Genomic DNA, 115343 nt, shown 5'->3' with positions numbered 1-115343 from the left:
GCATAAGCGTTGGCAACCAGCTTGTAAGCAAGTAAACAACCACGAGTCCCATGAAATAGGTCAACCAAAGTAAAAGCGTTCCTTTCGCATATGGTTTAGAAAACATAATTCCAAAGACATTTTTCTTTTGAGCTGTCTCAGTTTTCTCTTCAGGTACGTGAAACGCTGTCGCATTTTTAATCTGTGCTGGTGCAATATGGTTTAAGATTTTGCGTACTTTTTCTGGATTCTTGCCTTTCACAATTAAAAAGCGGTAAGACTCAGGTAAAACCAAAATCACTAAAATCATTAAGATCAAAGGTGACCAGCCGCCAAGTAAAAATAGACTGTGCCAACCGTAGGTCGGGATCAGCCAACTACTGATAAAACCACCGGTTGCCATACCTAAGTTATAACCACAGAACATACAGGTCACGAGTAATGAACGAATACGTGTTGGGCAGTATTCAGAAAATAATGTAGTGGCGTTTGGCATCGCTGCACCAAGCCCAATACCTGTCAAAAAGCGTAAAACGACAAGGCTATCTAAGTTGGTTGCATAAGCAGATGCCAAGGTGAAGCCACCAAATACAAGCATCGAAAAAGCCAGTACGATTTTGCGACCAAAACGGTCAGCTGTTGGGCCAGAAACCAAAGCTCCAATAATCATTCCACCAAGTGCAGCACTCATCACTGGGCCTAACTGAGAGCGATCAACACCCCAGTCTTGAGCCAAAGCTGGAGCGATAAAACCCATTGCAGCAGTATCGATACCATCAGTAAAAATAATTAAGAAACAGATGATTGCAATCATCCATTGATACTTACTGAGTGGAGCATCATTAATCAATGCTTGAGCATCGATACTTTTATTTGGTGCAGCGTAATCCTGAGACGCCATATTTGCCTCCTTAAGGCCAATTCCTTTTAAACTATTAAGCTATTAGATTTGCTGAATAAACCTAGTCAATTCCTGTGTAAATCTTTGTGGTTGCTCAATATTAGAAAGATGAGATGCTTCTAATTTAGCAATTTGACTGTTCTTAATAGCATTCTGCATAAACTCAGCATCTGCTACTGTGGTCACTGGATCTGCCGTTCCTGCAATGAGCAATACTGGAACTTGGATTTGTGTAATTTCATCTCTTAAATCGGCATGTGCTAAAGCACGACATGCATTGGCATAACCTTGTGCTGGTGTGTTTGCCAGACTTTGAATCGTCGTTTGTGCAACCACATTATGTTGATAGTCGAATTTTTCGCTAAACCAACGTGTGTGCGTGGTTTTAACCAATTCAGCCAGTCCATTTTGTTCTACTGATTCTGCGCGACTCAACCACGCCTCAGCCTGTCCAATTTTTGCCGCTGAATTTGCGACAGTAATGCTTAGAAAGCGCTCTGGGTAATGGATAGCTAACCAAAGCCCTGTAATTCCGCCCATAGAGATGCCACAAAAATGAGCTTTTTCAATATTTAAAGCATCTAAAATATCAGCAACATCTTCACCTAAATTTTGTAAAGATGTTTCAGCGACCACATCACTTTCGCCATGACCACATGTGTCGTATGTAATGACATTAAAATGACTTTTAAGCTCATCTACTTGCGGCTGCCACATTCCATGATCTGTTCCTAATGAATTAGAGAATACAAGCACAGGAGCATCTTTTAATCCGTCGGTATATACCGCGAGCTGTTTACCTTGTCGATTGGTTATAAGCTGTTTCACTTTATATCTCCTCCTTGTGCTTCTTGCAGAACAGCATCAATTTGAGCTTGAATGTTACCCAAATAATTTTCTGCTTTAAATATTTCCAAAATTTCTGTTTGACTAAAATGTTCTTTTACTTCATCTAACTGACTAACAACCTCAGATAAATGCTGCTTTTGAGCTACGGCTGTTTTACAAGCGGCTTCAACAACATGATGAGCATTTAAACGTCCAATTTTTGGAGCAAGTGCCATCATCACAGCTTCTGCCATAATCAGCCCATTGGTACAGTCAAGGTTCTGCTGCATATGCTCAGCATTAATTTCGAAACCTTGTAAAACTTCACCAGTACGAGTTAATGCTCCAGCACAAAGCTGAAAAATTTCAGGGATTGCTAACCATTCAGCATGCCAAGCGCCTAAGCTACGCTCATGTTCCTGCACCATGCTTTGATAGATGCTAGACATAAGTGCTGGTACACGATTTGCTGCTGCAAGTACTGAAGCTGCTGCAACTGGATTACGCTTATGCGGCATGGTTGATGAACCACCACGACCCTTTGCAGTTGGTTCAAATAACTCTGCAATTTCAGTTTGCATCATCAGTGACCAATCACGTGCCATCTTGCCCGTATTCCCAACAATCATGCCGAGCACACTTGCGATTTCTACAATACGATCACGCTCACCATGCCATGTGCTTGTCGGTACAGTCAGATTCAGCTGTTGAGCAAATGCACTGACCACAAGTGAACCTTGATCTTGCAAAGAAGCTAATGAACCCACAGCACCGCCTAACTGAGCAGTGAGTACACGTGATTTCATAGCTTGTATACGGTCTAAATCACGCTTAAATGCAGAAGCCCAACGAGCGAGTTTATGTCCTAAAGTGATTGGCAAAGCTTGCTGTAACCATGTACGTCCAATCATGACTTGATAACGATATTGCTTAGCTTGTTGTAATGCAGTGATGTAGCAATGCCGAAGTTGTGCTTCTACAATATTCAACGCATCACGGCATTGCAAAATACAAGCTGTATCTAAAATATCCTGACTCGTTGCGCCCCAATGCACATAACGTGAAGCATCTTCATCAACATCTTTAACAATTGCCGTAAGTTGTTTTACAAATGGAATTGCGATATTTCCAGCTAAACCTGTTGCGACAGCCAAAGCGGAAAAATCAAACTTTTCTATTGCCTGCTCAACTACTTGGGCAATGGTATTAGCCGCATTTTGAGGAATCACGCCAACTTTTGCCTGTGCTTGAGCTAACGCAACTTCAACCTGAATCATATATGTGATTAAAGATGAGTCACTAAAGATGTCAGTGACGTCTTTTTGATAAAACAAGCTGGCATATAACTGGCTCATGATTAGACTCTCTCAATAATCAATGCGATGCCTTGGCCCACACCAATACACATTGAACATAAGGCATAACGACCACCTGTTTGCTCAAGCTGGTTTAAAGCTGTAGTGACTAAGCGTGCACCTGATGCACCAAGTGGATGACCCAAAGCAATGGCACCACCGTTTGGATTTACCTTGTTGCTATCGTCTGGCAAGCCTAAATCACGAGTCACTGCCAAAGCTTGTGCAGCAAAGGCTTCATTGAGCTCAATCACATCCATCTGATCTAAAGTCAGATTGGCTTGTTTAAGTAGTTTTTTAATCGCTGGTGCAGGAGCAAAACCCATAATGCGTGGTTCTACACCGACTGCTGTTGAAGCAATGATCTTGGCACGCGGTTTGAGATTGTAAGCTTGAACTGCCTCATCAGAAGCAATAAGTAGAGCTGCTGCACCATCGTTAATACCTGAAGCATTACCCGCAGTCACAGAACCATCTGCTTTGATAACAGGTTTAAGTTTGCTTAAAGCTTCAAGCGTGGTTGATGCACGTGGATGTTCATCGGTATCAATCACAACAGCATCACCCTTACGTTGAGGGATTTCAACTGCCACGATTTCTTTAGAAAAAAAGCCTTTGGCTTGCGCGCTTGCGGTGCGTTGTTGGCTCACCAAGGCAAACTGGTCCTGATCTGCACGATTAACGTTAAATTGTTCAGCGACGTTTTCGGCAGTCTGGGGCATGGTGTCTACACCATACAATTCTTTAAGTTTAGGGTTAATGAAACGCCATCCCATGGTGGTGTCTTCAATCTTCTGGCTACGGCCAAAAGCACTGTCAGACTTACCCATCACATACGGTGCACGGCTCATGCTTTCTACACCACCTGCAATCACCAAGTTTGCTTCACCAGCCTTAATGGCACGGGCAGCAATGGCAATGGCATCAAGTGATGAACCACATAAACGGTTAATGGTGGTTGCTGGAACTTGATACGGCAAACCTGCAAGCAGTGCTGACATACGGCCGACGTTACGATTGTCTTCACCGGCTTGGTTGGCACAGCCATAGATCACATCATCGACCTGTTCCCAATCTACACTTGGGTTACGCTGCATGAGCGCTTTAATCGGCACAGCGCCAAGGTCATCGGCACGGACAGGTGCAAGGCCACCGGCATAACGGCCAAATGGTGTACGGATGGCATCGATGATATAAGCGTTTTTTAATGTCATTTCCCTACTTCCTTACCCTTGAGTCGCATCAATCAAAGTTGCACCGGTTAAAGCCTGTAACTCATCAAAGCTAAGACCTTCAACTTTCTCAATCACCTTTAAACCGTCTTTGGTCACATCAATCACACACAGGTCAGTGTAAATACGATCCACACAGTGCTTACCCGTCACCGGATAGCTCAGCTCAGCGACAATCTTCGGTTCACCTTGCTTGGTGACGTGGTCTGTAGTGATAAATACTTTCTTGGCACCAACCGCCAAATCCATCGCACCACCTACCGCAGGAATTGCATCAGGTGCACCCGTGTGCCAGTTCGCCAAGTCACCATTCGCAGCAACCTGAAATGCCCCAAGCACCGCAATATCAAGGTGACCACCACGCATCATGGCAAAGGAGTCTCCATGGTGGAAAAAGCTGCCACCTTCAAGCATGGTCACAAACTCTTTACCCGCATTAATCAGTTCAGGGTCTTCTTCACCTGCCGCTGGTGGTGGGCCAAAAGCCAACAGACCATTTTCAGAATGTAGGAAGACATCTTTGTCAGCAGGTAGGTAGCTGGCAATCTTGGTCGGTAAACCAATACCCAAGTTGACATAGGCACCATCGGGAATATCTTGTGCCACACGTTTTGCAATCTGGTCACGGCTGAGTTTCTGGTAGCTCATGTTATTTCTCCTTATTGCTTACTGTGCGGGCTGTACTTGTACAACGTGCTGTACAAAAATACCTGGGGTGATGATGTGTTCTGGGTCTAATCCACCTAGTTCAACCACTTCAGAAACCTGAGCAATGGTGACATCAGCAGCCATGGCCATAATTGGGCCAAAGTTACGTGCAGATTTACGGTAAATCAGATTGCCCCAGCGGTCACCCTTGTAAGCTTTAATCAAGGCAAAATCAGCCTTGATCGGATATTCAAGGACATAGTTTTTCCCATCAATCTCACGGGTTTCTTTGCCTTCAGCTAAAAGTGTTCCAAAGCCAGTTGGGGTAAATACAGCGCCTAGGCCCATACCAGCAGCTTGAATACGGCAAGCCAGATTACCTTGTGGTACCACTTCAAGCTCAACCTTTCCGGCACGGTACAATTCATCAAACACATAAGAGTCTGACTGACGCGGGAAAGAACAAATCACTTTTTTAACTGAACCAGCTTTAAGCAGTTTCGCTAGACCATAATCGCCATTACCGGCGTTATTACTCACAATGGTTAAACCTTTAACACCCAGTTCAATAAGACCGTCAATGAGTTCAGCGGGTTGTCCTGCGGTACCGAAACCACCAATCAGAATGGTTGCACCATCTTTAATCTGCGATAGAACCTCGCTTAGTGAGGACTTACTTTTGTCAATCATTAGACAACTCCATTGTGCTCATTGAAGAAGAGAGAGGTAAGAGAGTTAGGCACACTGAGGCGAGAAGAATAGATAAATATTTCACTCAATCCCGAGTGTTTCCCTTAGATTTCCCTTTTAAATATTTTTGATAATTTTCGTATTTTGATCTAGTAAGCTATATATAGTTTTGTTCGATTTAGGATTTTTTTGTTCGACTATCGAACATTATCTAAGAAATCACTTATTCAATCTTACAAATTCAAGTTGTAAAAAAATACTAATTATTTTGAATAGATATGTAGAAAAACCACACCTACTTAGGCTATTTTAAAGGTAAAAATTACCATCTATTCTGTACATAAAATCTTAAGTTTGTGATTGTAAAATCAAGCGAGCAAGTTCTAAATCATCGGGGTAAGTAATTTTTATATTGTCAGAGCGCCCCATGACTACCTGTACACTTTCTCCCATAGACTCAAGTGCACTCGCCTCATCAGTAATAGTCAAATTATTTTTTAGGGCTATTTCTATTGCTTTTTTAAGGGTTCCAATTTTAGCAATTTGAGGAGTTTGAGCCTGCCACAACAACTCTCGACTCACAGTTTTGTCAATCTGCTGTTCTTTATTTACTTGTTTTAGCGTATCGCGCACAGGAATTGCCAAAATAGCACTCTGGTTTGTTTCAACTGCAGTTTTAACGAGAGCGTTAAGGCATTCAAAGGTCACACAAGGCCTTGCAGCATCATGTACTAATACCCAATCATTCTCATCCGCAATCTGCAATAGATAACTCAAAGCATTTAATACTGAGTGCACACGTTCAGCACCACCATTACAAAAATGCGCTTTATGTTTATCCTGAAAAGCTAAAGTCGAGGCAAAATTATCCTGTGCACCAATTGCTAAGACATAGCCACTTAGTGGAAGTTGACTTAAACGTTTAACTGTATGCTCTAAAACTGTAGCTTTTTGAATGTATTGATATTGCTTTAATTCAGTTTTGGAAAACCGACTTCCCGAACCAGCAGCAGGGATAACCGCCCATAATTTAGTCTGGGATGTCTGGGGATGGAGGTGTCTCATTAGTTTCCAAATCTACTTTAGCGTTCGGGTCAATATAAATAGGCTTATAATTAGTACTAATTGTACTCATTTGAACAAATGTTTCATGAGGCTTAACTAGACCAAGATCAAGACGAGCATGCTCTTCTATTGCTTCTGTACCATTTTTTAGGTCAAAAACTTCAGCTGCCAAAATGCGATTTCGCTCTTTAAGCTCATCATTTACTTCAGCTTGTTGTTGGATCTGTTGCATAAGCGCTTGATGAGGAAAATAACCACCCTCACCTAACCAGAACTGATATTGCAATATAGCTACTAAAACAATAACCAGTAGCAATATAAGTTTGCTTGAAGTGGATCGAAATACTTCTAACATAGCATTAAGAGCTTTAATTAAAAACTTTTATTAAGTTTTTGTATTGTATGACAATTTACAAGCGACATGCAAAATACCTGCAAAATTCCTGCAAAACTATGAATGGTCATATTACTTTAAATTGACCATTGTGACATGTTTCATTTTGTCAAAATTAAACTCAATTGGAAAGGAAAATAATGTTTATAAACACAACTGTTTATAAATCAATCTATGGATATAAAAGTTACTCTTAAGAATGAGTAAAAACAGCAAATATCATAGAAAAACCAGCAACTACTAACATACAATCCAGCAATAAATTAAAAGTTTTCTCAGACATCTTTATTACAAAAGTTTTGCCAATATAGTTACCAATAATTAGAGAAAAACCGACAGCAACTCCCGCAATTAAAATATTTTGTTGTAAAACGCCTAGAGCACCAAAAGTTAAGCTTTTCGTTACGTAAATACCAAATGAAGCGGCTGCCTCTGTCGCCAAGAGAGCTCCTTTCGTTAAACCGAAACCATTAAAAACTGGGAGTAATAAGGGGCCTGTCGAGAAAACAACGCCTGTAATATAGCCAAGCACACCACCTGCAATAACCATTTGCCATGAACTAAATTTAAAACTATGGCGTTTGGCATAATGCCTAATCGGTATTAAACAGAAGAAAAATATACCTATACATAAGTTAGACAATACAGGTGACATGATCCATAAGGTATTGGCCCCTAGTATCGTTGCTGGTATGCCCAAACTAGTAAATAAAAGAAATGCTTTAATATTAAGTTCTTTACGCCACATCACTACACGTGAAATATTCCCCATGATTGCAGCAATCGCCATAATAGGTACCGCAAGTTTCGCCCCAAAAATATAAGAAAGAATAGGCAATAAAATAATAGATGACCCAGTCCCTACTACCCCACTAATCAGTCCTGATAGAACCCCAATAACAGCAAGTGCTACATAGATCATAGGCCTAACCAAAATAATTATTCTTAAGTATCTACAATAGTCTAGGTTTTAAAATCGTACTATAGCTCTCTTCTATTTTTGGCATTTAAAAATTTTTCAAAAATAATTAAATACCTATGAGCTTAGATGAATAATGCTTTTATAAAAACACATATTTCTTATACTTTTAACCAATAACCACCTAAAAAGTATAGTTTTTTAATTTTTATTTTGATAAGAATTTTAAATGTATTTTTGATACATATTTTAAATAAGTGAGAAAAAGATGGATCTTTCTAATATTTTTTTATAGGTGACACGACGTGGCCCTTTGTTTTAGAAATATTAATTCGCTGTACTGTCATGTTCATTATCATTATTAGTTTTTTAAGACTATCTGGTAAACGCGGTATACGGCAACTCTCCTTATTCGAACTGGCTATCATTTTATGTTTAGGATCTGCTGCTGGCGATCCTATGTTTACTAAAGATTTACCCATTGCCCACGCATTCGTAGCTTTTATAGTTATTCTTTCATTATATCGTTGTGTTACATGGGGTATGGTAAAGCACAAAAAAATTGAAAACTTGTTAGAAGGAAGAGCTCTTTGCGTCGTCAAAGATGGCCTTCTCGTCTATAAAGACTTCCAAAAACAGACATATTCTCATGACGAATTTTTCTCAGAAATGCGCCAGCAAAACGTAGAACATTTAGGTCAAGTCAGAACAGCACTGCTTGAATCCGATGGCATTTTGAGCTTACTTTATTATGAGGATGAAGATGTTAAATGGGGACTTCCTTTATTCCCAGATGCCTATCGTAAAGCTGATGTACTTAAAATTAATACTTTTTATTCTTGTATGAAATGTGGCGAGACTAAGGCTTTAAATAAACTCGATCAAGAATGCTCTCGTTGTCATCATCATAGTTGGGCTGAATCTTTAAAAACTCGGCGTTTAGGATAAATAAAAAAGTGCTATTTCTAAGAAGTAGAAATAGCACTTTTATTTTTAAATATTAATTTTTCATCAATATTTAAATAAGCAAAGCATTATTCAAAAGATTAGTTTAAACCTTTGAACTCAGCTTTACCGCGGTAAGCCGCTTTAGTCATTTCTTCAATACGAAGCAATTGATTGTATTTAGCAACACGGTCAGAACGGCAAAGTGAACCAGTCTTGATTTGACCTGCTGCTGTACCAACTGCTAAATCAGCAATAGTTGAATCTTCTGTTTCACCAGAACGGTGAGAAATAACAGTTGAGTAACCATTTGCTTTAGCAAGGTAGATTGCATCTAAAGTTTCAGTCAATGTACCGATCTGGTTATATTTGATCAGAATTGAGTTACCCACTTTCTCATCAATACCGCGTTGTAAAATCTTAGGGTTAGTTACGAATAAATCGTCACCAACTAATTGGATTTTGTCACCAAGAATTGAAGTTAAGTAGCTCCAACCTTCCCAATCAGACTCGTCAAGACCATCTTCAATCGAGATAATTGGATATTGATTTACAAGACCAGCTAAGTAGTCTGCAAACTGATGGCTTGTAAATGCACGGTTGCCTTCGCCTTCTAAAACGTATTGACCGTTTTTGTAGAATTCTGAAGACGCACAGTCAAGTGCAAGCATCATGTCTGAACCAGCTTTATAACCAGTTTGCTCAATTGCTTGAAGAATTACAGTAATTGCTTCTTCGTTTGAACGAAGGTTAGGAGCAAAACCGCCTTCATCACCTACAGCAGTGTTCAAACCTTGTTTCTTTAAAACTGATTTTAAAGAATGGAATACTTCAGCACCAGCACGTAAAGCTTCAGCAAATGAAGTGAAACCTACAGGCTCAATCATGAACTCTTGAATATCAACAGTGTTATCTGCATGCTCACCGCCGTTCAAGATGTTCATCATTGGAACAGGCATAGTCAAAATTGTTTGACCACGAAGATCTGCGATATATTGGAAAAGAGGGAGTTTCTTTTCTTCAGCAGCAGCGCGTGCAGCAGCCAATGACACAGCCAAAGTTGCGTTAGCACCTAATTTTTCTTTGTTTTCAGTGCCATCAAGCGCGATCATTGTGTTATCAATGTCTTTTTGCTCAAAAACTGATTTACCCAACAAAGCATCACGAATCAACGTATTTACGTTGTTAACTGCTGTACGAACGCCTTTACCTAAGTAACGTGATTTGTCACCGTCACGAAGTTCTAAAGCTTCACGAGAACCAGTTGAAGCACCAGATGGTGCACATGCACGACCAACCACCCCAGATTCTAAGATGACGTCTGCTTCGATGGTTGGGTTACCACGAGAGTCCAAAATTTCACGTGCACGAATGTCAACGATTTGGCTCATGAACAATTCCTCTGTTGAATGAATAACGAGATGCAGATTACTGCATCAATGGGTGTCTAACTTTTTGAATCCTTTAACTAAAGTATCCAATTCTTTTATTTGCGCCAAGAATGGCTCAAGTTGTGACATACGTAATGCACAAGGTCCATCGCATTTTGCATGTTCTGGATCTGGATGAGCTTCCAAGAATAGCCCAGCCAAGCCAGTTGCCATTCCAGCACGTGCTAAAGTTGTAATTTGAGCACGACGACCACCTGCCGAATCAGCACGGCCACCAGGGGTTTGCAACGCATGTGTCACATCAAAGAAAACTGGCACATTCATTTCTTTCATGATGTCAAAGCCAAGCATATCTACAACAAGATTGTTATAACCAAATGCTGAACCACGTTCACAAAGAATGAGTTTGTCATTTCCTGCTTCTAAACATTTGTGCAGAATATGACGCATTTCATGAGGTGCTAAAAACTGAGCTTTCTTAATATTAATGATAGCTTGTGTTTTTGCCATCGCTTCAACAAGATCAGTCTGACGACTTAAGAAAGCAGGTAACTGAATAATATCGGCTACTTCTGCAACTGGTGCAGCTTGATATGGCTCATGCACATCAGTAATGATCGGAACATTAAAATGCTTTTTAATATCACCTAACCATTCAATACCTTTTTCAAGTCCAGGGCCACGGAATGAATGTAGACTAGAACGATTTGCCTTATCGAAACTCGCTTTAAAAACATAAGGAATTTCTAAACGTTTGCAAATATCTACATACGTTTCTGCAATTTCAAAAGCTAAATCTTTTGATTCAAGTACGTTCATTCCGCCAAATAATACAAATGGCAAATGATTTGCCATTTGTATATCGCCTAAACGTACAACTTCTTGTGGTTTTAATTGTGACATTTAAACTTTCCCAGTTTATTTAAATCGCATTATTTACTTTTTTGATGCTGAGTTTTCGCAGCGTCAATAAAACTAGCAAATAATGGATGTCCATCACGTGGTGAACTTGTAAATTCCGGGTGGAATTGTACAGCAATAAACCAAGGATGTTCAGGAATTTCTACAGTTTCAACCAAATGTTGTGCTGAAGAATAACCAGAAATCTTCATACCAGCTTTTTCAATCGATTCAATGAAACGGTTATTCATTTCATAACGGTGACGATGACGCTCAGTGATCTCAGCTTTTCCGTAGACTTCACGTGTTTTTGTGCCTTCAACCAATTCTGATTTTTGTGCACCTAAACGCATTGTTCCGCCCAAATCAGATTCGAGACTACGTTGTTGCAATTCACCGCGCTCATCCAACCACTCAGTAATTAAGCCAATAAGTGGATATTTTGTAGAGCGGTTAAATTCCGTAGAAGAAGCTTCTGGCATACCTGCAACATGGCGAGCATATTCAATAACAGCCAATTGCATGCCTAAACAAATTCCTAAGAAAGGAATGCGATTTTCACGTGCGTATTGAATAGCTTTCATTTTGCCTTCAGTACCACGTTCACCGAAACCACCTGGAACTAAAATTGCGTCAGCTGTGCTTAAAATAGATACGTCTTGGCTTTCAAGCTCTTCAGCATTGACGTAATCAATTTGTACTTTTACGCGATTTTTAATACCTGCGTGCAACAATGCTTCGTTTACAGACTTATAAGCATCTGGTAATTCAACATATTTACCAACCATAGCTACACGTAAAGTGTATTCAGGGTTTAGTAATGCTTCAACTACATTGTCCCAATCTTCTAGATTTGCTTCTGGAAGATCATTAAATCCAAAACGTTCACAGATCAAGTCATCAACGTTTTGTTCATAGAATGTACGTGGAATTTGATAAATCGTTTTCGCATCTTTACATACCACTACAGCGCGTGCTTCTACGTTAGTGAACAATGCAATTTTGCGTTTAGTATCAACATCAACATCATATTCTGTACGGCAGATCAGAATATCTGGCTGAATACCAATTGAAAGTAACTCTTTTACAGAGTGCTGAGTTGGCTTAGTTTTTAACTCTGCTGCTGACTTAATATATGGCAACAAAGTTAAATGCATAAGCATGGTACGTTTATGACCAAGCTCAACCATTAACTGACGAACCGACTCCATGAACGGTAATGATTCGATATCACCTACGGTGCCACCAATCTCTACGATAGCAACATCATAGCCTTCACCTGCGCGAAGAACACGTTCTTTAATATTGTCGGTAATATGAGGAATAACCTGAACTGTACCACCTAAGTAATCACCACGACGTTCTTTATTTAAAACGTCTTGATATACACGACCACTCGTAAAGTTGTTTAGTTTGGTCATTTTCGCGCGACGTAAGAAACGTTCGTAATAACCCAGATCCAGATCGGTTTCTGCACCATCTTCGGTAACAAAAACTTCACCATGCTGGAATGGGCTCATTGTCCCTGGATCGACATTAATATAAGGATCCATTTTAACCATTGTGACTTTTAAGCCACGAGCTTCCAAAAGTGCAGCAACAGAAGCAGCAGAAATACCTTTACCTAGCGATGAAACCACACCACCAGTGACAAAAATAAAATGGGTCATTAAGTTTCTCGTACAATCAAGCCGAAATCGGCCTACAATGTTTGGCAATTTTACTGTACTCTGCCCCTATAAAGCAAAGTCAAACCGCATCAATTCAAAGAACAATAAACAACTGGTTATTCTATCAGCATTTTTAACAAAAAATTAGCTCAATCTGACATGATTTTTTCATTGCTATTTACTGTTATAATGCCAACTCCTCAATTAAATGTTGTTTTGGGCAATGGCAAATAAAAAACTTTTAATCTGTGCTGCAATTGCGGCTGGACTATTGTTAACCGCATGCGTTAAAAAAGAGACACCGAAAGAAGAAGAGCAAGACAAGGTTGAAACTACTGTTTCAGAACCTCAACCAGCGAAGCCTGCAAAATTTGAATCTTTAGAGAGTGTAGACACTCGCCAAGAAGCTCAAATTCCAGCGCAACCACAAGTTGAAGTTCAGCGTGAAGAAACAACCAATACTACAACTGAAATTCGTCGCGAAACTCGTCCTGCTCATTCTGCTGAATCTTCACAGACACAAGTTGCTGAACAACCTAAATCTGAGACACCTAAAGTAGAACCAAAACCTGAAAAAAAACCTGAGCCTAAAGCAGAACCAAAACCTGAAAAAGCTCAGTCAAAACCTGCTAAGGCAACTGAGCCTGCAAAGACAGAAGATGACGCTGTTGCTGCTGCAATTGCTGCTGCAACACCAGCACTTAAAAACTAAGCTTCTGTTCAAGAATGCCCAAATTAACTATTTAATTTGGGCATTTATATAATCTTCATAATATAAATAAATTTAATCCCTTTCTTTTTTATCTTTAAAGCTCCCCTGTCTGTCATTTTAGGACAATCTATTTTCAATCATTCAAAAATCATTGACTCAAATCTTGTCTGCTTATACTTTTTATATCAAGTTCCTTTTTAGAACTTAAATTAAAAGAAGATTGGAGCAAGAAAATGAATACAGCTTTAAACCGTATGCCGGCCTCTTTTCCTGTCCGCCGCATGGACTACAATTTTGAAAATATTCCACGTTATTGGTGCAATGATGAGCCTTCACTTACCCACTATTTCACAGGTCTTTCTACTTTGTTTCCCGAAGGAGAATCGTATTTTGTTAGATCTGTGCGTGCTTTACGTGCTAAAGCTAAAGAAAATAAAATTTTAGACAGAGAAATAGGTGCATTTATTGGTCAAGAAGCAATGCATTCTAAAGAACATCATGCTTTTCATGTCAGTGCGCAGCAATATGGTTTAAATCCAGAGTCATTAGAAAAAGCGACAGGCATTGTTCTTAAAGCTATTGAGAAAGTTTTTAGTAAAAAATGGAATTTGCTTGTAACAGTAGGCTTGGAACATTACACAGCAGTACTCGTAGTCAGCATGATGCAATCGGTAAATGAGCTTATGACTGATACAACTATTCGTAACTTATGGTTATGGCATAGTGTAGAAGAAACCGAGCATAAAGCTGTTGCATTCGACTTATATCAGCATTTATATGGCAACGGATTAGGTGCTTATATTCCTCGTATTTCAGTTTTTACTTTTAGCTTAATTCTGATCACTGCTTTTTCAACCGTTTACCAAATTATTTTAATGAAACGGGATAAGCAACTGGCCAACTTCAAATCTTGGCGCAACTTTTTTAGCTTTGCTAGCAAACAATATAAAGTTTTGATTCCTAAATTTCTTGAATATTATCGTTTTGATTTCCACCCCAACCAAACAGATGAAAAAGCTTTAGTTGCTGCCACTAAAATAAAAATTGGTATAAATGATAAAACTCCACTCTTATCTTAAGAGGTAAAAAAATAAAGCCCAGACTTTGGGCTTTATTTATGCATTTGATGATTGTCTATTTATTACGTTCAATTAAAAAATAATCAGACATCAGACGTGCGGCCCATGACGTGCTACGCCACCCTTCATAAAATGCACAATGACTTCCTTTTTTAGTTGTCACTACAGCCACCGTACTCATTTGCTGAATTGGCTCTATGTAAGGCTCTAAATTTTTAATAGAACAAACAGGGTCATCTTCCGCGTTCAGAATCATTAATGGAATTTTAATATTCTCAAAAACATAAATCGGGTTAATAGATTTACAGTAAGTCTCATAATCTTGAAAACCAGCCATTTCGAAGTATTCTTTTTCAAATTCTTCTAAATTGGTTGTCGATAAGACTTTTTCTAAAGATGCTATTTTGCTCCACGTATTTTGATACGGATAAATAAAATACTTAAAGAGCTTTTTAGTCATCATTTTACTATAAAAAGGATGAACATTTTTAAAACCAATTTCAGTGTTATAACCCGGGCACATCGCAAAAGCAGCTTTAAAAGGTGTATCTTCGCCTTGTTCACCCAAATAGCGAACAAGCAGACCTGTACCTGCTGATGAACCTACCGCATATAAGTCCGATGCCGGAAATAGACTTTGAATATGGTTAAGCTGTTCTTTTAAATCACTCGTAGAACCAAAAAGAGAAATTTGCGGCACAGGCATTGGCAAACCAGCGTGACCACGGCGTAGACACAGTGCAATTCGCCAGCCAGTATATTGATTTAAATCACGTACCAACTCACGCATACTCTCAGGCGTACCTGTAATGGTATGCATAATTACAACCGTTGGTGTATCTGCTGGTAAATTGTAACCATACCAAGCAATTGCGGTAACACCACCATCATTCATAGTGAGTTGATCAATACGGTCATATTCCAGCTTTATTGTCTGTTTTCTAATAAGATCAAAATAGAGTAAATGGACATGGCTGTTCGTCAACCAAGGCGTAGGACGGTATTTCTGTTTAAGTTGAGGGAGCTTATCCAACACATCTTTAATTTGTCCTTGAGGATCATAATAAACTTTTGGATGCTCAGCACCTACCACTAAATCGAACAGCTCTGAACCGAAATCTTTAATTTTATTAAAAACAGATATGCCCATATCCAATGACTACCTATGACTATGAGTTAAATGATTGCCGCACCAAAGCAGCAACCTGCCTTCCCCAAATTGCGTAAACTTCCTTACTTGGATGAAAACCATCACTTGCCATTGGCAAATTCATGGCTTGAAAAGTTTCAATATCGTATTGAAGAAACTCAAATTGACTCTGTGGCGCCAACCATTGTTGTAATTTTTGATTCATTTGCTCTGCATATTGCCCAAACAACCAAGCCAATGGATTAGGTAAAGCTGGGAAATGTTGCATTGGAGGCACGCCAGAAACAATTATCAGCTTTGGTTGAAATCGTTTCTGAATATGATCAAATAATTGCTTCTGTTGTTTGACCCATGATTTAGCCGAGGTCAGCTTTGTGACATCATTTACACCAATAGATGTCACAATCACATCATACTTCCGCTCTTCTAAATGCTGCAAAGCATGAAAAACTTGTCGAGTCGTATCACCCGTTTTAGCATGAAGTTTCCATTGTAGGGAAAATTCATTTTGCAGTTCTTGAATAATTGCACCAGACAAGGCATCTTTTTGTGTTTCTACACCCACACCTGCTGCAGCAGAATCTCCTAAAATAAGCAGAGATAAAGGCTTGCCTTGACCAATGCTACCTTCTCGTTCGCCTTTGGCTTCTGCTAAACGTGGCGTGTTCTTTCGAACTTTACTGCCTTGTATAAATAATACGGGCAATAAAAGCAATGTTGAAAGTTTTAACCACATTTTATATACCTCAAGACTCTTAGGCTATTTAACAAAATTATTGAGGTTTGAATTGAGCAATTCTTATACCCATTTGCTCAGCCAATGCAGCTAAACCACTCATTGGGCGAATCATTACTTCAAAATCAATAATTTTACCTTGCTCATTAAAACGGATCATATCAATCCCTTTCAATGATTTATCGCCTACATTCGCACTAAACTCGAGCACCACATTTTGGCCATCTTCCGTGTAAAACTCACGATGATATGTAAAGTTTTCGAATACCTGAATCACATTAGTAAGAATAAAGAAAACAACCTGTCTCCCTTCATAAGGTTTATAAGCAACTGGTGAACGGAAAACGACTTCATCTGCCAGCAAATCATTTAAGTTCGATAAGTCATTTGACTGAATCATGTGGTGCCATTTTTCTAATGATTGTTTCGTTGTTTCAAGTGTCATTTTTCTTTTCCTTCAAATTGGTTTTAATAGTGAGCATTCTCTTATTCAAGACAATGCTCACCTCACTCATTAAAGAACCGCTGCTAGTTCAGCACCTTGACGAATAGCACGTTTAGCATCCAACTCACCTGCTTCTTTAGCACCACCAATCAAATGAACATTTTTGCCATCTGCTTTTAATTGGTCATACATAGCAGTAAATGATTCTTGACCCGCACAAATCACCACGTTATCAACCTCAAGTACTGTTGGTTTTCCGTCAACAGTAATATGAAGACCTTGATCATCGACTTTGTCGTACTGTACGCCTGCCAACATTTTCACATTTCTGTTCTTAAGCCCTGTACGGTGAATCCAACCAGTCGTTTTACCTAGTCCCGCACCGACTGAAGAAGCTTTACGCTGTAACAAATAGATTTCTCGTTCAGAAGCTTCAACTTTTGGCTGCTTTAAACCACCAACATGTTCATAGTGAGTATCAATCCCCCATTCTTCATAGAACTTTTCAGGATTTAAACTGCCACTTTCACCCTCATGGGTTAGGTACTCAGCTGTATCAAAACCAATACCTCCTGCACCAATAATGGCAACACGCTGACCTACAGGTACACGCTCTTTAAGTACTTGTAAGTAGCTCAACACTTTTGGATGATCAATACCTTCAAATTGCAATTGACGAGGAGTTACACCCGTTGCAACTACAATTTCATCGAAGCCTGATTGACTTAATTCTTCATAAGTTGCTTTATGATTTAATACGAGCTCAATGTTTGGGCGTAATTCAATTTGACGATTAAAATAACGTAGTGTTTCGTAGAACTCTTCTTTACCTGGTACAGTTTTAGCGATATTAAACTGACCACCAATTTGATGACTTGCTTCAAAGATTTTAACTTGATGTCCGCGATCAGCTGCATATACAGCAAAACTGAGACCAGCTGGCCCTGCACCAATGACAGCGATATTCTTCTGATTTTGAGCTTCTTTAAAAATCAGTTCAGTTTCATAACATGCACGAGGGTTAACTAGACATGTTGCAATTTTCATAGAGAAAATGTGGTCGAGACAAGCTTGGTTACAACCAATGCACGTATTGATTTCATCACTACGGCCTTCACTGGCTTTTAAAACAAACTCGGGGTCTGCAAGCATTGGACGTGCCATTGAAACCATATCAGCATGACCCGATGCTAATACATGCTCAGCCATTTCAGGTGTATTAATACGGTTTGAGGTAATTAATGGAACTGAAACTTCGCCTTTTAATTTTTCAGTAACCCAAGTAAATGCAGCTCTTGGTACTTTGGTGGCAATTGTTGGAATACGAGCTTCATGCCAGCCAATACCCGTATTAATGATCGTAGCACCTGCTTTTTCAATCGCCTTAGCAAGTTGAATCACTTCTTCTAAAGTAGAACCGCCTTCAACTAAATCAAGCATTGATAAACGATAAATAATAATAAAGTTTTCACCAACTATTTCACGTGTGCGTTTTACGATCTCAATAGGAAAACGAATGCGGTTTTCATAGCTACCACCCCATTCATCGTCACGATGGTTTGTTCTGGCTGCAATAAATTCGTTAATTAAATAACCTTCAGAGCCCATAATTTCAACGCCGTCATAACCGGCATATTGAGCAAGCTTCGCACAGTTTGCAAAGTCATCAATGGTTTGTTGAACCTCAGCAGAAGTCATTGCTTTAGGTTTAATTGGGTTAATTGGTGCTTGAATTGCCGAAGGTGCAACAATTTCTGGCTGATAAGAATATCGGCCTGTATGTAATATTTGTAATGCAATTTTCCCGCCAGCAACATGGACGGCTTCAGTAATGACTTTATGTTTTTCGGCTTCTTCTGTGCTATCCAACTTAGAAGCATGAGCAAAGGTTAAACCTGCTTCATTTGGCGCAATACCACCGGTTACGATTAATCCTACATCCCCTTTAGCACGTTCCGCATAAAAAGCCGCCATGCGTTCATAACCACCGGGTGCCTCTTCTAGACCAACGTGCATAGACCCCATCAATACGCGATTTTTTAATGTCGTAAAACCTAAATCTAATGGTTTTAATAAATGTGGATATAACGACATAACAACTCCTTGGCTTGCTAATCTGCTTGCTTAATGCAACTTGTTGCACAAATTTATAATCAAATTTTGACTTTTATGCAACATGTTGCATAATCTTATGAGTCACACTTTACTTTTGCTTACAAACGGATTGCCATGTCACTTCCTCATGTTTTACTGACGAGCTTACTAGAACGACCAAGTACAGGCTTTGAACTTGCCCGCCGTTTTGACCGTTCTATGGGCTTTTTCTGGAATGCCACACATCAGCAAATTTATCGTGAACTCAATAATATGCTTAAAAAAGGCTGGGTCTCTACTTTAGAAAATGAGATGGATAGTGGCCGAAAAAAAACTTATCAGGTCGAACAACTTGGCCGTATAGAACTCGCTTCATGGATGACACAGCAAAGTGAACCTGCACAGCTTAGAGATGACTTAATGGTAAGATTGCGTGCTGAGGCGCAATTGAGCAATAATCAAATATTACCCGAACTGTTACGACATCTTGGTTTACACCAAGAAAAGCTCAAGCTTTACCAAAGTATTTACGATAAAGATTTTAAAGATAGCGATGACTTGAATGATCGAGTGCTATATATCCACAAAATGATTTTAGAACTCGGTATTACCATGGAAACTGAGTGGATTAAATGGTTAGAACAAGTCATTCCTCAATTAAAACTTTTTGCTCAAGATAACGTATCTGGAGAATAACCATGCCTTATTACACCATGCCCGATCAGGAAAGTTTATTTGTACGCCGTGTTGGTCGTGGTGAACCAGTATTAGTATTATCTGGTTTAGGTATGCAGAGTTGGCAATGGCTACCGTTTATCTATGCAAATCGCAAAGAATATGAGTTCATTATTCCTGACTGGCGTGGTTTTGGCGGTTCAAAAAATTGTGCAATTCCCGACCAAGACGCCATATCCAGTCACTGGCAAGATGTTGCTCATTTAATTGAGCAACTAAAACTTGAGAACTTTATTTTAATGGGCTACTCAATGGGCGCTACCACAGCAATGCATGGTATGAAGCATGCTCATCTCACACGGCAGTTAAAAGCGTATTTACACATAGATCAGACACCAAAAATATCTGTAGATTCAACATGGCAATATGGTTTATTTGGCCCTTTACACACACAATTCAAACAACTACTCAATGATATTTATCAATTATTATCAAAGCACAAAAATGCTAAGTATCTTTATGAATTAGCGCTTCCAGACCGCCAAGAACTGGTACGTTTATGGGTAGATTTTATTGAATTGCAAAGTAGCAATCCATTTAGTCCTTTTGTTTTTAAAACTGCATTAAAACAACCATTTTTACAGAAGTATTTATTACCGATTCAACGTTTAGATTATTTATTTTGGTATGTCGAAAATTATCTTTTCCACAATGAAGATTATCGTGAAGCGCTTCAGCAACTACAGTGCCCAACAACTTTCTTTATCGGACGTAATTCGACACTTTACCCAGAAACTGGTCAAACACTTATTGCACACAGCGTTGAACATGCAAAAGCAATTTATTTCGAACGATCAGGCCACACCCCATTATTAACCGAACCGAAAAAGTTCGTTCATGAAATCACGACGTTCTTGTCTGAGCTTAAACAAGCTTCTTAAAATAAAAAAAGGATCTGCTAAAACAGATCCTTTTTTAAACCAATAAATCATTAAGCAGAATGAGCTAACTCATTTGCTTTTAATTGTTCAGCAACATTTAACAAAAGCTGTTCAGTTTTATCCCACCCTAAACAACCATCTGTCACTGACTGACCATACGTCATTTCACATGAAATCTTCTGATTACCATCAACTAAATGACTTTCAATCATGACACCCTTCACCTGAGTTTTTAAGCGTTCAGCAACGATTTGCTGCAAAACCTCTGGCTGACGTAAAGGGTCTTTACCACTGTTGCCATGACTACAGTCAATGACTAAGGCAGGAAGATTTTGTTTATGTTTTTCACGTATTGCCTGAATTGAAGCTAAATCATAATTAGGACCATGATTCGCTCCACGCAAAATTAAGTGTGGCAATGGGTTACCAGCACTCTGAATGACAGAAGGTAAACCTTGCTGATTCATACCAAGAAACTGATGCTCATTTTGTGCCGACTGAATAGCATCTAAAGCAATTTGAATTGAGCCATCTGTACCATTCTTGAAACCGATGCTGTATGGCATGTGACTTGAGATTTCACGGTGAATTTGAGACTCGCTGGTACGAGCACCAATTGCGCCCCAAGCCAACAAATCATCAAAATAACCCGTTGCCATTGGGCTTAGAATTTCGCTCGCAATCGGCAAACCCTTTTCAATAATTTGTAAATAAAGCTCACGTGATTTTTCTAAACCTAATTGTAGATTAGATGATCCATCAAGATTTGGATCATACATATAACCTTTCCAACCTACAGTTGTACGTGGCTTTTCAATATAAGCACGCATCACAATGAATACTTGATCTTTAACTTTTTCTTGTAATTTTTGCAGTTTTTCTGCGTATTCAAGAACCGCAACTGGGTCATGAATTGAACATGGTCCTGTAATAACCATTAAGCGCTGATCTTTACCAGCAAGAATATTTTGAATAATTTGACGGTGTTCTGCAATTTGACGTGCGAAGGTCTGCACAAGCGGATATTTAGCTTTTAACTGGACAGGCAAACTAACTGGTGTTTCTTTTGTATTACTTTGAGTTAGTAGAGTATTTAAAGCATTCATTGGTCTTTTCCTTTGGACTGAAACCGAATCAGTCCGATCATTTATTTGAGCGTTTTGGATCTATTCGTTGGCAAAGGTAAGCAAAAGTAAAACCAATAAAAGTTGCTAAAGTATGAATAAGTCATGTTGTTCATTTTGAATTCCTCGATTTGAAAAAGATAAAGCATAAAAAAACCTGATCGGGGTTGCCGATCAGGTATTAACTGTGATGGGCAACTTTCGTGCCCGAATACGCTCAGGCAACTATCTAAATTGCCAGAAATAAAAGTAAGCGTTAGAATTCACAGATTGATTTAACATCTTTATCTCAAATATTAAAAAATGTTCCTTAAATCTAAAATACGCATTGTTGATGAGTTTGACAAGTATTTTTTGCGAAAATATTTCTTATTTTTTCACTTAAAACTTAACTGACCACTTTCATAATTAACGAATTAATCCTTGCGGCTGTAAAATAATCAAACTTGCACCACAAAGCACAATAAAGCCACCTAAAACATCCCATCTCGTTAAAGCAACCTGATCTACAAAACGAAGCCACATCAGCGCAGTAAAAATGTAAATACCGCCATAGGCTGCATAAATTCGTCCCGAGGCTGCTGGATGTAATGTAAGTAACCAAACAAAGACAGCTAAACTTAAGACTGTCGGCAACCACAACCAAGCGGACTTCCCTTCTTTTAGAATAAGATAAGGTAAGTAACACCCTAAAATCTCAGCGATTGCAGTAATAATAAATAACCCGAACACACTGAGTATTCGGGTTATAGAAAGACTATCAATTAACATAAATTAAGCTGGTTCTGCCGTGTGGTGATCTTCAAAAACTTCAAGTTTTAGGCCAACTGCTTTGCCATCTTCTTTCTTCACTGATACCGCCACATTACCGCCATGATCTGCAAGTTCACCAAACAGAATCATTTCAGCTAATGGTTTCTTCAAGTGTTCTTGAATGAGACGTTGCATTGGGCGAGCACCCATTAAACGGTCATAACCATTGGTTGCTAACCAGTCACGTGCACTTTGATCCACATCTAGAACTACACGTTTTTCATCTAGCTGTGCTTGTAGTTCTGTTAAGAACTTATCAACTACAGATTCAATCACTGTGGTTGGTAAAGCTTTGAACTGAATAACACTGTCTAAACGGTTACGGAACTCTGGTGAGAATGCACGTTTCATTGCTTCTTGGTTGTCCGAGCTATGGTCTTGCTCGGTAAATCCAATGCTTGCACGAGAAATACTTTCTGCACCAATGTTTGTAGTTAACACAATAATGACATTTCTGAAGTCTGACTTACGGCCATTATTGTCAGTCAACGCACCATGATCCATGATTTGCAACAACAGATTAAACACATCAGGATGTGCTTTCTCAATTTCATCCAGCAATAAAACACAATGCGGATTTTTATGGATCGCGTCTGTGAGCAAACCGCCTTGGTCATAGCCTACATAACCCGGAGGAGCACCAATTAAGCGAGAAACAGCATGACGTTCCATATATTCAGACATATCGAAACGAACAAGCTCAACACCTAACAATTTCGCTAATTGCTTAGTGACCTCTGTTTTACCAACACCCGTTGGACCAGCAAATACAAAGCTACCAACAGGCTTATCTGGCGATTTCAAACCAGCACGTGACAACTTGATTGCAGAAGCCAATGCAGTGATTGCTTCATCTTGACCAAATACAACACGTTTTAGGTCACGCTCAAGATTTTCAAGTACCGATTTATCATCTTTAGACACAGTCTTAGGCGGAATACGCGCAATTTTAGAAACGATGTCTTCAATATTTTCAACAGTAATTAAGCTGTCTTCACTTTCTGCTTTTAAGCGGCGCTGTGCACCTGCTTCATCAATGACATCAATTGCTTTATCTGGCAAGAAACGATCATTAATAAATTTCGCAGAAAGCTCAACCGCAGAAACCAAAGCTTTGTCGTCATACTGTACGTGGTGGAAATCTTCAAACTTAGTTTTCAAGCCACGTAAAATATCAATAGTTTCAGAAATGCTTGGTTCATTTACGTCAATTTTTTGGAAACGACGAGATAACGCATGATCCTTTTCAAATACCTGACGATATTCTTGGAAAGTCGTTGAACCGATGCAACGTAAAGTACCATTTGCCAAAGCTGGTTTAATGAGATTCGATGCATCCATAGTGCTACCCATACTTGAGCCAGCGCCAATGATCATATGAATTTCATCAATGAATAAAATCGCGTTTGGATTTTTCTTCAAAGCATTCAGCAATTGTTTTAAACGTTTTTCAAAGTCACCACGGTATTTTGTACCCGCAACCAATGCACCAATGTCGAGACTATAGACTTCTGCATTGCTCAGTGGTTTTGGTGCTTTACCATTTACGATGAGCCAAGCAAGGCCTTCTGCAATTGAAGTTTTACCTACACCTGGATCACCGACTAACAACGGGTTGTTTTTACGACGGCGGCAAAGAATTTGTGCTGTACGCTCAATTTCTTTTTCACGACCAATGAGTGGGTCTGTTTTTCCTTTTTGCGCTTCAACATTTAAATTGAGCGTATAAAGTTCCAATGGCCCAGCATTGCCTGAGTTGCTTTCACCCTCAATGTCTTCAACTTCTTCTTCAACCTGAACTTCGTCTTTACGTGTCCCATGAGACAAGTATTGAGTCAAAGTTAAACGATTAATTTGATGACGTTTAAGTAAATAAACAGCAAAAGAATCACGCTCTGAGTACATTGCGACCAAAACATCCGCACCTTCGACAGTACGATCACCACCACTTGATTGCACGTGGAAAATTGCACGTTGCAAAATGCGGTCAAAACTTTCTGTTGGATGTGGAGCTTGCTCGCTATTTTCGCCAAGCTTAGGAGTATGTTGTTCTACATATTCTTCTAATTCTTTACGTAAAGAAACAATATCAGCTCCGCATGCCTTTAATGCATTCACAGCCGAATCGTTATCGAGTAAGGCTAATAGTAAGTGTTCAACTGTAAGAAACTCATGTCTCTTTTGACGAGCCATGCTAACAGCCAAACGTAATGATACTTCTAATTGACGACTGAGCATGTGACCCCCTTATGCTTTAGGCTCAATCTGGCAAAGTAATGGATGACCTTGCGATCGAGCGTAATTATTAACAAGGTTTGCCTTGGTTTCCGCGATGTCTCTTGGATATACCCCGGCAGTACCTTTACCTTCATAGTGTACTGTTAGCATTACTTGAGTTGCTTGGTCAAGATTCATTGCAAAGTATTGTTGTAAAATTTCAATTACAAAGTCCATTGGCGTGTAATCGTCGTTCAATAATACTACTGCATATAAGGGAGGACGCTTGAGTTCGGGAGGTGCTGTTTGAACAACAACCTCTCCGTCATGATCTTCGTTTTGCGAATCACTTAAGCGTGGATTGAAGTGCCAATCGACATAGCCAGACTGCTGAAAAGAAGCCTTAATATCTTTTAAATTTGTTTGACGCTTATTTGTTCGCATATGATGTTACTATTGTGAATTTGCTTCAGCTTGAGGAATTTCTGCAACAAAAGCAGAAGGTGTTTCGACAGGTTTGCCACGCTGCCAACTAAAACGTTTAATCACTGGTGTCTCAGAACCACCTGTTAAACGCACTTCAATATATTGAGGTGTAAAGCCCTTAGGCATTGTCCAACGGCCAGTCAAACGCTCAAAATCAGTGAAGTTAAAGTTCTTATCTTCAAGTGGCACAACCAAGACTTCAGTATCTTTAATCAGTCTTATTTCAACTGAACCTGAAGCACGGCGTTTACTTGGACTCACTTGCACCAGATCAAGCTGATATTCATAAGCATTTTCTGGTAGTGGTTTAATTGCCAAATCCTGAATGGTTAAGCTTAAACCACCACGTTGTCTTAAAATTTCACGGTAGATATTACTCATACCTTGTTGTTGTGTTTTATCAGCATTGGCTTGATTAAGTGCTGTAAACAAGTCATTCGCATTTGTAACAGCAACATCACGCTCTTGTACAGCAGCATTCAGGCTTTTGTTGACTGCATCTAACGCTGTTTTTTGTTTTTGCACTACTTCAACCAATTGCTCTGCATCTGCATCGTAACCTACAACAGTTAAACCTTGACGGTGCCCAATTGTATAGCCGAGCGCAAAACAACCACTCATTAAAATAGCAGCACCAATAAACAAAGGCTTATTGGTGTTTAAAAATTTTTTCTTTTGCAACGAACTTTCTACAGAAGTCGTCTGTTCCGAGTTTTGCATCGTCATCTCAGTGTTTAAGATCAGAGTCAAGACACACATTTAAATCGAAATTTAAATGTGTGTGAAGCAAAAAAGAGTTTTTTATGGTAATAAACCAATCCCTTGTAAGCCTTCGTCTTCATTAAAGCCAAACATAAGGTTCATATTTTGTACAGCTTGACCAGATGCACCTTTTACAAGATTATCTTGAGCCGCCAAAATAATGAGTTTATTTGGTTGTGGTTTATATAAAGCAATACGTAATTCATTTGCTCCACGCACACTGCGTGTTTCAGGTGAACTATTCGCAGGCATGACATCTACAAATTTTTCATTTGCATAGAAGTCTTCATACAAAGCTTGTAAGTCTGCTTGCTTACCTGCCTCAGTCAAGTCCACATAAATTGTACTCAACATACCGCGAATCATTGGTACCAAATGCGGTACAAATAAGAGCCCTTCAAAGCCACCTTTTTGCCCAGAAATATTTTCTAATGCTTCGACAATCTCTGGATGGTGACGGTGACCTGCAACACCATACGCTTTAAAGTTATCGGCATTTTCACTATAAATCATGCCTAAGCTTGCTTTACGGCCAGCACCAGAAACCCCTGATTTTGCATCAATAATAATATTTTTGGTTTCAATCAATGCTTGTGCAGATTTTAAAAGTGGAGCCAAACCTAATTGAACAGTTGTTGGATAACAACCTGGATTACCAATGACTTGAGCCTGTTTAATTTTTTCACGATTTAACTCAGTTAAACCATAAACAGAATCTTTTAGTACATCTGGGCACGCATGTTCCATGCCATACCATTTTTCAAACTGTTCAAGATTTTGCAAACGAAAGTCCGCTGCCAAATCAATAACTTTGGTCCCTGCTTCGATCAAATCTTTTGCATGCTGCATCGCAACACCATGTGGGGTCGCAAAGAATACAACATCACATTCTTTTAATGCATCAATGTTTAAATCTGAAAATTGAAGATCTGTATGCCCACGTAAGTTTGGGAACATATCAGCAACTGGTTTGCCTGCTTCTGTACGTGAAGTCAGAACTCGAACCTGCGCTTTTGGATGTCGTAATAAAATACGTAATAGTTCAACGCCTGTATAACCAGTTCCACCAACAATTCCGACAGAAATCACGTGCATTACCTCAAATATTGAATCTATACTTGCGGTAGTATGACAGGATGTCCAGGCTTACAAAACCATTTCATGCTTGGTAATTTTAATTTTTTTATTTTTTAGCGTTAATTACATAGCACTTGCTGGTCTGTCAGAACCAAACAAATATCAGTAAATAAATACCAGATTCATTTTTGGAGAGCTAGGATGCTTGATCAATCAAAACAAACAAAGTTGTGCACTTATCTCGGCCTTAGTACTTTAATTTTAAGCGTAGCCCTTGTTGGATGTGGTGGTGGCAGTAGTAGCGGAGGTTCATCTAGTACCCCAACACCAACTGTGCCAACTCCTGAAGTTATGACAGATTTTACGCTTAAAACCCCTGTCGAAATGCGCAATGTTCAACTCAAAGTCTATGACAATACCGACAATAGTATTTTGATTGATACCCAAGTTGCCAGTTTAACAAGTTATAATATTAAACTTCCAAGTACCAAGTTGAATCGGCTTTATCGAGTAGAAGTCACAACTCAAGCTTCATCTCAGGTATTTGATCCAATTAATTCTAAATATGAGAACATTTCTGGCGTCTATCACGCTTTTATTACTCCAAGTTCAATAAGCAATAAAACGCAGCCGATTAGCCCAAGTTCAGAAGCGATTTATCAGCGTGCCGTAATTCGTTCAGGCCAACTTCCACAAGAAACGATAGACCCGACCCGTATTGAACAATCACATGTTGATTTGGCTTCTCAAGATGTTTACACCGCTCTTATTAGTGCGTTTAAAGATGCTGCTATTCCAAGCTTAAGCCCAGCTAGCCCGCTGACTGTACTAAATTTATTACAGTATTCAACTAAACAGCCTAGTACTTATGTAGATAGCTATCTGAGTTTCGGATATTTACAATACTGGAATACGATTCATGGTAGTACCAATGCATATCAAGAACTTACAAATAGTCTTGCAACCGATTTAAAAGATGGATATTTAGACGGCAAAAAACTTAATGGTGACAATACGACCATGACACCTATTTTTAGTCCATCGCCAGATAATATTGACCCTGTAAAAAATACGCTTTTGGACATAGCAGCCAATCAAAAAGCGTCTCGCGATTATTTTGCTACCAATTTAAAAGCTGCCACATTGCAACTAGCAGATGCACAAAGTCAGTCCAGTTTAGATCAACCAGGATATGTTCTTTTGCAGAAAAAACTCTATTCTGGAGTTGTGCCTTCTGGAAATACGACTGATTTTTTCCGTATAGATGGTGCGGGTGATTACCGACGTGCCGTAGGATTTAGTGGTATTACAACAAGTTGTAATGGTTCGGCTTATCCATGTAAACAAGGCTTAACCAGCATCAATATAGCTGACCCTAAACTGCCTGCTACGGACTATTTAGTTGGTCACTATGAAAACAGTGCATCGGGTTGCCAACTTAATTTTCGTGCTAATGGTCAAATTGAGTTAATTCAAGGTTCACAAAGTTATCGTTCTGCCTTAAGCGCAGATAGTACAGACAACTTACTGCAAACAGACGCTGCAAGTTATAGCTACTTACTTAACTCAAGTTCATCTGAACCCAACAATTCAACACAGCAATATAATTTTATACAGCTACATATTAAAGCGAATAAGATTGTCAGTGCTCAAGCAGGCCTTGATAGCCGCAAAGCACCGGATGTATTACAGACAACACAATTAGAATGTAGCTTTAACTAAGCTGTGACATACCACCACGCAGGCAATGGATTACCTTTTAATTGTCTGCGATGCTGCATATAGTGAGGGTCGAACTTTGCAACTTCGGCCCAAAATGCAGGGCTATGGTCGAAGTGTTTAGTATGTGCTAACTCATGAATACAAACATAACGGGTAATTGGGGCTGGCATAAGAACCAGACCTGCATGCAGCATAATATTATGTTGACTACTACAACTTCCCCAACGAGTTTTAGGACGTCGAATTGCACATTCAGCATAACTTAACCGTGTTTTTTGGCTAAGCTCTGACAAAAGTTCTGGTAACTCTTGTTTGGCATAAGCAATCACGGCATTTTGTAAAGCTTGGTAAGGTTGTTGGTCTTTAATAAATAAATAATTATTTTCCCAATCAAATTGAAAAATGCGATGTTGTTTTTGCACCACAACTTGAAAAGGCTGTTCTCTGTTGAAAAAAGAAATTTCTGAAGGAATCTCAAACGACGTAGACTGAACGTGTTGCTGTTTACTCCACGTCTCGATCAACCATTGTTCAGACTGCGCCAAAAACTGCTGAATTTGTTTTTTACTACAAAATAACGGGACCGTCAGTCTTATAGACGCAGGCTCAACACGTAAGCGCAATTTTCTTGCCCTTACGTGACGAACAATTTTAATTTCTGGCATTTCCACAGACATTACTGTGCAGTACGCTCTTCAATACCATTATTTGTCGCAACAATAGCAATTGTTGCTGGGTTTAACGCAAAAATACCGTTAGTCACAACACCTGGAATATTATTGATGGTCTTTTCCAAATCAATTGCGTTTAAGATGTTCAAATTAAATACATCTAAAATAACATTACCATTGTCTGTTACTACGCCTTCACGATAAACCGGATCACCACCTAAGCTGACCAATTTACGAGCTACAGCAGAGCGCGCCATTGGAATCACTTCTACTGGTAATGGGAAATCACGACCAAGTTGATCAACCCATTTCGAATCATCAACGATACATACAAATTTTTTAGCAATTGAAGCTACAATTTTTTCACGAGTTAATGCTGCGCCGCCGCCTTTAATCATATGCATGTGACGATCAATCTCATCTGCACCGTCAACATAAGCATCAAGGCTGCCTACATGGTTCATATCAACCACTTCAATACCTAATTTTTTAAGACGGTCAGCTGTTGCTTGCGAACTTGCCACAGCTGCCTCTAATTGTAGTTCAGGTAATAAATCAATTAAAAAATTTACAGTACTTCCAGTTCCTACCCCCAAAATGCCACCTTTGGGTAAGTGTTTTAAAGCAGCTTTAGCAGCAGCTTGTTTCTTTTCATCTTGGGTTGCATATAGGCTCATTACATCACTCAACTATTTTTTGACATTTATGCGCCAATAAACGGCGCAAATGCACAAGGGTTTGCTACAATAATTTCCTATTTTAAACTGTTATAGGGAAGATGAACATGCTGTCTCGTGTGGTACGACAAATTTTACAAGCAACGGTTTATGATGTTGCAATTGAAACACCTCTCGAAGCAGCTCCACGAATTAGTCAAAAATTAAATAATACAATTCGTTTTAAGCGTGAAGATTTACAACCTGTTTTTTCTTTTAAATTACGCGGTGCTTATAACCGTATTAGTCAAATACCGAAAGACCAACTTGAGCGTGGTGTAATCTGTGCATCTGCGGGTAATCATGCACAAGGCGTGGCATTGTCTGGTCAACGTTTAGGTATTCCTGCGATTATTGTTATGCCAAGCACGACTCCTGACATTAAAGTTCAAGCAGTTAAACGCTTGGGTGGTCAAGTTGTATTACATGGTGATAGTTTTGATGTAGCAAATAAATACGCTCAGCAACGTGCCGAAGTTGAAGGTCTTGTATTCATTCCACCCTATGACGATGAACTTGTTATTGCTGGTCAAGGCACAATTGCAAATGAAATCTTACGTCAATGGCGTGATGTAGAATATGTGTTTGTTGCTGTAGGTGGCGGCGGCCTAATTTCAGGTGTAGCAGCTTACCTTGGTGAAGTTGCACCCCATGTGAAAATTATTGGCGTTGAATATGAAGAGTCTGCTTGCTTAAAAGCAGCACTAGAAGCAAATGAACGCGTAATCTTGCCACATGTAGGCTTATTTGCAGACGGTACTGCTGTTGCACAAATTGGTGCTTTGCCGTTTGATATTATTCGTCTTCGCAAATCTGATAACTCAGGTCCAATTGTTGACCCAGACATTGTGACTGTAAATACAGATGAAATCTGTGCTGCAATTAAAGATACCTTTGATGAAAACCGTAGCATTGTTGAACCATCAGGTGCAATGGCGTTAGCTGGTATTAAAAAATATGTAGCTGAGCATAAAATTAGCGGTAAAAACATGGTGTCGATTGTTTGTGGTGCCAACATGAACTTTGACCGCTTACGTTACATTGCAGAGCGTACTGAACTCGGTGAACAACGTGAAGCAATTTACGCGGTTACACTTTCTGAAGAAAAAGGTGCATTCTTAGGTTTCTGCCGTGCCCTACAAGGCCGCAATATTACCGAGTTTAACTACCGCGCAAATAACACAGAAGAAGCACAAGTTTTTGTGGGTATTAGCTTAAAAGGTGGTGATGCTGAACGCCATGAAATTTTAGAGCAGCTTAAACAGCAAAATTATGTTGTCGATGACTTATCTGATGATGAAGTGGCTAAATTGCATATTCGTTACTTAATTGGTGGTCATGCCAATCTGGATGATGAAAGATTGTTCCGTGTTGAATTCCCTGAACGTCCGGGTGCATTACTCACCTTCTTAACTCGTTTAGGTCCAACCCACAATATTACCCTATTCCATTACCGTAACCACGGTGCTGCTGAAGGTCGTGTGTTGGTTGGCTTACAAGCGACAGATGCCAAACAAAATCCAGATGGCTTAATTGAAACCCTAGAGCAAATTAGCTATCCATATGCAGAAATTACTGACAATGTGGGCTATAAGCGTTTCTTAAAATAATCTCTGATTTTGATAAAAAAGCTGACATATTTGTCGGCTTTTTTATTATTTAAGCCCAATATTTTCTATATTTACATTGCTTCTCTTTATCTCAAAGAAAATATCATTAAAAATAAAGCCCTAATTAAGTATAAAAGGTTATTTATGGCACAGTTCGCGGTCATCGGCTTGGGAAGTTTTGGAGCAACAGTTGCTCAAGAACTCACAAAATTAAATCATGATGTTATTGGCATTGATACAGTCAAAAAGAATGTTGAGAACCTTGCCGATGTTTTAACTCATGCTGTCATTGCTGATGCTACAGATGAACATGTACTAGATGAATTAAACATTCAAAATTGTGATGCGGTTGTTGTTGCAATTGGTGAAGATATTGAAGCCAGTATTTTATGTGTGCTGAATTTAAAAAATCTCGGTATCGATAAAATTTGGGTAAAAGCAAAAACCAAAGCCCACCACACAATTTTATCTCACCTCAATATCAACAAAATCATTCATCCTGAAGAAGATATGGGCGTACGTGTTGCTCAAGCACTCAATTACCCAATGGTAAGTCGGTACATGTCTTTAGATGATGATCACTATATTGTGAAAATTGATATTCCAGAGAAATTAAATGGCATTAACTTGTATGGGATTATGCAGCAAGCACCACAAGTTAAAACACTACTTGTAAAACGAAAGCAACAGATTTTATTTGAAACTGTAGAGACTTTTACCTTACAAACGCATGATATTCTTATTTTAGAAGGTCATTTACAGCAACTTAAAAAACTCTCACATTGTTTCTTATAAGAAAACGAACTAGAAAATATGTCTCTTAAACCTAAGCCACACAAAACACTGAATTTAAGTCCTCCATCTTTATTAGCGTTAGGGTTTCTAGCATTTATTATATTCGGCACATTGTTGCTTAAGCTTCCTATTGCCAATAACGGACATGTCAGCTGGATGGATGCATTATTTACAGCAACCTCAGCGGTTACCATTACAGGTTTATCTGTTTTAAATATTCATCAATCTTTTACACTTTTTGGGCAAGTCATTATTTTATTACTGATTCAGTCAGGTGGTTTAGGCTTCATGACTTTTGCAATTTTGGCTGCACTAAGTCTATCGCCGAAAGTTGGTCTTAAACAGCAAATGATGGCTCAAGACAGTCTTGGTCAAACCAGCCTCTCTAAAGTGACCTTTGTTGCAAAAGGTGTTGTCGCCTATACTTTTCTTTTTGAATTGATCGGAACCATAATTCTTACGACTGCATTTACACCTGCGTTTGGTTTTGCTCGCGGTTTGTATTATGCAATTTTTTATAGTATTTCTTCATTTAACAATGCGGGTTTTTCTTTATTTAATAATAGTTTAATGGGGTTCCAAAACAACTATGTCATCTGCCTAACAGTGAGTTTACTTTATATCTTAGGTGGACTTGGCTTTTTAGTTTTGATGGATATCAAACAGAATAAAAAGTGGAAAAAACTAAGCCCCAATAGCAAACTAATACTTACAACAATAGCGATTATTAATTTAGTCGCCTTCATATTAATCTGGGCTCTAGAAGCACAAAACCCTCATACATTAGGCATGCTAAGCGTAGGTGATCAAGCTTTACATGCGTGGTTTCAAGCGACTGTTCCGCGATCTTCCGGGTTTAACACCATTGATACAGGAGCAATGACCAATAGCAGCTCTTTGCTTATGATGCTACTGATGTTCATTGGTGGTGGTTCATTAAGTACTGCTGGCGGTATAAAAGTAGGTACTTTTGTCATATTGGTTTTAAGTGTACTGTCCTTTTTAAGACGTACCGATGAAATCAGGGTTTTCAATCATTCTGTTTCCCACGAAACCACTTATAAGGCCTTAGCAGTTACCGCGATTACCAGCATCCTCATATTTATTGGGTTCTTTATACTTTTGCTGTTAGAACCGAAAGCCGACTTTATGAACTTATTATTTGAAGTAGTATCGGCAGCATGCACAGTTGGGCTGTCTCGAGGGATTACACCAGACTTACATAATGGTAGCTTGTTTATCTTAAGTCTACTTATGTTTGCAGGAAGACTTGGACCGTTAACGCTGGCATATTTAATTGCTACTCCTAAAAAGAGTCGTCTCAAACACCCTCAGGCCAACATTCAAATTGGTTAATAAAAAAGCCGCTGTAAAAAGCGGCTTTTTTATAGGTTTTAACTTAGTACCAGTTCATGAGTGAAACACCCAAACCTGCATAAGTTGCACGGTGGTTATAGTCAATTAAGCTTTCACCATATCCATTAAATAGCTGGAAGTGACCACGCAACTTACCACTAATTGGGAACGCCCAGTCAAACTGAACTGCACCATGAGAGTCATCACCACCTTTTAAAGAGTGACGTAGCATTAGCGAGAAATCATTGTCTTTCCACTTATAAAAAGCAGTTAAATCACCTCGCCCAATATAATCTTCAATATCAGGGTTGTTATCATCTTTACTTGCTTCGTTAATACGTACCCAAGGACGAAGCATTACGGCAAAATTGCCACGCTCTAAGCCCACATTAAAGATGACACGGTTCCAGCTACGAGATAAGGGATCTGAACGACCATTTGACTGGTGATTTAAAGTTACACCTAATAAACGACCATCTAAACCAAGCAACTCATAGTTTGTTCTAAACATTAAGCTTGCTTCAGGCTCATAATTCGTTTCACGGAAAGGACGAGATTCTTCAGAGTTAAATGTCTGCCAACGTGATGATTGAGTATAACCCACCCATAAATCACCATTGTTACCGAAAATATTTTCCCAAGCTTTCGTTTTTAAAGAAATTTGAAATTTAGTTTCCGTAGATTTCAAATCTTGAGCTTCTTTAACAGTGTTATTGGGATTTGGGCTACTTGGAAATTCATTTTTATCGCTGGTCCAAAATACAGGCAGCAAATAGACAGGCTGATAAGCTCGAATGTTCCAAACACCAAGTTTACTTTTTTCAGATAACTCCCAACGTTGATCTAATAAAGAAGTAGTAGGTTCAATTTTTGGAGCCTTCCCTATTACTTTAATATTACTAACTGTATCTACAACCTTCTCTTTAAATGTTTCAGGCTGAACAGCAGGTTTATCAATTTTTTTAACAGGCTCTGGTACTGCTGCAGCTTGAACAGCCGGTAAAGCTGAGGGCTTAAATACAGAGTCATAACAAGCTAGGCGATCAGCATTTGAAGCAAGGGCAACACATGCATCTACGGTCGCAGGTTTTACAGGGGCTAAGGTGTCAGCATATGCCACCGACGCACATAAACAGCTAAGCAGGGTTCCCATACTTAGCTGTAATGATGTGCGTTCAAATTGTCTGAACGCCATGTTCATCTCCAATTTTTATTTTAATTAACTTGTTTAATCGTAAAGCCCAGTTGTTGCAATTCATCACGTTTTGCAAAAGGTGCAACCACAGCTTTTACAGGTGTTTGTTCAATTAAATATTGACGCGCGACACGTTGTAAGTCTTCTAAAGTCACATGCAATAATCTTTCACGTAATGTACGACGGAAAGTTGGAGTTCTTGCATGTAACAGTGCATAACATGCTGTAATTGCTTCACCGGCTGGTGAACCAGGTTTGTCCATACTCGCCACCAAACCAAGAATTGCTTCTTCAAGCTGATGAGGTTGTTGCTCTGTATTTAACAACCATTGCACGCTTGCTTCAAAGTCTTTAAACGTCTCAGCTAAACGTGGGTCACGGTAACTAAAGAAACGGAATGAACATGCATTTCCATCATAACTAGCACCGCCACCATAAGCACCACCTTTTTCACGAATAGCACTGTGCAAGAAACCATTACGCAAGTAGGCTGCCAACACCATTAAAGGCGCAGCATCTGGATGAGATACGTCCACAGCTTGATATGCTGAAGCACAGAACTGAACATTGGTTTGAATTAACCATGCTTCATGTTCATTATCGTTTTCTTGCTCAACTAGAGTTAACTCAGTCGCTGCTGTATCAACGTTTAGCTTATCCCAAACATTCTGAATTTCTTCAACTAAACGCTCTGACTGATGCTCTTCACATACCAACAAGAACTGTTTAGGTGCTTGCAATAATTTGGTATGGATATGCTTCAATTCAGCAATAAGTGCATCATAAGCGCCATCGTCTTGGGTAATTTTAGTAACAAGCTCACCTAACCAATTTAATGCACCTAAACCAGTGTTTTGATAGTCGCGTTGAGCTAATGCACTCATGTTACGAGAAGCAATTTGCATCGCATAACTATGGCCCGCGCCCGACAAACGAGACTGCCAGCGTGTCTTACGTTGCTGTAACAACTCAATAATTCGCTCTTTCTCATCAAAACGAAGTTGTTCAAATGCTAATTTTAATAAATGAATCGCATCGAACTTCTGAGTTAAAGATTTAGTCGTTAAAGTTAACCAAGCACTAATTTTGTCTTTATCATCAACCTTACTACGTAGCGAAGCACCCATTCCTAAACCACCACTTACAGCTGTTTGTAAGTTTTGTAGTTCAAGATAGTCATACTCACCTGCACCAACCTCTCCCATTAAAATAGAGAGCAAATTGAAGTATGGTGATTTAACCACATCATCAGGAATCTGAATGAGGACTTGTTGATAGTAAATACCATTCGTTCCAGCATGATACAAATTCAACGGCGTATCCATTCGATTACAAATAATTTCACGCAATTGACCTTGTACAATATGCAAGTCAGCTGGAACGTCTTCTAGACCTACTTTTGGTAACAGCTCAAGATTGTCTGGTGTATCTTGACGTTCTTGTAATGCTTTGGTTTTAGCAATGATTTCTGCTTTGTCTTCTTCAGTAAGCTTTTCACCAATCGCAGCTAAACGTGTTTTTTCAGCTTCTTGCTCTTTTACTGACTTGGTTGCATCCGGTACTAAAGTCATTTGTACACGGTGCGGGTTATCTAACAAATGTGTTTGAATCAGATTAGATAACCACATTGGGTCTTGAAGTTCTTCTTTGACCTGAGCAATCGCACTGTCAACATCCCAAATCTGAATTGGGTCATTATGGTGAATAGCGCCACTTAAACCATTTAAAATTAGGTTTAAACCATACGGCGTACCATCACCATTAATTTCACGTTGATGCAACTCGATTTGATGCAAAATCGCATCAACTAAAGCCGAATCAATTGGTTTTGCAGCCACTTCACGTAAAATGTTTAAAACACCATCTTTAAAGCTTTCTGCATACTCTGGGTTTGAACCTTGAACACCACAGTAGAATGTCATTTCAAAGTTACTGTCATCTACGCCCATTAATGGACCAGTTGACTGAGCATAACCACAAGTTTCTAAATAATGACGTAGTGGCGACGCTGAGTTTTCAAGTAAAACACCTTCGACCAACCGCATACCTAGACGTAGTTTGATATCACTCGCTTGTGGTAATAACCAAGACAATACATGGTAAGTTTTATCTTTTAAATCATCGCCATCAACAGCATAGTTTTCTGTAACTTCTACAGGTGCTGTTAAACGTTTTTCTGGTTTTGAATATAAAGTTGTGCCCGCAGCAAACTTATGTAGAGCTAGTTTTTCAAATTGCTCTTGTAACTCATACGCCGTTTGGTTACCGAAAGTCATAAATACCGCATTACTTGGATGGTAATGAGTTTTATAAAATTCGACTAACTGTTCATACGTTAAGTCAGGAATATCTTTTGGATCACCACCTGAGTTGTAGTGATATGTAGTTTCAGGGAATAGATGATGAGCCAACTGGTGATAAAGCTGATCAGACGGCGCACTCATCGCACCTTTCATTTCATTGAACACTACGCCTTTATATACAGGCTGATCATTTTCAAGTTCAATACGAATACCTTCTTGAGCAAAATCAAGAGGATTTAAATTTGCTGAAAAAGCAGCATCTAGATAAACAGAGAGTAAGTTTTGGAAATCTTTCTTATTTTGTGTTGCAAACGGATATGCTGTCCAATCTGCTGCTGTAAACGCGTTCATAAATGTATTTAATGAACGGCGAATCATTAAAAAGAATGGGTCACGTACAGGAAACTTTTCAGAACCACATAAAGCGGTATGCTCTAAAATATGTGCAGTTCCTTTAGAGTCCATCGGTTGTGTTCTGAACGCAACAAGGAATACATTTTCATCATAATCAGTTGCCAAGTGATAATGCACCGCACCTGTGACTTTATGCTTATATTCAGACACTAAAATATCTAATGCTTCAACATGGTGCTGACGTAGCAACTGAAACGCAGGGTGAACAGTTTGAGAAATGGTTTCAGTGACATCTACAGTCATGTGATCTCCTAACATATCGGATAAGTGAATAAGTCTCATTATAGCCTGAGTCGGCTTGAGATTGGCGAACAAAAGCCAAGTAAAATACTATGTTTTTGTTGAGTATTAGTTTTCATAGGCATAGCTTTGATATCAAGCACATAGCCCGCATCATTGTATCCTAGCAGAACAAAACCTTTTAATACTATCTATATCCTATACAACAAATAAAAAAGCTCATCATTTCGATGAGCTTTTTTGATATTTTTTTAATTAAAAACGATAGCGAAGAGCAACTTGTGCATTTAATGGGTCACCCATCATGTTTGAATCATTTGCTCCACTATGACCTGAAACAAAATAATCGCGATCAAACAAGTTATTTAAGTTCAAGTTCACATCATAACGTTCACTTTGATAACCTAAGGCCGCATTCACAACTGCATAACCTGGTAAAACGTTTTTGTTATCTGGTGCACTAAAGCGCGATGATTCACCACGACCACCTACAGCCGCATACCAATGATCATTAGTTTGATATTTTAACCACAGGTTAGCAGTGTTGTTCGGTGTAAGCGCTGAGTGATTCCCCGTAAATCCAATAGTCGACTTTTCAATCTTACCATCCATATAAGAATAGCCAGCTAGCACTGACAACTGATCAGTCAACTGACCTGTTAACGAGAGTTCAACACCTTTAGTTTTTTGCTCACCCGCTAACAGTGCTTGATTTGGATTAGCCGGATCTTGGTTTTGAATATTAGTTTGGCTCATTTCAAACAAAGCCAATGTCACATTCAATTGATCATTTACATCCCACTTCGCACCCACCTCATAATTTTCAGTTTTTGTGGGACTTAAATCAGCACTATTTGTATATAAAACAAATGAATCAGCTAAAGGTTGGAAAGAACGGTTATAAGAAGTATAAAGTGAAAGATTGTTTACTGGCTGATAAACCAATCCGATTCGTGGAGAATAGGTGTTATCAGTTCTATTTAATATTTGAGACTTCACTTTATCATTGCGATCTTGAGATAGATTGTCATAACGTAAACCAACTAAAACTTTAAGCTGGTCTGTCACTGTCATTAAGTCTTGCAGATACACGCCGTAGTTTTCAAAGGTATTGCTATTGTTATTACGCGCAACTGTTGTTCCGGTATTAATAGGTGCCCAGTACTCTAATTTAGGATCATATAAATCAGTGGTTGTTTTAGCACCTTGCCAAAGTATCTCATCTTTATGCTGCTTACTATATTCAGCACCAATTAAGGTATTGTGCTTTAAGAAACCTGTATTAAATAAAGCGCTCAACTCTTGCTGAACATACACACCATCTTCATTACGCAAGCGTTTATTTTGAGTCAAAGTAATTTTTGATTTATCAGCAGGATGCGTATCAACACTATATTGACGGTCTAATGAGTAGTTATAGTGGCGAACTGCACCATGATATTTGAGTTGATCATTAAACTCATGATCCAAACTTATAGTTTGACTTGAGATTTCAGTGTCAACATCCCCGACTTCTTTACCGTTTAATGCACCATAAAAAGTTTTAGGATTTGTCTTAACAGGTTTACCTGTAATTGGATCTGTCGGGAAGCCTTGATCAGCTAAACGATCATCATGCAAATAGTCAGCCTGAAGTAAAAGTTTAGTTTTATCGCTAATATCCCACTGTACTGATGGAGCCAGCGCCTGACGTTTTAAAAAGGCCTGATCACGATAACCATCTGAATCTTCAACTGCGCCAGTTAAACGAACCTTAACATTCTCTGCGACTTTTTCATTCACATCGACTTCTGCACGGCGTTGACCTGTAGTACCACCAATCAAGCTCACTTCACGCAAAGATTGATCCATTGGTTTTTTATTAATTTTATTGACCAAACCACCCGCTGAACCACGTCCATAAAGTACGGAAGCAGGTCCTTTTAGTACCTCAACTCGCTCAACATTCGACATATCACGAAAATACAATGCATCATCGCGAATACCATCTACATAATTATCTGTGATTGCTGAGAAACCGCGAATCATGACTTGATCACGCTGTCCATCACCGACACTAAAGCTCAAACCAGCAACGTTTTGCAAGGCACCTTGCATAGAGGTCACAGTCTGCTCTCTTAGAATTTGCTTAGGTACGACATTTACAATTTGAGGAACATCTTTTAATTGCATAAGTCCTTTAGTTGCACTTGATGCTTGTCCCACTTCTTGTTTTAAACTGATTTCCTTGTCAGCTTTGACTGAAATTGTTGGAAGGTTGGTTACCGCCTGAGAGTCTGTATCTGCAGCATATACTTGGCCTGTTATAACCCCAACTGATGAAATAAATAAAATAGAACGTTTCATGTAAGTTCGCTATGAATAATTTCAGGCGAAGTTTCAATGAAATACTATACGTTTGTAAATATTATCAAGAATCATTATTAATTGATAATATTTATTAAAAAGAATATTTCAATTGCTTAGGTAAACAATAAAACTCTGCTAGCCGCTGAATTACCTGAATTTTATTCAACAAACTACAGCAAATGTGAGCAATGGTGTAAACTTATCGATCTGATTTTTTATTCTGTGACAACACATATGGCAACTGTAGATCTTTTTGCAATTGGTAATGCATTAATCGACCAAGAATTTAAAGTGTCTGATGATTTTCTTAGTCAGCAAGGCTTACAAAAAGGCACAATGCAGTTGTCTGATGGTGAAACACAATCTGCTTTATATGAAAATTTAAAGCAAACTCAAGATTATAAAGGCCAAGCAAGTGGCGGCTCTGCTGCAAACACAACTGTAGCCTTTAGTGCATTAGGTGGTAGCGCTTTTTATGGGTGTCGTGTTGGTCATGATCAATTAGGTGAAATTTACCTACAAGGACTAAATGATGCAGGCATCCAAACTACCCCAAAGTCAATCAGTGAAGGTGTAACAGGTACCTGTATGGTACTTATTAGCCCAGACTCTGAGCGTACCATGCATACCTATTTAGGTATTACGGCTGAACTCTCTCAAGATCAAATCGATTTTGAGCCACTTAAAACAGCAAAATGGCTTTATATCGAAGGTTACCTTTCTACAAGTGAAACAGCTCGTAAAGCAGTAAAACAAGCTCGAGAAATTGCAAAAGCTAACGGTGTTAAAATCGCTTTATCTTTATCAGACCCAGCAATGGTTCAATATGCCCGTGAAGGCTTAGAAGAACTTATGGATGATGGTGTAGATTTATTGTTCTGTAATGAGCAAGAAGCTTTAATGTATACCAATACCGCTACAGTTGAAGATGCTCTCACTCAATTGCGTTTTAAAAACCATACTGTTGTGATTACACAAAGTGCAAAAGGTGCTCTAGTTGCAAACCCAACTCAACATTTCCATGTACCAGGCCGTCACGTCGAAGCTGTAGATACAAATGGTGCTGGTGATGCTTTTGCGGGTGCATTCCTTTATGCATTAAACCATCATGAAGACTTAACTGCTGCTGCACAGTTAGCCATCTTAATTTCTAGTGAAGTTGTGTCTCAATTTGGTCCTCGTTTAGCCATTAATGACTATGCTAAACTCCTCGAAAATTTTCAGAAGGAATGTGCTTGAAATGGAAAGGATCTGTATGACGGAAGAAGTTCCTGAGCGTGAAGCTAGAGCTTTTGACACTTTACAAGGAACGACTATTTTCATTACACAGCGTGATGGCTCATTCTATGCCTATCAGAATTTATGCCCACATTTACAAACCGAACTTGAATATTTAGAAAATCAATTTCTAGACCAAGACAAAGAATATATTCAATGCTCTACTCACGGTGCTTTATTCAACGTGGAAACAGGCGAATGTATTTCAGGTCCTTGTTTAGGTGATTTTTTAAATAAAGTTGAGATTAAAGTACATTCAGATGGCGGTATTTATATCGTAGACTGAGATCATCAACATTAGAGTTTCTACCATGGCTGATTTCTTTTTTAATTATTATCTTATGCCATTTCATTTAAGTGTTGTGGCTTTGATATTGCTCAGCGTGGTAGAAACCATTGGTATGTATATTGGGTTACGCCCAAGCCAACTACTAAAAAAAATTGCACCAGATTGGCTTACTAACTCGCCATTACTGAATGTTAAGTTTTCTAAAGCTCTAATTTTCGTTTTTTTACTTATTAATTTCAGCTTTGCAGGTTATTTCTTACAACTCTCTTTCTTTGCAATACAGCATTACTTTATTACTCCTTTTTATTTAATTATTCCTGCGCTGGTCATCGCAATCTTTTTTACAGTGTTTATGATCCACTGTCTTGACCAAGTGATTAAACCAAAGCTTACCCATACCAATTACAATCTGTTAGGACGACTAGCGACGATTTCCAGTGGCAGTGCTAGACCCGGTTTTTCAGCTCAAGCGCGTGTCCGTGATGAGTTCGGCCAACTACACTATGTACAAGTTGAACCAGAATTTGGTGAGTTAGAACTATATTCTCAAGTGATTCTTATTAAAGTTCATAAAAGCCATTACGTTGCCAAGAAAATTTCTCTCTCAAACGATCTTTTCGCTCCTGATTAATTATTTTTAATTTCTGTAGCCTTTTATCGCTTTTTACAGGCTTTATTACTTCTCTCTATCCTATTATTTTCTTTAATTAAAATTAATCCAACTATTTTAGTTTGAAATAAAATCACCTTTATTATATCCAACCATTTTAATCAGAATTAAATTTAACCATACTATTTTAATCAACTTAATATATTTATTTACAAGTGTTTTAGTTGGATTTAATAATCAATTCATACCATTTTAGTTAGATATTTTATTTAAAATTATTTAAATATATAAGTCATTGTTTTATATAAAAAAGATAATTAAGTTTTTATTTAAAATATATTTATTGTTTATTTTTAATATATTTTGATTAATAATGAAATTAATATGTATCGAGGTTTATTTCATGAGCCTTAAAAATCCAGATATTAATGCCAAATTAGTTAGAGAGATTACGATTATTCTAATAATTAAAGTCGTGCTTCTCTTAACAATCAAACATATTTGGTTTGATGCTCCCACTATCCCCAAAAATTTCGACAATCAAGTCGCTGAGCATATTGCAGGCGATAACACTTCCCACATTAAGGAGACACGTTGATGATTTCTGAAAGCGTGGTTGATCTTTCGCGGTTCCAATTTGCTATGACCGCAATGTATCACTTTCTTTTCGTACCTTTGACCCTAGGCCTTGCGTTTATTCTGGCCATTATGGAAACAACTTACGTGATATCTGGTAAAGAAATTTACAAAGATATGACTAAGTTTTGGGGAAAATTATTTGGTATTAACTTTGCCTTAGGTGTAACTACAGGCTTAACCATGGAGTTCCAATTCGGGACAAACTGGGCATATTACTCACACTATGTAGGTGATATTTTTGGTGCACCACTGGCAATTGAAGGCTTAATGGCATTCTTCCTTGAGTCGACATTTATCGGTTTATTCTTTTTCGGATGGGACCGTCTGAGCAAAGTACAACATTTAGGTGTAACTTGGTTAGTTGCTCTTGGCTCTAATATGTCAGCTCTCTGGATTTTGGTTGCGAATGGTTGGATGCAAAACCCTGTTGGCGCAGCATTTAACTTCGAAACCATGCGTATGGAGCTTGTCGATTTTGGCGCACTTATTTTCAACCCAGTTGCGCAAGTAAAATTTGTACATACTGTTTCTGCTGGATATGTAACAGGTGCGATTTTCGTACTCGCCATTTCAAGCTATTACTTGCTTAAAAAACGTGATCTTCCTTTTGCTCGCCGTTCATTTGCAATTGCCGCGATTTTCGGACTCGCTTCTACACTTTCAGTGATTTTGCTCGGTGATGAATCTGGTTATGAGCTAGGTGATGTGCAAAAAACTAAACTCGCTGCAATTGAAGCCGAGTGGGATACTCACCCTGCACCTGCGCCATTTACTTTATTTGGTGTACCAAATCATGAAGAAATGCGAACAGACTATGCAGTTAAAATTCCATATGCATTAGGTTTAATTGCAACTCGCTCAACAACCAAAGAAGTCACTGGCCTAAAAGACTTAATGCAACAGCACGAAGTTCGTATTCGCAACGGTATGCTTGCTTATGCCGAACTTGAAAAACTACGTGCTGGTGATCGCTCAACTGAGTTGTTAGCTTCATTTGAGAAGAACCAAAAAGATTTAGGTTATGGCCTACTTCTTAAAAAATATGCACCAAATGTCGTAGACGCAAGCGAACAAAATATTCAAGCCGCTGTCAAAGATACTGTTCCAAATGTGACTGCATTGTTCTTCTCTTTCCGTGCAATGGTTGCATCAGGTTTCTTAATGTTGCTTCTTTTCATTTTAGCGACTTGGGCTGTTGCAAAAAGAAATGCTGAAAATAAACCTTGGTTACTCAAATATGCATTGTTTGCGTTACCTCTTCCGTGGATTGCAGCTCAAACAGGCTGGTATGTCGCTGAAGGAGGTCGTCAACCTTGGTCTATCGGTGAGATTTTACCGACACACTTATCAACTTCGAGTTTAAGTACAGGTGATGTATGGGGCTCTATCCTCGCATTAGCAGCGTTCTACACTGTCCTGCTTATTATTGAAATGTACTTGATGATTAAATTTGCTCGCCTAGGGCCAAGTTCTCTTCACACTGGTAAATATCATTTTGAAAAACAAGAGCCGAAAGCACCTGTTAATGGGGAGGTTTTATCATGATTGAATACGAACTCCTAAAAATCATATGGTGGGTGTTAGTTGGAGTCTTACTCATCGGGTTTGCTTTAACCGATGGCTTCGATATGGGCTCAATGGCACTTATGCCTTTTGTTGGTAAAACTGATAACGAACGTCGCGCTGCTATCAATACTATTGCACCGCACTGGGATGGTAATCAGGTCTGGTTTATTACCGCAGGTGGCGCCCTATTTGCAGCTTGGCCAATGGTTTACGCAGTTGCATTCTCAGGAATGTACTGGGCCTTATTACTTGTGCTATTTGCCCTATTCTTACGCCCTGTAGGTTTTGACTATCGTTCTAAACTTGAAAATACACAATGGCGTAATTCTTGGGACTGGGGGCTTTGTATTGGTGGTGCCGTGCCTGCTCTAGTTTTCGGTGTAGCATTCGGTAATTTATTTTTAGGTATTCCTTTTAATTTAGATAGCACATTACGCTCTGAATATTCAGGTAGCTTCTTTGCTCTTCTTAACCCATTTGCCTTAGTTTGCGGTATCGTCAGTTTATCTATGCTGTGCGCGCACGGCGGTGCTTGGCTTATGCTGCGTACAGACGGTGCTTTGAAACAGCGTTCTGCCAAAGCCACCCAAATTATGGCAGCAGTATTCTTGGTTTGCTTCCTTGTAATTGGGGCATGGTTATACTTCGGTCAAGTTCCTGGTTATAGCTATGCTGCTGCAATTGATCCAAATGCTGCTCTTAATCCTTTAGCTAAACAAGTCGTCACAAATAACAACCCAGGTTGGATGAACAACTACTCCAGCTATCCAATCACTAAGGTTGCTCCAGTTGTCGCAATTTTAGGGGCAATTATTGCCTTCTTTACAGCATCAAAAGCAAAAGCAGGTTTAACCTTTGCCGGTACAAGCTTAATGATTGTAGGTGCAATCTTAACTGCTGGGTTTGCTCTCTTCCCATTTTTATTGCCATCGAGTATTAACCCAAACTCTAGCTTAACAATGTGGGATGCTGTATCTAGTCACCGTACTTTAGGTGTTATGACTGTTGCTGCATGTATTTTTGTTCCAATCATTTTGCTCTATACAACTTGGTCGTATTACAAAATGTGGGGCGTGATTACCAACAAACATATCGAGTCAAACTCGCACAGCTTGTACTAATAAGGAGAAGCAAATGTGGTATTTCGCATGGATTCTTGGGATTTTGATGGCATGTTTTGCAGGTGTATTGAGCGCTCTTTATATCGAACACCATCAAAATTTGGATGAGGAATAAAGCATGGCAAACGCAATGACAGCATCAAATCAAAGAAAAGCTCAAGCATTTGCAATGGCCATTTCATTTCTGTTGGCATTGCCGCTTGCTGCAATTTTACTGGTTCATCCTTCACTGATGTTAGATGCAAACGGACACTACAATCATAGCCAGCTTATGCTGGTCATGGTGGGGATTTCCGGAGGCTTCATTTATGGTGTTGGTTTTGTACCCCACTTCTGGTTATGGAAATGGTTATTTAGTCCATGGGTAGCTTGGCCTCTCATGCTTTTAGGCTATTACATCTGGTTTCTAACCTAAACAAAAAGGACCTCATTTGAGGTCCTTTTTCATTTCAATCAGCTTAATAGGTACAAGTGGAACGCCAACATCTGCTTCAAGTGGATATGGTTCTTGATTGCCTGTTTTTGTATATCCTCGTCTCTCATAATAACTAATTAGCTCTGAACGTACATTCAATACATACATGATTGCACTGTCCAATTCCGGTACTTTGTGCAAAGCAAACTGTTCAGCGTACTCCAGAACCGAACGACCTACTTTCATATTCTGTATTTGAGGATCTATACAGAATGTCCCTATCTCAACCGCGTTGTTTTGAAATGTAAGGCCTATGCATGCAGCAATTTGTGAAGAATCAATTTCTGCAACTAATAATACTGAGTTAAGTAATTCTAATTGCTGTTTCAATTGCTCTTGACTAATACGTTGGCCTTTTACAAATTCAACTTCAGTTGTCCAGCTTCTACCTTGTTGAGCTCTATAGGCCTGATTAATCAAATCCACAAGTGAGGGAATATCACTCACTTTAGCTAAACGGAAATTTAGATTTATCATAAATATACTTAGGCTATTTAAAATATTCTAAAAAATAAAGCCGATATTAAATCGGCTTTATTTTGAATAGCAATTGATTAATTTGATTGTTCAGCTAACCAAGCCATAAATTTTTGACGCTCAGCTTTAGAAGATTTTTGCCAAATTTCGACCAAACGCTGATCATTCGTTTGTGCCACACCTGCTGAAGGTACTGTTACGGCAATAGGTGCAGCAACTTGAGCTGTGGTCGGTTTTGCAGCTGCATATACGGCATCAGGTTGCTGCTTAGATGATTTAGTCGTGAAGTCAGTAACCTTACCTAACAAGCCTGTTGCAAACCAAGGTTTTGCTTCATTATTTGCACCAGTCTGTTGAACAACTAGTTCATTATTTGAATTATATACAGCGACTGTTGGTTGCTCAGCATATTTTTTTGCTTGTTCAAATTCTTTTGGAGCACCTACCATTGCAAGCTTATAGGTTTGACCATCTTTTAATGTTGGTGTTTGAATTGTAACGACTCCAGACTTAACAATATCGTGTTCACCATTTAGATGTTCAAAGTATTCTTGATAACGCACACTTAGGTTCGTTGTACCGGCATCAACTTTGTAGTTATTCTTAGAAGAACGAAATAATCCTGAATTGACTTCTTGACCATTTACCGCAAGGATTACAATTTCCTCTGGTGCTGTAATTGTAACTGCTGAAAATACTGAACCGCTGAGTAATAAACCAATCGCAGCAACACTTAATCTTAAAGTCATCTGTTCACGTCTCTATAATATTTAATAGTTTCTAAAAACATGAGCAATATGCAATATGATTATGACGATTTTATGACACTTGTTCTTTTGACGAAGCTGCACTTAAAACTTTTAAAATATATTATTGAATTATAATAAATATCTATTTTGATCGTTAATTTTAAACACATAAAAAAAGAGTACCGTTTAGGTACTCTTTTCATCAACTAAAATTAGTTAAATGTTTTGAAACGGTCTGCATCGCTAATGAATGCTTTTTCACCAGCTGGTGCTTCAACAGAACCAAATACTAACTGAGCACGTAGTTTCCAAGTTGCAGGTACATCAAATGCTTCAGCAGCATCGGCGTCAACAACTGGGTTATAGTGTTGTAAAGACGCACCTAAACCAAGTTCTGAAAGTGCTGTCCAAGTCGCAAACTGAGCAATTGCACTTGAATGTTCAGACCAAACTGGGAAGTTATCTGCATATAATTCAAATTGCTCTTGTAAGCTTTTAACAACAGCTTGATCTTCATAAAATAGTACTGTACCTACACCAGCAACAAAGCTATCAATCTTTGCATTTGTACCAGCGAACGCATCAGCAGGAACAATTTTACGTAGCGCTTCACGAACCAAGTTCCAAAATTTAGCATGTGATTCACCATAAAGGGTTACTACACGTGAAGATTGAGAGTTAAATGCTGATGGACTATGTTTAACCGCTTCACGAATTGTTTCTTCGATTTTTGTGCGATCTAATGCAACATTTTTACCAATTGCATAAATAGTACGACGGTTTTTAATTTTATCTAAGAAAGTAGACATTTTGTTATTTCCTACCTATTTGATTGACCATTGGCCGTTGTTTGGGAATGAATATAGTCTATGAAACTCATTTCTTATAATCAGCATTAAAAATATGACAGTTCGTTTTATTTTCGCAACAATAAAAAAAGATATAAATATAAAAAAACCTCACTATTTTGTGAGGTTTTTTTATAGATAAGCTGCAAATTATTTTTCTGTTTCAAATAGTGCTGCTACAAATGATTTCGCCGAGAACGGTCTTAAATCATCAATTTTTTCACCCACGCCAATAAAACGAATTGGTACATGAGTACGGCTAGCAATATTAAACAGCACACCACCTTTTGCAGTGCCGTCCAACTTAGTAATAGTAATACCCGTTAAACCAACTGCTTGGTCAAATTCTTGTACTTGGTTAATTGCATTTTGCCCTGTACCTGCATCTACTACTAACATAATTTCATGCGGTGCCGTTGCATCAATTTTTTGCATAACACGCTTAACTTTCTTAAGCTCTTCCATCAAGTTACTTTTGTTATGTAAGCGGCCTGCGGTGTCTGCAATCAATACATCAATACCTTTAGCTCGCGCACTTTCAAAAGCATCAAAAATAACCGAAGCACTGTCTGCGCCATGGCCTTGAGCAACAACAGAAATATCGTTACGCTCACCCCAAATTTGTAATTGTTCAGTAGCAGCTGCACGGAATGTATCACCTGCTGCCAGCATTACTTTCTTGCCTTCGCCTTGCAAACGCTTAGCCAATTTACCAATAGTCGTTGTCTTACCTACACCATTCACACCCACCATTAAAATCACATAAGGCGATTTATTTGGGTCAATATGTAAAGGCTTCACACGTGGAGCAAGTAAAGCAACCAACTCTTCTTGTAAAGCTTTATAAAGCGAATGTGAGTAAATCAAATCGCCACGTGCAGTACGTTCAGTTAAGTTGGTAATAATCGTTTTTGTTGCATCAACACCAATATCTGCAACTAATAATTGCTCTTCGACTTCTTCAAGCAACTCATCATCAATTTCTTTACCACCAATTAAGATATTGACCATACCATCGGTGAAATTACGACGAGTTTTAGTCAAACCTTCTTTCATTCGGCCAAAGAAGCCAGACTTTGGTTGCTCTGGTTCAGTTGAAGGTGCAGCTTCAACAACTTCTTCAGCTTTTACTTCTTGCTTAACAGGTGACTCAACGATAGGAACATCGATAGCAGGTAAATTAGGTAATGTGACATCGTCATCCCCGATCTCAGCATCTATCAAGAATTTATTTTGCATATTCGATTGTTGTTGCATGCCGATTCCTTGAAAAGCAGCGTGTTAAAAAACAGAAAGTTTAGCATAAATTCAAGTTTTTGCCTGCTCCAATAGCGAGCAAAACCTTGTTGAAATAAAGACAATACTTATTGAGTATCTTCTTGTGCTAACGCAGGATATTCCTTGATGTGATCATGTTCAAACTGATAAGCATGCATTAACTTTAAATACTCTGCTCTATGAATTTTTGATTGAGCCATAATCAACTCAGCCATATCTTGAGTTCTAGGATATGTGGCCTGCCGTGAAAGTTGCACAATACGTTGATATTGTTCTGAATTGACAGGACGAAGTAATGCTAAATAAGACAGCATAAAAATACAGCCAATGATAATAATCACAACCAGATTAAAACATTGATCTGCCTTGAACTCAGACTTTAATTTAAGAAAATTTTCTTTGAATGTGAGCATGACCTACCTCTAATTTATGTAGTGTAGGGTTCAATGCACTTCAGCACAAGGTCAAAATCCAGTAAGGCTCTATTCTTTATCCTTACTGGATGACAAACTTTAGCTTATTAAAGAGCGAATTACAGAGAAGTATAAGATTGCTGCAATAATTACTAAAACCAGTAACATAGCAAAAATGCTTAAACCTTCTTCTGCATCAGCCGGATGCAATTCATCTTCATCTGCAATTTTTCTAAGCTCACCATCATATACATTATAGAATCGAGCTTTTTGGTCAGGGGCTAATTGACGAGCATAGTCAAAAACACGTTTACGTTGTGCTAGACAATAATCCCCTAAATGTATTTCTTGATGGAAAATTGCTTCATCTAATAATTTACGATGGTAATGGGCAAGCTCTATGATTTGCTCCTCTTTAGGAGGAGTATCAAAAACAAAGCCATCGATAGTATTTGTCATAGTTATTCTCCTTGTCTTTTATTCTCATATTGATTTTACTCAAAATTATTTGTGAATAATGTTTAATCATGTATCCTAATAGTGAACTAACTGATGCCGATCAATAGTTGACAAATCCATTAATTTGTAATATTAGTTTAACAATTCTAAGTTACATTAGTTCAAAGGCAGTGGCCTTTAGAAAAAGTAATCATAATTAAAATAAGGAGTTTTATATGATTCAACGTATCTCTCATCATGATTTAGAACATGTATACGCAACTGCGGTTAACACAATTCACTCTCAAATGAATTTCCAAGATGCGGTTGCACAGTTAGAAGAAGTTGCTCGTGCTGGTCACGGTAAAGCTGCTCTGTTCTTAGCAGAACTATATTATCAAGGTTTCCGTGTAGAACGTGACTCCATGAAAGCACAATATTGGCAAAAGTTGGCCACGATGCAAGCGTAAAGAAACGTCACTTAGGTGGCGTTTTTTTATACCTGTAAAAACCAAAATTATCTATTTATCTAAGGCCTTACTTCGCCACTTCAGTCGTGGCTCAGGTGGCGTTTTTTTATGCCTGTAAAAAGTTCAATATAAATTAACCATAACTATGTTCATCTTGCGCTTCGCCAAAGCTTTAGCCGCTTTGTCTTGCTCAGGTGGCGTTTTTTTATGTCTATAAAAATTCAATATAGGCAAACTCAATTGCTATTTTTCTTGCGCTTCGCTAAAGCTTTACTTCATCACTTCAATCTCGGCTCCAGCATTACCTTTTTTTTGGTATTGATCTATATAGATATTTCGAGCCATCAATATTTGTTTACGATTTGATACCTGTTTAAACTGAAATGTCATGTGGTTTTCTTATAATAGTCAAGACAAGTTGAGAACCTTTAAATTTAAAATGAACAGTTTAACTAATCTACAACCGGTTTCTAAAGACTTGATGATCAAGATTTATATTTTAAGAACCATGATGTACTGTGGGGTTCTTTGGGGACTATTTGATGAAGGCTGGGCTATTAAATCAGATCAGGAAGATTTTATTTTCCCGTTTTGGTTAAATGGAGTTCAAGCACATCGATATGCCAAAACTCATTGGCCTAATTACAAGCCAAGAAAAATTACCCCAAAAGACTTCCATGAATCTTTATTACCTACTTTAACACGGTTAAAAGTGACCCCTGCTTTATTTAACTCATCTCATCGTAAGTTGAAGTTATCTACTCAACAAATGCATCATTTCTTTTTTAATCATCCGAAATGGCAGGTAGCTTAAAGTTTTAAGCTACCAAATTTAGAGTGCTTTTTGAGCGCTTGAGCATAAAATCTATATTTGAATGACTCGTTAGTCTTTGCATTTTTTAAAAATCGAGCTAATTTAAATCAAAATGATAAAACAACAGGACAGAAGAAATGACTATCGTTGCACAAGTAATTAAGAACAAATCTGAACAAGCGATTTTTACAATTTCACCCGAAGCAACTGTCCTCGAAGCAATTACGATTATGGCTGAAAAAGGTATTGGTGCTTTAGTCGTAGCAGAAGGTGAAAAAGTTGTCGGAATATTATCTGAACGTGATTACACACGCAAAGTAACGCTTATGGAGCGTTCATCTTATAGTACTACCGTTGCTGAAATTATGACGGCAAAAGTAATTACGGTAGGTTTAAATAATACAGTTGAAGAATGTTTACAGCTCATGACCGATCGTCATTTACGTCACTTACCTGTATTGGATAATGGAAAATTGGTTGGTTTTATTTCAATTGGTGACTTAGTTAAAGCCGCTATGGAAGACCAAAAAGTTTTAATTGAACAATTAAAACAATATATTTCAGGCTAAATACAAAAAATAAAAATGGGCGATTAACGCCCATTTTTATTGTCTTTAATACTTAAAGATAATTCGTAATTAAAGCGACTAAACGCTCTAGCAAAATATCGGCTTGAGCTTGTGTCATATTAATTGGAGGTAATAAACGAACCACAGAACCTGCGGTAACGTTAATAATAAGCTTGTATTCATCACGAGCAATCGCAACAAGCTCAGCACAATCTTTAGGTAGTTGAATACCAATCATCATACCAAAACCACGTACTTGTACGTTCTTACCAGACAATTGGGCACGTAATTGGTCAACAATATAATTACCCACTACTGCTGCATTCTCTACTGCATTTTCCTTCTGAATCGTATCAATTACCGTATAAACCACGCGAGAGCCCAATACTGTACCGCCATAAGTAGAACCATGGCTGCCTGGGCCTAACAAACCAACAGCTTTACCTTGAGTCATTACCGCACCCACTGGAAAACCGTTACCCAACCCTTTTGCAGTGGTTAAAACATCTGGAATAATATTTGTATGTTGATATGCGAAATATTTACCTGTACGACCATTACCAGTTTGGATTTCATCTAGCATCATCAACCAGTTATGCTGATTGCAAAGATGGCGAACTTCTTCTAAATAGCTAAACCCTTGTGGCGCGGTATTAATGCCACCTTCACCCTGAATCGGTTCAATCAAAATAGCAACGATATCGGGATGTTGTAAGGCTGCTTCTTGAATCGCTTCAATATCACCAAATGGCACTCGAATAAAGCCTTCTACCAAAGGAGCAAAACCATCTTGTACTTTCTTGTTCCCTGTTGCAGAAAGCGTAGCTAAAGTACGGCCATGAAATGATTGCTCAGCAACAATAATCTTTGGCAGGCTTATACCTTGTTGAGTACCAAATTTACGCGCAATTTTAATTGCACCTTCATTTGACTCAGCACCACTGTTTGAAAAGAAGATTTCTTCCATACCCGAAACTTCAGCAAGCTTTTGAGCTGCCGCAGTTTGCCAAGGAATTTCAAATAAATTACTTGTATGTACGAGTGTAGCTGCTTGTTCTGCAATTGCCTCTGCAATAGCTGGATGAGCGTGTCCTAAACCACATACAGCAATACCAGTGAGTGCATCTAAGTATTCTGTACCATCTTGTGTATACAGATATGCCCCTCGGCCTCGGACAAAACTGATCGCTTGGCGACCATAAGTAGCCATTAAGTGTGTTGGTTGATCAGGTTGTACTGGAGCTAGGGTAATATCAGTCATCACGAACTCTGTCTGTATGAGGTTTTAAGAAGGGTTTATATAAACAAAAACTTGCGCTGATGAAAAGTCTCATTACTCATTTATCTAAAATTTCGTCTGCTTTTTACTATCACTTCGGTTTATACAATAAAATATTGAATATTCTATGCAACTTTAAGCAACAAGGTGGTTTGCAAAGCAATGTGAACACCCCCTATAATGCTGCAAGATTAGTTGAGGATCTACATATGACTGAACAAGCACGTGATACTGAAGCGTTAATTCGCGATCAAATTGCGAAGCATCCCGTTTTACTTTACATGAAAGGCACTCCACAGTTTCCACAATGTGGTTTCTCTGCACGTGCAGTAGAGGCGCTCAGTCAAATTGGTCGTCCATTTGCATATGTGAACATCTTAGAAAACCCTGATATTCGTGCAACTTTACCAAAAATTGCAAACTGGCCTACTTTCCCACAATTATGGGTAAATGGTGAGCTTATTGGTGGTAGTGATATCATGCTCGAAATGTTCCAAAATGGCGAATTAAAACCATTAATCGAACAATACAGCGCAGCTCCAGAAGCGTAATAATAAAAAAGCCAATCGAAAGATTGGCTTTTTTTATACTCATGAATTTAACAATTACTTATCCCTACATAGCGAAATAAACCATCTACACCAAGATCTGCTTTTAAAATAGTTAAATTTTTATATGTTGTAGTCGTTATCGCATCAAAAATATTCATGTTCGGATCTTCATGTAACTCATCTACATTTTGAGTCATGCATTCTTCAAAACGGTCAGCTACAAATTCAAAGCCCAAATCCATCGCAATAAACAATGTATGTTCACAAGGTTGAACGTACTGTTCTTGTGTCCAATCAATAACCGCAAGCTTACAAATTGGGCAAAGAATATTGGCCTCTGCATTCTGTAATTCAACTAACTGGTAAGACATACTTTTAAAAAAATCGAGAAAAATATATTTTATGAAAAATAGTGTATGAACGCCATATTTGATTTTCAATTCTAAAAAAATAAATTACAAAAACATTCCAATGTAATTACATTAAAATTTCAAATTATCTAAACTCCTCTTTTTAAGTCATATTTATAAGCTTTTTACAAAAAATTAAAATCAAACTTTATCGTTGCAAAACTAATAATGTAAAATCTTTAGTGTTGCATAAATAGGATATTTTAATGCTCACAGATCTTGATGATTTTTATTGTTTTGCCCTTGTTGTTGAGCATGGTGGATTTAGTGCTGCCGAACGTGTTACCGACATTCCAAAATCAAAATTAAGTCGTCGTGTTTATAATTTAGAGGAAAATTTAGGGGTTCGCTTAATTCAGCGTAGTTCTCGTCATTTTGCTGTTACCGATATTGGGATGGATATCTATAGACACGCACAAGTCATGATGAATGCTGCTCAAGCAGCCCATGATTTAGTTGATCACTTAAGTATTCAACCGAGAGGTGTAGTTAAAGTAAGTGTTCCAGTAGACATTGCACAAAACCAACTACCTAAAATTTTACCGGCATTCTTAAAAAAATACCCTGAGATTCGTTTACAACTGATTGTAAGTAACCGCCGCGTTGATGTTATTAATGAAGGTATTGATGTCGCTCTACGTGTCAGATCTAAACTAGATGATGACCCTAGCCTAGTCCTTAGACAGTTTTCACTGATAGAGCAAAGTCTCTTTGCGAGCCAAGCTTATTTAAATGAGTTTGGTAATATTAAGACACCTGAAGAATTAAGTGATCACCGAATTTTAAGTTTGTCTGAAGAGCATTTAGATCAACAATTTATATTACACGGTCCAGATAACCAACAGAAAAAAGTGAAAGTTAGTCCAACTGTAATGGGAACAAATATCTACATGCTCGCCCAACTTGCGAGTCAAAATTGTGGTATTGCGTTGTTACCTGACACAGCGGCTGAAGATTTTGTGAAATCGGGGCAGCTTGTGCAAATCTTGCCAGATTGGAAAGCAGCCCACGGTATATTCCATGCTGTTTATCCTTCTCGTAGAGGATTACTCCCAGCAGTGCGTGTATTTATTGATTATCTTGTGGAACATCTTTCAGAACATTAATAAATTAAGCTCCATAAAAAAGTTCGATAATTTATCGAACTTTTTTATAATTATTAAATTTCCGGATAGTTTCCCACACCTTCTGGCCATGGTGTCAGTAATTCAAAACCAGTATCTGTAACTGCAACCATGTGTTCCCATTGAGCAGATAAAGAAAGATCTTGAGTAATAACCGTCCAACCATCGTTTAATTCTTTAACTTGAGGTTTCCCTGCATTAACCATAGGTTCAATCGTAAAGACCATACCTTTCTTCAGAACTAAACCTTGTCCACATTGACCATAATGCAGAATATTAGGTTGCTCATGATAAACTTTACCAATGCCATGCCCACAGTATTCACGGACAATACTATATCCTTCGCGATGAGCAACTGATTGAATGGCATAACCAATATCACCTAAAGTAGCTCCTGGTTTAACTGTGTGAATACCAGCAACCATCGCCTCATAGGTTGTTTCAACTAATTTTTTCGCATGCGGATTTACGTTGCCCACATAATACATACGGCTCGTATCGCCGAAATAGCCATCTTTGATAATTGCTACGTCAATATTAATAATATCGCCATCTTTTAAAACTTTATTTGGCGAAGGTATACCATGACAAACTACTTCATTTACTGAGGTACAAATTGTTTTTGTAAACCCATGATAACCAACATTGGCAGGAATAACTTTTAAAGTATTTACGATGTAATCATTGCAAATATTATCTAAATATTCAGTTGTTACACCGGGCTTAACATACTTCCCTATCATTTCTAAAACTTGTGCAGCCAAACGCCCAGAAATTCTTAATTTTTCCAGATCTTGTTCAGTTTTAATTGTAACAGTAGAAGCTCTCATTCAATTTTATCCTCGTAGGGACTGTTTTTACCATGCCTACAAAAATGTTAGTTAATTTAGAGTATTTTAGAATGGATATAGGATAGGCGGAAAGCTTTAAATGCCCAAATATTCAACATTCATAATCGTATTTTATATTTTTATTTTTACATAATTTCCTTAAAAAGTCAGACTTAAAAACTGTTTTCTTTATTTCTTTCAATGATTTTTCAACTAGATAACTTAACCAATTGATATTTTTCATATCTCTGAATGATTTTTAAGTCCTGAAAAAAAGCTTTTTCACATAAAATAGCGCTTGATCATGATCTCTTTTGCTCTAAAATTCTTTCTTTTTTGTTAAATTTAATTTATGCAACATCTTCGTACCGGAGATATTATTGCCTTAGGTTTTATGACCTTTGCCCTCTTTATTGGGGCTGGCAATATTATCTTTCCTCCCATTGTGGCACAACAAGCCGGTGATCACGTATGGTTAGCTGCCATAGGCTTCTTGATTACTGCCGTTGGCTTACCCGTAATTACGATTATGGCACTCTCTCGTATGCAGGGTTCCATTGAAATCATTAGTTCACCTTTAGGTCGTATCGCAAGTCTGATTTTAACAGTAGTCTGTTATTTATCAGTTGGCCCTTTATTTGCTACGCCACGTACTGCAACAGTTTCTTATGAAATTGGTTTTTCGTCTTACTTTGGAACATCAAGCAGTAGTCTTCTAATTTACAGTGCGATTTACTTTGCATTTGTAACTATTGTTTCTTTATATCCAAACAAGCTTTTAGATACAGTTGGACATGTTCTAGCTCCTCTAAAAATTATCGCTTTAGCAATTTTAGGTATTGCAGCGGTTATGATTCCTTCGGGCTATGTTCCTGCACCAATTAATCATTATGTTAACTCTCCTGTTTCAGAAGGTTTCGTAAATGGTTATCTCACTATGGACACTTTAGGTGCCTTAGTATTTGGTATCGTTATTATTCAAGCGATTTATTCGCGTGGTGTTACTGATAAAAAACTAGTAACTAAGTATGCAATTATTGCTAGTCTTATCTCAGGTGTTGGTCTTACTTTAGTTTACTTAAGCTTATTTAAATTAGGTTTAGGTAGCCATGAAGTCGCTCCAAATGCAGCGAATGGTGCTGTAATCCTACATGCATATGTTCAACATGCGTTTGGAAACATGGGTTCATTATTCTTAACTGGCCTCATTTTCTTAGCCTGTATGGTTACTGCAATTGGTTTAACTTGTGCATGTGGTGAATATTTTGCCCAACTCACTAAGTTACCGTATAAGCTTTTAGTTTTCATCTTAGTTGGTTTCTCTTTCATTATTTCTAATCTTGGATTGACCAAACTCATTGCTGTATCAGTACCGGTTTTAAGTGCAATTTACCCACCTGCTATTGTGGTTATTATGCTCAGTTTCTTCTGGAAATTTTGGCATAAACCATCGTTTATTGTTGGTTCAGTAACAAGTATTGCTTTAATTTTCGGAATTATCGATGGTCTTAAAGTTGCTGGTTTTGGAGATAACCTTCCTACTTTCCTTCAACATTTACCATTAAATGAACAAAACTTGGCATGGTTGATCCCATCTTTAGTTGTTCTTGCGGTGACTACCATTATCGACAAAGTTAAACATAAAAGCATTTAATCTGGTGTTTTTTTGAAATCGAGTTTTACCCAAACATGATTTTATATATCGAATAAAATGCTGCGTTTACCCAACCAGCATTTTATTTCAAGCAGCAGTATTTAATGACAATTCAACTATAGATATAATTAATTTTTACTGTAATATTACACTAAAATAATTTTTAGCTTACTCAGGAAAGAAGAGCATAAATGAAAACTAAATATTACCTAACATTAGCAGATGCAGAGTTTTTAATGGAAGAAGCTCAAAAATATGCAATCGAACACAACTTCAAAGTCAGTATAGCCATTGTTGATGAAACAAGCTCTTTATTACTTATGAAACGCCTAGATGGTGCTTCTCCTCTCAGTACACATATATGTCTAGAAAAAGCTAAATGCTCATCAATGAGCGGCCGCCCTTCAAAATTTTACGAAGAACTTCTTCAAAATGGCCGTCTTGGTTTCTTAAGTCTGCCAAGTGCTAAAGGTATGCTAGAAGGCGGAAAAGCGATCATTTATGAAGGTCAGATTTTAGGCGCAATTGGTGTTTCTGGTGTCCAATCTTTTGAAGATGCTGAAATTGCACAACACGCAATTGATGTCTTCTTAAAGAAACAAAGCAACTAAATTAAATTGAGAGAAAAGAGAAATTATTACACTTTTCACCTAAAAATTTCTCTTTTCTAAAATATTAAGTATTTTATACAAAAATATTTAATATTTACCTTTTTTATACCTTAACTATTTATAAATATGGAGGTTTTCATAAAACTGTTCAAAAAATTTTCAATTGACTATTGAATTAAGCTAAAAATACAAGTACAACATTAAACTTATTCTTGACTAAAACATTCGGTTTTAGCGCAACCACAAGGAGGGATGGAGATGTTATCATTACATTTCAACAAACAAGTCTTCATTAACACTCTGAACAGTAAAGATTCAGTTGTTTATGGAGTAACGACGCTTGCTCTTATGCTGACTCTACTGTTTCAAGGTATGATTAAAGGGAATCTCAAACCCGAATACTTTATGTATGCCATGGTTGTTTCTTTCGTATTTTGTGTATGGGCCTTTGTCGACCACAAAATGCGAAAATTAGCTAAAAGACGACTTAGTCAACAGAAATAATAGAATTCAAAAATGGATGAGTGATCATCCATTTTTTATTTGCTTAAAAACAACAAGATCGTTCCCATAACCAAAATAGCAGTTGCTAGTAGCTCAGTAACAATTAAAGCGATCATCATGAAAGTCATTAACCATGTCGGTAAACTAAAGTGCCCTAACCTATGGGGTTTTTTAAACTGATTGGTTGTATCCTGCAAAAACCCGTGAATGATATAAACTAAAATTGAGAAACTAAAAAATAGTATATTTGCCAATACACACCATAAAGCAATATCTTCATTTAAAACCGTAAAATAACTTAATACAGCCAAAATGAGTGTAGCTGCTGCATAAAGCAAACTGCTTCTATGTGCAATGTCTACATAATAATGTGCACGGCTTAATTCAGAATGGCGAATTTGCCAATATTTCCATACTCCTGTTAACATTCCTATCCATAAAAAGACACCGCTAAAGACAATAGCCAACTGTACAGCTTTCGATATTTCCATCATTTCCTTTATTCGTTTTATTAAAATTTGCAGAGCTGTATAACATAAATCTTGACTTTATAGTCACATTTTAATCAAGTACCTTTTCAGAACTCATGTACATTAAGGTAAATGATTAGACAATTCACTTTAAATCTATGGATAAGACTTATGAATCTTTTTGGATAACCTGTAAAGATGGTTATCAGCTTGCAGCTCAATTTTATCCTGCTCAAGAAAAGAAAACTGAATACCCTGTCCTTATTTGTCCAGCAACAGGTATTACTAAAAATTTTTATCATTCTTTTGCAACTTGGCTAAGTCAACAAGGCCACGATGTATTGAGTTTCGATTTCCGTGGTATTGGCGAGTCTCTACATGGAGCTTTAAAACAAAGTACCGCAAGTATTACCGACTGGGGAACACTTGATATCCCTGCTGCAATTGATGCTTTATTAACAAAAAAGAAAGCAAATCAAGTTATTCTTATTGGACACAGCGCGGGTGGACAATTACTAGGAGTCGTACCTAACTATAATAAAGTTGCAAAAGTAATAACGGTTGCAGGTTCAACTGGACATATTAAAGGCCTTAAGGGAAAAACCAAGTTTCTAGCACCAGTTATGTTTAATCTTATCTTCCCTATTTCTAGTGTTGTTAAAGGTTATGGTGCAACTCAATTCATTGGTATGGGAGAAAATCTACCTAAAAAAGTTGCTCAACAATGGAGAGAGTTTTGTAGCCGTCCCGGATATGTGAAAAATGCCATAGGCAAGACTATTTTTCATGATTTTCATTCAGATATTCAGTGTTCAATTACTGCTATTTGGGCTGATGATGATGAAATTGCAACTAAACGCAACGTACAAGAATTATTAAGTTTATATCCAAATGCAAATAAAAAAATGATTGAACTTAATCCAAAAGATTTAGGATATAAATCAATTGGCCATATGCTGTTATTTAAAAAATCACATCAAAAACTTTGGTCTATTTTAGAACAAGAAATAAATCATTAATCACCGCTTTTATTTTCGCCTCTAAGTCAGTAATCCGGCTTAGAGGTTTTTTTGTATTAAAAACGAGCAGCTTTTTACTTAAATGCGTCGATATACATTTAAAGTTCTGCTAAGGTAATTCATCTGAAGCTGTTGTCAAAACAGGTATATTTACTTGTTTAATGCAAACAGCTTCTTTTTTTCTGTTTTAGCTAAAGCCAAAGAAATTGTTCAAGGATAATTATGCTAGCACTAGAGCCTCAACATATTCATATGAATCAACGTGCTGTTGATAAAACACATGCATTAAAGTGTCTAGTAGATATATTGGAAAAAGATGGGTTAGTTACACCTGAATATATAACAGGACTCATCAATCGTGAACAACAAAGCGCGACTTACTTAGGCCAAGGTATTGCTATTCCCCACGGTACTCCTCAATCACGTGAATATATTTTAAAAACAGGTATTCGCTTAGCTCATTTTCCTGAAGGCGTGATCTGGGATGGAGAAAATAAAATCTATTTAGCTGTCGTGATTGCAGCGAAATCTGATGAACATTTACAAGTTTTGCAAATTCTTACTCGGGCATTAATGCATGATGTGAGTGAACAAGTAAAAAATGCTTCTAAACCTGAACAAATTATAGAATTACTACAAGCTCAGCCATTATCTTTAGCGCTTCATGAAAATCTCATTCAAACCGAAATTGATGCGCAAGATATCGAAGACTTATTTTGGACAGCTTCTCAAACGCTAAAAAAACATAATTTTGTAAAATGTGGTTTTCTAAGTTCACTTGATCCAGAACAAGCCATTCAACTGCAAGATCAAATTTGGTCCATTTCCAGCAATCACTTTGTTCAGCAACCGGCTATTAGCATTACTAAACCATCAAAGGTTTTAGAGCTAAATGGTAAAAAGCTAAATACACTCGTTTGTATTGCTGCTAATGATCAGCTCGATAATGAAAGATTTAATCGTTTAATTGATATTTTATTTAACCCAGAGCAAGTGGCCGAGTTAGATAAAACTCAAGCTCCAAACGAAATTGCAAAAATTATTGGGGCTGATGTTATTCCAGACTGGCCTCAACGTTCAGTAGTACTAGCAAATGCCCATGGTTTACATGCTCGACCAGCTACACATTTAGTCAATCTCACAAAAACGTTCCAAGGTGATATTCAAGTTGCTGTAGATGACGGTAGCTTTGTTTCTGCTAAAAGTTTAACTCGTCTTTTAGCTTTAGGTTGTAAACGTGGTCAAACTCTACGTTTTATCGCAGAACCAGAAACCGATGCAGTAGATGCCTTAGATAAAGTAGTCTTGGCAGTGCAGCAAGGTTTAGGTGAAGAAGTTGAAGCAATAGCAGTAACCAGCGAACTACCTGAACAGCAACCTGTGCAAGCTGCCGTATCAAATGCTACAACATTAGCTGACACTACAGGAATCGCGGCATCAAGTGGTTTAGCTTTTGGCCCAGTACATGTGATTAAACCAAAGGTTTATCAATATGAACGTATGGGTTTAAGTGTAAAAGCTGAGAAAGAAAATTTAGATATTGCATTACATGCCGTAAAAAACAATATTCACCAAGTGATTGCCAAAGCTGATGCTTCTGAAATTAAACAAATCTTTCAAGCTCATTTAGAAATGCTTGATGATCCTGATTTGATTAATGGTGTCTATCAAAAAATTAACCAAAATTTATCAGCACCAGCTGCTTGGCATGAGCATATTGAAGCTGCTGCCAAAGCACAGGAAGCCTTACCAGACCGTTTGCTCGCTGAACGTGCAACAGACTTACGCGATATTGGTGATCGAGTCTTAACACAGTTATGTGGTGAAGTGGTTATTGAAGAGCCTAAAGAGCCGTATATTTTAATTATGCATGATGTTGGGCCAAGCGATGTGGCTCGTCTTAACAAAGATCGCGTTGCAGGTATTTTAACTGCTATAGGCGGTGCAAGTGCTCATAGTGCAATTGTGGCACGTGCTTTAGGCATTCCAGCTATTGTTGGTGCTGGTGAACAAGTGTTGGAAATTGATCAGAAAAGTACCCTACTCATTAATGGTGACACTGGAACTTTTGTTTTAAATCCAGATACAGTTCAAATCGAACAAGCGAAGCAAGAGCGTGAGCAACAGCGTCAAATTCGTGAAGAAGCCGAACGTCATAGCCAAGAACCTGCTATTACTTTAGATCAACATCAAGTCGAAATTGCTGCCAATTTAGGTAAAGTTCAAGCAACAGCACAAGCAGTAGAATGTGGTGCAGAAGCCATTGGACTACTTCGTACAGAGCTGGTTTTCATGTCTCATAGCAGTGCACCGAGTGAAACGGTTCAAGAAGCTGACTACCGAGTGGTATTAGATGCACTTGCTGGCCGCCCACTTGTTGTACGAACATTAGACGTAGGTGGTGACAAACCCTTACCTTACCTACCAATTGCTGAGGAAGAAAATCCATTCTTAGGGTTACGGGGAATTCGTTTAACCTTAAGACGTCCTGAGCTTTTAAGACAGCAATTAACTGCTTTATTAAAAGCATCGGATAATCGTCCATTACGAATTATGTTCCCTATGATTGGACGCGTTGAAGAATGGCGTGCTGCAAAAGCGATTCTTGATGAAGTAAGAGCTCAACATCCATGTGACAATTTACAAGTTGGCATTATGATTGAAGTTCCTTCTGCAGCTTTACTTGCGCCAATTCTTGCACAAGAAGTCGACTTTTTCAGTATCGGAACAAATGACCTAACTCAATATACTTTAGCGATTGACCGAGGTCACCCAATACTCTCAGCTGAAGCAGATGGATTGCACCCAAGTATTCTCAATTTGATTGATCAAACTGTTAAAGCTGCCCACAAATACGGCAAATGGGTAGGAATCTGTGGTGAGCTTGCAGCAGACCCGAAAGCTGTACCTATTCTCATGGGATTGGGCGTGGACGAACTGAGTATGTCGCCAAATAGCATTCCACTAGTAAAAGCTCAAATTCGTACGCTGAGCTATAGTCATGCTCAAAAACTTGCGCAACAAGCTTTATTGTGTGATAGCGCCCCTGCTGTACGCCAGCTCTCTGAACAAGACTTATAAAATTGGGAATAGTAATGGCTAAAATTTTAACAGTTACTTTAAACCCTGCAATTGATGTAACCATCCAACTAAATGAGTTACAGGTAGGTGAAGTGAACCGACAAGAGTCGGTAGAAATTCATGCGGCTGGTAAAGGCCTTAATGTTGCTCAAGTATTAAAAGACTTAGGTCACGATGTAATCGTAACCGGTTTTTTAGGTGAGCATAATCGACAAATTTTTGATACACATTTTACCCAAGCTCAATTTCAACCCGAGTTCATTTATATCGATGGCGAAACACGTCAAAATATAAAAATTGCTGAGCATTCTGGGCGCATGACTGATTTAAACGGCAAAGGTTTCTTTGTTTCTGCAAGAGACAAACAAAGCCTATTTAATAAGATTGAAGCTCTGTTACCACAAGTTGAAGTAGTTGCAATAGCTGGTAGCCTGCCCCAAGGTTTTAGTATTGATGAGTTACAACAACTTATTCAACTGATCAAAAAACAAAATAAAAAAGTTGCATTAGATACCAGCGGTAAAGCTTTGGTTGCCGCAATTGCATGTCAACCTTGGATGATCAAGCCTAATACGGATGAGCTCGTAGAAAGTTATCAACGTCCTGCAACAAGCTATTCTGAACAAAGAAAACTTTTTGACAGCTTAGCCGATATTGAGCATGTGGTGATTTCAATGGGTGAAGACGGCGTAAACTGGCTGCATGCCACCCACCCCCTACATGCTCAAGCACCAAAAGTTATTGTAAAAAGTACAGTCGGTGCTGGTGATTCCCTCTTAGCGGGTATGATCCACGGACTTGTAAGCCAACTATCTCCTGAAGAAACTTTAAAAACTGCGACAGCAATTGCAAGCCATGCTGTAACACAAATTGGTTTTCGAATTCCTAGTCCAGAGGTTCTAGACCAATTAAAAGCACAAACTACTATCAATTCATTGAGTGAATCTGATGCAAACTGCTAAACATTTATTATTTGTCACTAATAGTCCGCAACAGCAAGTCAATGCTTTGATTTTAGCTCGTAAACTTGCTTTAGTCGCAACACAACATGGCTATAAACACAGTGTTATTTCACTCGATGAATTTGAATCAAGTGATGACTTTAATCATGTGATTATTGTTGGGCAACAACCTAAAAACCTAAATATTTTTGGTCAAAGTGCTTTGTCTTTAGTGTCTATTCAAGATATTAAAGAAGATGCTGATAAAGCACTTTTAACGGCGCTTGAACACTCGAAACCAGCAAATGAATGGGATCAAAAACCTAAGCAGACTTCAAATGCAGCAACTCACTTTGTTGCAATTACTGCTTGTCCAACTGGAGTTGCCCATACATTTATGGCAGCTGAAGCGTTACAGCAAGGTGCAGAGAGACTTGGATATCAAATCGATGTAGAAACTCAAGGTTCTGTGGGTGCGAAGAATATTTTATCAGCACAAGCGATTGCGGACGCCGATATTGTTATTCTTGCCACTGACATTGAAGTCAACACAGACCGTTTTGTAGGTAAACGTGTTTATCGATGCAGTACTGGTTTTGCATTAAAACAAACCGACAAAGCCTTTGCTGAAGCAATTGCGAATGCACAAGTTTTAGAACAAGGTAAACAACAAGCTACAACGGAAAATAAAGATAAAACTGAAAAAGTTGGTGTGTATAAACACTTATTAACTGGTGTTTCTTATATGCTGCCTATGGTTGTTGCAGGCGGCCTGTTAATTGCACTTTCTTTATGTTTTGGTCTAAATGCAGCCGAACAAGCAGGCAGCCTACCAGCCATATTAAAACAGATTGGTGCGGCAGCATTTACCCTAATGGTACCGATGCTGTCGGGTTATATTGCATATTCCATTGCAGATCGTCCTGGCCTTGCACCAGGTTTAATTGGTGGGTTATTAGCAGCACAGCTACAAGCGGGCTTTTTAGGTGGCATTGTTTCGGGCTTCCTTGCTGGCTATATCGCGTTATTTATTGCCAAAAAACTTAAACTACCAACTAGTTTAGAATCTCTTAAACCTATTTTAATTATTCCATTATTAGGAACATTATTTGTCGGTCTCATTATGTTCTATGTGGTTGGCCAACCTGTAGCACATATTTTTGAGTTAATGAAAGATTTCCTTAACAACATGGGCACCACAAATGCCGTATTAATGGGAATTATTCTGGCAAGTATGATGTGTATTGATTTAGGTGGTCCAATCAACAAAGCGGCTTATGCTTTTACAGTCGGTTTACTTACAACCAATACTTACATGCCAATGGCAGCCACTATGGCCGGCGGAATGGTTCCTGCAATAGGTATGGCAATTGCGACCTTCCTTGCTAGAAATAAATTTAGTACAGGTGAGAAAGATGCTGGTAAAGCTGCTTTCGTGCTTGGTTTATGCTTTATTTCAGAAGGTGCAATTCCATTTGCAGCAAAAGATCCAATGCGTGTTATTCCAACTTGTATTTTAGGTGGTTCAGTAACTGGCGCATTAGTTGCTCTATTTCACTGTGAACTTGTTACTCCACACGGCGGTGTATTTGTACTTCTGATTCCAAATGCAATCAATCATGCTTGGTTATATCTAGCAGCAATTGCAGCTGGAAGTATCGTAACGGGTGTAAGTTATGCCATCCTTAAAAAGAACCAAGAAGAAAAATTATTAACAAATTCATAATTTAAGAAAAAGGAGAATATTGATTCTCCTTTTTTATTTCTATTCAATTTTATTGATTAATTTGAACTGCACGAGCCTTAACTTGCTCAGAATCTTGGGCTAATATCACTCCAAGAGTTAGCTTTTTATTAGATTCTTCTTTTAATTTCTGAGCTTCTAGAACTCTATTTACATATTTAAGTTCTAATTTGAAAGAATCTCCCTATTTAAGAAAAATATTTTAATATTTAAAAATCAATAACATAAAAACAAATATTCAATAAAATTTATAGATTATTCATCAATCATGTTAAATGTATGGTAAATTTTTAGTATTTCAAACCAAATCAAGCTATTGATTAAATTAAACATTTCTTTATTAAATGGATTGATTTTTTATAGTTATGACTTTATAGACAAAAAATTTTTATAGAAATGTCACGTTCAAAACAACTTTTTTTTTCTAGGATTCTCATGCAAACAGGTATCGTTCATTTTACGAACAAGCGAGCAGCCAAGTTCAAATAAACGGTAAGAAATAAGTTTTATCAGATTAGCAAAATTTATAGTTTGTCCTTGTTAAATCAAACAATATAAATTTTGCTCATGACTTAAAGTCCTGATATAACTTGCTTAGTGAAACTATATTTTTCAACTATTAAAATTAGTTTCATAAAATGCGATCCACCAAGGTATGGGGAAAAGTCAATGACAAAGAAGTATGCGCGTTTTTTACCTACAACGGAATCTTTCACTCTTGAAGATTTTCCATATTATTGGATTACTCAGGTCCATGCTCAATATGTTCAAAATATTGATAATGCCCTTAAAAAATATGGCTTAGATAACTCACGTCGACGTATTATGCTAGCGCTAAGTAGTAAACCTCACGCTAGCGTGTCTGAGCTATCTGACATGATTATTTCAAAGATGTCGACTACAACTAAAATTGTTTATCGCTTAAAAGATGAGGGTTTAGTTGAAACATATTCTTGCCAAACTGATGGTCGTATTACACGCGTATATCTTACTGAACGTGGTACTGAAATGATTAATAAAATTAACGATCTAACCAGCGTAGTACTTGAGCAATCATTTGAAGGTATTACCCCTCTACAGTTAGAAAAAATGATGGAAAGCTTAAAAATGCTTTTAAAAAATCTATCTCGTTAATTTCTTTTAAACTTGCAAAATTTGTTTAGATTTCAAGCTCTCTTATGAGGGCTTTTTTTATATTTACTGAACAGGACTCAGAACCTAGATTTCACAAAGTAGCCAATTAAACACTATGCTTGTTGACATGTTCTTTCAACTCCAGTAGAAACTCTCTTTTATTATCTACATTGTAATTTTAGGAAAATGGCTAAAAGAAAATATAAAAGTGATAAGTTTCAGGTGCGTCGTATTAATCGCCAATGGTGGGTACTTGAAAAGGACTTGGAAACGAACTGCTATGCTAAGCATGAACAAGTAGCGACAAAAACATTAGCGAATAATTATGCTGATGATTATATAGAGCAATACTATATGAATCTCTATATTCAACAACAGTTGAAAAAACCAGAAACCGTATAAAAAGCCTTTATGGCTTTTTTTATTTATAACTTAAAAATTTAATAAACAGTAAAATAATAAAATTTTTGGCATAAAAAAAACCTACATCTTGGGGAAAATGTAGGCTATAAAATGCACAAAAAGGAATGATATATCCTTTTTGACAAGAAGAATTTTACGCTACTGCAAGCTCTTATTTTATATTACTTTTGTAAAGTTAATGGTGGTTATTGTATTAATGCTTAATAATTGAAACTGATTTTTTATATAAATTTTTCTAACAAAAATATCTAAAGTCATTTTATTTCTTGCCCACTTAAATATTTTATTTGCTATAAATTACTCTATAAACACTTCTTTTTTTGATCTATAAACACCTGTTTTAACAAGTTTTTTACAAAAATAAGCATAATTTTTTAAAGTTAATACTCTATTTTTTACACTCTTAATAAAATTAAAAGTTAATAAATAACATATGCATACATGAGTAATATCAATTTTATTTTAGAAAAACATTTATTCAAGGCGAAAAAAACATCAAATATTATTTTTTTATAGCTTTTGTGGTGACGACACAACTATTACAATACAGTTTATAAATAGTTTAACTCTTCAGCAGTTTTAGGCATGTTATGACTTCAATGTCGAACACTACCCAAAAGCACTTTATTGTTGAGCAGTTTCCTCTACCGACTTGGGTCAGTGATGAAAAAGGCTTAATTTTATACTGCAATACGGAGTGTACAAAGTACTGGCACGATACCTCTCCTCCATTGTTTCAGCAATGGTTAGATTTCGTGTACCCTGCCGATTTAGAAGAAGTTAAAAACAAATGGTTAGATGCTATACGACTGCAATCAAGAGTTGAATTTAAATGCCGTCTTTTACATAAGAGCCATCAATATCGATGGTGTAAACTTTCAATTCAATTATCGAAATATCATGAACCTTCTCAAGAAAATGAATGGTTTATTAGTTTTCTAGATATTGATCAAGATATACAAGAACAACAAAGCCTACGTAAAGATATCGATATACAGAATCAAATGCTCGATATTAGTGTCGATTGTATTAAAGTTTTAAATACAGATGGCACAGTATCTCATATGAATAAATCAGGGTGCCTTGCATTAGGTGTACCTGTCGATGAAAAAAATTTCGGTATGCGATGGTTAGATCTTTTACCACCGCATATACGCAAACGCGGAAGAGTTGCTTTAAAAAAAGCCTTACAGGGTAAAGTGGCCCGATTCGCTGGCATGAGTTGTTTACCAAATCAAGATCCTGAATATTGGGATAACATGCTTACCCCAATTCAACATACAAACGGCGAAATTATTCAAATATTGTGTGTTTCTCGGAATGTCACTCAACAATATCTTACTGAAAACCGATTAAGAGATATTAGTGAGAGAGATGAACTTACTGGATTATTTAACCGACGCTCATTTAAGCTTCAACTAAAACGTACCTTAGCCTACTCACGAGAAACCCAAACAAGTGTAGGGTTACTTTTAATTGATTTAGATCATTTCAAACATATTAATGACACCATCGGTCATAGTGCTGGCGATCACTTATTAAAAATCCTGTCTAAACGTTTTAATCAGTGCGTAAACCATGAACGATGTTCTGTCGCTCGGTTAGGTGGCGATGAGTTCGCAGTTATTGTCAGCCATTTAAAAAATGAAAATGATGTCCGAGAACTTGCTGAAGTATTGCTTCAACAACTCAATCAACCTATTACATATGCAGGGAATGTACTCAACGGCGGTATGAGCATTGGCTGTGCTATTTATCCGCAAGATGCTGTCGATCAGTCAAGCTTATTAAGCTGTGCAGACATGGCATTGCATGACTTAAAAGCTCGAGGTCGTGGCGGTATACGTATGTATAACCCAAGTATGATGCAGTTGACCGAAGCCATCGCCTCTCAACTTAACATTGCTCGTCAGCTTATTCGTCACCATACTATCCAACCCTACTATCAACCTAAAGTTGATTTAAAAACTCATGCTGTTGTGGGCTTTGAAGCATTGCTGCGTTGGCACACAACTTCGGCTCAAAGAGGTTTGCCTTCACAAATTGCTGAAGCTTTTAAAGACTATGATTTAGCCAGTAAAATTGGCGAAATTATGCAGCAACAAGTTTTGCATGATATGGCTAATTGGATAAAGTTAGGCTTTCAGCCACTTCCTGTATCACTAAATGCTGCACCAGTTGAGTTCTTAAGAGATAATTACGCGGAACGTTTATTAAAAAAAATTCATCAACTTGAAATTCCTACATATTTAATTGAAATAGAAGTTACCGAGCATATGCTTGGGGACCGTGGCTCTGAATATGTTATTCGCGCACTCAATAAACTAAAGCAACATGGTGTACGCATTGCTTTGGATGATTTTGGAACAGGATTCTCTTCTCTAACGCATATACGAGATTACCCAATTGATTGTCTAAAAGTCGACTGTAGCTTTATACAAAAGATGCAACAGGACCCATCAATTTATGCAATTGTCCAAGCAATTGGCTTACTCGCTCCTAATCTCTCACTCGGTTTAATTGCAGAAGGTATTGAAACAGTAGAACAAGAAGAGCTACTTCTTAAATTTGGTTATAACATTGGACAAGGCTTTTTATTCGAACAAGCTATTGATGCAAATCAAGTTATATCTATTCTTAAACAAGGTCAGGCTTATTTAGAAAGCCATTATTCGATGAATTAATCTGTATATATACAAAAAGTAGTCGCTCACTTTGCACACTAAAAATACACAATAAAAACCATAAAATTGGCGATAATATAACCATAACGATAACAAACTTAGGTTCTTCAACAATAAATATTGTCACAAGGCAATAAGGAGCAATATATGAGTTATCACCATATTTTAGTTCCAGTCGATGGTTCTCCTACGTCACTTATTGCGGTTAATCATGCTGCAAGTCTTGCTAAAGCGTTTAACAGTAAAGTCACTTTAGTATATGCGCTCACTATTGATCCTTTTATTTCAGTTGAAATCATTGATAGTACAGAAATTGCACAAGATTACTTTAATAAAGCGAGAGCTTCGATTCAGGGCATTTTAGATCAAGCTAAAGAGCAATTTAGTCAACACGGAATTTCTGTTGAAACAAAGATTGTTGAAGGTCAAACAATTCACACAGAAATTATCAAAGCAGCAACTGAGCTAAAAGCTGATTTATTGGTAATTGGTTCTCATGGACGAAAAGGTTTTAAAAAGTTCTTCTTAGGAAGTGTGACTCAAGCACTGTTAGGAGAAATCCATGTACCCGTATTGGTCGTAACCGAATAGATAAATTTAAAGTTCAAAAAAACCCAGCTATAGAGCTGGGTTTTTTACATAAACTACTTTCCGTTATACGTAAATTTAATGAGAGAACCAGGATTCTCTAAAGTATGCGTTACAGAACCATCGTCTTTTTGCACATTACCCGCTGTATCCGTCAGTACATATAAGACATTGCCCTCCGGACTTGCAATCACGTCACGATAACGGTTATTGCTTTTAAACATCGGGATAGCATCATCTAAAGTCGCACTATATGTTGGATCTAGCTTAATACGGAAAATGACTCCACGTTTTAAAGATGGTACCAATAATGTATTTTCCCATCCCGGAATCGCCTTTTTACCTCCCGTATATACATATGCCGATGACGGTGCAACCGTTGGCCAGCAGACATAAGTCATATCACCACAAGTTGGATCATTGTAGTTATAGGTATCTTGTACGGTATACAACGTTTTCAAAGGTGCTACAAAATTTTTCCCAGTCCATTCAGACTCTTTAGTCACGGGAACACCTTCGGCTACTTTTACCCCGTTTTGACCCAAATCTTTAATTTGAGATTTATTGGTTGCAGCCGAATAGTTGGCATAAGCATAGCCACTATCATCTTTATAACCTGCTACATTTGGCCAACCATAGTTCCCACCTTTTAAAATGAGATTAATTTCATCATCAGAATTTGGCCCTTGCTCAGATTGTAAAAGCTTTCCATTTGGAGCAAATGCTAAACCTTGTGGATTACGGTGCCCTAAAGTATAAATATGACTAACTACCCCATTAAAGCTCGGGTTATCTTTAGGAATACTTCCATCCAGGTTTAAGCGTAATACCTTGCCCATATAGGTATGGTAGTCTTTGCTGTTCAGCTCTTGCTGAGTTGGGGTATGCTGCGCCTGATTTGGTAAAAACAAATAAGCCAGTTGATTTCGGCCTTGGTCACCAATCGTATAGTAGATTTTTTGGTCTGGACCAATAACAAGACGGCCTGACTGATGGTCTTTTGATGATGGTAAGCCTGCAATCAAATCAACAGGTTTTTCAAATGTATCTGTTGTTTTGTTATAGGTATATCTACGGATAATCGTTTGGTTAGGTAGTTCTTTATCTGTAGATTTTGGATTTTTAAAAGTACCCGAAATATAGATATAAGGGTTATGTTTAAAGTCAGGATGAAAAGCAAAGCCTAACAAACCATTTTGCCCATCCGCATCATTCACAATTTCAGGAACCTGAAAAACTGTTTTTGCGCTACCGGACTCAGGATTTACTCTTAAAATTTTACCGGTTGCACGTTCGGTTAACCAAATCTGATTGTCTGGTCCCCATAACAAAGCATGCGGTTTATTTAAGTTAGACAGAATAACTTTTTTATCAAAATTTTCTGTTTTTGCTTTAGCAAATTGCGCTGGCGTAAGCGGAATGTCCGCAAATGCCGTATTAAGCATAAATAGTTGTGCAGCACCTAAAAGAGTGACCTTGGCTAATAAATGTTTATTCATAATTCCACCTTATAAATTTTTTAAAGAGTTACTCAAATCAAAAACGTTTGATTTGTATAAGTTCTCTATATCTTTTGTATTATGATGAATAGCATATTTATTAAAATCCAAATTTCTGAAAGGCTCTGTTGCATAAAAGTAGCTATTCAAAACAAATGAATACTTTAAAAGTTATCTTATAAATAGTTCATCAAGTTTTTAAACTGATTGATATGAAAGCAACCTTTAACAAAGTAATTGAAAAGTAAAAATTAATACTGAAACAGACAATTCAAACTATAAAAACATACATAACACCCAGCTAAAAGATTCAAGCTAGAGCTTAAGGATTTCAGCAGAAGTCAGGTTCAGTTATGTGCGCAAATTTTAAACCTCTTAAGAAAGATCATGCTCATCAATTAGACTTATTTGAACCAACGTTTGATTACAAATCGGATGTTTATCCAAGTGATGACTGTCCACTGATCTTATCTCACCAAAATGAATTGGAATGGCTAAAAGTTAAATTTGGAATGTTACCTCCCTATGCCAGAGAAGTTTCATTTAAGTATGCAACCTATAATGCAAGAACTGAAACGGTTGAACAAAAACGTTCTTTTAAACACGCTTGGTCACATAATCAATTCGGGCTTATACCTGTTGAAGCTATTTATGAACCGAAATATATCAATGGAAAAGCTCATTGGTATGGCATATTCCGTCAAGATAGGGAACCATTTACACTTGCGGCAATTTATGAAGAAACCATCATTGATGAGCAGAAAGTTCGGTCAATGTCATTATTAACAATAAACGCAGATCAGCATCCATTCATGAAGCAGTTTCACAAACCAGACGATGAAAAACGTTCAATTATTGTGATACCAAATCATCTCAGGAATGATTGGTTGAATTGCAAGCACACTGAAGCATCTGATTTTTTCTTAGATATGCCACTATATGAATTTATATCTCTACCGAAAGCAGATATGAAGAAATAATAATTAAATATTTAGCACTGAGGACACATATAAAAAATTAAAAAAGGCCCGCTTGGGACCTTTTTTTATATTGGACATTAAGGCGATTTGTAGAGCAAACGGTTTGGGCTACCAGACGGATTTTTCACTACATTACTGGTTGCTTGATTTAACAAATTAGTCAATATCGTTTGAGGCGTAGCAGTAGGTGTGCTTTGAAGCATTTCAGCAACTACACCGGCAACATGTGGAGTTGCCATTGAGGTACCATTTAATACTTTAGTGGCTGTATTACTTCCAATCCAAGAAGAATTAATTTGACTTCCCGGCGCAAAAACATCCACACAGCTTCCATAATTAGAATAACTTGCTCGAGTATCAGTATTGTCCGTTGCAGCAACTGTAATTGCATTACTTGTTCTTGCAGGAGAAGAAGTACAAGCATCTGTATTCGAGTTACCTGCGGCTACGACCATTACATAACCATTATTATATAAATTTTCTACTGCACTATCTAAAGAAGAGCTTGCTGCCCCGCCTAACGACATGTTTACAACGGCTGGTTTACTTCCATTTTTCAAAATCCAATCTAAACCAGCAATAACATTACTTGAAGCACCAGACCCATCACATCCTAAAATCCGGACTGGAACTAGTCTTACACTCTTGGCAACACCATAAGTCGTCCCCCCTACAGTCCCAGCAACATGTGTGCCGTGTCCATTACAATCGGTCGTTCCATTACCATCAGATATTGCTGTATATCCATTTAATACACGACCTGAAAATTCTTGATGGGTAGACAATATACCAGTATCAACAATATAAGCTGTTGTACCCGAACCGGTCTGCGAATAAGAATATGCTGAATTTAATGGTAAAGCTTTCTGATCGATGCGATCTAGTCCCCAATCAGGATTACTTTGGGTCGTTGCATCAATATTCACAACAGTATCATTTTCTACAGAAAGAACTTGTGGATTCTTTTTCATCGCTTCAATAAAGGCTGTTCCTGCCGTATCAGGTAAATAAATTGCAAAACCTTTAAGAGCACTATCGTAGCTCTGCAAAACCCTGCCACCATGTTGTTTTGCAATATTCTGTGCAAAATCTTTAGCAGATCCAATATCCTTGTTCAAGATGACAATATATTGATTTTTAATAATTCCTTTTGGTTGAGAAGAGTCTATTGCAGAATTTAAAAGATTTGGTGCTGCGTAAGCTAAATGGGTCGCTGCCATTGAAAGAAAAATAGCAGAAACTTTGTGAATATTCATGTATATCTCCATATATTATATTTCAGGTATTTTTATGATAAGTAATAACTTTTTTATTTCAGGTTTAACTTCCAGATGAAAATTATAAAGAGTTTTATCTGTTTTAACCTAAATCATATTTTCATAATTTTTTATTTCACACAATATACTTCAACTTTTTCAACAAAAACTGTGATAGGAATCTAATTAAAACTTATATATTTTATTCTTTAATATTCAGTTATTCTTTAATATTTGGGATCAACAATATAGAAAAGAATAACCATGATGAGCAAAACTATAGTCATGATTGTTAAGTATGTCCCTACAGTATTAAAACTCTTTAAAAACTTCAAAATATCCATAACAACCTGATAGATAAACAATAAATTAAAAAAATTATTTCAAAATTTACTCATTCGAGCAATCATAAGTAATTTACAATTTTTTTAACTATAATTCCTACGTATAGTAAATGTATAAATATTTTATTTACTCAAATTATTATTCATATTTTTAAGCTATAAAATTATTATTTAGGCAAATTTATTAAAAATCTAAAATACATTCTCTCTATTTTTATAAATAGTAAAATTAACTATAAAAAATTAAGTTTAATATTTCTTAAAATTTATGTAATTACCTTTTATTTACCAATTAACTTATTTAAAAACAATTTTATGAGTAAAATACTTTTAATAAAAAATACCCTCATATCTAAGATACGAGGGTATTAAAATAAAAAACTTTACAGACGCAGTATGTGCATGAATAAATATATACTTTTAAAGATATATTTACAATACCTCTTTCATATTTTCATTTAACTCGATGTGATCAACTTCATCAATTGCTGCTTTAGTACACTAAATATTTATGATCAAGAGACGATACAAAATAAAAAAGTCCGTATCTTGGGAAGCTACGGACTATAAAACTCATCTAAGCAACAGCTAAACAGTTTGTCGATTAGAGAGAAAACACTATCCTTTTAATCTAATTGAGTTATTAATTTAGGTCAACTTGAAATCCAACGTAGTGATAAAAAGCTACTTAAATGTGATACGTTTTACATTTCCACTTAAACACAACCTAAAATTAATATATTCAACTAAATTTAATAAAAACATATATCATTTAGCACGCCATCGTTGAATAAACTTCAAATTATTGATTCCAAATATTAAAACTAAGCACCCACCTTTAAAATTCAGATTCTCTAGTTCTCAAACCTACATTTAAAATAGTGCTCTAAAATAGAATAATGATTGATCCCAGAAATAGTCTCGAAGGAGAATAACTCCTGATCTTGACCGCCTTTATGCTCAAAATAATTTTGGCTTTGCCATCTCAACTCACTTAGCTCCAACTCTCCGCACAAAATCATACACGGAATATCAACACTCTCTTTGTGATAAATAGGGCTATATTTCAAAATATCGTCTTGTGATAAGTTTAATGCATGATTTAAATGAGTCTCTCGTATAGGTGCTAAATCATAGATACCACTTAATAAAACTGCTTCAGATAATAAAGGATGGCTTAAACATAATGCCCCGAGATGCGCACCTGCTGAATGGCCCACTAATAAAACTTCATCCGTTTTCCAATTCTGCTGTGCAATAAAATCTAGAGCTTTTTGAGTTTGAGCCACCATTTGTGAAATATGACTTTGAGGTGCCAAGTCATATTCTAAAAGTACACACTGCGCCCCTTTTGCTAAAATATACGGTGCAATAAAGGCAAAGTCCGATTTATCACACCACTGCCAATATCCCCCATGTATAAAAATCACGGTTCTATTGGCATGTTCTAAGGGGAAAAAATCCATCGTTGATCGATTCTGTGAACCATACTTTATATCTTTTATATGATGATAGGTTTGATAACTCAGCAAGCTTCTATGTTGAAAGCTTGCTAATATTTCACCTTCATTTGCTACCGTTGTAGCATTATCATATTGTCTCATATACCGATCACTTCAATGTTTCTTCACTAGAGTTGAGATTTAACTTTACGGTGGAACGTTTTAAGTAGAAGCAAAATATCAGAACAAGCACTAAAGGTACGCCAAACTGCAAAGTAGACTTAAACTCATTGGTAAACCAAGTGGTTACTGTAATACTCAAAATCGCAATAAAACCAAATAGTGAGATGAATCGACTGGCTGGAATTTTAAATTTTAGCTGTATGTTTTGCTGAGCCATATGCTTTCTAAAAAACATATGTGTCACAAAGATACTGCCCCAAGTGAACAATGCACCAAACATCGATAGTGCAATCATGATTGGAAACGCAGAAGCCGGATTAATTGTATAAACAATACTAGCAATACCAATCCCTACCGCGGAAAGCAACAGTGCATTTACTGGTACACCGTTACTACTAATTCGGCCAAAAACTTTTGGTGCATCACCTGCACGTGACAAGCTAAACAACATACGAGTTGAAATATAAAGCATGCTATTCATTGCAGATAAGGCAGCTACAATTACAATAAAGTTTAAAATACTATCGGCATATGGAATACCAACAATCCTCATGACCATAACAAAAGGACTTGTTGCATCTGCTCCAATCAAAACCGTCCATGGCACCAAAGTAACGATTAGAAATAAAGACAATAAATAAAACAAAATGAGTCGGAGTGCTGTGCTTTTAAATGCCTTTTTTACTGCTTTTTCAGGGTCTTTTGCTTCACCAGCTGCGACGGCGATCATTTCTATACTTAAATAACTAAATATTGAAATAATGACACCAATCCATACCCCACTAAAGCCATTGGGGAAAAAGCCTCCATGCCCTGACAAATTAGTCACAACTTGCTTTGCGCCCTCCTTGCTTTGAGTCAAGATACCAATAGCCAAAAGAATAAACACGATAATGGCAAAAACTTTGATTGTGGAAAACCAGTACTCCACCAAACCAAAGGCTTTAACACTATAGGCATTTACAACAAGTAAGGTCAGTGAAAAAAATCCAATCCAGACCCAAGAGCCCACATTGGGGAACCAAAGCTTCATATAGTCAGCTACAGCGGTAATCTCAGTGCCTACAGCCAGCACAATACAAGCCCAATAACAGTAGCGAACTAAAAAGCCAGCAAGTGGACTCATATAATGTTCAGCGTATGCACCAAATGAGCCCGAGGTAGGATGCTGAACTGTCATTTCAGCCAAGCAAGCCATAAGTGCAAATGCAATTAAACCACCAATCGCATAGCTGACGATGACTGCAGGACCAGCAAAGCTAATTGCAAATTTGCTTCCCATAAACAATCCGGTTCCAATTGCTCCACCAATGGCAATCATCCCCATCTGTTTTGCAGATAACTTTTTATGCAGCCCAGCTTCTCTATTTTGTATTTCATCAAAACTACTCATAGGCCCTCCTAGCCATTTGTTTTATTTTAATTCCTTAAAAAAATCAGGTCACTTCACCGCGAACTAAATAGCGCTTATTTTTCCATTCACTATTCAGCATAGTTTCTTTTAAATGCTGTACTGCATTCCAAATATCTTCAAACCCTAGATACAAAGGTGTAACACCAAATCGCAACACCGCTGGTTCCCGATAATCACCAATCACACCACGTGCAATAAGCGCCTGAATAATTTCATAACCGAATTCATGACGATAACTGACGTGACTACCACGATATTTATGATCTAAAGGCGTAATTAACTCAAAACCAAATTCAGAGCATTCTTGCTGTACCAGTTGAATAAATAAGTCAGTTAATTTCAGCGATTTTTCACGGATTTTTTGCATATCAGCATGTAAGAAAATATCGACACCGCATTCAATAAGACTCATAGAAATAACCGGCTGAGTCCCACATAAATAACGACGAATACTATTCGCTGGCTCATAATGCTGTGCCATATCAAACGGTTTTTTGTGACTCCACCAGCCAGATAAAGGTTGCCAGAACTGATCACGGTGCTTTTCATTGACCCAGAGCAATGCTGGCGAACCAGGCCCCCCATTTAAATATTTATAGGTACAACCAATCGCAAAATCACTACCGCTTTGGTTCAGGTCCATTGGAACGGCGCCAACGGAGTGACATAAATCCCAAATCACCAAAGCGTCTTTAGAGTGAATCTGCTCATTAATAGATGACATATCGTAGAAATACCCTGTACGGTAATTCACCTGAGAAAGAACTACCACAGCAACATCTTTCTCTAAAACTCGAGCTAAGTCGTCTACTCCATCAATTAATTCAACGTGATGGCCCTTTTGAATTAAATCAATGAAACCTTCAATAATATAAATATCTGTTGGAAAAGCATCTTTCTCCGCAACGATGACTTTACGTTCAGGATTTTTTTCGGCCTGAATTTTTACCGCTGCTGATAAAACTTTAAATAAGTTCAGTGTAGTTGAATCTGAAATAACAACTTCGCCTTGTTCCGCACCAATCAGTTTAGCGACTTTGTCACCCAGTCTTGTTGGTAATCCCCACCAATCAGCCTTATTCCAGCTATTGATCAGATCTTCCCCCCATTCTTGGGAAATAATATGCTGAGCGACAGCCAAAGATTTCTTTGGTCTAGCACCTAAAGAGTTGCCATCTAAATAAATAACACCTTCTGGCAATGCAAATTCATCTTTAAATTTTTTGAGTTCATCTTCCTGATCCCAATACAAACACTGTTCACGAGTAATCATTTGGTATTGCACCTATTTCAACATTTCCTTTGTATTTGAATTTTATCATGTCAATTCTTTCGATTTATTCGATAATATTTAATCAAAAACGGCTATTTTCGTATAAAATTCCAATTAAAATTAAAAAACATGGATGAAATTCGAAAATGAATGTAGATGCAATCGATCTAAAAATTTTGAAGTATTTACAAGACAATGCACGTTTAAGTAACCAAGAACTTGCTGATCTTGTCAATCTCTCAGCATCTGCTTGTCACAGACGCGTCAAGATTTTAGAAACCAACGGGATCATTGAAAAATATCAAGCGAAAGTTAACTACGAAAAATTAGGTATAAAAATTGAGGCCATGGTTGAAATTAAACTTGCTCAACTCACTGAAAATGATCACCAGTTTTTTTTAAGCCAGATCAAGAATTTTGACGAGGTGATAAACGCCTATATCATTACAGGTGAATGTAACTATGTACTGCATGTGGCCACTAAAGATCTAAATTCTTTTTCTCATTTTGTTATTAATACACTCAATAAAATTAAAGGAGTGATAAGTATTAATTCTAAGATTATCTTGCAGAAAATTATACAAAAGCCACTGTAGACTATATGGTTAAATTAAAAATTATATTTAAAGAGCTTTTACTATGATCGAAACCGAACGTTTAATCTTAAGACAATGGAAAGAAACTGATGCTGCCCCCTTTATCGAAATGGGATTGGATAAAGAGGTTATGCGTTTTTTTCCAAAGCTTTTATCTGCTACTGAAAGTATAAATTTAATTCAAAGAGCATCAGCCCTTATTGATGAAAAAGGTTGGGGATTTTGGGCTGTAGAATTAAAAGAAAGCCATGACTTTATTGGTTTTATTGGCCTACACGACCAACCAGAACAATTTGATTTTTCCCCTTGCATTGAAATTGGCTGGAGGATTGCTACAAAATACTGGAAAAAAGGTTATGCCACAGAAGGAGCAAAAGCAGCATTAGACTATGCCTTCAATGTGCTTAATAAAGATAAAGTGGTTTCTTTTACAGCAACAGTGAATAAGCCATCTCAAGCAGTGATGGAAAGACTAGGAATGCACAAAGTTAAATACTTCAATCATCCCAAGCTTCCAGACGAACATGCCCTAAAAGAACATGTTCTTTATGAAATATATAATCCTAAGTTTAAGTTATGAGTAAATTAAATATTGATATATTTCAAGCATTTCAATGAATTAAAAAATAAGAATTATTCATCAAAGTCATAACCTACAGAAGTGGAATGCTCCCAATATTCATTAATTTTATCTGCAATAGCTTCCTTATCCATAGTAGTTAAAACATAGAAAAGTTTTGCTTCTTTGTTTTTTCTCAAAATTAATAGATTGTAGTAATCATATTCAGGACCATTTAACCCTAATGATGGCTGTTCTTCACAGTGTTTCTCAGCCTTGTAATGCCATTCAAGTTTATAAGTATCAATACCATTGGCGGCATTGATCACTATGCCGTCATTGGCTCCTCCAATAAATCCAATTTTCATCGCCTGCTCTAAATTGTTATTCGGATAATTTTTAATATAACTTTAAACAGGTACGGTTCAATTTATAAAATGTTTGCCAATACGTATCCTATGTAAATCAAAATAACGAGTTTATTACTTCATGGCACGTAAATATTCATAAGCCTCTTTTTCATTGCTCTCTAGATGAACTCTTGCTTCCGTCTCATCATTTAAAGTTTCGTTTATTATTTTGGTACCGTCATAAGAGATTTGATGACCTATTTGAAAATCTGCTCCTGATGCATCAATTACGATAAACTTTCCAGCAGCGTTTGAAGCTATAAAAAAACTGTTGTTACGATAACCATATCTAATTGTATATAAGCCCACTTTTATTCCAACTTTTAATAATAATTAAATAATAATTCCATAGAGTTCATAGAAAAGCAAAAATACTTATCAAAAAATGAACCAAAAAATAAATATAAATCTATATTTCTAAAAGACTTTATTAACCACTTTCCTCCTATTTTACTTCCATGAATATTTTCAAAAATTTGTACAAGCACCACTATTAAGTAGTTTTATCATAAAATATACCTTCAAAAAAGTAAGAGCAGATATATAGAAGCTATCTTATGAAAAACACGATTTTTCTTTTCTCTCAATATTGAGTAGTCCAAACTTTAGGGGCACTATTGTTATCTACTTGTTTATTCATTACAAACCATTAGAATTTTAAAATGATGAAATAACAACAAATCAGTCCGTTTTCCCGACTTTAATGATTATAATCTTAAGCTACTTTTCTTCCATGTATATTTTAGTTGGAGCTCTCAAAACATGAATAAAATAGTGCTTTTTGACATGGACGGAACTTTGTTAGATTTGGCTTTTGACGATTTTATATGGAACGAATGCCTACCTGAAAGACATTCTCAGACACATCAAATCTCTTTAACAGAAAGCCAAGAAATATTAAGCCAGTTTTATCGTAGCAATAAGCATACTCTTGCCTGGTATTCTTCAAAATATTGGACAAAAACTACAGGCGTAGATGTTTTAAAGCTTCAACAAGAATTTCAACATAAAATTAAAACACGATCAGGATGCATGGAGCTACTTCGCGCTCTAAAAGAACAAGGTTATCAATGCTGGTTAGTCACTAATGCAGACTGTGCAAGTTTACAATTAAAACTTGATAACATTCCTATTCAAGATTTTTTTGATGTGATTGTGTCTAGCGAACAAATTGGTCATGCAAAAGAAGACCTTCAATTTTGGCAAGAGTTACAACGTTTATATTATTTTGTACCAGAAACGACTATTTTTTTAGATGACACTCTTCCAGTTTTAAAAACTGCTGAAAAATTTGGTATAAGACACTTGTTTACTATCTTACAGCCCTCAACTCTTAAGAGTAAAAGGCAGTCACAAGATTTAGAGTATAAAGCTCTAGATCAGCTTACAGAGCTACTGTCTATTTTGAATCAAACTGATAGAAAGGATAATGATGTCAAAATTGCGTGAAAACGATGCTGTAGAAACCATGCGTGTTGACAAATGGTTATGGGCAGCACGTTTTTTTAAAACTCGTTCTATTGCTAAAGCAGCAATAGAAGGAGGAAAAGTACATCACAATAATGAGCGTGTAAAAGTTTCTAAAGAAATTCGTGTTGGGATGGAATTGGTTGTTCAGCAAGGTTTCGATAAAAAGACGATTGTTGTTAAAGCACTTTCCAACGCTAGAGGACCCGCTCCAGTTGCACAACAACTTTATGAAGAAACCGAAGTAAGTATTGCAAGACGGGAGTTGATTGCTTCCCAGCGAAAATTGCATAATCTAGCTCGACCTGACCATAGACCAAGCAAGAAAGATCGGCGACAAATCAATCGGTTTAAACAGGATAATGATCAACATTATGAAGACCATTGGTCTTATGATGATGAATAAAAACGTCGAGTTGTGTCGCACTCACATATACAATATATAGAAGCTAGAGAAAAAATCTGTCACTATTAACCCTGTGAAACAAGTTGAGATTCAATGCATCCACTTGGGTTAAACGTGATGAACATAGAGTATTGAGGTTTTTGAGATGGATGAGAATAAAAGCAAAGCATTACAAGCCGCTTTGAGCCAAATTGAGAAGCAATTTGGTAAAAACACGGTTATGCGTCTCGGTGACAACACTGTTCAAGCAGTTGAAGCCGTATCTACAGGTTCTTTAACTTTAGACATCGCATTGGGGATTGGTGGTTTACCGAAAGGCCGTATTATCGAAATTTATGGTCCAGAATCTTCTGGTAAAACTACAATGACATTACAAGCAATTGCTCAATGTCAAAAGTCTGGTGGTACATGTGCCTTTATCGATGCCGAACATGCCCTAGATCCTCAGTATGCACGTAAGCTTGGTGTAGATATTGATAACCTACTTGTTTCACAACCCGACAACGGTGAGCAAGCACTTGAAATCGCTGATATGCTTGTTCGTTCAGGTGCGATTGATTTAATCGTTGTGGACTCGGTAGCTGCTCTTACACCTAAAGCAGAGATCGAAGGTGAGATGGGTGACTCTCACATGGGTCTACAAGCACGTCTTATGAGCCAAGCACTTCGTAAAATTACGGGTAATGCTAAACGTTCAAACTGTATGGTTATTTTCATTAACCAAATCCGTATGAAGATTGGCGTTATGTTTGGTAGCCCAGAGACTACGACTGGTGGTAACGCACTTAAATTCTATGCTTCAGTTCGTTTAGATATTCGTCGTATCGGTCAGGTAAAAGAAGGCGACGAAATTGTTGGTTCAGAAACCAAAGTTAAAGTCGTTAAGAACAAAATGGCTCCTCCATTTAGAGAAGCTATTTTCCAAATTCTATATGGTAAAGGTACTAACCAATTAGGTGAACTTGTAGATTTAGCAGTTCAACAAGATATCGTTCAAAAAGCTGGTGCATGGTATTCATACCAAGGTAATAAAATTGGCCAAGGTAAGAATAACGTAATTCGTTATTTTGAAGAAAATAAGCAAATAGCTGAAGAGATTGAGCGCAATATCCGTGAGCAATTGTTGACTACAGGTACAAATGGCGCAGTGCAAATTGAAGATGATGAAGAAGAACCAGATCTTTTATTAGAGTCTTAATTATACATGAGTCATAAAACGCCCTTCGGGGCGTTTTTTACAAGGAAATTTATATGTTCAAAAGAAACGATGAGCAATCTCAACAGCGCCCTCCTCTTACTGGCCAGCGCTTACGCTCATATGCTTTTGCTTTACTTACTCGCCGAGACTACTCTAAAGCAGAATTGATTGAGAAATTAGCTCGTTATGCACAAAATATAGAAGAAGTGAAACAACTTGTTGAAGAGTTATCTGAACAAAATTACCAAAGTGACCAGCGTGTTGCGGAATTAACATTGGCTAGCCAGATTCGTAAAGGCAAAGGTCCAAAACGCATTCAACAAGCTTTAAAAACAAAACAGATAGAAAATGATTTAATCGCCGATGAAATTCAAGAAATTGATTGGGTAGAACAGGCGTATCAACTTAAAGTTAAAAAGTTTGGAGAAGCCGTAGAGAAAGATCCAAAACTTAAAGCAAAACAGATCAGATTTCTACAATATAGAGGATTTGATTTAGATGTAATTTTAAAAGCGATCCAAAGAAAATTGGATTAAAAGAAAGGTGGCAGCCCCACTAGCAAAACTTCGGCACATCATAGATCTGCTACCGTTGCTACCTTCCGGTCCTGGCGGGGTTCACAGAGTACAATTGCGAAGCCACCAGCGGGGCTACCATTGCAAAACAAAGTATAGAGATTTTTAAAAGAGTTGCAACCCTTCTCTGTCTTTTTCAGCAAGTTTTTGTTTCGATTGATTAATTCATCAGCAAAAACAGCTTAAAACCCTAAAAATGTAATTTTCTGAACTTATGCTCTTTTCGTATTTTGCATAAAATATGCTTGAAGATTGTAAACTATCCTTGCATTTAAACTGTTAACTGCTTTAATTGCATTGATTAATGAAAAACCTTAGATATTTAGAGAATTGTTTTTTATATTCCTGTATCAAGGTGGCTTTTATATAAAATTATGGATTTATACACATGCAAATGAAGAAGCATTCTTTATTATTTATTGCCTTAATGAGTACCACTTCTCTATACGCAAACATTCCTATCGAGTCTCGTGGTTTAAGTCAAAATGATGGTAGTGCATCTAATACTTCTTCAAGCAATATTTCAGTTCCTACAAATTTAAACTGGGAATTGATGCAAAAAAACCAACAATTAGAAAATGATGTCCGTACTTTAAGAGGTCAGTTAGAAGAACAAGCGAATGATATTGAGCAATTAAAGAAAGACCTTGCGAACCGCTATACTGATTTAGATCAACGTCTAGAATTGTTACATCAAAAAGTTGACCCTGACAGTGCTACACAAGAAGATAGCTCAAATACGACTGCTGATAGCACCACTTCTACTAATACATCAGCACCTCAATCTCAGCCTACAGATGGCAACAAAGTAGTTGCAGCTCCACCTACTCCAACCACCTCTGAACAACAACCTAGTGCACCCGTAACAAACGCTCAACCAGTCACCGCGGCCCAAAATCAATCAAATCCACTTGAGCTAGAAAAAGCCGCTTATACAGTAGCTTTAGATGCTTACAAACAAGGTGGAGCAAAAAAAGCAATTGCTCCGATGCAAAACTTTATTAAAAACCATCCTAATAGTATTTATACAGGTAATGCCTATTTCTGGTTAGCAGAGTTTCATTTAGCTACAGACCCAGTGAACTACAATGAAGCGAAGAAAAACTACAATATTGTCGCTAGCCAATATCCAAACTCTAGTAAGGCACCTCGAGCACTGTATCAGCTGTATAGTATTGCGAAAGATGTTGATAAAAATACTGTGTCAGCAAATCAATATAAGAACAAACTACTTACTCAATATCCCAAATCTGAAGAAGTTAAATTCTTTAAGAAATAATTTAAACATATAAAAAAGGCACTGTTTTTAACAGTGCCTTTTTTATATCTTATTAAAAATTAACGCACAATTCCGCGTTCAGATTGTTCAAGCGAGTCAATTAATAATTGAGCTTCCGGAACAGAAGGCAAAATTTCACTTTTAATTTGCTCAACAGCTTGAACAGAGGTCAATCCAGATTTAAATATCAATTTATAAGCTTCTCTTAAGCCCTGAATTGTATTTTTAGACCAACCTTTTCTTCGCATACCTTCAGTATTTATACCAAAAGCATGAGCAGGATTACCAGACGCCATAACATAGGCTGGTACATCTTTAAGAATTAGTGAGGCCCCACCAATCATGCTGTAAGAATCAATCTTACAGAATTGATGAATTCCAGAATTACCACCCACAATAACATGATCCCCAATATGCACATGTCCAGCGACACCAACATTATTGGCAAAAATATTGTGATCACCTACGATACAGTCATGTGCGATATGTGTATTGACCATCAATAGGTTATGACTACCTATCTTAGTCAATGAATTATCTTGCACAGTGCCTCTATGTAAGCTGCAATGTTCACGAATTAAATTGTTGTTACCAATTTCAAGCCAAGTTTCTTCACCTTTATATTTGAGGTCTTGGCAAACTTCACCAACACTTGCAAACTGGAAGATCTCATTATTTTGGCCAATTCTGGTAAAACCACCTACTACCACATGAGAATGTAATTTAGTACCAGCACCAATAGTCACTTGAGGACCAATAACACAATAAGGTCCTATTTGAACATCTGCAGCAATCACTGCAGATGGATCAATAATGGCGGTAGAATGGATTAAATCGTGATTACTCATGCCTGCTCTGTTTTTTGGTGTGAAATCATAATCTCAGCGGTTGCTGCTACAATGCCATCAACGCTAGCTGTACAATTGTATTTGTAAATGCCGCGCTTCTGCATTACCAACTCAGATTTTAATACAAGTTGGTCACCTGCAACTACTTGTTTTTTAAATCTAACTCTTTCTGCACCAGCAAACAGGAACAAAGAACCCGGTTTTGGTGTTTCATTGTTCATAATAAAACCTAGAACGCCTGAAACTTGAGCGAGTGCTTCAACAATTAGAACACCAGGCATAATTGGATATTCTGGGAAATGTCCTTGTAGAAACTCTTCATTGATAGAAACATTTTTATAACCAACAATACTATTGTCAGTAACTTCAGTCACACGATCAACCAATAAGAATGGATAACGATGCGGCAAATATTGACGAATCGTTTGAATCTGCATTGGTAATTCAGGGATGGCAAATTTAGGTGTAGTTGACTCGGTCATAATATTCTATTTACGCAAATTAAAAGTTGATTCAAGAGACTCTATTTGAGCTTGTATATGATCAAGTCGTTTAGTGATTTGGGTCAATGGCACATCTGCTAATTGTCGCAAGCGTACAATTGTCTTTTTCCAATGACTATTTTCAAACAACCCAATTCCTGAAGAATAAGTTCCAGCTTCAGAAATATTTTTTGTGACCATTGACATTCCGGTTAAAGTCACATTATCAGCAATTGTAAGGTGACCTGAGACTCCACATGCCCCAGCTAGAATACAGTTTTTGCCAATTTTTGTGCTTCCTGCAATACCACACGTAGCTGCAATAGCAGTATTTGAACCAATATGAACGTTATGTGCAATTTGCACAAGGTTATCAATAATTACCCCATCTTCCAAAATTGTATTATCAAGAGCACCTCTATCAATACTACAATTTGATCCAATGCGGACATCATTACCAATGATAACTGAACCTAGTTGAGCAATACGATGCCATTTCCCTTGATATGGAGCAAAACCAAAACCTTCACTACCAATTACAGTATTTGAATGAACACGTACACGATCATGTAATTTAGAACTGCCTGTAATAGTGACATGAGAATCAATAAAACAGTCTTTTCCAACTTCTACATAGTCATCAAGTTTAGTATGCGACTGAATGACTGTATTATCACCCACTACGCAATTTTCACCAATAACTACATAGTGTCCTATATATGCGGTTTCGGAAATAACAGCAGATGGATGAATTTGAGCAGTACTTTCTATACCTGTTGAAGTAAGCTTTCTATCAAATACGTGAGTAAGGATTGCAAAAGCAAGATAAGGATTATCAACAATAATGAAATTATCTTTTTCAGGAAGATGTTCTTTTAAAGCAGCGGTAACAATAAAAGCTCCCGCGCGGCTTGCTTTAGCTTGTTCGAGATATTTATCACCATTTACAAAAGTAAGATGGTTAACATCTGCATTTTCTAAACTTGCTAGGTTTGAAAATTGAAGACTACCTTCACCAATTAGCTCACCTTTAACGAGGTGAGCTAATTCATCTAAACGATATTGTTGCACTTTCATTAATTTATTTCATTGAATTAACCTTTTGTATCATTTTATCAGTTAAATCATACTTAGCGTCATAGGCAACAGTTGAATTTTTATTCAAAATAAAGTCAAGATTATTTTCTTTTCGTAACTGCTCAGCAGCTTGTTTAACTCTAGTCTCAAAAGTTGTGTTCATACTTTGCAAGCTAGTTTGAACTCTAGACTGTAAACCCTGCTGTGTTGAATTAAATTCATTTAACTTTGATTGATACTGAGATTGTAATTTTTTAATCTCATCTTCTTTCATTTTTTGGCCTTGAGTTTGAGCTTGACGTTGAAGTCCTTCTAACTCTTTACCCAATTGCTCAAGTTTAGTCGTTGTAGGTTTCACAGACTGGTTTAAGCTTGCATTTTGTTGCTTCAAATAAGTACTACTTTCAACAACTTTAGCGAGATCAATTACACCATAACCAGCTGCATTAGCTGCTACTGAAGCCACCGTCAAGCCTAACCCTAACATTAATGTATTTAATTTTTTCATATAAATTTCTTTCCTTATTTCGTTGTTCAATGAAGTCGTACTTAGAAAGTACGACCAATTTCAAACTGGATTTCTTTAGTTTCATCACCCGGTTTATCATTTAACGGGAATGCATAGCTAAGTGACAATGGTCCAATCATAGTAATCCAGGTTACACCCACACCCACGCTATAACGTAAGTTACCTAAATCGAAGCCGTAGTTATCTTCACAATATTTTTTAACATCTGAAATTGACTGACCATTAATAATCATGCCCTTTTTGCCATAAACAGTGTTATCGATATTACACTTGGTATCGAAGACCTGACCACCTTCAGCAAAGAGTACAGGACGTACCTGACGAGTCCAATCACCTTTAAATGGCATAGGCAATGCCAACTCAGTACCAAATTGAACTAGAGCATTACCACCAACATTTTCAGGTGAAGGATCATTTTTTTGGTTTTCTTGTAAATTTACACTGGCATATTTAGGTCCCAAAGTACTGTTGTCATAGCCTCGAACAGAACCGTAACCACCCGCATAAAAGTTCTTATAGAATGGTAAATCGTTACCATAACCAAGCTTACCATAACCACGAAGTACAAAGCCTGAATTACCAATCGGTAAGAATGCTTGCGTATCATAAGTTAGTTTTTGATAGTCAACATCACTGCCTGGTAAACCAATTTCAAGACCTACTCGGTGAGACATACCTGAGGTTGGAAAAATCGGTCTATTTAACGTATTGTATGACCAACCTAAATTCAGGTTATAGGTAAAAAATTCACCTTCAAATGCGCTTCCAAAAGGTTCTGAAGTTTGACCTGTTGGACAGTTCCCACTAGCATCTAGATCTACTAAACAATAGGTACTTTTTGAAGTAGTTTTACCACCATTCGCTAACAAATAATCTCTTACATAAGTAGATACAAACTGTCCTGTCGTTACTTTAGTATTATCAATACCTACAGATGCACTTAAGCTTTGGTTTTCATCAATTGGATAACCAAAACTTAAACTACCACCAAAACTATCTGTTACATAGTTGTTAACGTTATAGTTATCATTTAACTTAGTTTTACGATAATAAACATTATAACCACGGCTTACTCCATCAATGGTAAAGTACGGGTCAGTAACACTTAAATTATAGTAGTCTTGAGTTTCTGAACGAGACAAATCAATTGCAACTCGGTTACCAGTACCCATAAAGTTAGTTTGACTAAGTCCTGCTTGGAACGTGATACCGCCATTTTGTGAGTAACCTACCGCCAATGTGGTGGTACCTGAATGTTGCTCTTCAACATTTACATTCAAATCGACCTGGTCTGGTGAATTTGGGATACGAGCTGGTTTAATATCAACTGTTTTAAAGAAGCCTGTACGCTCTAAACGAACTTTAGATAAGTCAATTTTTTCATTACTTGCTAAAGCACCTTCCATTTGGCGCATTTCACGACGTAATACTTCATCGGAAGTTTTACTATTACCAGTAAAGTTAATACGACGCACGGTCACTTGCTGACCTGGGTTTACATAGTAATTTAAGTCAACAACACCAGTTTCATTATTAATTTGCGGAACGATATTTACATCAGCAAAGTAATAACCAGCGTTACCATACTTACGTAAAAGTAATTGTTTAACCGCATTTACCTTTTCTTGTGAATAGGTATCGCCATCTTTATAAATTTTTAGGGCTTGTAATTCTTCAGGTTTATAAAGCGCATCACCTAAGAATTTAGTTTGACCAAATTTAAACTGGTTACCTTCCTCAACAGCAACTTCAATAAAGATATGTTTTTTATCTTCACTGATATTAAGCTGAGAATTATTAATATTGAAATTAATATAACCCTTGTTAAGGTACATTGCGCGTAATGCTTCAAGGCTTGCAGCCATTTTTTCACGCGCATAACGGTCATTACGTGTGACTACTGAAGCCCAACCACTTTCTTTAACAGCAAATACTTGTTTGATTTCACTGTCTTTAAAAACAGTATTACCAATCACATTGATATCAAAAACTTTTGCTGGCGTCCCTTCGTTAAAATTAAGTTTTAATTCAACGCGGTTATTTGGTCGTGCAACAGTATCAACAGTAACGCTAGCATCATAACGACCTTGTTGAGTATATTGCTGCTCTAATTCTGTTTGAATGGTTTGCAAAGCAGATTTCTTAAAAACCTCACCCTCTGCAACACCCATTTTTTTAAGGCCTTGTTCTAAGGCCTCTTTAGGAATAAGTTTATTACCCTTAAATTCAAGTTTTGAAATAATTGGGCGTTCAATAACATTAAAAACCAAAGTATCGTTATCTTTTGATGCTTTAATATCATCAAAAAGACCCGTGGCATACAATGTTCGAATTGCTTCGGCGATCATCGGTTCATTAACGCGATCGCCACTGTTGATTGGCAACATGGTATAAACATTTGCAGGAGTAAGACGGACTAACCCGTTTACACGAATATCTCTAACAACGAAATCATCAGCTGCATATGCTTGTTGTACCGCTGCCATAGCGCTAACAAGTGCCAAAGGCATTAAAAAATGTGTGTGCCGCATGCCAGTTTTTTCCAGTAAGTTATAAATCCATATACGTTTACAAACGCATAAAGTCATTAAATAAAGCTAAAAGCATCATACTACCGAGCAGTACCATACCAATTTTTAGACCAAACATTTGTATTTGTTCAGAAACAGGTTTCCCTCGAATAGCTTCAATAATGTAATACACTAGATGGCCACCATCTAACATTGGAATTGGTAATAAGTTTAAAATTCCAAGACTTACACTCATTAAAGCCATAAAGGAGATAAAAGTTTCCCATCCCATTTCTGCACTTTGTCCAGCTACTTTTGCAATGGTAATTGGCCCAGAAAGATTTTCTAATCCAATTAATCCTTTAACCATTTTCACTATCGAATTCAAAATCATGCTAGAGATTTGGCCAGTTTTATCAAGTGCCATTTCAAAAGCTTGTATTGGAGTATATTGAATTGTTTGCTTATATTCGTCAGGAATTGTAATTTTTCCAGCATCACTTTTTACACCAAGGACACCATTGACCTGTCCCATATTATCCCGCTTTCCTTGCGGCATAACCTGTAAATGTACCAACTGCTCATGACGTAAAACATCAATATTAAGTAGTTTTTCTGGAGAACGCTGAACGACTTCAACTACATCAAACCAATCTTTCATAGGTTGACCATCAATCGCAACAATACGATCACCTACTTTCATGCCTTGACGAATTGCTGCACCATCTTCTGTTAAGTCTGTTACAACAGCAGGAATGATAGGACGATAAGGCAAGAAACCTAATAATTCCAGTGCAGAATCATTCTGGTTTTTTAAAAAATCTTTAATGGGTAATACAAAATTTTTCTCGGTACCTGCACGATCAACATCGATATTTACAGTACCTGTTTCACCCACACGATCAATTAAAGCAAAATTTAGTTTTTCCCAAGTTGTAGTCTCTTTTCCATCAACTGCAATAATTTTATCGCCTACATGTAACTGGGCAGCAGCAGCTGGAGAATTTGGAATAATTTTGCCAATTTTAGTATTTAATTGCTGTTGTGCTGGTAAAAACAAAACCCAAAAAAGAAGCACAGCAAAAATTAAGTTAATTAATGGCCCTGCAGCAACAATAGCTATACGCTTCCATGGTTTTTGACGGTTAAAAGCATATGGTAGATCTTGTTCTGCGACATTACCTTCTCGCTCGTCTAACATTTTAACGTAGCCACCCAAAGGTAGAGCAGAAAGCTGATACTGAATACCTGACTTTTTAGATGTCCATTTAAGTAAGGTTGGGCCAAAACCAATTGAATAAATTAAAACTTTAACTCCAAGTTTTCGAGCGACCCAATAATGACCAAACTCATGAATGGCTATTAAAGGACCAAGTAAAAGAGCTGCTGCTGCAATCATAAAAAGCGCATTCATTTCAGCCTCCAATACTTGATATATATTTCTGAGCTATAGACCGAGCCACTTTATCTTTATCTAAAATGCACTCAATGCTCTCAGCTGCTGCATTCTCTAAATCTTGCAAAGTATGCTCTACCACTTGTGGAATATGTGTAAATCCAATCCTTTCCTTTAAGAATGCTTCAACAGCAATTTCATTTGCCGCATTCAAAATGGTAGGTGCCAAACCACCTGCACGCATTGCTTGTCTTGCCAAAATCAATGCAGGAAATTTTTGGGTATCTGGCGCCTGAAAATTAAGTTGAGAATACTCAAATAAATCTAAAGCAGGAACGCTTGTTTGTAAACGCTCAGGCCATGCTAATGCATGTGCAATCGGCGTACACATATCAGGATTACCCATTTGTGCTAATGTTGAACCATCAACATACTGCACCATAGAGTGAATAATACTTTGTGGATGAACAACAACTGTAACAAAATGTTCAGATATTGAAAATAAATGACACGCTTCTATCAACTCCAACCCTTTATTCATAAGAGTAGCTGAGTCAACTGAAATTTTTTGCCCCATTGACCAGTTTGGATGTTTACATGCCTGTTGGGGTGTTACATGTTCCAACTGTTCTAGAGAATGATTTAAAAAGGGACCACCAGATGCGGTTAGCAGTATTTTGGATACGCCTAATTGCGGTTGCCCAGTTCTATCGACTTGTAAATAGTTATGAGGTAATGACTGAAAAATAGCATTATGTTCTGAATCTACTGGCAATAATAATGCCTGATGATCAAGAGCAGCTTGCATCATGATTTCACCAGACATAACTAATGCTTCTTTATTTGCAAGCAATACTCGTTTACCTGCTTTAACAGCTGCCAAAGTAGGCAATAAACCAGCTGCACCTACAATTGCAGCCATCACAACATCAACATCTGCATGTGATGCAATATCAACCAAACCATCTTGTCCAACTAAAATATCAATACTCTGTATATTTTGTTGAACAAATGATGTTTTTAGTTCAGCTATTTTGTTTTCAGGAACAACAACAACTTTAGGGCGGAACTGTTTGCAGATTTCAACAAGTTCAGGAATTCGACTATGCGCCGAAACTGCAAAGACTGAATACTTATCTGGATGTTGACTTAAAATTTTTAAGGTACTTTGCCCAATAGAACCGGTTACACCCAATATGCAAACAGATTGTGTCATCTATAAATCTACACCAATAAGCTTTAATATATACATTCCCGTTGCAAAAATCGGGGCTGCTGCGAGTAAAGAATCAATACGGTCCAGTACACCACCATGACCTGGCAAAACACGGCCAGAATCTTTAATACCAGCACGGCGTTTAATCATTGATTCAAATAAATCACCTAATACTGAACCAAATACTGTGATTAAAGACAAGATCAGGAATAACAGTTGTTGAACCCAAGTTAGATTTAAATATTGATATTGCACTACAAGCATGACAATAACTGTAGTGAGAATACCACCATATAAACCTTCTACTGATTTGTTAGGACTTACTGTAGGTGCCAATTTTCTTTTACCGAATTTACGACCTACAAAGTAAGCTCCACTATCTGCACCCCATACAAGCAAGAACAAATACATCAACCACCATGGTGAGCTTTGCCATACTACAAATATCGCAGTCACTGCTGCACAGATAAGAATTAAACCAATGACATAAAGGGTCGCGTTATACCACCCATCAAATTCAGGAAAAGACTTGACCCAATAAACACTAACGAGCCAAGTTAAAATTGAAGCAGACCATAGCAGTAATGCAATGTCATGAAAGAATAAGGCAACGCCTGAAACAAAGGCAACTAGTAGACCATAACCCCATGCTTTAGGCTTTACTACGGCGCCAGCTTCATGAGGCATTAACTTATACCACTCATACCCCGCCACCGCTGCTGCTACAATCATAAGTACCAACATTGGATAATGTGATTGCGTAGCAAACATACAGCCTAAAACAACTGCAACAAGTACCAATGCGGTAACAATCCGCTCTAACATTATAAATTCTCGATTTTCTCTTGCTGAATTTGTTCAGATGTTTTACCGAAACGACGTTCACGCCCTGAAAATACATTCAATGCATGATCAAATTCCTCGACTGTAAATTCCGGCCACAAAGTATCCGTAAAATACAGTTCCGCATAAGCTGCTTGCCATAACAAGAAGTTAGATATACGGAAATCTCCACCTGTACGGATCAACAAGTCCACAGCTGGCAGATCGTTTAGACTGACATATTTTTCGAACAAATCAACATTTATTTGATCAGCGTCAATTTCACCACGTGAAACTGCTTGAGCAACTTGTTTAGCTGCATTTGCAATATCCCACATACCACCATAGCTAATCGCAATGGTTAATGTCATGGCGTCATGATGTACTGTTTGTTGCTCTGCATCTTCCATTAAGGCAACTAAATGTGAAGGTAATCTAGAACGATCCCCTATAAAACGCAAAGCAATATTGAATTTCTTCATGCGAGGTATTTGCTCATGAATGGTTTCTTCAAGAAGTTTCATAAGCAGATCGACTTCATATTGTGGTCGATTCCAATTTTCACTCGAAAATGCAAAAACAGTTAAAGCACGGACGCTAGTTTTTATACAATGTTCAACAATAGGGTCAAGAATATTTTTACCCTCTCGATGCCCATCACCTTTTTGCATTTGGTTTTTCTTTGCAAAGCGGTTGTTGCCATCCATGATGATGGCAACATGCTTAGGAAGATGATACTCTTCTGATTCGGTCATAAAATTAGACCTTCATCAATTCTGCTTCTTTCGCTGCAAGACGTTTATCTACTTCCGCAACATATTTATCAGTGATTTTCTGGATATCATCACCTGCACGACGCTCATCATCTTCAGAGATTTCTTTCTCTTTCAATAATGCTTTGATATCACCTAAAACATCACGACGAATATTACGAATAGCAACTTTTGCATTTTCAGCTTCGCTGCGTGCAACTTTCTGCATATCACGACGTGTTTCTTCAGTTAAAGCTGGTAAAGGCACACGAATTGAATCAGCAGTAATTGGGTTTAAACCTAAATCACTTTCACGAATTGCTTTATCAATTGCAGATACCATTGTACGTTCAAATGGTTGAACGATAAGCGTACGGGAATCTTCAACACCAACGTTCGCTACTTGGTTTAAAGGCACATCAGAACCATAGTAAGGAACCATTACCCCATTTAAAATTGATGGGTGTGCACGGCCGGTACGAACTTTAGCAAACCCTTGTTCCAAAGACTCAAGAGTTTTCATCATACGCTGTTCGCTGTCTTTTTTCAGATCGTTAATCATATGATCTTCCTTACTTATTTATTCAAGGATGTATATAACAAATTTAATTTAGCGCTAGTATAAAGAGCTTTGCAGCACACGTACATTACTTAGTAACGCGTGTACCCTCTTTTTCACCCATTACAACTGATAAAAGCGCACCAGATTTATTCATATCAAATACTTGCAATGGCACATTATGGTCACGGCATAAACAAATTGCTGTTAAATCCATAACACCTAGCTTTTCATCTAACACCTGATCAAATGTTAAATGATCGTATTTCACCGCATCTTCATATTTGCTTGGATCTTTATTATAAACACCGTCTACTTTGGTTGCTTTCAAAATTAAATTTGCTTCAATTTCAATACCACGTAAACATGCTGCTGTATCAGTTGTAAAGAATGGATTTCCTGTTCCCGCAACGAAAACACATACTTCGCCTTGGCTTAAGTGGCGAATTGCATCACGACTTGAATATGACTCTACAACAGTACCAATTGGTAGTGCAGACATAAGACGAGTTCTGATGTTACGGCGCACCAATGCATCACGCATTGCCAAACCATTCATGACAGTTGCAAGCATCCCCATTTGGTCACCTGTTACACGGCCAACCAAACCATCTTTTTGTAACTGGCTACCACGATATAAGTTACCGCCACCTACAACGATACCTACTTGCACACCCAAGCCCACCAAATGTGCAATAGAAAGTGACATTTGATCTAAAACTTGAGCATCAATACCCATATCTTTATTACCTGATAAAGCTTCACCAGATAATTTTAATAAAATTCGTGAATAACGGGGGCTGATTGTTTCCGCCATGATTTTGCTCCAAGACCTCTTAAACTGAATGCTTTTTGAATCGTGATTCGATTAGACCGATTTAATTTTAATTAACTTTGCAAATAAGTCGTATTCATCCGCATCGGTAATTTCGACTTCCAACATATCGCCTGGTTGAATCGTGCTCTTATCGATATCTTCTACAAAGACATTACCGTCAATTTCCGGAGCATCGGCATAAGAACGTGCAACAGCAACAGGATATTCATCTTCCAAACTATCGACTAATACAGTCATCGTTTGACCAATACGTTTTTGTAATTTGGCAGCAGATATTTGCTGCTGCACTTGCATAAAGCGCTCGTAACGCTCTTGCTTAATTTCTTCTGGCACATGATCTGGTAAATCATTTGCCGTAGCGCCTTCTACTGGTGAATAGGTAAAGCAGCCTACACGATCAAGTTGAGCTTCAACTAACCAATCTAGCAAAATCTGGAAGTCTTCTTCAGTTTCACCTGGAAAACCAACCACAAAAGTAGAACGGATTACAAGATCCGGGCATTTTTCACGCCATAATTTAATTTTTTCTAAAGTATTTTCACTATGTGCCGGACGTTTCATTAATTTAAGAACACGCGGGCTTGCATGTTGGAATGGAATATCGAGATATGGCAAGATTTTACCTTGAGCCATCAAATCTATTACTGCATCAACATGTGGGTATGGATATACATAATGTAGACGGACCCAAATACCAAGCTGACCAAGTGCTTCACACATATCAAAGAATTTGGTTTTTACAGGTTGGCCATTCCAAAAGTCCAGCTTATATTTAGTATCTACACCATAAGCTGAAGTATCTTGTGAAATAACCAAAATTTCTTTCACACCTGCGCGTTTTAATGCAGCCGCTTCTTCTAATACGCTACCAACTGGACGTGATACTAAATCACCACGCATGCTTGGGATAATACAGAAGGTACAACGGTGGTTACAGCCTTCAGATATTTTTAAATAAGCATAATGTTTAGGTGTTAAACGGATACCTTGCTCAGGAACAAGATCAATAAATGGATTATGTTTAGGCGGTGCTGGCACATATTCATGTACAGCTTCCATAACGTCCTGATAAGCTGCTGCCCCAGTAACTTTTAAAACATTAGGGTGCATTTGACGAATTTTATCTTCGTCTTTACCCAAACAACCTGTAACAATAACTCGGCCATTTTCACTCATGGCTTCGCCAATTGCATCTAACGATTCTTGTACTGCAGATTCAATAAAACCACAGGTATTAACAACAACTAAATCAGCACCATCATAATCTGATGCAACTTGATAACCTTCAGTCTTTAACTGAGTTAAAATTCGTTCAGAATCTACCAATGCCTTAGGACAACCTAAAGAAACAAAACCGACTTTGGGGGTCTTCATGAATCTGCGCTCCACTTGAATGCGCGTATTGTATGTCTTTTCTCGTCTCACGCATAGGTGGAAACCCCACTCTTTGTGTAATGCACCAAAATACAACCAATATTTGCACCAAAACCCAATATTGCACCAAGTTGGAACATGTTATTATTAGCAAGCAGGCTGCTATTTTTGACCAAAAGATATTAAGAACGATTTTAGCGCACTTTAATTACGCTTGAAACCTCAAAATAATCCATAAACAAAGTTGGCGTACATTTTGCATTATTCATGTTCTATAACGGTGAATACCGATACCCAATGAAGATGCCATTGCGCCATTTTAAGACAGGAACGATTCGCTAATGGATCAACACACACCTATCGACTATCGCCTTTTGGTAGACAATTTAACTACTGCGATTTTATTAATCGATAGTAACTTTAATATTTTTTATTTGAATTCAGCTTGTGAAGCACTTTTTGACATCAGTTTGCTTCGCGCTTCTGGACAACCGGTTTTAAATTTACTTCATGCACCTGATGATACTTTTAATACGCATGAAGCTTTACTCAATACTCTAAAAACAGGACAACCTTATACACGTCGTGAAGCTGTCATTAATGTCAACTTTAAAGACTTACATGTTGATTATACGGTTTCACAGTTAAATGCAGGTAAAAGCTACCACCCGCTCTTACTTATTGAGCTAAATCCAATTGATCGCATGTTGAAAATTTCTAAAGAAGAAAACCTGATTCAACAGCATCAAGTGGCTCGACAGTTAGTTCGAGGAGTTGCTCATGAAATTAAAAACCCTCTCGCTGGGATACGCGGTGCAACCCAACTACTTGCTCGGAGCTTAAACGACGAGAGTTATGCGGAATTTACAGATGTCATTATTAACGAGGTGGATCGTCTTACCAATTTAGCTGATACCATGTTGGGTTCAAGACAACTACCAAGTTACGAGAACGTAAATGTACATGAACCTTTAGAACGTGTACGTTCTTTAATCGCAAATCAAACCAAGAAAAAAATTAAAATTACGCGTGACTATGATTTGTCTCTACCAGATGTAAAAGCCGATCGAGATCAGCTCATTCAAGTCATGCTCAATATTAGTGTGAACGCAATCCAAGCGATTACAGAGAATAAATCATTTTTTACAGATCAAGAGCCTGAATTAATTTTACGTACCCGAATCCAACGTCTAGTCACCATTAATGGAGTACTCAACCGCTCTGCCGTAAGAGTCGATATTGAAGACAATGGACCGGGTATTCCCGAAAGCATTTTAGAATCTGTGTTTTATCCTTTGGTTACAGGACGAGCAAAAGGTACAGGGCTTGGCCTAAGTATTGCACAGAACATCATGCATCAACATAACGGAATGATTGAATGCCAATCAGTTCCTGGAAAAACAATGTTTAGCTTATATTTACCTTGGGAGTCAGACCGTGTCGCGAAATAAAATATGGGTTATTGATGACGATCGCGCCATGCGATGGGTACTTGAAAAGACCTTTAAAGAAGAAGGATTTGACGTCACCAATTTTGAAGAAGCTCAAACAGCACTCGAACGTTTACATCATGATGCGCCTGATGTCATCTTAACTGACATCCGTATGCCAGGCATTGATGGATTAACTTTCTTATCTAAAGTCAAAAACTCTCATCCTGATTTGCCTGTGATTATTATGACAGCGCATTCGGACTTAGAGTCTGCCGTATCTAGCTATCAAACTGGTGCATTTGAGTATTTACCAAAACCGTTTGATATTGATGAAGCTTTAGCTTTAGTCAATCGTGCGATTTTGCATATCAATAAATTGCAGCAGCAAGAAGCTACTAAGACTGCTTCTCCACTACAATCGACAGAAATTATTGGCGAATCTCCTGCTATGCAAGAGGTTTTCCGAGCAATTGGCCGCTTATCGCAATCGCACATTACCGTTTTAATTAATGGTGAGTCAGGCACAGGTAAAGAACTAGTTGCACATGCGTTACATAAGCACTCACCGCGCCGTGCCAAGCCATTTATTGCTTTGAATATGGCAGCAATTCCTAAAGATTTAATCGAAACGGAATTATTTGGTCATGAAAAAGGTGCTTTTACGGGCGCAAACACTCAACATCAAGGTCGTTTTGAACAAGCTAATGGTGGAACGCTCTTCCTTGATGAAATTGGCGACATGCCATTTGAAACACAAACTCGATTGTTACGTGTACTTGCCGATGGTGAGTTTTACCGAGTTGGTGGGCATATCCCTGTTAAAGTTGATGTCCGAATTGTAGCTGCGACACACCAAGATTTAGAAAAATTGGTGAATGAAGGGCGCTTCCGTGAAGACTTATATCATCGCTTAAATGTAATTCGCATTCATATTCCTAAACTAGCACATCGTAGTGAAGATATACCGATGCTAGCTCAACACTTCTTGGCTCGAGCTGGTAAAGAGTTAGGCGTAAGTCCAAAGATTTTACGCACCGAAACGACTGACTATATGCAGCAACTACCATGGCCTGGTAATGTTCGTCAGCTTGAAAATACATGTCGTTGGCTAACCGTCATGATCACTGGTCGTGAGGTTTATCCTGAAGATTTACCTTCTGAACTCAAACAAGTTCCACTCCAAAAAAATAGTGAAACTAGCCAACCTGCACCTTCATTTGAGCGTATTTCGCTACATCATTGGGATGAATTGCTAAACCAATGGGCAATTCAAAAGCTTAAGAATGGTGAAATGAAGATTTTGGATATTGCTACGCCCATGTTTGAGCGCACTTTAATTAATGCAGCACTACAGCAAACTCGCGGACGCAAACGTCATGCAGCCGAGCTATTAGGTTGGGGACGTAACACCCTAACCCGAAAGCTAAAAGAGCTAGGAATGGATTCTGCTGATGACGATGATGAGGACGAACACAAAGCGACTTTATCAGAAGCCTAACAGCGAAGTAAGAATCAAAAAGCGGCTAAAATAAATTAGCCGCTTTTTCTTTATCTCAATTTATATCGAAAAGATATGGTTAAACTAAAATGTGAACATACAGTTACATCATTAGAAATCTCAAAAATCAAACTTAACCACCTATATTTTAATATATTTTTTCATTTCCACATTTGCTTTACTGTTTACCCGATAACCTAAAAATATAGCGATGACCATCGTTAAAGATAGTTTTGCTATACTAGATAAGCAGTCTTAATCGCCGTTATTAAATTTTATGCATGATCCAGTCCTCGAATCACATCATCCTATATGTGATAAACCTCAAACACGCCGTGGTATCGAACGTCGTTTAGCACTATTGTTAAGCGCAACCGAGCTGTTTTTGGAAAAAGGATATGATGCTGTTTCTTTAGATGACATCGTCAACCATGCAGGGGGTTCCAAGGCCTCTATTTATAAATATTTTGGTAATAAAGAAGGACTTTTTACCGCTATTTGTGACTATAAACGTGAAATGTTCTTTAAAGATGTTTGTATTCCATTTCAGCCAGAGAAAAGCACTTTAAGAGAGTACCTAGTTCAAACACTTAATCGTGTTTATGTTCACATTATTCAACCTGAACATATTGCGTTTTTAAGACTTATTATCGAACAGACCGAATGTAATACGGTCCTCATACAATACCTATATGATAAATGGGTACATAATCTACAAAACACACTTACTCAAGCATTAGAATTTGCGGATAAATCAGGAGAAATTACATGTCCTTCTCCCTATCATTCTTCACTCATGTATTTTGGGATTTTACGCGATATTGAATGGCGTATGATTATGGGCATGCCGGCCCTACCAGATGAGAAAGAAGCTTTTGATTATATTGAATATTGTGTAGATATTTTTTTAAAAGGCCACCATAAAGTCTAATTCTTTTGCATTTTGAAATGCTTATAGTATAGTAGACTTCTTTTTTCCCACATCCACCCAGCCAACAACAGATAATTGTTGTATTTAAAAGACAATTATTATGGAGTAGCTACATGGCTTTAAGACATTTCCTGACTTTACGTGATCTATCTACATTAGAACTCAACCGCGTTTTACAACGCGCAAGCGAACTAAAAAAAATGCAACAGAGCAATAAGGTATATCAACCTTTTGTTGGTAAAGTATTGGGAATGATTTTTGAAAAATCGAGCACACGTACTCGTATTTCTTTTGAAGCCGGTATTAATCAATTTGGTGGTAGTGCTATCTTTTTATCGCCTCGTGATACACAGCTAGGCCGTGGTGAACCAATTGAAGACTCAGCACGCGTTATTTCAAGCATGCTTGATATTGTGATGATTCGTACTTTTGGTCATGACATTGTTGAACGTTTTGCATCTTATTCAAAAGTTCCTGTCATTAACGGTCTGACCGATGATCACCACCCTTGTCAATTACTTGCAGATTTGCAAACTTATATTGAACATCGTGGCAGCATTGAAGGTAAAACCGTAGCCTGGATTGGTGATGGCAATAATATGTGTAATTCATATATTGAAGCTGCACATTTAATGGGTTTTAAATTAAAAATTGCTTCGCCAAAGGGTTTTGAACCTAAACCTGAGTTTTTAGCAGAGTTTGGACATTGTGTTGAGCTTTTTGACAATGCTGAAGATGCGGCTGTAAATGCTGACCTTATCGTTACAGACGTATGGGCAAGCATGGGGCAAGAAGAAGAACAAAAATTACGTAAGAATGCATTTGCAGCTTTTCAAGTCAATGAAAAACTGATGAGTCTTGCGCATCCTGATTGTTTGTTTATGCATTGTTTGCCAGCACATCGCGGTGAAGAAATTTCAGAAACCATGCTTGATCATAAAAACTCAGTTGTATGGGATGAAGCTGAAAACCGTCTACATGCACAAAAAGCTTTAATGGAATTTTTATTGAATGAAAATTTGAAAAAAGCTTAATCTCGATAAAAAAACAGCATCTTTAAGGTGCTGTTTTTTTATTTCTATAAAACTCTTATTTTTCTTGTTTATTTTTTAAAATTTTTCACGATGTTGCTGAATATATAAACAGTCTATATTTCAACTACACTCTAGAATCGTGTATAACATTCTACACAATAAGCCAAGCCTACTCTTGTAGAGTGCGATTATGACAACCCTTGAAGAATCACTATCTCAGATCCCTGCATTTTCAATTATTCATGAACATTTATTTAGTTCAGCACAACCTTCCGTTGAACAGCTCAAACTGATTAAAGAGTATGGCTGTAGTACCGTTATCAATTTAGCTTTGACAAACTCACCGAATTGTATTGAAAATGAAGATCAGGTTTGTCTTGAGCATGGTTTAAATTACATTCATATTCCAATTGACTGGGAAACACCGTCTTCTGACCAATGCTTATTGGTTTTAGATTTAATTGATCATTTGGTTCAAAATGAAATTGTTTGGGTACATTGTGCCAAAAATAAACGCGTAAGTTGTCTCATGTACGTATACAGACAATTTTATATGAATATGGACATGCCAACTTCTCAAGATTTACTGCACGAGATATGGGAACCCAATGAAACTTGGACTGGACTGATCCATAGTATTACCTTACAGCTACAAGGCCGTAAGGCTACCTTAGAACTTCAACAGTCTTTGCAACAAACTGATGATTTAGTTTAATTAGAGATTAATACCGTCGCTGTTGCTAAAATTCCTTCTTGGCGGCCTGTAAATCCGAGCTTTTCGGTAGTGGTCGCTTTGATACTAATTTGATTTAAATCTACATTCAAAACATCCGCAATGCTTTGTCGCATCTCTAAATTATGTTTCGCTAGTTTAGGACGTTCACAAGCTACTGTAATATCGGCATTATTCAAACGATAACCACGATCTAAGATTAACTGATAAACGTGTTTTAACAGTACACGGCTATCCGCTCCTTTAAACTCTGGATCGGTATCTGGAAAATGCTGACCAATATCGCCAAGCGCCAGTGCACCGAGTAAAGCATCACATAGCGCATGTAACACGACATCGCCATCAGAATGTGCTTTCAAGCCATGCGTATGTGGAATCTGAACGCCAGCTAAAGTTACGAAGTTACCCTCTTCAAAAGCATGCACATCCATTCCTTGTCCAATACGAATTTGAGCAACCATATCAACTCTTCCCTTCTATAAAAACTTAAGAAATCTTGTATTCAACTGTTGTGTTTCGCTATAGTACACTTAGCAAAGTAGACTGAAAGTATAAGCGATCATGCCGTCGAATACTGATATGAATCAATTGAAAAGATTAAGTTTTGTCGTGACATTGAGTTGTTTATGCTCATCGCTTGTTTTTGCGGAATCTATCGACTGCTCTAAATCCAAAACAGAGCTCAAAATTTGTTCAAAAACCTTTAGTGAAGCACGTAAGCAACTCAACAATAAATATCTGTCTGCATACCTAGTCACAGATGCACCATTAAAACTTTTACAAGATACACAGACTTTGTGGTTTAGACATACACAACAATGTAAAACCAATTCATGTTTTCAACAGCAGTTTGATGTACGTGGGGATGACTTAAATTTCTATGCATCACTTAAACAAACCCTGACGCAGCATTATCTTAAATTTGAAAATGGACATATTGCTTCCCAACCTGTTCATTTACAAATACATCAACTTGCTAAAGATAAAATCAAAATTGAAGGCTTAGCATACCGTAATCCAAATAACCGAAAAGATGCTCAAACTATTTCATTAATGGCTTACAGCTCTCCTGAGCAAAAAAGTGAAATTTTAGATAATGAGCATCACTGTAAATACAAGTTTGATTTTCAAAAGGCCTTACTTATTGTAAAAACCCAGCAAAAAGGCTGCGAACGATTTACGGGTGTTTATCGCCTATATGATTAATTGATATGAAACAAAAAAAGCCAGTGCATCTACACTGGCTTTTCTTTTCTAAGCTGGATATTTTTGCAGAATATCTTGACTCACCAAAACAGCTGTCGCTGCTGACAAAGTCCAGCCTAAATGTCCATGTCCCGTATTATAAAAAACTCGTGGCTGCTTAGACTGTTTTACGACTGGTAACATATTAGGCATCATTGGTCTTAAACCTGCCCAAGGCACAACATGCTCAGTTGAAATGTCAAAATTACGGTTCACCCAATTCACTAGAGGTTGAATCCGATCCGCTCGAATGTCTCGATTATAGCCGTTAAACTCAGCTGTACCTGCGATGCGTAAACGATCTTGGCCCAAACGAGACGTTACAATTTTGGCGCTTTCATCAAGTAAACTCACCCATGGTGCATTTTTAATACTTTTCTCGTCTTTCAATTGGACAGTAATTGAATAGCCTTTAACTGGATAAACATTTACACGTTCACCGACCATATCAGCCAACTGATAACTTCCGACACCACCACAAACAACCAGAACATCACCTTCTAATTGAAAACTATCCGATTGAGAAAGATGAGGATGTTCAGCACTTGGCTGACAATTCAGCACTACTTTATCTGTATGACACTTAATATCAGTAACTTCTAAACCAAACTTATACTGAACCCCATATTGTTTAGTCTTCTCAGCTAAAGAAGTCGAATACTTATGAATGTCTCCAGTTGCATCACTTGGGGTGTAATAACCACCAAAGTAATCACCAGTTAAAGATGGCTCGATTGACTTCATTTCTTCAGGTGAAACTGAATAACGCTCCAAAGTACCTTTATTTAAGACGTCATTCACTCGTTTAGCAATGTCATAATCAGCCTTGCTGTGGTACATATGAAGAATACCGCGTTTCTCCAAATCAAATTGAAGCTGCTCTTTTTCAGCGACATCAAACAAGCGCTTACGCGCGAGCAATGCTAAGCGAACAGTTTCTATAGTATTGGCCTCATAGTTTTTAATATGAGATAGAAACTCAACTAACCAGCTATATTTGTGCAAACTAAAAGAAGGGTTAAGTAATAGAGGAGCATCTTTTTGCCTCATCCATTTAAAACCTTTTATAACGGTCGCTTTCTGGTTCCAGACTTCTGCATTACAAGCAGATAATTGCCCTCCATTTGCAAATGATGTTTCCATAGCTGGATAAAGATGGCGATCAATCACTGTGACTTGGTAACCTAATTGAGATAATTCATAGGCTGAAGTAACCCCGGTGATTCCTGCACCAATCACAATAACATGTGGCATAACAGACTCCTCTGAAATGCAAAAACATTTCATCAGTACAGCCCATCTGTCATTTGTACCTGAGAGTTTCGACCTAAATACTACCTTTTAGTATTTCGATCTTCCCCTTCGGTGAGTTTATGACTTATAAGTTTTTATTCTTCATCTTATAAATCTTAAGCTTCTCTCCAGATTTTTTAATTATTACAGTCCCTTTTGCCTGAGAGTTTCCGGGCTTGTTGCTCCTTCGGCGGGTTCCTAAGAACCTCTCTCCCGCAATAATTTTGTATTTATATAAGCAATGTATCTGCCACTTTTAAAAAAACGCATTCTTTTCTTGTAAACTTTTGTACAACAATCTAATTAAATAGAAAAGCATTTGATTTAATTATAAAAAAAGGTGAATTATTTAAATTCACCTTTTGCAATTTATTAAAGTTTTCCTTCAAGCACTTGGTCAGAAACTAGACCTTTCCATTGCTCTCGCAAGGTTGGTAAATAAAACTTCTCACCAATTGTGACCAACTCAGCATCAATCAATGCATGAATTTCGTGCATAAAAATATAATCCAACGCAACTAAAGAGAGTTGATGATTTTTTTGTGCTACTTTTTTACGTTTCACTTGAGCTTGTTTAATGAGCTCATTTGCAAAATTTTTATCTTTATATGTAGTGATTGCATTTAAACGAAGCTCAATAACACCCCAACCCGCCAACAATTTTTTGAAAATTTCAAAGTCTTTTGTTGTTGATTCCCAAGTTACGTTTTCCAGATCATTATCTTCTGGCAAAACAGGTAACAGTAAATCACCAGTACTTGGAAAAATCTTTTTAAGATTTAACAGAAATTTAACAGGCTGATCACTTGGGTAATCATTAAACTGCACATGTTGTTGAGTATCTGTTAAATAAATCGAGAGCATTCAAAAAATCCTTAGCTAAACAACTGTTTATTATGTGTTTAATTTCTATATCGCAAAATAAATGCAAATTAAAAACAATACAAAAACAGGATAAGGTGGGCATTTTAACAATTATGGCAGCTTATTCAACTCTAAGTTGGTTTGATTAAGATATATAAGAAAAATTAAATTCAAGTAACTTTGTAAACAACGCTTATATAAATCAATCGCTCAAAAAGTGAGTGAGTATTAAATATACTAAAACTCAGCCTCTTATTAAGATTTAATGTTACAATACAATGATTTACTCAATTTCATCTGGCTCCCAAAGAAATGAATAGATCACAGTTAATTTTATTATTTTTAAGTATGAGTACTTTTTCTTCTTCTGTATTTTCTGAAACGATGACTTCCCCAATTAAGCAAGAGTTTTATGACCAAAAATCGAATCGCCATAGAAGTATGCTTGAGGTTAATAATAATTCAAATCATAAGTTTAGCGAATCACAACATAATCCTTTTCGCTCCGATTCACGCAAGCAAAAAGTAGATTTTTTCGAAATTGCCAAACAATACCAAGATGAGAAACCACAAAATACCTACTCTCACTCTCCTGATCCAACTGTGAATATGAGTGATCATGATCGAAGTCTCTACTATATTAGAAATCATGATGATATAGGTCTTAAAAGGGATATTCGTATTCAACAGTATAGATCATTAAAACAACAATATGATAAAGGTGTTATTTCCAATGATGAATACAAAGAGAAAGTTTACAAAATTTTAAAATAAGCTTTTATATATTTTGAAGCCTTCTTTTAGTCGAGGGCTTCTATAATAGTTTTGATATAGATTGTTAAAAATCTTTAAATAACAAAGATTCATAGTAAATAAGCAATAAAAATTAAACAGTTTTAACTGCTAAAAGAAGCCAGACTATTCAAATCTTCTCTACACATAAAGGAGAGATCAATGAAGATCCGCGCTTCACGTACCTATTCAACTTATTCAAATCATTACTTTATTTCGAAAGAATATGAATGCAGCGTTATTCCACTAAAAGGAATGTGCTTTACCGACCTTGGTTTAACAGAAAATGGTGTAATTGAACCGATAGAAATTACAGAGGTCACTATAGATCCAGCCTCTAATTCATATCATGTTCTTTTAGCAAAAGACGCTCATGAATACACAAAAGAAGAACTAAAAAGAAAATTTGAAGAAATGAAAGCAAATGGTTGGGAATATATAGAAGATCTACTAGTGTAGTTTTTATTTTCAACCTATACGTTAGAGCACATGTGAACAACTCTAGATTTAAGGTGTAAACATAATAGCCATCAGTAGTACTGTACATTCAGTACAAATGATACTGCTGATGGCTATATAGACCGCTTATTTACTATTTGGCGAAACCATTTTTTCAGGTTTAACGACTTCATCAAATTGTTCTGCTGTTACTAAACCAAGCTCAACAGCCACTTGTTTTAAAGTCTTATTCTCTTTATAAGCAGTTTTCGCTACTTTTGCAGAGTTTTCATAACCAATAACTGGATTCAATGCAGTAACTAACATGAGAGAGTTGTGCAAGAAGTGATCAATTTTATCTCGATTAGGTTCAATTCCAACCGCACAATGATCATTAAAACTATTGCATGCATCGCCAAGAAGCTGAATAGATTGCAATAAATTATAAGCAATCACTGGCATAAATACGTTTAACTCGAAGTTACCAGAAGCACCAGCGACATTAATAGTGGTATCGTTGCCAAGCACTTGTGCAACCACCATAGTCATTGCTTCACTTTGAGTCGGGTTCACTTTACCCGGCATAATGCTTGAGCCTGGTTCATTTTCAGGAATGCGAATTTCCCCAAAACCACAGCGTGGGCCACTTGCTAACCAACGAATATCGTTAGCAATCTTATTTAAGCTTACTGCTAAAGTTTTTAATGCGCCTGATGCAAAAACAGCGGCATCACGCCCTGCAAGTGCTTCAAATTTATTAGGAGCGGTAACAAATGGCAAACCCGTTAAAGCTGCAAGCTGAGCTGCGGCCTTAACAGCATAGTCAGGATGAGCATTTAACCCAGTTCCTACTGCTGTACCACCCAATGGCAACTCATACAAACCAGTTAAGGCTTGTTGTAAGCGTACTAAACCATGCTCAAGCTGAGAAACATAACCGCTAAATTCTTGGCCTAAGGTTAATGGCGTGGCATCCTGCAAATGAGTACGGCCAATTTTAACAATATCTTGAAATTCATCGGACTTCTTCTGCAAAGTCGCTTTAAGCTGTTCTACAGCTGGAATCAGTAATTCATTGATTTGCAAACTTGCCGCAACGTGAATAGCCGTTGGAAATGAGTCATTGGTAGACTGTGCACGATTGACATGATCATTTGGATGTACTGGTTTTTGTGCACCCAGTGCTTCGCCTAATTTTTGGTTGGCAATATTGGCAATCACTTCATTACAGTTCATGTTGCTTTGCGTACCAGAACCTGTTTGCCAAACTACGAGTGGGAACTGTGAATCCCATTTTCCTGCAATCACTTCTTCGGCAGCTCCCACAATGTATTGACTTAAATCTTGTGGTAACTGTCCTAACTCGGCATTGGTTATTGCTGCTGCTTTTTTTACCAATCCCATCGCTCGAATCATGGCACGGGGTAAACGCTCCTGCCCGATTTTGAAGTTCTGTAAGCTACGTTGGGTTTGTGCTCCCCACAATGCTTCATTTGGAACTTCAATTTCACCCATAGTGTCATGTTCAATTCGTGTTTGCATAGAAACCTCGGTTATCTGGTTAAAGAACTCACGGGCTGAAGCAATTTTTGCTTTGGCTAGTTAATTTTAGTATCGTACTCAAGCATTCCATTATTGTAAATAAGAATCATTATCTTATCTTCCATTTAATGTATTTTGATAGAATCTCCACTCATCTTCAATCATTTGCTTTAAAGTTCGTTTTGGATCCCACTGTAATAAAGTTTTTGCTTTTCCTATATTTGCACCAAGTTGAGCCAACTCTTCATGCTTATAAATTGCCGATTGTGTCGGAATTTCAGCTTGGGTCACTTGTGAAATTTCATCCAATAACTGACGAATTGAATGTACTTGGTCATGTGCAATATTAAATGCTTCACAGCAATGGGTTTGATCACGTAGCCATAGTAGAGTTGCACTTACCGCGTCACATACATCTAACACATGTAGAAAGCTACGTTCCACGGTATGGTCTTCGGTCGAAACCTGATCTTGTAATTCAATTAAATCACGCTGCATCGCTGCCACTTGCAGTGCAAGCGGTACAATATTTTTAGGGAGCTGCGCAACATACTCACCTAATACACCATGCTCAAAAGCACCTACAATATTTGATAGGCGTAAGATCGCAATTTTCCATTCATGATCAATTTTATGAGTATCTCTAATGATTTCTTCAATCATCTGTTGAGATTTGATATATGGATTAGGATAACCGTAGTTGAAATCTTCTGTTTCGCTTAACTGCAAACCAGATTTTCCATAGACGGCCAAGCTAGATAAATGAATGAAATGACGAACACCTGTACGTTGCATCGCACGCAATAGGCTCATAATGCAACTGACATTATCGTTGTAATATTCGAGCGGTTTTAAATTAGACTCTTCAATAGATTTAAAACCAGCTGTGTGAATGACTGCATCGATTGAGTACTGTTCAAATACTTTGTTCAATGCAGGTGTATTACGTACATCAAGTTTAACAAACGGAACGTACATACCAGAGATGTATTCTAACCGCTCAAGCGTTTGCAAGGTCGAGTTAGCCAAATTATCGACAATAACCACTTCTTGGCCTTGAGCCAACAGACTCAATGCAATGTGTGAACCGATAAAGCCTAAACCACCTGTCACTAAAATCATTGTATACTTACCTTTCTCTTAATGTATCTACGCCCATTTAGACGTATGACCATAGTGAATTCTCAATGAGTACATTACTACTAATAACCTCTGCTCCTACTTCAATCCATGCTTGGCATGCACTGGGCCTTGCTCAGGCACTCAAAAGTAAAAATGAAGACTTTCGTGTATTCTTTTACCAAGATGGCGTTCAAGTTGCGAATGACTTTCAGTGGGTTCCTGACGACCAGCGTAATTTAACGCATGAATGGCAAAAGCTCGCGATCCGACTTCCTGTTTGCGTTAGCGCTGCTCTTGCACGCGGGATTACCGATGCAGAAAATGCGAGTCGCCATCAACTTAGTCATCACAACCTAGCGAGCAACTTTGAGTTGGTTGGACTAGGTGAACTTGCTGATGCAGTACAGTCAGCCTCTCGTCTTCTTCAATTCTAAGTTACTTTGTTAACTTAGATTGTTGCTTTTAAAAGGTATATTGTGTGAAAACTGTACTCGTTATTTTGACCCAAGCCAATCTAACCAGCCTACAAGTCAATGAAAGCCTCGCCGCTACTATGGTTTTAGCAACCTTTGGCTCACCAGTCAAAGTATTATTGAAAGATGCAGCTCTTAGCCTCTTACAAAATGAACATAACTTTGACCAGTTGCAGCATGCTTTTAAAATTGCTTCAAACATGGTGGATAGCTTTGAGTTTTATGACTTAAGTCCAATTCTTGTTGAGATCAAAAATAAACAGCATCCTTTTGTTCAAAACAGTGAGCAGGAGCTAGAGTTTGTTCAGTTAGATACTGAACTCATTCAATCTTTCGATCATGTCTTATATTGGTAGATAAAGGTGTAAATTTAATGACGCAATCAACACTTTATCTGGTGCAAGCTTCTTATCACCATACCCCTCGTATTATTGAAGAACTTGAAAAGCTTTTTCATCAAGACGATCAGATTGTTTTTATGGGCGATTCAACCGCACAGCTTTCCGTAGACATTTGTCAGCAGTTTGGCTCAGTTTCTTGTTTGGCTCATGAAAAAGATTTAATTGATGCAGAAACCTTGGCTCACGTTAAGGTATTAAACTATGACCAGTTTGCAGATCTGGTTTTACAATTTAATCGATGCATTTCTTTGAAGTAATATTGTTAGGCTCATTTTTATGAATTTAGAATTAGATCAAGATGGTCATTTAGTCGACTATACGATTTGGAATCCCGAAGTCGCACAGGAACTCGCAAAATCTCTCGATCTTGAATTAACAGATTGGCATTTTGAAGTTTTAGCTGCGGTTCGCCAATTTTATCAACAATTTGGGCACTCTCCTGCAACACGCCCTCTGATTAAGTTTTTAATGAAAACCGTCAGTCCTGATATCAATAATGCTGTTTTACAGCAAAAATTTAATACTGGTTTAGTTGCACGCCATCTCAGTCGTTTGGCAGGCATTCCTAAACCAGCAAATTGTTTATAAATTTTTATGCGAACTTTTTAGCGGCAGCTACACACAAAATTGTTACTGCCGTTACCATTAACATCGACCAACTTACATGTTCATGTAATAAAAGTGCGGCAATCGCGAGTCCCATCAAAGGTTGTAAAAGTTGTAGCTGGCTAATTGCAGCAATACCGCCTTGAGCAAGACCTTTGTACCAGAAAAAGAACCCGATAAGCATACTAAATAAAGATACATAAACCAGCCCTGCTATCGCTGATGTAGATACATCTTGGAAAGAAACAGGCATATAAAAAACAGTAGCAAACAGCATAATCGGTAAAGCTAAAATAAGCGCCCAACAAATCACCTGCCAACCACCTATTTTTTTCGAAAGTACTCCGCCTTCTGCATAGCCAAACCCACATAGAATAATTGCAATAAGCATGTATAAATCGCCGATGCCAAAAGATGCTTCACCCGACAAAAAGAACATGTAGGTAAAGACAACCAAACTGCCTAAAATTGCAAATATCCAAAAAAATAGATTTGGCTTTTCTCCACCTCTTACAACAGCGAATATAGCAGTAGCGAGCGGCAAAAGACTCACAAAGACAATTGAATGTGCTGCATTCATATATTGCAAAGCAAGCGCCGTAAATAATGGAAAACCCACCACAACACCTAAAGCAACTATTGCGAGTGGCCACCAATCTTGCTTAGCTGGTCTTTTTTCTTTAAGCAAAAAGATAAGAGTTAAACCTAAAACACCCGCAATAACTGCTCTTGCCGCCGTCAGAAAACCAGGATCAAAACCGGTGACCGCAACACGGGTAGCAGGCAGTGAACCTGCAAAAATTGCAACCCCTATAAAACCGTTCACCCAACCGTTCATAAACTTTTGCATATTATTCTCCGCAACTATACGAAGAATTTAAGCTGTGATATGGTGTTGATACCAGATACAAAGCAGTACAATTTTAAAAAACTGTTATGTATAAATAAACAGTACAGTTAGAGATAATTAACGTGAACCAGTCAAAAACAAAAATCGAGTTTGTTATTTCACAGATTGAACAACAAATTAAAAATCGTTCTTTAACACCAGGCTCCCGTTTACCTTCTGTACGCAAGCTAGCAAAAGATTTAGGTTTTTCAGTTTCTACTATTGTCGAAGCTTATGAGCGATTAATTGCCGTAGGTAAAATTGAATCTCGTAGTGGCTCCGGTTTTTATGTTGTGGGACCGCTTGCCCCTTTAGCTTTGAGTGAATTAGGCCCTAAATTAGATCGCTCTATCGATCCATTATGGATTTCACGTCAGTCCTTAGAAGCAAAACCTGATGCGTTTAAACCCGGTTGTGGCTGGTTACCAAATGACTGGATGCCGCTTGAAAGTATCCGCAAAGCGTTAAGATCTGCGATCCGTAACGAAGATGATAACTTAATGGGCTATTCTTCACCTTTAGGACTACCCGCATTACGAGATTTACTCGCTCGACGAGCACAAAGTAAGGGCATAGAAGCAAACTTGAACCAAGTTCTTTTAACTGATTCGGGTACCCAAGCAATTGATCTGGTTTGCCGTTTCTTACTTAAACCAGATGATGTTGTTCTGATTGATGACCCTTGCTACTTTAACTTCCATGCCCTACTTAAAGTTCATCAAGTTAAAGTTATTGGTATTCCTTACACACCAAATGGTCCAGACCTAGAGGCATTTAAAGAAGCGATTGAGACCTATAATCCGCGGCTTTATATTACAAACTCAGGAATACATAATCCTACGGGTGCAACACTCTCACTTTCGATCGCTCATCAGTTATTAAAACTCATTGAGCAGTCTAATCTGATTGTGATTGAAGACGATATATTTTCAGATTTTGAACATACTTCAGCGCCACGGCTTGCAGCCCTAGACAACCTTTCACGCGTGATTTTTATTGGAAGTTTCTCTAAAACGCTCTCTGCCTCTATTCGCTGCGGCTACATTATTGCCAAACCAGAATGGATTGATCAAATTACCGATTTA

The 115343-nt window shown here is 37.5% G+C and carries 116 protein-coding genes, 1 other RNA gene, 1 pseudogene and 1 riboswitch (2 of these 119 running past the window's edge); of the genes and pseudogenes, 54 read left to right on the top strand and 64 right to left on the bottom strand.

Annotated features, from left to right (window positions below):
• From pcaK to AC1PJ9_RS13300, 9 genes are all read right to left on the bottom strand, one after another.
• Nucleotides 1-880, bottom strand: the 5' portion of a protein-coding gene (gene pcaK, locus AC1PJ9_RS13340; RefSeq protein WP_311087498.1) for a 4-hydroxybenzoate transporter PcaK. It extends 476 nt beyond the left edge of the window; only the first 880 of its 1356 coding nucleotides appear in the window; its start codon is at nucleotides 878-880; the stop codon falls past the left edge of the window.
• A gap of 42 nt (nucleotides 881-922) precedes the next feature.
• On the bottom strand, nucleotides 923-1708 hold the full coding sequence (pcaD, locus tag AC1PJ9_RS13335; RefSeq protein ID WP_311087497.1) for a 3-oxoadipate enol-lactonase: 786 nt from the start codon (nucleotides 1706-1708) through the stop codon (nucleotides 923-925).
• A complete protein-coding gene (gene pcaB, locus AC1PJ9_RS13330) occupies nucleotides 1705-3063 on the bottom strand; it encodes a 3-carboxy-cis,cis-muconate cycloisomerase (RefSeq protein ID WP_311087496.1) in 1359 nt (452 codons plus the stop codon). Before pcaB ends, pcaD begins: the two co-directional genes overlap by 4 nt.
• A gap of 2 nt (nucleotides 3064-3065) precedes the next feature.
• Nucleotides 3066-4277 (bottom strand): 3-oxoadipyl-CoA thiolase, encoded by a 1212-nt coding sequence (gene pcaF, locus AC1PJ9_RS13325; protein ID WP_311087495.1) that lies wholly within the window; start codon nucleotides 4275-4277, stop codon nucleotides 3066-3068.
• Between the two features lie 12 nt (nucleotides 4278-4289).
• Entirely contained in the window at nucleotides 4290-4943 is a 654-nt protein-coding gene (locus AC1PJ9_RS13320) for a 3-oxoacid CoA-transferase subunit B (protein WP_065708734.1), read from the bottom strand.
• A gap of 18 nt (nucleotides 4944-4961) precedes the next feature.
• On the bottom strand, nucleotides 4962-5633 hold the full coding sequence (locus AC1PJ9_RS13315; protein ID WP_311087494.1) for a 3-oxoacid CoA-transferase subunit A: 672 nt from the start codon (nucleotides 5631-5633) through the stop codon (nucleotides 4962-4964).
• 348 nt (nucleotides 5634-5981) lie between these two features.
• Nucleotides 5982-6698 carry a 2-C-methyl-D-erythritol 4-phosphate cytidylyltransferase gene (gene ispD, locus AC1PJ9_RS13310; RefSeq protein ID WP_311087493.1) on the bottom strand — a complete coding sequence of 239 codons (717 nt, stop codon included), beginning with the start codon at nucleotides 6696-6698 and terminating at the stop codon, nucleotides 5982-5984.
• Entirely contained in the window at nucleotides 6664-7053 is a 390-nt protein-coding gene (gene ftsB, locus AC1PJ9_RS13305; RefSeq protein WP_004701341.1) for a cell division protein FtsB, read from the bottom strand. The genes ispD and ftsB overlap by 35 nt, the downstream gene beginning before the upstream one ends.
• Nucleotides 7054-7285: 232 nt before the next feature.
• A complete protein-coding gene (locus tag AC1PJ9_RS13300) occupies nucleotides 7286-8014 on the bottom strand; it encodes a sulfite exporter TauE/SafE family protein (RefSeq protein ID WP_263613836.1) in 729 nt (242 codons plus the stop codon).
• Between the two features lie 265 nt (nucleotides 8015-8279).
• On the opposite strand from AC1PJ9_RS13300, the pseudogene AC1PJ9_RS13295 reads away from it, so the two are divergent.
• Nucleotides 8280-8959: pseudogene (locus tag AC1PJ9_RS13295) on the top strand (DUF421 domain-containing protein).
• A gap of 98 nt (nucleotides 8960-9057) precedes the next feature.
• Here AC1PJ9_RS13295 and eno read toward each other — a convergent pair.
• The 3 genes from eno to AC1PJ9_RS13280 are packed head-to-tail and all read right to left on the bottom strand — an operon-like array spanning nucleotide 9058 to nucleotide 12917.
• A complete protein-coding gene (eno, locus tag AC1PJ9_RS13290; protein ID WP_004701335.1) occupies nucleotides 9058-10347 on the bottom strand; it encodes a phosphopyruvate hydratase in 1290 nt (429 codons plus the stop codon).
• A gap of 45 nt (nucleotides 10348-10392) precedes the next feature.
• Nucleotides 10393-11250 (bottom strand): 3-deoxy-8-phosphooctulonate synthase, encoded by an 858-nt coding sequence (kdsA, locus tag AC1PJ9_RS13285; protein WP_004701333.1) that lies wholly within the window; start codon nucleotides 11248-11250, stop codon nucleotides 10393-10395.
• A 29-nt stretch (nucleotides 11251-11279) separates the two neighbouring features.
• Complete coding sequence (locus AC1PJ9_RS13280) at nucleotides 11280-12917, bottom strand: CTP synthase (protein WP_004701331.1); 1638 nt, start codon at nucleotides 12915-12917, stop codon at nucleotides 11280-11282.
• Between the two features lie 223 nt (nucleotides 12918-13140).
• Here AC1PJ9_RS13280 and AC1PJ9_RS13275 point away from each other — a divergent pair, with 223 nt between their 5' ends.
• A complete protein-coding gene (locus AC1PJ9_RS13275) occupies nucleotides 13141-13629 on the top strand; it encodes an internalin (RefSeq protein ID WP_311087492.1) in 489 nt (162 codons plus the stop codon).
• Between the two features lie 233 nt (nucleotides 13630-13862).
• Nucleotides 13863-14708 carry a metal-dependent hydrolase gene (locus AC1PJ9_RS13270; RefSeq protein ID WP_263613840.1) on the top strand — a complete coding sequence of 282 codons (846 nt, stop codon included), beginning with the start codon at nucleotides 13863-13865 and terminating at the stop codon, nucleotides 14706-14708.
• A gap of 55 nt (nucleotides 14709-14763) precedes the next feature.
• Here the strand turns inward: AC1PJ9_RS13270 and AC1PJ9_RS13265 are convergent, their stop codons facing one another.
• The 4 genes from AC1PJ9_RS13265 to AC1PJ9_RS13250 form a co-directional block, all read right to left on the bottom strand.
• A complete protein-coding gene (locus tag AC1PJ9_RS13265; RefSeq protein ID WP_311087491.1) occupies nucleotides 14764-15858 on the bottom strand; it encodes a YheT family hydrolase in 1095 nt (364 codons plus the stop codon).
• 19 nt (nucleotides 15859-15877) lie between these two features.
• Nucleotides 15878-16594, bottom strand: a complete 717-nt coding sequence (locus AC1PJ9_RS13260; RefSeq protein ID WP_311087490.1) for an SGNH/GDSL hydrolase family protein — start codon at nucleotides 16592-16594, stop codon at nucleotides 15878-15880.
• A gap of 37 nt (nucleotides 16595-16631) precedes the next feature.
• Nucleotides 16632-17039, bottom strand: a complete 408-nt coding sequence (locus AC1PJ9_RS13255) for a nuclear transport factor 2 family protein (RefSeq protein WP_311087489.1) — start codon at nucleotides 17037-17039, stop codon at nucleotides 16632-16634.
• Between the two features lie 69 nt (nucleotides 17040-17108).
• Nucleotides 17109-19133 carry an oxidoreductase gene (locus AC1PJ9_RS13250; protein ID WP_311087488.1) on the bottom strand — a complete coding sequence of 675 codons (2025 nt, stop codon included), beginning with the start codon at nucleotides 19131-19133 and terminating at the stop codon, nucleotides 17109-17111.
• A 135-nt stretch (nucleotides 19134-19268) separates the two neighbouring features.
• Between AC1PJ9_RS13250 and AC1PJ9_RS13245 the strand changes: the two genes are divergently transcribed.
• Complete coding sequence (locus AC1PJ9_RS13245) at nucleotides 19269-19829, top strand: PadR family transcriptional regulator (protein ID WP_000056573.1); 561 nt, start codon at nucleotides 19269-19271, stop codon at nucleotides 19827-19829.
• A 2-nt stretch (nucleotides 19830-19831) separates the two neighbouring features.
• Nucleotides 19832-20749 (top strand): alpha/beta fold hydrolase, encoded by a 918-nt coding sequence (locus AC1PJ9_RS13240; RefSeq protein ID WP_311087487.1) that lies wholly within the window; start codon nucleotides 19832-19834, stop codon nucleotides 20747-20749.
• Nucleotides 20750-20799: 50 nt separating this feature from the next.
• On the opposite strand, the gene AC1PJ9_RS13235 is transcribed toward AC1PJ9_RS13240, so the two are convergent.
• The 6 genes from AC1PJ9_RS13235 to argC form a co-directional block, all read right to left on the bottom strand.
• Entirely contained in the window at nucleotides 20800-21855 is a 1056-nt protein-coding gene (locus AC1PJ9_RS13235) for a 3-deoxy-7-phosphoheptulonate synthase (protein ID WP_311087486.1), read from the bottom strand.
• A 426-nt stretch (nucleotides 21856-22281) separates the two neighbouring features.
• A complete protein-coding gene (locus AC1PJ9_RS13230) occupies nucleotides 22282-22644 on the bottom strand; it encodes a YnfA family protein (protein WP_311087485.1) in 363 nt (120 codons plus the stop codon).
• A gap of 3 nt (nucleotides 22645-22647) precedes the next feature.
• A complete protein-coding gene (gene clpA, locus AC1PJ9_RS13225; protein WP_263613848.1) occupies nucleotides 22648-24924 on the bottom strand; it encodes an ATP-dependent Clp protease ATP-binding subunit ClpA in 2277 nt (758 codons plus the stop codon).
• A gap of 9 nt (nucleotides 24925-24933) precedes the next feature.
• Complete coding sequence (clpS, locus tag AC1PJ9_RS13220) at nucleotides 24934-25347, bottom strand: ATP-dependent Clp protease adapter ClpS (protein ID WP_001260033.1); 414 nt, start codon at nucleotides 25345-25347, stop codon at nucleotides 24934-24936.
• Nucleotides 25348-25356: 9 nt separating this feature from the next.
• Nucleotides 25357-26115, bottom strand: a complete 759-nt coding sequence (locus AC1PJ9_RS13215; RefSeq protein WP_263614982.1) for a DUF6776 family protein — start codon at nucleotides 26113-26115, stop codon at nucleotides 25357-25359.
• Nucleotides 26116-26190: 75 nt separating this feature from the next.
• A complete protein-coding gene (argC, locus tag AC1PJ9_RS13210) occupies nucleotides 26191-27246 on the bottom strand; it encodes an N-acetyl-gamma-glutamyl-phosphate reductase (RefSeq protein ID WP_311070813.1) in 1056 nt (351 codons plus the stop codon).
• Nucleotides 27247-27429: 183 nt separating this feature from the next.
• On the opposite strand from argC, the gene AC1PJ9_RS13205 reads away from it, so the two are divergent.
• Nucleotides 27430-28950 (top strand): hypothetical protein, encoded by a 1521-nt coding sequence (locus AC1PJ9_RS13205; RefSeq protein WP_311087484.1) that lies wholly within the window; start codon nucleotides 27430-27432, stop codon nucleotides 28948-28950.
• On the opposite strand, the gene AC1PJ9_RS13200 is transcribed toward AC1PJ9_RS13205, so the two are convergent.
• Together AC1PJ9_RS13200 and rpiA are read right to left on the bottom strand one after the other, a co-directional pair.
• On the bottom strand, nucleotides 28947-29627 hold the full coding sequence (locus AC1PJ9_RS13200) for a YgjP family zinc-dependent metalloprotease (RefSeq protein ID WP_311087483.1): 681 nt from the start codon (nucleotides 29625-29627) through the stop codon (nucleotides 28947-28949). The genes AC1PJ9_RS13205 and AC1PJ9_RS13200 overlap by 4 nt on opposite strands.
• On the bottom strand, nucleotides 29627-30298 hold the full coding sequence (gene rpiA / locus AC1PJ9_RS13195) for a ribose-5-phosphate isomerase RpiA (RefSeq protein WP_000061060.1): 672 nt from the start codon (nucleotides 30296-30298) through the stop codon (nucleotides 29627-29629). The genes AC1PJ9_RS13200 and rpiA overlap by 1 nt, the downstream gene beginning before the upstream one ends.
• Before the next feature lie 101 nt (nucleotides 30299-30399).
• Between rpiA and ilvA the strand changes: the two genes are divergently transcribed.
• From ilvA to AC1PJ9_RS13180, 3 genes are all read left to right on the top strand, one after another.
• Entirely contained in the window at nucleotides 30400-31947 is a 1548-nt protein-coding gene (gene ilvA / locus AC1PJ9_RS13190; protein ID WP_171063662.1) for a threonine ammonia-lyase, biosynthetic, read from the top strand.
• A gap of 144 nt (nucleotides 31948-32091) precedes the next feature.
• Nucleotides 32092-32742, top strand: coding sequence for a potassium channel family protein (locus tag AC1PJ9_RS13185; protein WP_311087482.1), 651 nt, complete (start codon nucleotides 32092-32094; stop codon nucleotides 32740-32742).
• Nucleotides 32743-32760: 18 nt separating this feature from the next.
• Entirely contained in the window at nucleotides 32761-34098 is a 1338-nt protein-coding gene (locus AC1PJ9_RS13180; protein WP_311087481.1) for a TrkH family potassium uptake protein, read from the top strand.
• A 43-nt stretch (nucleotides 34099-34141) separates the two neighbouring features.
• Here the strand turns inward: AC1PJ9_RS13180 and AC1PJ9_RS13175 are convergent, their stop codons facing one another.
• The 3 genes from AC1PJ9_RS13175 to AC1PJ9_RS13165 form a co-directional block, all read right to left on the bottom strand.
• Complete coding sequence (locus tag AC1PJ9_RS13175; protein ID WP_263613854.1) at nucleotides 34142-35293, bottom strand: phospholipase A; 1152 nt, start codon at nucleotides 35291-35293, stop codon at nucleotides 34142-34144.
• Between the two features lie 20 nt (nucleotides 35294-35313).
• Nucleotides 35314-38253, bottom strand: a complete 2940-nt coding sequence (locus AC1PJ9_RS13170) for an insulinase family protein (RefSeq protein ID WP_311087480.1) — start codon at nucleotides 38251-38253, stop codon at nucleotides 35314-35316.
• A gap of 252 nt (nucleotides 38254-38505) precedes the next feature.
• The gene (locus tag AC1PJ9_RS13165) at nucleotides 38506-40596 is read right to left on the bottom strand and encodes a TonB-dependent receptor (RefSeq protein ID WP_311087479.1); all 2091 of its coding nucleotides are present in this window, start codon (nucleotides 40594-40596) and stop codon (nucleotides 38506-38508) included.
• A gap of 237 nt (nucleotides 40597-40833) precedes the next feature.
• Between AC1PJ9_RS13165 and AC1PJ9_RS13160 the strand changes: the two genes are divergently transcribed.
• The 8 genes from AC1PJ9_RS13160 to AC1PJ9_RS13125 all read left to right on the top strand — a co-directional run bounded on the left by AC1PJ9_RS13160 (nucleotide 40834) and on the right by AC1PJ9_RS13125 (nucleotide 46517).
• Nucleotides 40834-41838 (top strand): adenosine kinase, encoded by a 1005-nt coding sequence (locus tag AC1PJ9_RS13160; protein ID WP_233929883.1) that lies wholly within the window; start codon nucleotides 40834-40836, stop codon nucleotides 41836-41838.
• 16 nt (nucleotides 41839-41854) lie between these two features.
• On the top strand, nucleotides 41855-42163 hold the full coding sequence (locus AC1PJ9_RS13155; RefSeq protein ID WP_002050689.1) for a Rieske (2Fe-2S) protein: 309 nt from the start codon (nucleotides 41855-41857) through the stop codon (nucleotides 42161-42163).
• A 25-nt stretch (nucleotides 42164-42188) separates the two neighbouring features.
• Nucleotides 42189-42797 (top strand): OB-fold-containig protein, encoded by a 609-nt coding sequence (locus AC1PJ9_RS13150; protein WP_086377691.1) that lies wholly within the window; start codon nucleotides 42189-42191, stop codon nucleotides 42795-42797.
• A gap of 382 nt (nucleotides 42798-43179) precedes the next feature.
• Entirely contained in the window at nucleotides 43180-43374 is a 195-nt protein-coding gene (cydP, locus tag AC1PJ9_RS13145; protein WP_004708486.1) for a cytochrome oxidase putative small subunit CydP, read from the top strand.
• Complete coding sequence (locus tag AC1PJ9_RS13140) at nucleotides 43374-44960, top strand: cytochrome ubiquinol oxidase subunit I (RefSeq protein ID WP_311087478.1); 1587 nt, start codon at nucleotides 43374-43376, stop codon at nucleotides 44958-44960. Before cydP ends, AC1PJ9_RS13140 begins: the two co-directional genes overlap by 1 nt.
• Nucleotides 44957-46102: a cytochrome d ubiquinol oxidase subunit II gene (gene cydB / locus AC1PJ9_RS13135; protein ID WP_311087477.1), complete on the top strand. Its 1146-nt coding sequence runs from the start codon at nucleotides 44957-44959 to the stop codon at nucleotides 46100-46102. The genes AC1PJ9_RS13140 and cydB overlap by 4 nt, the downstream gene beginning before the upstream one ends.
• 13 nt (nucleotides 46103-46115) lie before the next feature.
• Complete coding sequence (cydX, locus tag AC1PJ9_RS13130; RefSeq protein WP_000270276.1) at nucleotides 46116-46217, top strand: cytochrome bd-I oxidase subunit CydX; 102 nt, start codon at nucleotides 46116-46118, stop codon at nucleotides 46215-46217.
• A 3-nt stretch (nucleotides 46218-46220) separates the two neighbouring features.
• The gene (locus AC1PJ9_RS13125; protein ID WP_086377694.1) at nucleotides 46221-46517 is read left to right on the top strand and encodes a cyd operon YbgE family protein; all 297 of its coding nucleotides are present in this window, start codon (nucleotides 46221-46223) and stop codon (nucleotides 46515-46517) included.
• A gap of 12 nt (nucleotides 46518-46529) precedes the next feature.
• Here AC1PJ9_RS13125 and AC1PJ9_RS13120 read toward each other — a convergent pair whose 3' ends face one another.
• The 6 genes from AC1PJ9_RS13120 to AC1PJ9_RS13095 form a co-directional block, all read right to left on the bottom strand.
• Complete coding sequence (locus tag AC1PJ9_RS13120) at nucleotides 46530-47054, bottom strand: GNAT family N-acetyltransferase (RefSeq protein ID WP_311087476.1); 525 nt, start codon at nucleotides 47052-47054, stop codon at nucleotides 46530-46532.
• 77 nt (nucleotides 47055-47131) lie between these two features.
• Entirely contained in the window at nucleotides 47132-47803 is a 672-nt protein-coding gene (locus tag AC1PJ9_RS13115; RefSeq protein ID WP_311087475.1) for a YccT family protein, read from the bottom strand.
• Between the two features lie 212 nt (nucleotides 47804-48015).
• Complete coding sequence (locus AC1PJ9_RS13110) at nucleotides 48016-48612, bottom strand: nitroreductase family protein (protein ID WP_311087474.1); 597 nt, start codon at nucleotides 48610-48612, stop codon at nucleotides 48016-48018.
• Nucleotides 48613-48801: 189 nt separating this feature from the next.
• Nucleotides 48802-49908 carry a signal recognition particle-docking protein FtsY gene (gene ftsY, locus AC1PJ9_RS13105; RefSeq protein ID WP_311087473.1) on the bottom strand — a complete coding sequence of 369 codons (1107 nt, stop codon included), beginning with the start codon at nucleotides 49906-49908 and terminating at the stop codon, nucleotides 48802-48804.
• A 107-nt stretch (nucleotides 49909-50015) separates the two neighbouring features.
• A complete protein-coding gene (locus AC1PJ9_RS13100) occupies nucleotides 50016-50342 on the bottom strand; it encodes a hypothetical protein (RefSeq protein ID WP_002046830.1) in 327 nt (108 codons plus the stop codon).
• Between the two features lie 99 nt (nucleotides 50343-50441).
• Nucleotides 50442-50801: a hypothetical protein gene (locus AC1PJ9_RS13095; RefSeq protein ID WP_151789053.1), complete on the bottom strand. Its 360-nt coding sequence runs from the start codon at nucleotides 50799-50801 to the stop codon at nucleotides 50442-50444.
• A 215-nt stretch (nucleotides 50802-51016) separates the two neighbouring features.
• Between AC1PJ9_RS13095 and AC1PJ9_RS13090 the strand changes: the two genes are divergently transcribed.
• The 3 genes from AC1PJ9_RS13090 (at nucleotide 51017) to AC1PJ9_RS13080 (ending at nucleotide 52633) form a co-directional block, all read left to right on the top strand.
• Entirely contained in the window at nucleotides 51017-51250 is a 234-nt protein-coding gene (locus AC1PJ9_RS13090; RefSeq protein WP_002050673.1) for an SEL1-like repeat protein, read from the top strand.
• 439 nt (nucleotides 51251-51689) lie between these two features.
• Entirely contained in the window at nucleotides 51690-52064 is a 375-nt protein-coding gene (locus AC1PJ9_RS13085; RefSeq protein ID WP_263613862.1) for a DUF2750 domain-containing protein, read from the top strand.
• Nucleotides 52065-52201: 137 nt separating this feature from the next.
• Complete coding sequence (locus AC1PJ9_RS13080; RefSeq protein WP_002132959.1) at nucleotides 52202-52633, top strand: CBS domain-containing protein; 432 nt, start codon at nucleotides 52202-52204, stop codon at nucleotides 52631-52633.
• Nucleotides 52634-52685: 52 nt separating this feature from the next.
• On the opposite strand, the gene AC1PJ9_RS13075 is transcribed toward AC1PJ9_RS13080, so the two are convergent.
• Nucleotides 52686-53894 carry an aspartate aminotransferase family protein gene (locus AC1PJ9_RS13075; RefSeq protein ID WP_263613863.1) on the bottom strand — a complete coding sequence of 403 codons (1209 nt, stop codon included), beginning with the start codon at nucleotides 53892-53894 and terminating at the stop codon, nucleotides 52686-52688.
• Nucleotides 53895-54121: 227 nt separating this feature from the next.
• On the opposite strand from AC1PJ9_RS13075, the gene grxD reads away from it, so the two are divergent.
• Nucleotides 54122-54463 carry a Grx4 family monothiol glutaredoxin gene (gene grxD / locus AC1PJ9_RS13070; protein WP_000138830.1) on the top strand — a complete coding sequence of 114 codons (342 nt, stop codon included), beginning with the start codon at nucleotides 54122-54124 and terminating at the stop codon, nucleotides 54461-54463.
• A 47-nt stretch (nucleotides 54464-54510) separates the two neighbouring features.
• Here grxD and AC1PJ9_RS13065 read toward each other — a convergent pair whose 3' ends face one another.
• On the bottom strand, nucleotides 54511-54834 hold the full coding sequence (locus tag AC1PJ9_RS13065; protein WP_311087472.1) for a hypothetical protein: 324 nt from the start codon (nucleotides 54832-54834) through the stop codon (nucleotides 54511-54513).
• A gap of 245 nt (nucleotides 54835-55079) precedes the next feature.
• On the opposite strand from AC1PJ9_RS13065, the gene AC1PJ9_RS13060 reads away from it, so the two are divergent.
• Nucleotides 55080-55979 (top strand): LysR family transcriptional regulator, encoded by a 900-nt coding sequence (locus AC1PJ9_RS13060; protein ID WP_311087471.1) that lies wholly within the window; start codon nucleotides 55080-55082, stop codon nucleotides 55977-55979.
• 53 nt (nucleotides 55980-56032) lie between these two features.
• On the opposite strand, the gene map is transcribed toward AC1PJ9_RS13060, so the two are convergent.
• Nucleotides 56033-56827 (bottom strand): type I methionyl aminopeptidase, encoded by a 795-nt coding sequence (gene map / locus AC1PJ9_RS13055; protein WP_311087470.1) that lies wholly within the window; start codon nucleotides 56825-56827, stop codon nucleotides 56033-56035.
• 352 nt (nucleotides 56828-57179) lie between these two features.
• Here map and brnQ point away from each other — a divergent pair, with 352 nt between their 5' ends.
• The 3 genes from brnQ to AC1PJ9_RS13040 all read left to right on the top strand — a co-directional run bounded on the left by brnQ (nucleotide 57180) and on the right by AC1PJ9_RS13040 (nucleotide 59596).
• Nucleotides 57180-58481: a branched-chain amino acid transport system II carrier protein gene (brnQ, locus tag AC1PJ9_RS13050; protein ID WP_263613868.1), complete on the top strand. Its 1302-nt coding sequence runs from the start codon at nucleotides 57180-57182 to the stop codon at nucleotides 58479-58481.
• Nucleotides 58482-58672: 191 nt separating this feature from the next.
• Nucleotides 58673-59092, top strand: a complete 420-nt coding sequence (locus tag AC1PJ9_RS13045; RefSeq protein WP_212283806.1) for a GlcG/HbpS family heme-binding protein — start codon at nucleotides 58673-58675, stop codon at nucleotides 59090-59092.
• Between the two features lie 258 nt (nucleotides 59093-59350).
• On the top strand, nucleotides 59351-59596 hold the full coding sequence (locus AC1PJ9_RS13040; protein ID WP_000949688.1) for a hypothetical protein: 246 nt from the start codon (nucleotides 59351-59353) through the stop codon (nucleotides 59594-59596).
• Nucleotides 59597-59631: 35 nt separating this feature from the next.
• Here the strand turns inward: AC1PJ9_RS13040 and AC1PJ9_RS13035 are convergent, their stop codons facing one another.
• Entirely contained in the window at nucleotides 59632-60087 is a 456-nt protein-coding gene (locus AC1PJ9_RS13035; protein WP_311088055.1) for a hypothetical protein, read from the bottom strand.
• 137 nt (nucleotides 60088-60224) lie between these two features.
• On the opposite strand from AC1PJ9_RS13035, the gene AC1PJ9_RS13030 reads away from it, so the two are divergent.
• From AC1PJ9_RS13030 to AC1PJ9_RS12995, 8 genes are all read left to right on the top strand, one after another.
• Nucleotides 60225-61085: an alpha/beta hydrolase family protein gene (locus AC1PJ9_RS13030; protein WP_311087469.1), complete on the top strand. Its 861-nt coding sequence runs from the start codon at nucleotides 60225-60227 to the stop codon at nucleotides 61083-61085.
• Between the two features lie 222 nt (nucleotides 61086-61307).
• Nucleotides 61308-64166: a phosphoenolpyruvate--protein phosphotransferase gene (gene ptsP / locus AC1PJ9_RS13025; RefSeq protein ID WP_311087468.1), complete on the top strand. Its 2859-nt coding sequence runs from the start codon at nucleotides 61308-61310 to the stop codon at nucleotides 64164-64166.
• Between the two features lie 14 nt (nucleotides 64167-64180).
• Complete coding sequence (gene pfkB, locus AC1PJ9_RS13020; RefSeq protein WP_311087467.1) at nucleotides 64181-65128, top strand: 1-phosphofructokinase; 948 nt, start codon at nucleotides 64181-64183, stop codon at nucleotides 65126-65128.
• A complete protein-coding gene (locus AC1PJ9_RS13015; RefSeq protein ID WP_311087466.1) occupies nucleotides 65115-66833 on the top strand; it encodes a fructose-specific PTS transporter subunit EIIC in 1719 nt (572 codons plus the stop codon). Before pfkB ends, AC1PJ9_RS13015 begins: the two co-directional genes overlap by 14 nt.
• A 687-nt stretch (nucleotides 66834-67520) precedes the next feature.
• The gene (locus AC1PJ9_RS13010; protein ID WP_002050629.1) at nucleotides 67521-67985 is read left to right on the top strand and encodes a MarR family winged helix-turn-helix transcriptional regulator; all 465 of its coding nucleotides are present in this window, start codon (nucleotides 67521-67523) and stop codon (nucleotides 67983-67985) included.
• Between the two features lie 186 nt (nucleotides 67986-68171).
• Nucleotides 68172-68387, top strand: coding sequence for a hypothetical protein (locus tag AC1PJ9_RS13005; RefSeq protein ID WP_200028254.1), 216 nt, complete (start codon nucleotides 68172-68174; stop codon nucleotides 68385-68387).
• 611 nt (nucleotides 68388-68998) lie between these two features.
• Nucleotides 68999-71092: an EAL domain-containing protein gene (locus tag AC1PJ9_RS13000; RefSeq protein ID WP_311087465.1), complete on the top strand. Its 2094-nt coding sequence runs from the start codon at nucleotides 68999-69001 to the stop codon at nucleotides 71090-71092.
• A gap of 147 nt (nucleotides 71093-71239) precedes the next feature.
• Nucleotides 71240-71683 (top strand): universal stress protein, encoded by a 444-nt coding sequence (locus AC1PJ9_RS12995; protein ID WP_002050707.1) that lies wholly within the window; start codon nucleotides 71240-71242, stop codon nucleotides 71681-71683.
• Nucleotides 71684-71736: 53 nt separating this feature from the next.
• Here the strand turns inward: AC1PJ9_RS12995 and AC1PJ9_RS12990 are convergent, their stop codons facing one another.
• Nucleotides 71737-73179, bottom strand: coding sequence for a glucose/sorbosone family PQQ-dependent dehydrogenase (locus AC1PJ9_RS12990; RefSeq protein ID WP_311070752.1), 1443 nt, complete (start codon nucleotides 73177-73179; stop codon nucleotides 71737-71739).
• Between the two features lie 353 nt (nucleotides 73180-73532).
• On the opposite strand from AC1PJ9_RS12990, the gene AC1PJ9_RS12985 reads away from it, so the two are divergent.
• Nucleotides 73533-74159, top strand: coding sequence for an SOS response-associated peptidase family protein (locus AC1PJ9_RS12985; RefSeq protein WP_311070750.1), 627 nt, complete (start codon nucleotides 73533-73535; stop codon nucleotides 74157-74159).
• Nucleotides 74160-74236: 77 nt separating this feature from the next.
• Here the strand turns inward: AC1PJ9_RS12985 and AC1PJ9_RS12980 are convergent, their stop codons facing one another.
• The 5 genes from AC1PJ9_RS12980 to kynU all read right to left on the bottom strand — a co-directional run bounded on the left by AC1PJ9_RS12980 (nucleotide 74237) and on the right by kynU (nucleotide 80071).
• Nucleotides 74237-75415, bottom strand: coding sequence for a S8 family peptidase (locus AC1PJ9_RS12980; protein ID WP_311087464.1), 1179 nt, complete (start codon nucleotides 75413-75415; stop codon nucleotides 74237-74239).
• A 227-nt stretch (nucleotides 75416-75642) separates the two neighbouring features.
• A complete protein-coding gene (locus AC1PJ9_RS12975; RefSeq protein WP_263613878.1) occupies nucleotides 75643-75759 on the bottom strand; it encodes a hypothetical protein in 117 nt (38 codons plus the stop codon).
• Between the two features lie 854 nt (nucleotides 75760-76613).
• Nucleotides 76614-77363, bottom strand: a complete 750-nt coding sequence (locus tag AC1PJ9_RS12970) for an alpha/beta hydrolase (protein ID WP_311087463.1) — start codon at nucleotides 77361-77363, stop codon at nucleotides 76614-76616.
• A gap of 7 nt (nucleotides 77364-77370) precedes the next feature.
• On the bottom strand, nucleotides 77371-78777 hold the full coding sequence (locus AC1PJ9_RS12965; protein ID WP_311070741.1) for an amino acid permease: 1407 nt from the start codon (nucleotides 78775-78777) through the stop codon (nucleotides 77371-77373).
• Nucleotides 78778-78820: 43 nt separating this feature from the next.
• The gene (gene kynU / locus AC1PJ9_RS12960) at nucleotides 78821-80071 is read right to left on the bottom strand and encodes a kynureninase (protein ID WP_311087462.1); all 1251 of its coding nucleotides are present in this window, start codon (nucleotides 80069-80071) and stop codon (nucleotides 78821-78823) included.
• A 146-nt stretch (nucleotides 80072-80217) separates the two neighbouring features.
• Between kynU and gigD the strand changes: the two genes are divergently transcribed.
• Nucleotides 80218-80667 (top strand): Lrp/AsnC family transcriptional regulator GigD, encoded by a 450-nt coding sequence (gene gigD, locus AC1PJ9_RS12955; RefSeq protein WP_311087461.1) that lies wholly within the window; start codon nucleotides 80218-80220, stop codon nucleotides 80665-80667.
• Between the two features lie 43 nt (nucleotides 80668-80710).
• Nucleotides 80711-81247, top strand: a complete 537-nt coding sequence (locus AC1PJ9_RS12950) for a GNAT family N-acetyltransferase (RefSeq protein ID WP_311087460.1) — start codon at nucleotides 80711-80713, stop codon at nucleotides 81245-81247.
• 53 nt (nucleotides 81248-81300) lie between these two features.
• Here AC1PJ9_RS12950 and AC1PJ9_RS12945 read toward each other — a convergent pair whose 3' ends face one another.
• The gene (locus AC1PJ9_RS12945) at nucleotides 81301-81594 is read right to left on the bottom strand and encodes a hypothetical protein (protein ID WP_004708422.1); all 294 of its coding nucleotides are present in this window, start codon (nucleotides 81592-81594) and stop codon (nucleotides 81301-81303) included.
• 114 nt (nucleotides 81595-81708) lie between these two features.
• Nucleotides 81709-81945, bottom strand: coding sequence for a hypothetical protein (locus tag AC1PJ9_RS12940; RefSeq protein WP_311087459.1), 237 nt, complete (start codon nucleotides 81943-81945; stop codon nucleotides 81709-81711).
• Between the two features lie 453 nt (nucleotides 81946-82398).
• Here AC1PJ9_RS12940 and AC1PJ9_RS12935 point away from each other — a divergent pair, with 453 nt between their 5' ends.
• The 4 genes from AC1PJ9_RS12935 (at nucleotide 82399) to AC1PJ9_RS12920 (ending at nucleotide 85243) form a co-directional block, all read left to right on the top strand.
• Complete coding sequence (locus AC1PJ9_RS12935) at nucleotides 82399-83085, top strand: HAD-IA family hydrolase (RefSeq protein ID WP_272317745.1); 687 nt, start codon at nucleotides 82399-82401, stop codon at nucleotides 83083-83085.
• Nucleotides 83069-83509, top strand: a complete 441-nt coding sequence (locus tag AC1PJ9_RS12930; protein WP_263614985.1) for an RNA-binding S4 domain-containing protein — start codon at nucleotides 83069-83071, stop codon at nucleotides 83507-83509. Before AC1PJ9_RS12935 ends, AC1PJ9_RS12930 begins: the two co-directional genes overlap by 17 nt.
• Nucleotides 83510-83654: 145 nt before the next feature.
• Entirely contained in the window at nucleotides 83655-84707 is a 1053-nt protein-coding gene (gene recA / locus AC1PJ9_RS12925; RefSeq protein WP_263613886.1) for a recombinase RecA, read from the top strand.
• 53 nt (nucleotides 84708-84760) lie between these two features.
• Nucleotides 84761-85243: a regulatory protein RecX gene (locus AC1PJ9_RS12920; RefSeq protein WP_311087458.1), complete on the top strand. Its 483-nt coding sequence runs from the start codon at nucleotides 84761-84763 to the stop codon at nucleotides 85241-85243.
• A gap of 14 nt (nucleotides 85244-85257) precedes the next feature.
• On the opposite strand, the gene ffs is transcribed toward AC1PJ9_RS12920, so the two are convergent.
• An RNA gene (ffs, locus tag AC1PJ9_RS12915) (signal recognition particle sRNA small type) lies at nucleotides 85258-85354 on the bottom strand.
• A 316-nt stretch (nucleotides 85355-85670) separates the two neighbouring features.
• Between ffs and AC1PJ9_RS12910 the strand changes: the two genes are divergently transcribed.
• Nucleotides 85671-86561, top strand: a complete 891-nt coding sequence (locus tag AC1PJ9_RS12910; protein ID WP_311087457.1) for a YbgF trimerization domain-containing protein — start codon at nucleotides 85671-85673, stop codon at nucleotides 86559-86561.
• A gap of 59 nt (nucleotides 86562-86620) precedes the next feature.
• Here AC1PJ9_RS12910 and lpxA read toward each other — a convergent pair whose 3' ends face one another.
• The 12 genes from lpxA to rimO all read right to left on the bottom strand — a co-directional run bounded on the left by lpxA (nucleotide 86621) and on the right by rimO (nucleotide 98964).
• Nucleotides 86621-87409 carry an acyl-ACP--UDP-N-acetylglucosamine O-acyltransferase gene (lpxA, locus tag AC1PJ9_RS12905; RefSeq protein WP_263613889.1) on the bottom strand — a complete coding sequence of 263 codons (789 nt, stop codon included), beginning with the start codon at nucleotides 87407-87409 and terminating at the stop codon, nucleotides 86621-86623.
• The gene (gene fabZ / locus AC1PJ9_RS12900; protein WP_000140523.1) at nucleotides 87406-87891 is read right to left on the bottom strand and encodes a 3-hydroxyacyl-ACP dehydratase FabZ; all 486 of its coding nucleotides are present in this window, start codon (nucleotides 87889-87891) and stop codon (nucleotides 87406-87408) included. The genes lpxA and fabZ overlap by 4 nt, the downstream gene beginning before the upstream one ends.
• Before the next feature lie 6 nt (nucleotides 87892-87897).
• Complete coding sequence (gene lpxD / locus AC1PJ9_RS12895) at nucleotides 87898-88968, bottom strand: UDP-3-O-(3-hydroxymyristoyl)glucosamine N-acyltransferase (RefSeq protein ID WP_311070722.1); 1071 nt, start codon at nucleotides 88966-88968, stop codon at nucleotides 87898-87900.
• A 4-nt stretch (nucleotides 88969-88972) separates the two neighbouring features.
• Complete coding sequence (locus AC1PJ9_RS12890; RefSeq protein WP_263613891.1) at nucleotides 88973-89476, bottom strand: OmpH/Skp family outer membrane protein; 504 nt, start codon at nucleotides 89474-89476, stop codon at nucleotides 88973-88975.
• 41 nt (nucleotides 89477-89517) lie between these two features.
• A complete protein-coding gene (gene bamA / locus AC1PJ9_RS12885; protein WP_409070593.1) occupies nucleotides 89518-91983 on the bottom strand; it encodes an outer membrane protein assembly factor BamA in 2466 nt (821 codons plus the stop codon).
• 82 nt (nucleotides 91984-92065) lie between these two features.
• A complete protein-coding gene (rseP, locus tag AC1PJ9_RS12880; RefSeq protein WP_311087455.1) occupies nucleotides 92066-93421 on the bottom strand; it encodes an RIP metalloprotease RseP in 1356 nt (451 codons plus the stop codon).
• Nucleotide 93422: 1 nt separating this feature from the next.
• On the bottom strand, nucleotides 93423-94619 hold the full coding sequence (gene ispC, locus AC1PJ9_RS12875) for a 1-deoxy-D-xylulose-5-phosphate reductoisomerase (RefSeq protein WP_311087454.1): 1197 nt from the start codon (nucleotides 94617-94619) through the stop codon (nucleotides 93423-93425).
• Nucleotides 94620-95444: a phosphatidate cytidylyltransferase gene (locus AC1PJ9_RS12870; RefSeq protein ID WP_304400411.1), complete on the bottom strand. Its 825-nt coding sequence runs from the start codon at nucleotides 95442-95444 to the stop codon at nucleotides 94620-94622.
• A complete protein-coding gene (gene uppS / locus AC1PJ9_RS12865; protein WP_304400410.1) occupies nucleotides 95444-96196 on the bottom strand; it encodes a polyprenyl diphosphate synthase in 753 nt (250 codons plus the stop codon). The genes AC1PJ9_RS12870 and uppS overlap by 1 nt, the downstream gene beginning before the upstream one ends.
• A gap of 4 nt (nucleotides 96197-96200) precedes the next feature.
• Nucleotides 96201-96755, bottom strand: a complete 555-nt coding sequence (gene frr / locus AC1PJ9_RS12860; RefSeq protein WP_002049637.1) for a ribosome recycling factor — start codon at nucleotides 96753-96755, stop codon at nucleotides 96201-96203.
• Between the two features lie 85 nt (nucleotides 96756-96840).
• A complete protein-coding gene (gene pyrH / locus AC1PJ9_RS12855; RefSeq protein WP_000852257.1) occupies nucleotides 96841-97569 on the bottom strand; it encodes a UMP kinase in 729 nt (242 codons plus the stop codon).
• A gap of 51 nt (nucleotides 97570-97620) precedes the next feature.
• Entirely contained in the window at nucleotides 97621-98964 is a 1344-nt protein-coding gene (gene rimO, locus AC1PJ9_RS12850) for a 30S ribosomal protein S12 methylthiotransferase RimO (RefSeq protein ID WP_000856678.1), read from the bottom strand.
• A 341-nt stretch (nucleotides 98965-99305) separates the two neighbouring features.
• Between rimO and glnL the strand changes: the two genes are divergently transcribed.
• The 5 genes from glnL (at nucleotide 99306) to AC1PJ9_RS12825 (ending at nucleotide 104575) form a co-directional block, all read left to right on the top strand.
• Entirely contained in the window at nucleotides 99306-100415 is a 1110-nt protein-coding gene (glnL, locus tag AC1PJ9_RS12845; protein WP_304400409.1) for a nitrogen regulation protein NR(II), read from the top strand.
• Nucleotides 100402-101895 (top strand): nitrogen regulation protein NR(I), encoded by a 1494-nt coding sequence (gene glnG / locus AC1PJ9_RS12840; RefSeq protein ID WP_311070706.1) that lies wholly within the window; start codon nucleotides 100402-100404, stop codon nucleotides 101893-101895. The genes glnL and glnG overlap by 14 nt, the downstream gene beginning before the upstream one ends.
• A 277-nt stretch (nucleotides 101896-102172) precedes the next feature.
• Nucleotides 102173-102826, top strand: a complete 654-nt coding sequence (locus AC1PJ9_RS12835; protein ID WP_263613901.1) for a TetR/AcrR family transcriptional regulator — start codon at nucleotides 102173-102175, stop codon at nucleotides 102824-102826.
• A gap of 113 nt (nucleotides 102827-102939) precedes the next feature.
• A complete protein-coding gene (gene argF, locus AC1PJ9_RS12830; RefSeq protein WP_002049620.1) occupies nucleotides 102940-103860 on the top strand; it encodes an ornithine carbamoyltransferase in 921 nt (306 codons plus the stop codon).
• Between the two features lie 190 nt (nucleotides 103861-104050).
• Nucleotides 104051-104575 carry a protein tyrosine phosphatase family protein gene (locus AC1PJ9_RS12825; RefSeq protein WP_174735373.1) on the top strand — a complete coding sequence of 175 codons (525 nt, stop codon included), beginning with the start codon at nucleotides 104051-104053 and terminating at the stop codon, nucleotides 104573-104575.
• Here AC1PJ9_RS12825 and ispF read toward each other — a convergent pair.
• A complete protein-coding gene (gene ispF / locus AC1PJ9_RS12820) occupies nucleotides 104572-105054 on the bottom strand; it encodes a 2-C-methyl-D-erythritol 2,4-cyclodiphosphate synthase (protein ID WP_004701182.1) in 483 nt (160 codons plus the stop codon). The two genes, AC1PJ9_RS12825 and ispF, sit on opposite strands and share 4 nt — an antisense overlap.
• 100 nt (nucleotides 105055-105154) lie before the next feature.
• Between ispF and AC1PJ9_RS12815 the strand changes: the two genes are divergently transcribed.
• The gene (locus tag AC1PJ9_RS12815; protein WP_263613903.1) at nucleotides 105155-105799 is read left to right on the top strand and encodes an A1S_1983 family putative colistin resistance protein; all 645 of its coding nucleotides are present in this window, start codon (nucleotides 105155-105157) and stop codon (nucleotides 105797-105799) included.
• A 48-nt stretch (nucleotides 105800-105847) separates the two neighbouring features.
• On the opposite strand, the gene AC1PJ9_RS12810 is transcribed toward AC1PJ9_RS12815, so the two are convergent.
• Together AC1PJ9_RS12810 and AC1PJ9_RS12805 are read right to left on the bottom strand one after the other, a co-directional pair.
• Entirely contained in the window at nucleotides 105848-107092 is a 1245-nt protein-coding gene (locus AC1PJ9_RS12810) for a D-amino acid dehydrogenase (protein ID WP_311087453.1), read from the bottom strand.
• Nucleotides 107093-107268: 176 nt separating this feature from the next.
• A riboswitch (glycine riboswitch) is annotated at nucleotides 107269-107357 on the bottom strand.
• 146 nt (nucleotides 107358-107503) lie between these two features.
• The gene (locus tag AC1PJ9_RS12805; protein WP_263613905.1) at nucleotides 107504-107995 is read right to left on the bottom strand and encodes a hypothetical protein; all 492 of its coding nucleotides are present in this window, start codon (nucleotides 107993-107995) and stop codon (nucleotides 107504-107506) included.
• 312 nt (nucleotides 107996-108307) lie between these two features.
• Here AC1PJ9_RS12805 and AC1PJ9_RS12800 point away from each other — a divergent pair, with 312 nt between their 5' ends.
• Together AC1PJ9_RS12800 and AC1PJ9_RS12795 are read left to right on the top strand one after the other, a co-directional pair.
• Nucleotides 108308-108769, top strand: a complete 462-nt coding sequence (locus AC1PJ9_RS12800; RefSeq protein WP_311087452.1) for a hypothetical protein — start codon at nucleotides 108308-108310, stop codon at nucleotides 108767-108769.
• A gap of 180 nt (nucleotides 108770-108949) precedes the next feature.
• Nucleotides 108950-109246: a hypothetical protein gene (locus AC1PJ9_RS12795; RefSeq protein WP_311087451.1), complete on the top strand. Its 297-nt coding sequence runs from the start codon at nucleotides 108950-108952 to the stop codon at nucleotides 109244-109246.
• A 126-nt stretch (nucleotides 109247-109372) separates the two neighbouring features.
• Here AC1PJ9_RS12795 and fumC read toward each other — a convergent pair whose 3' ends face one another.
• Both fumC and galE read right to left on the bottom strand, forming a co-directional pair.
• Nucleotides 109373-110767 carry a class II fumarate hydratase gene (gene fumC, locus AC1PJ9_RS12790; RefSeq protein ID WP_087606775.1) on the bottom strand — a complete coding sequence of 465 codons (1395 nt, stop codon included), beginning with the start codon at nucleotides 110765-110767 and terminating at the stop codon, nucleotides 109373-109375.
• A gap of 114 nt (nucleotides 110768-110881) precedes the next feature.
• Nucleotides 110882-111889 (bottom strand): UDP-glucose 4-epimerase GalE, encoded by a 1008-nt coding sequence (gene galE / locus AC1PJ9_RS12785; RefSeq protein ID WP_022575597.1) that lies wholly within the window; start codon nucleotides 111887-111889, stop codon nucleotides 110882-110884.
• Nucleotides 111890-111954: 65 nt separating this feature from the next.
• Between galE and tusD the strand changes: the two genes are divergently transcribed.
• The 4 genes from tusD to AC1PJ9_RS12765 are packed head-to-tail and all read left to right on the top strand — an operon-like array spanning nucleotide 111955 to nucleotide 113351.
• On the top strand, nucleotides 111955-112323 hold the full coding sequence (gene tusD / locus AC1PJ9_RS12780) for a sulfurtransferase complex subunit TusD (protein WP_031982817.1): 369 nt from the start codon (nucleotides 111955-111957) through the stop codon (nucleotides 112321-112323).
• A 44-nt stretch (nucleotides 112324-112367) separates the two neighbouring features.
• Nucleotides 112368-112718 (top strand): hypothetical protein, encoded by a 351-nt coding sequence (locus AC1PJ9_RS12775; RefSeq protein WP_032048183.1) that lies wholly within the window; start codon nucleotides 112368-112370, stop codon nucleotides 112716-112718.
• A gap of 17 nt (nucleotides 112719-112735) precedes the next feature.
• Nucleotides 112736-113020: a DsrH like protein gene (locus AC1PJ9_RS12770; RefSeq protein WP_174744930.1), complete on the top strand. Its 285-nt coding sequence runs from the start codon at nucleotides 112736-112738 to the stop codon at nucleotides 113018-113020.
• Between the two features lie 19 nt (nucleotides 113021-113039).
• Complete coding sequence (locus AC1PJ9_RS12765; RefSeq protein ID WP_001047539.1) at nucleotides 113040-113351, top strand: TusE/DsrC/DsvC family sulfur relay protein; 312 nt, start codon at nucleotides 113040-113042, stop codon at nucleotides 113349-113351.
• A gap of 4 nt (nucleotides 113352-113355) precedes the next feature.
• Here AC1PJ9_RS12765 and AC1PJ9_RS12760 read toward each other — a convergent pair whose 3' ends face one another.
• Complete coding sequence (locus tag AC1PJ9_RS12760) at nucleotides 113356-114219, bottom strand: DMT family transporter (RefSeq protein ID WP_311070693.1); 864 nt, start codon at nucleotides 114217-114219, stop codon at nucleotides 113356-113358.
• A gap of 122 nt (nucleotides 114220-114341) precedes the next feature.
• Between AC1PJ9_RS12760 and AC1PJ9_RS12755 the strand changes: the two genes are divergently transcribed.
• Nucleotides 114342-115343, top strand: partial view of an aminotransferase-like domain-containing protein gene (locus AC1PJ9_RS12755; RefSeq protein WP_311087450.1) — the 5' portion only. It continues 402 nt past the right edge of the window; only the first 1002 of its 1404 coding nucleotides appear in the window; its start codon is at nucleotides 114342-114344; its stop codon lies beyond the right edge, outside the window.

Source organism: Acinetobacter sp. 70_2 (assembly GCF_056736115.1).
This window is presented reverse-complemented; position numbering and strand designations above follow the sequence as displayed.

Coding starts and splice junctions, on each gene's coding strand:
- AC1PJ9_RS12945 (WP_004708422.1), bottom strand. CDS start 81,594: ATGAAAATTGGATTTATTGGAGGAGCCAATGACGGCATAGTGATCAAT.
- AC1PJ9_RS13315 (WP_311087494.1), bottom strand. CDS start 5,633: ATGATTGACAAAAGTAAGTCCTCACTAAGCGAGGTTCTATCGCAGATT.
- ilvA (WP_171063662.1), top strand. CDS start 30,400: ATGAACATGCTGTCTCGTGTGGTACGACAAATTTTACAAGCAACGGTT.
- lpxD (WP_311070722.1), bottom strand. CDS start 88,968: ATGAAAGTGCAACAATATCGTTTAGATGAATTAGCTCACCTCGTTAAA.
- AC1PJ9_RS13255 (WP_311087489.1), bottom strand. CDS start 17,039: ATGACACTTGAAACAACGAAACAATCATTAGAAAAATGGCACCACATG.
- AC1PJ9_RS13060 (WP_311087471.1), top strand. CDS start 55,080: ATGCTCACAGATCTTGATGATTTTTATTGTTTTGCCCTTGTTGTTGAG.
- AC1PJ9_RS13240 (WP_311087487.1), top strand. CDS start 19,832: ATGCCTTATTACACCATGCCCGATCAGGAAAGTTTATTTGTACGCCGT.
- AC1PJ9_RS13120 (WP_311087476.1), bottom strand. CDS start 47,054: ATGATAAATCTAAATTTCCGTTTAGCTAAAGTGAGTGATATTCCCTCA.
- map (WP_311087470.1), bottom strand. CDS start 56,827: ATGAGAGCTTCTACTGTTACAATTAAAACTGAACAAGATCTGGAAAAA.
- ptsP (WP_311087468.1), top strand. CDS start 61,308: ATGCTAGCACTAGAGCCTCAACATATTCATATGAATCAACGTGCTGTT.
- AC1PJ9_RS13215 (WP_263614982.1), bottom strand. CDS start 26,115: ATGACGATGCAAAACTCGGAACAGACGACTTCTGTAGAAAGTTCGTTG.
- recA (WP_263613886.1), top strand. CDS start 83,655: ATGGATGAGAATAAAAGCAAAGCATTACAAGCCGCTTTGAGCCAAATT.
- AC1PJ9_RS13075 (WP_263613863.1), bottom strand. CDS start 53,894: ATGACTGATATTACCCTAGCTCCAGTACAACCTGATCAACCAACACAC.
- AC1PJ9_RS13280 (WP_004701331.1), bottom strand. CDS start 12,917: ATGACCCATTTTATTTTTGTCACTGGTGGTGTGGTTTCATCGCTAGGT.
- AC1PJ9_RS13110 (WP_311087474.1), bottom strand. CDS start 48,612: ATGTCTACTTTCTTAGATAAAATTAAAAACCGTCGTACTATTTATGCA.
- AC1PJ9_RS12870 (WP_304400411.1), bottom strand. CDS start 95,444: ATGTTAGAGCGGATTGTTACCGCATTGGTACTTGTTGCAGTTGTTTTA.
- AC1PJ9_RS12765 (WP_001047539.1), top strand. CDS start 113,040: ATGAATTTAGAATTAGATCAAGATGGTCATTTAGTCGACTATACGATT.
- AC1PJ9_RS13005 (WP_200028254.1), top strand. CDS start 68,172: ATGGCTAAAAGAAAATATAAAAGTGATAAGTTTCAGGTGCGTCGTATT.
- brnQ (WP_263613868.1), top strand. CDS start 57,180: ATGCAACATCTTCGTACCGGAGATATTATTGCCTTAGGTTTTATGACC.
- AC1PJ9_RS12975 (WP_263613878.1), bottom strand. CDS start 75,759: ATGGATATTTTGAAGTTTTTAAAGAGTTTTAATACTGTAGGGACATAC.
- pfkB (WP_311087467.1), top strand. CDS start 64,181: ATGGCTAAAATTTTAACAGTTACTTTAAACCCTGCAATTGATGTAACC.
- pyrH (WP_000852257.1), bottom strand. CDS start 97,569: ATGGCGGAAACAATCAGCCCCCGTTATTCACGAATTTTATTAAAATTA.
- AC1PJ9_RS12990 (WP_311070752.1), bottom strand. CDS start 73,179: ATGAATAAACATTTATTAGCCAAGGTCACTCTTTTAGGTGCTGCACAA.
- AC1PJ9_RS13300 (WP_263613836.1), bottom strand. CDS start 8,014: ATGATCTATGTAGCACTTGCTGTTATTGGGGTTCTATCAGGACTGATT.
- AC1PJ9_RS13235 (WP_311087486.1), bottom strand. CDS start 21,855: ATGAATGCTTTAAATACTCTACTAACTCAAAGTAATACAAAAGAAACA.
- AC1PJ9_RS13030 (WP_311087469.1), top strand. CDS start 60,225: ATGGATAAGACTTATGAATCTTTTTGGATAACCTGTAAAGATGGTTAT.
- tusD (WP_031982817.1), top strand. CDS start 111,955: ATGAGTACATTACTACTAATAACCTCTGCTCCTACTTCAATCCATGCT.
- AC1PJ9_RS13180 (WP_311087481.1), top strand. CDS start 32,761: ATGTCTCTTAAACCTAAGCCACACAAAACACTGAATTTAAGTCCTCCA.
- AC1PJ9_RS13275 (WP_311087492.1), top strand. CDS start 13,141: ATGGCAAATAAAAAACTTTTAATCTGTGCTGCAATTGCGGCTGGACTA.
- AC1PJ9_RS12770 (WP_174744930.1), top strand. CDS start 112,736: ATGACGCAATCAACACTTTATCTGGTGCAAGCTTCTTATCACCATACC.
- AC1PJ9_RS12795 (WP_311087451.1), top strand. CDS start 108,950: ATGAAGATCCGCGCTTCACGTACCTATTCAACTTATTCAAATCATTAC.
- AC1PJ9_RS13085 (WP_263613862.1), top strand. CDS start 51,690: ATGAACAGTTTAACTAATCTACAACCGGTTTCTAAAGACTTGATGATC.
- uppS (WP_304400410.1), bottom strand. CDS start 96,196: ATGACCGAATCAGAAGAGTATCATCTTCCTAAGCATGTTGCCATCATC.
- AC1PJ9_RS13200 (WP_311087483.1), bottom strand. CDS start 29,627: ATGTCTGTGGAAATGCCAGAAATTAAAATTGTTCGTCACGTAAGGGCA.
- bamA (WP_409070593.1), bottom strand. CDS start 91,983: ATGGCAGCGGTACAACAAGCATATGCAGCTGATGATTTCGTTGTTAGA.
- AC1PJ9_RS12920 (WP_311087458.1), top strand. CDS start 84,761: ATGTTCAAAAGAAACGATGAGCAATCTCAACAGCGCCCTCCTCTTACT.
- AC1PJ9_RS13040 (WP_000949688.1), top strand. CDS start 59,351: ATGTTATCATTACATTTCAACAAACAAGTCTTCATTAACACTCTGAAC.
- AC1PJ9_RS12835 (WP_263613901.1), top strand. CDS start 102,173: ATGCATGATCCAGTCCTCGAATCACATCATCCTATATGTGATAAACCT.
- rseP (WP_311087455.1), bottom strand. CDS start 93,421: ATGAATGCGCTTTTTATGATTGCAGCAGCAGCTCTTTTACTTGGTCCT.
- argC (WP_311070813.1), bottom strand. CDS start 27,246: ATGCACGTGATTTCTGTCGGAATTGTTGGTGGAACTGGTTATACAGGC.
- AC1PJ9_RS13155 (WP_002050689.1), top strand. CDS start 41,855: ATGACGGAAGAAGTTCCTGAGCGTGAAGCTAGAGCTTTTGACACTTTA.
- gigD (WP_311087461.1), top strand. CDS start 80,218: ATGAATGTAGATGCAATCGATCTAAAAATTTTGAAGTATTTACAAGAC.
- fumC (WP_087606775.1), bottom strand. CDS start 110,767: ATGCAAACACGAATTGAACATGACACTATGGGTGAAATTGAAGTTCCA.
- AC1PJ9_RS13125 (WP_086377694.1), top strand. CDS start 46,221: ATGGCAAACGCAATGACAGCATCAAATCAAAGAAAAGCTCAAGCATTT.
- AC1PJ9_RS12800 (WP_311087452.1), top strand. CDS start 108,308: ATGAATAGATCACAGTTAATTTTATTATTTTTAAGTATGAGTACTTTT.
- cydB (WP_311087477.1), top strand. CDS start 44,957: ATGATTGAATACGAACTCCTAAAAATCATATGGTGGGTGTTAGTTGGA.
- argF (WP_002049620.1), top strand. CDS start 102,940: ATGGCTTTAAGACATTTCCTGACTTTACGTGATCTATCTACATTAGAA.
- clpA (WP_263613848.1), bottom strand. CDS start 24,924: ATGCTCAGTCGTCAATTAGAAGTATCATTACGTTTGGCTGTTAGCATG.
- AC1PJ9_RS13100 (WP_002046830.1), bottom strand. CDS start 50,342: ATGCTCACATTCAAAGAAAATTTTCTTAAATTAAAGTCTGAGTTCAAG.
- pcaF (WP_311087495.1), bottom strand. CDS start 4,277: ATGACATTAAAAAACGCTTATATCATCGATGCCATCCGTACACCATTT.
- AC1PJ9_RS13080 (WP_002132959.1), top strand. CDS start 52,202: ATGACTATCGTTGCACAAGTAATTAAGAACAAATCTGAACAAGCGATT.
- AC1PJ9_RS13160 (WP_233929883.1), top strand. CDS start 40,834: ATGGCAACTGTAGATCTTTTTGCAATTGGTAATGCATTAATCGACCAA.
- AC1PJ9_RS13175 (WP_263613854.1), bottom strand. CDS start 35,293: ATGGCGTTCAGACAATTTGAACGCACATCATTACAGCTAAGTATGGGA.
- AC1PJ9_RS13265 (WP_311087491.1), bottom strand. CDS start 15,858: ATGGGCATATCTGTTTTTAATAAAATTAAAGATTTCGGTTCAGAGCTG.
- AC1PJ9_RS13095 (WP_151789053.1), bottom strand. CDS start 50,801: ATGACAAATACTATCGATGGCTTTGTTTTTGATACTCCTCCTAAAGAG.
- kynU (WP_311087462.1), bottom strand. CDS start 80,071: ATGATTACTCGTGAACAGTGTTTGTATTGGGATCAGGAAGATGAACTC.
- AC1PJ9_RS13185 (WP_311087482.1), top strand. CDS start 32,092: ATGGCACAGTTCGCGGTCATCGGCTTGGGAAGTTTTGGAGCAACAGTT.
- ispC (WP_311087454.1), bottom strand. CDS start 94,619: ATGACACAATCTGTTTGCATATTGGGTGTAACCGGTTCTATTGGGCAA.
- AC1PJ9_RS12815 (WP_263613903.1), top strand. CDS start 105,155: ATGCCGTCGAATACTGATATGAATCAATTGAAAAGATTAAGTTTTGTC.
- fabZ (WP_000140523.1), bottom strand. CDS start 87,891: ATGACCGAGTCAACTACACCTAAATTTGCCATCCCTGAATTACCAATG.
- AC1PJ9_RS13140 (WP_311087478.1), top strand. CDS start 43,374: ATGATTTCTGAAAGCGTGGTTGATCTTTCGCGGTTCCAATTTGCTATG.
- kdsA (WP_004701333.1), bottom strand. CDS start 11,250: ATGTCACAATTAAAACCACAAGAAGTTGTACGTTTAGGCGATATACAA.
- AC1PJ9_RS13205 (WP_311087484.1), top strand. CDS start 27,430: ATGCTTGATCAATCAAAACAAACAAAGTTGTGCACTTATCTCGGCCTT.
- AC1PJ9_RS13010 (WP_002050629.1), top strand. CDS start 67,521: ATGACAAAGAAGTATGCGCGTTTTTTACCTACAACGGAATCTTTCACT.
- AC1PJ9_RS12985 (WP_311070750.1), top strand. CDS start 73,533: ATGTGCGCAAATTTTAAACCTCTTAAGAAAGATCATGCTCATCAATTA.
- AC1PJ9_RS12965 (WP_311070741.1), bottom strand. CDS start 78,777: ATGAGTAGTTTTGATGAAATACAAAATAGAGAAGCTGGGCTGCATAAA.
- ispF (WP_004701182.1), bottom strand. CDS start 105,054: ATGGTTGCTCAAATTCGTATTGGACAAGGAATGGATGTGCATGCTTTT.
- grxD (WP_000138830.1), top strand. CDS start 54,122: ATGACTGAACAAGCACGTGATACTGAAGCGTTAATTCGCGATCAAATT.
- AC1PJ9_RS13150 (WP_086377691.1), top strand. CDS start 42,189: ATGGCTGATTTCTTTTTTAATTATTATCTTATGCCATTTCATTTAAGT.
- AC1PJ9_RS12890 (WP_263613891.1), bottom strand. CDS start 89,476: ATGAAAAAATTAAATACATTAATGTTAGGGTTAGGCTTGACGGTGGCT.
- ftsY (WP_311087473.1), bottom strand. CDS start 49,908: ATGCAACAACAATCGAATATGCAAAATAAATTCTTGATAGATGCTGAG.
- AC1PJ9_RS13090 (WP_002050673.1), top strand. CDS start 51,017: ATGATTCAACGTATCTCTCATCATGATTTAGAACATGTATACGCAACT.
- AC1PJ9_RS12910 (WP_311087457.1), top strand. CDS start 85,671: ATGCAAATGAAGAAGCATTCTTTATTATTTATTGCCTTAATGAGTACC.
- AC1PJ9_RS12980 (WP_311087464.1), bottom strand. CDS start 75,415: ATGAATATTCACAAAGTTTCTGCTATTTTTCTTTCAATGGCAGCGACC.
- cydX (WP_000270276.1), top strand. CDS start 46,116: ATGTGGTATTTCGCATGGATTCTTGGGATTTTGATGGCATGTTTTGCA.
- ftsB (WP_004701341.1), bottom strand. CDS start 7,053: ATGTTAGAAGTATTTCGATCCACTTCAAGCAAACTTATATTGCTACTG.
- AC1PJ9_RS13065 (WP_311087472.1), bottom strand. CDS start 54,834: ATGTCTTACCAGTTAGTTGAATTACAGAATGCAGAGGCCAATATTCTT.
- cydP (WP_004708486.1), top strand. CDS start 43,180: ATGAGCCTTAAAAATCCAGATATTAATGCCAAATTAGTTAGAGAGATT.
- clpS (WP_001260033.1), bottom strand. CDS start 25,347: ATGCGAACAAATAAGCGTCAAACAAATTTAAAAGATATTAAGGCTTCT.
- AC1PJ9_RS13260 (WP_311087490.1), bottom strand. CDS start 16,594: ATGTGGTTAAAACTTTCAACATTGCTTTTATTGCCCGTATTATTTATA.
- AC1PJ9_RS13170 (WP_311087480.1), bottom strand. CDS start 38,253: ATGACTGTAGATGTCACTGAAACCATTTCTCAAACTGTTCACCCTGCG.
- rpiA (WP_000061060.1), bottom strand. CDS start 30,298: ATGAGCCTATATGCAACCCAAGATGAAAAGAAACAAGCTGCTGCTAAA.
- eno (WP_004701335.1), bottom strand. CDS start 10,347: ATGAGCCAAATCGTTGACATTCGTGCACGTGAAATTTTGGACTCTCGT.
- AC1PJ9_RS12805 (WP_263613905.1), bottom strand. CDS start 107,995: ATGCTCTCGATTTATTTAACAGATACTCAACAACATGTGCAGTTTAAT.
- AC1PJ9_RS13245 (WP_000056573.1), top strand. CDS start 19,269: ATGTCACTTCCTCATGTTTTACTGACGAGCTTACTAGAACGACCAAGT.
- AC1PJ9_RS12930 (WP_263614985.1), top strand. CDS start 83,069: ATGTCAAAATTGCGTGAAAACGATGCTGTAGAAACCATGCGTGTTGAC.
- AC1PJ9_RS13270 (WP_263613840.1), top strand. CDS start 13,863: ATGAATACAGCTTTAAACCGTATGCCGGCCTCTTTTCCTGTCCGCCGC.
- AC1PJ9_RS13320 (WP_065708734.1), bottom strand. CDS start 4,943: ATGAGCTACCAGAAACTCAGCCGTGACCAGATTGCAAAACGTGTGGCA.
- lpxA (WP_263613889.1), bottom strand. CDS start 87,409: ATGAGTAATCACGATTTAATCCATTCTACCGCCATTATTGATCCATCT.
- AC1PJ9_RS12760 (WP_311070693.1), bottom strand. CDS start 114,219: ATGCAAAAGTTTATGAACGGTTGGGTGAACGGTTTTATAGGGGTTGCA.
- AC1PJ9_RS13000 (WP_311087465.1), top strand. CDS start 68,999: ATGACTTCAATGTCGAACACTACCCAAAAGCACTTTATTGTTGAGCAG.
- AC1PJ9_RS13165 (WP_311087479.1), bottom strand. CDS start 40,596: ATGAAACGTTCTATTTTATTTATTTCATCAGTTGGGGTTATAACAGGC.
- AC1PJ9_RS12970 (WP_311087463.1), bottom strand. CDS start 77,363: ATGAGACAATATGATAATGCTACAACGGTAGCAAATGAAGGTGAAATA.
- AC1PJ9_RS13250 (WP_311087488.1), bottom strand. CDS start 19,133: ATGTCGTTATATCCACATTTATTAAAACCATTAGATTTAGGTTTTACG.
- AC1PJ9_RS12825 (WP_174735373.1), top strand. CDS start 104,051: ATGACAACCCTTGAAGAATCACTATCTCAGATCCCTGCATTTTCAATT.
- frr (WP_002049637.1), bottom strand. CDS start 96,755: ATGATTAACGATCTGAAAAAAGACAGCGAACAGCGTATGATGAAAACT.
- galE (WP_022575597.1), bottom strand. CDS start 111,889: ATGATTTTAGTGACAGGTGGTTTAGGCTTTATCGGTTCACACATTGCA.
- AC1PJ9_RS13045 (WP_212283806.1), top strand. CDS start 58,673: ATGAAAACTAAATATTACCTAACATTAGCAGATGCAGAGTTTTTAATG.
- AC1PJ9_RS13035 (WP_311088055.1), bottom strand. CDS start 60,087: ATGGAAATATCGAAAGCTGTACAGTTGGCTATTGTCTTTAGCGGTGTC.
- rimO (WP_000856678.1), bottom strand. CDS start 98,964: ATGAAGACCCCCAAAGTCGGTTTTGTTTCTTTAGGTTGTCCTAAGGCA.
- AC1PJ9_RS12950 (WP_311087460.1), top strand. CDS start 80,711: ATGATCGAAACCGAACGTTTAATCTTAAGACAATGGAAAGAAACTGAT.
- pcaB (WP_311087496.1), bottom strand. CDS start 3,063: ATGAGCCAGTTATATGCCAGCTTGTTTTATCAAAAAGACGTCACTGAC.
- AC1PJ9_RS13230 (WP_311087485.1), bottom strand. CDS start 22,644: ATGTTAATTGATAGTCTTTCTATAACCCGAATACTCAGTGTGTTCGGG.
- AC1PJ9_RS12995 (WP_002050707.1), top strand. CDS start 71,240: ATGAGTTATCACCATATTTTAGTTCCAGTCGATGGTTCTCCTACGTCA.
- AC1PJ9_RS12810 (WP_311087453.1), bottom strand. CDS start 107,092: ATGCCACATGTTATTGTGATTGGTGCAGGAATCACCGGGGTTACTTCA.
- glnL (WP_304400409.1), top strand. CDS start 99,306: ATGGATCAACACACACCTATCGACTATCGCCTTTTGGTAGACAATTTA.
- ispD (WP_311087493.1), bottom strand. CDS start 6,698: ATGAGACACCTCCATCCCCAGACATCCCAGACTAAATTATGGGCGGTT.
- AC1PJ9_RS13015 (WP_311087466.1), top strand. CDS start 65,115: ATGCAAACTGCTAAACATTTATTATTTGTCACTAATAGTCCGCAACAG.
- AC1PJ9_RS13115 (WP_311087475.1), bottom strand. CDS start 47,803: ATGACTTTAAGATTAAGTGTTGCTGCGATTGGTTTATTACTCAGCGGT.
- AC1PJ9_RS12935 (WP_272317745.1), top strand. CDS start 82,399: ATGAATAAAATAGTGCTTTTTGACATGGACGGAACTTTGTTAGATTTG.